The organism is Natronosalvus rutilus (assembly GCF_024204665.1).
Taxonomy (GTDB): domain Archaea; phylum Halobacteriota; class Halobacteria; order Halobacteriales; family Natrialbaceae; genus Natronosalvus; species Natronosalvus rutilus.
In genome coordinates this window covers 1,803,485-1,916,880 of the sequence record NZ_CP100355.1, presented here as the reverse complement: position 1 = coordinate 1,916,880, position 113,396 = coordinate 1,803,485, and the positions used below count along the sequence as shown (strand labels likewise).

Annotated in this window: 105 protein-coding genes, 2 tRNA genes and 1 pseudogene (2 of these 108 running past the window's edge); 52 read left to right on the top strand and 56 right to left on the bottom strand. The window is 63.4% G+C overall.

Annotated features, from left to right (window positions below):
• A protein-coding gene (locus NGM29_RS09280) for a beta-propeller domain-containing protein (RefSeq protein WP_254155669.1) crosses the window boundary here: on the bottom strand, nucleotides 1-1,613 show its 5' portion. Its footprint begins 355 nt before the window's first position; the window shows 1,613 of its 1,968 coding nt (coding positions 1-1,613); the start codon lies at nucleotides 1,611-1,613; the stop codon falls past the left edge of the window.
• A gap of 183 nt (nucleotides 1,614-1,796) precedes the next feature.
• On the opposite strand from NGM29_RS09280, the gene NGM29_RS09275 reads away from it, so the two are divergent.
• The 4 genes from NGM29_RS09275 (at nucleotide 1,797) to NGM29_RS09260 (ending at nucleotide 4,838) form a co-directional block, all read left to right on the top strand.
• The gene (locus tag NGM29_RS09275) at nucleotides 1,797-2,933 is read left to right on the top strand and encodes a thiolase family protein (RefSeq protein WP_254155667.1); all 1,137 of its coding nucleotides are present in this window, start codon (nucleotides 1,797-1,799) and stop codon (nucleotides 2,931-2,933) included.
• 302 nt (nucleotides 2,934-3,235) lie between these two features.
• The gene (locus tag NGM29_RS21460; RefSeq protein ID WP_425499128.1) at nucleotides 3,236-3,571 is read left to right on the top strand and encodes a DUF7344 domain-containing protein; all 336 of its coding nucleotides are present in this window, start codon (nucleotides 3,236-3,238) and stop codon (nucleotides 3,569-3,571) included.
• Between the two features lie 82 nt (nucleotides 3,572-3,653).
• Nucleotides 3,654-4,445 carry a TrmB family transcriptional regulator gene (locus tag NGM29_RS09265; protein ID WP_254155663.1) on the top strand — a complete coding sequence of 264 codons (792 nt, stop codon included), beginning with the start codon at nucleotides 3,654-3,656 and terminating at the stop codon, nucleotides 4,443-4,445.
• Between the two features lie 66 nt (nucleotides 4,446-4,511).
• Nucleotides 4,512-4,838: a HalOD1 output domain-containing protein gene (locus NGM29_RS09260; RefSeq protein ID WP_254155661.1), complete on the top strand. Its 327-nt coding sequence runs from the start codon at nucleotides 4,512-4,514 to the stop codon at nucleotides 4,836-4,838.
• 75 nt (nucleotides 4,839-4,913) lie between these two features.
• Here the strand turns inward: NGM29_RS09260 and NGM29_RS09255 are convergent, their stop codons facing one another.
• Entirely contained in the window at nucleotides 4,914-5,735 is an 822-nt protein-coding gene (locus NGM29_RS09255; RefSeq protein WP_254155660.1) for a TrmB family transcriptional regulator, read from the bottom strand.
• 532 nt (nucleotides 5,736-6,267) lie between these two features.
• On the opposite strand from NGM29_RS09255, the gene NGM29_RS09250 reads away from it, so the two are divergent.
• The 10 genes and pseudogenes from NGM29_RS09250 to NGM29_RS21455 form a co-directional block, all read left to right on the top strand.
• A complete protein-coding gene (locus NGM29_RS09250; protein WP_254155659.1) occupies nucleotides 6,268-7,245 on the top strand; it encodes an ROK family protein in 978 nt (325 codons plus the stop codon).
• 81 nt (nucleotides 7,246-7,326) lie between these two features.
• Nucleotides 7,327-8,880: an LVIVD repeat-containing protein gene (locus tag NGM29_RS09245; protein ID WP_254155657.1), complete on the top strand. Its 1,554-nt coding sequence runs from the start codon at nucleotides 7,327-7,329 to the stop codon at nucleotides 8,878-8,880.
• A gap of 38 nt (nucleotides 8,881-8,918) precedes the next feature.
• Nucleotides 8,919-9,281: a NifU family protein gene (locus NGM29_RS09240; RefSeq protein ID WP_254155655.1), complete on the top strand. Its 363-nt coding sequence runs from the start codon at nucleotides 8,919-8,921 to the stop codon at nucleotides 9,279-9,281.
• A 122-nt stretch (nucleotides 9,282-9,403) separates the two neighbouring features.
• Nucleotides 9,404-10,033 (top strand): amino acid-binding protein, encoded by a 630-nt coding sequence (locus NGM29_RS09235; RefSeq protein ID WP_254155653.1) that lies wholly within the window; start codon nucleotides 9,404-9,406, stop codon nucleotides 10,031-10,033.
• Entirely contained in the window at nucleotides 10,033-10,977 is a 945-nt protein-coding gene (locus NGM29_RS09230) for a homoserine dehydrogenase (RefSeq protein WP_254155646.1), read from the top strand. The genes NGM29_RS09235 and NGM29_RS09230 overlap by 1 nt, the downstream gene beginning before the upstream one ends.
• Nucleotides 10,978-11,205: 228 nt before the next feature.
• Nucleotides 11,206-12,471, top strand: coding sequence for a translation elongation factor EF-1 subunit alpha (tuf, locus tag NGM29_RS09225; protein ID WP_254155644.1), 1,266 nt, complete (start codon nucleotides 11,206-11,208; stop codon nucleotides 12,469-12,471).
• The gene (gene rpsJ / locus NGM29_RS09220) at nucleotides 12,472-12,780 is read left to right on the top strand and encodes a 30S ribosomal protein S10 (RefSeq protein WP_253434333.1); all 309 of its coding nucleotides are present in this window, start codon (nucleotides 12,472-12,474) and stop codon (nucleotides 12,778-12,780) included.
• 192 nt (nucleotides 12,781-12,972) lie between these two features.
• Nucleotides 12,973-13,602 (top strand): rhomboid family intramembrane serine protease, encoded by a 630-nt coding sequence (locus NGM29_RS09215; protein WP_254155641.1) that lies wholly within the window; start codon nucleotides 12,973-12,975, stop codon nucleotides 13,600-13,602.
• Between the two features lie 111 nt (nucleotides 13,603-13,713).
• Nucleotides 13,714-13,785: transfer RNA gene (locus NGM29_RS09210), tRNA-Ala, on the top strand.
• 472 nt (nucleotides 13,786-14,257) lie between these two features.
• Nucleotides 14,258-15,384, top strand: a pseudogene (locus NGM29_RS21455) (RNA-guided endonuclease TnpB family protein); the annotation flags it as partial.
• 193 nt (nucleotides 15,385-15,577) lie between these two features.
• Here the strand turns inward: NGM29_RS21455 and NGM29_RS21590 are convergent.
• Nucleotides 15,578-15,760, bottom strand: coding sequence for a DUF8106 domain-containing protein (locus NGM29_RS21590; protein WP_484549579.1), 183 nt, complete (start codon nucleotides 15,758-15,760; stop codon nucleotides 15,578-15,580).
• Between the two features lie 234 nt (nucleotides 15,761-15,994).
• On the opposite strand from NGM29_RS21590, the gene NGM29_RS09195 reads away from it, so the two are divergent.
• The gene (locus NGM29_RS09195) at nucleotides 15,995-18,904 is read left to right on the top strand and encodes an Eco57I restriction-modification methylase domain-containing protein (protein ID WP_254155638.1); all 2,910 of its coding nucleotides are present in this window, start codon (nucleotides 15,995-15,997) and stop codon (nucleotides 18,902-18,904) included.
• 266 nt (nucleotides 18,905-19,170) lie between these two features.
• On the opposite strand, the gene NGM29_RS09190 is transcribed toward NGM29_RS09195, so the two are convergent.
• Nucleotides 19,171-19,758, bottom strand: a complete 588-nt coding sequence (locus NGM29_RS09190) for a DUF7344 domain-containing protein (RefSeq protein ID WP_254155637.1) — start codon at nucleotides 19,756-19,758, stop codon at nucleotides 19,171-19,173.
• Between the two features lie 674 nt (nucleotides 19,759-20,432).
• Here NGM29_RS09190 and NGM29_RS09185 point away from each other — a divergent pair.
• On the top strand, nucleotides 20,433-21,554 hold the full coding sequence (locus tag NGM29_RS09185) for a hypothetical protein (RefSeq protein ID WP_254155636.1): 1,122 nt from the start codon (nucleotides 20,433-20,435) through the stop codon (nucleotides 21,552-21,554).
• A gap of 383 nt (nucleotides 21,555-21,937) precedes the next feature.
• Here the strand turns inward: NGM29_RS09185 and NGM29_RS09180 are convergent, their stop codons facing one another.
• From NGM29_RS09180 to NGM29_RS09150, 7 genes are all read right to left on the bottom strand, one after another.
• Nucleotides 21,938-24,895 (bottom strand): putative sodium/potassium/calcium exchanger, encoded by a 2,958-nt coding sequence (locus NGM29_RS09180; RefSeq protein WP_254160372.1) that lies wholly within the window; start codon nucleotides 24,893-24,895, stop codon nucleotides 21,938-21,940.
• A gap of 445 nt (nucleotides 24,896-25,340) precedes the next feature.
• Nucleotides 25,341-25,499, bottom strand: a complete 159-nt coding sequence (locus tag NGM29_RS09175) for a hypothetical protein (RefSeq protein ID WP_254160370.1) — start codon at nucleotides 25,497-25,499, stop codon at nucleotides 25,341-25,343.
• A gap of 100 nt (nucleotides 25,500-25,599) precedes the next feature.
• Nucleotides 25,600-26,898 carry an ABC transporter ATP-binding protein gene (locus tag NGM29_RS09170; protein WP_254160368.1) on the bottom strand — a complete coding sequence of 433 codons (1,299 nt, stop codon included), beginning with the start codon at nucleotides 26,896-26,898 and terminating at the stop codon, nucleotides 25,600-25,602.
• Nucleotides 26,895-28,106: an ABC transporter ATP-binding protein gene (locus tag NGM29_RS09165; protein ID WP_254160366.1), complete on the bottom strand. Its 1,212-nt coding sequence runs from the start codon at nucleotides 28,104-28,106 to the stop codon at nucleotides 26,895-26,897. The genes NGM29_RS09170 and NGM29_RS09165 overlap by 4 nt, the downstream gene beginning before the upstream one ends.
• A 1-nt stretch (nucleotide 28,107) precedes the next feature.
• Complete coding sequence (locus NGM29_RS09160; RefSeq protein WP_254160364.1) at nucleotides 28,108-29,109, bottom strand: ABC transporter permease; 1,002 nt, start codon at nucleotides 29,107-29,109, stop codon at nucleotides 28,108-28,110.
• Nucleotides 29,106-30,182: an ABC transporter permease gene (locus NGM29_RS09155; RefSeq protein WP_254160362.1), complete on the bottom strand. Its 1,077-nt coding sequence runs from the start codon at nucleotides 30,180-30,182 to the stop codon at nucleotides 29,106-29,108. Before NGM29_RS09155 ends, NGM29_RS09160 begins: the two co-directional genes overlap by 4 nt.
• 166 nt (nucleotides 30,183-30,348) lie before the next feature.
• Nucleotides 30,349-32,016, bottom strand: a complete 1,668-nt coding sequence (locus NGM29_RS09150; RefSeq protein WP_254160361.1) for an ABC transporter substrate-binding protein — start codon at nucleotides 32,014-32,016, stop codon at nucleotides 30,349-30,351.
• A 132-nt stretch (nucleotides 32,017-32,148) separates the two neighbouring features.
• Between NGM29_RS09150 and NGM29_RS09145 the strand changes: the two genes are divergently transcribed.
• Genes NGM29_RS09145 through NGM29_RS09135 form a run of 3 tightly spaced genes read left to right on the top strand, consistent with a single transcriptional unit; the run spans nucleotide 32,149 to nucleotide 33,716 of the window.
• Nucleotides 32,149-32,784: a ribonuclease H family protein gene (locus tag NGM29_RS09145; RefSeq protein ID WP_254160360.1), complete on the top strand. Its 636-nt coding sequence runs from the start codon at nucleotides 32,149-32,151 to the stop codon at nucleotides 32,782-32,784.
• A gap of 51 nt (nucleotides 32,785-32,835) precedes the next feature.
• Nucleotides 32,836-33,288, top strand: coding sequence for a DUF2240 family protein (locus NGM29_RS09140; RefSeq protein WP_253434235.1), 453 nt, complete (start codon nucleotides 32,836-32,838; stop codon nucleotides 33,286-33,288).
• A 23-nt stretch (nucleotides 33,289-33,311) separates the two neighbouring features.
• The gene (locus NGM29_RS09135; protein WP_254160359.1) at nucleotides 33,312-33,716 is read left to right on the top strand and encodes a DUF7993 family protein; all 405 of its coding nucleotides are present in this window, start codon (nucleotides 33,312-33,314) and stop codon (nucleotides 33,714-33,716) included.
• A gap of 66 nt (nucleotides 33,717-33,782) precedes the next feature.
• Here NGM29_RS09135 and NGM29_RS09130 read toward each other — a convergent pair whose 3' ends face one another.
• The 7 genes from NGM29_RS09130 to NGM29_RS09100 form a co-directional block, all read right to left on the bottom strand.
• Nucleotides 33,783-34,838, bottom strand: a complete 1,056-nt coding sequence (locus NGM29_RS09130; RefSeq protein ID WP_254160358.1) for a Leu/Phe/Val dehydrogenase — start codon at nucleotides 34,836-34,838, stop codon at nucleotides 33,783-33,785.
• A 267-nt stretch (nucleotides 34,839-35,105) separates the two neighbouring features.
• Entirely contained in the window at nucleotides 35,106-35,519 is a 414-nt protein-coding gene (locus NGM29_RS09125) for a hypothetical protein (protein ID WP_254160357.1), read from the bottom strand.
• 1,461 nt (nucleotides 35,520-36,980) lie between these two features.
• Nucleotides 36,981-37,634 carry an HAD family hydrolase gene (locus tag NGM29_RS09120; protein WP_254160356.1) on the bottom strand — a complete coding sequence of 218 codons (654 nt, stop codon included), beginning with the start codon at nucleotides 37,632-37,634 and terminating at the stop codon, nucleotides 36,981-36,983.
• A gap of 121 nt (nucleotides 37,635-37,755) precedes the next feature.
• Nucleotides 37,756-38,313 (bottom strand): hypothetical protein, encoded by a 558-nt coding sequence (locus NGM29_RS09115; protein ID WP_254160354.1) that lies wholly within the window; start codon nucleotides 38,311-38,313, stop codon nucleotides 37,756-37,758.
• 153 nt (nucleotides 38,314-38,466) lie between these two features.
• Nucleotides 38,467-39,741: a cation:proton antiporter gene (locus tag NGM29_RS09110; RefSeq protein ID WP_254160352.1), complete on the bottom strand. Its 1,275-nt coding sequence runs from the start codon at nucleotides 39,739-39,741 to the stop codon at nucleotides 38,467-38,469.
• A gap of 33 nt (nucleotides 39,742-39,774) precedes the next feature.
• Complete coding sequence (locus NGM29_RS09105; RefSeq protein ID WP_254160350.1) at nucleotides 39,775-40,269, bottom strand: cation:proton antiporter regulatory subunit; 495 nt, start codon at nucleotides 40,267-40,269, stop codon at nucleotides 39,775-39,777.
• Nucleotides 40,270-40,422: 153 nt separating this feature from the next.
• Nucleotides 40,423-41,118, bottom strand: a complete 696-nt coding sequence (locus NGM29_RS09100) for a DUF8159 domain-containing protein (protein ID WP_254160348.1) — start codon at nucleotides 41,116-41,118, stop codon at nucleotides 40,423-40,425.
• Between the two features lie 87 nt (nucleotides 41,119-41,205).
• Between NGM29_RS09100 and NGM29_RS09095 the strand changes: the two genes are divergently transcribed.
• Nucleotides 41,206-42,459 (top strand): cation:proton antiporter, encoded by a 1,254-nt coding sequence (locus NGM29_RS09095; protein WP_254160518.1) that lies wholly within the window; start codon nucleotides 41,206-41,208, stop codon nucleotides 42,457-42,459.
• Between the two features lie 84 nt (nucleotides 42,460-42,543).
• On the opposite strand, the gene NGM29_RS09090 is transcribed toward NGM29_RS09095, so the two are convergent.
• The 5 genes from NGM29_RS09090 to NGM29_RS09070 form a co-directional block, all read right to left on the bottom strand.
• Entirely contained in the window at nucleotides 42,544-43,269 is a 726-nt protein-coding gene (locus tag NGM29_RS09090) for an ABC transporter ATP-binding protein (protein WP_254160346.1), read from the bottom strand.
• Entirely contained in the window at nucleotides 43,262-44,071 is an 810-nt protein-coding gene (locus NGM29_RS09085; protein ID WP_254160344.1) for an ABC transporter ATP-binding protein, read from the bottom strand. The genes NGM29_RS09090 and NGM29_RS09085 overlap by 8 nt, the downstream gene beginning before the upstream one ends.
• Nucleotides 44,071-46,080 carry an ABC transporter permease gene (locus tag NGM29_RS09080; protein ID WP_254160342.1) on the bottom strand — a complete coding sequence of 670 codons (2,010 nt, stop codon included), beginning with the start codon at nucleotides 46,078-46,080 and terminating at the stop codon, nucleotides 44,071-44,073. The genes NGM29_RS09085 and NGM29_RS09080 overlap by 1 nt, the downstream gene beginning before the upstream one ends.
• A 12-nt stretch (nucleotides 46,081-46,092) precedes the next feature.
• The gene (locus NGM29_RS09075) at nucleotides 46,093-47,391 is read right to left on the bottom strand and encodes an ABC transporter substrate-binding protein (protein ID WP_254160340.1); all 1,299 of its coding nucleotides are present in this window, start codon (nucleotides 47,389-47,391) and stop codon (nucleotides 46,093-46,095) included.
• 145 nt (nucleotides 47,392-47,536) lie between these two features.
• Nucleotides 47,537-47,998, bottom strand: a complete 462-nt coding sequence (locus tag NGM29_RS09070) for a MaoC/PaaZ C-terminal domain-containing protein (RefSeq protein WP_254160338.1) — start codon at nucleotides 47,996-47,998, stop codon at nucleotides 47,537-47,539.
• A gap of 165 nt (nucleotides 47,999-48,163) precedes the next feature.
• On the opposite strand from NGM29_RS09070, the gene NGM29_RS09065 reads away from it, so the two are divergent.
• Together NGM29_RS09065 and NGM29_RS09060 are read left to right on the top strand one after the other, a co-directional pair.
• Entirely contained in the window at nucleotides 48,164-48,556 is a 393-nt protein-coding gene (locus NGM29_RS09065) for a universal stress protein (RefSeq protein WP_254160336.1), read from the top strand.
• 137 nt (nucleotides 48,557-48,693) lie between these two features.
• Nucleotides 48,694-49,290: a GNAT family N-acetyltransferase gene (locus tag NGM29_RS09060; RefSeq protein WP_254160334.1), complete on the top strand. Its 597-nt coding sequence runs from the start codon at nucleotides 48,694-48,696 to the stop codon at nucleotides 49,288-49,290.
• Nucleotides 49,291-49,490: 200 nt separating this feature from the next.
• Here the strand turns inward: NGM29_RS09060 and NGM29_RS09055 are convergent, their stop codons facing one another.
• Nucleotides 49,491-50,333 (bottom strand): enoyl-CoA hydratase/isomerase family protein, encoded by an 843-nt coding sequence (locus tag NGM29_RS09055; protein WP_254160332.1) that lies wholly within the window; start codon nucleotides 50,331-50,333, stop codon nucleotides 49,491-49,493.
• Nucleotides 50,333-51,253 (bottom strand): 3-hydroxyacyl-CoA dehydrogenase family protein, encoded by a 921-nt coding sequence (locus tag NGM29_RS09050; RefSeq protein ID WP_254160330.1) that lies wholly within the window; start codon nucleotides 51,251-51,253, stop codon nucleotides 50,333-50,335. The genes NGM29_RS09055 and NGM29_RS09050 overlap by 1 nt, the downstream gene beginning before the upstream one ends.
• Nucleotides 51,254-51,421: 168 nt before the next feature.
• On the opposite strand from NGM29_RS09050, the gene NGM29_RS09045 reads away from it, so the two are divergent.
• Nucleotides 51,422-52,564 carry a thiolase family protein gene (locus tag NGM29_RS09045; protein ID WP_254160328.1) on the top strand — a complete coding sequence of 381 codons (1,143 nt, stop codon included), beginning with the start codon at nucleotides 51,422-51,424 and terminating at the stop codon, nucleotides 52,562-52,564.
• 79 nt (nucleotides 52,565-52,643) lie between these two features.
• On the opposite strand, the gene NGM29_RS09040 is transcribed toward NGM29_RS09045, so the two are convergent.
• Together NGM29_RS09040 and NGM29_RS09035 are read right to left on the bottom strand one after the other, a co-directional pair.
• Entirely contained in the window at nucleotides 52,644-54,158 is a 1,515-nt protein-coding gene (locus tag NGM29_RS09040) for a zinc ribbon domain-containing protein (protein ID WP_254160326.1), read from the bottom strand.
• Nucleotides 54,155-55,327, bottom strand: a complete 1,173-nt coding sequence (locus NGM29_RS09035) for a thiolase domain-containing protein (RefSeq protein WP_254160324.1) — start codon at nucleotides 55,325-55,327, stop codon at nucleotides 54,155-54,157. The genes NGM29_RS09040 and NGM29_RS09035 overlap by 4 nt, the downstream gene beginning before the upstream one ends.
• A gap of 163 nt (nucleotides 55,328-55,490) precedes the next feature.
• On the opposite strand from NGM29_RS09035, the gene paaK (NGM29_RS09030) reads away from it, so the two are divergent.
• Nucleotides 55,491-56,777, top strand: coding sequence for a phenylacetate--CoA ligase PaaK (gene paaK / locus NGM29_RS09030; protein ID WP_254160323.1), 1,287 nt, complete (start codon nucleotides 55,491-55,493; stop codon nucleotides 56,775-56,777).
• A gap of 532 nt (nucleotides 56,778-57,309) precedes the next feature.
• Nucleotides 57,310-57,705, top strand: coding sequence for a hydroxyphenylacetyl-CoA thioesterase PaaI (gene paaI, locus NGM29_RS09025; protein WP_254160321.1), 396 nt, complete (start codon nucleotides 57,310-57,312; stop codon nucleotides 57,703-57,705).
• A gap of 108 nt (nucleotides 57,706-57,813) precedes the next feature.
• Here the strand turns inward: paaI and NGM29_RS09020 are convergent, their stop codons facing one another.
• Nucleotides 57,814-58,452 carry a helix-turn-helix domain-containing protein gene (locus tag NGM29_RS09020; protein ID WP_254160319.1) on the bottom strand — a complete coding sequence of 213 codons (639 nt, stop codon included), beginning with the start codon at nucleotides 58,450-58,452 and terminating at the stop codon, nucleotides 57,814-57,816.
• Between the two features lie 87 nt (nucleotides 58,453-58,539).
• Between NGM29_RS09020 and paaA the strand changes: the two genes are divergently transcribed.
• From paaA to paaK (NGM29_RS08990), 6 genes are all read left to right on the top strand, one after another.
• The gene (gene paaA / locus NGM29_RS09015) at nucleotides 58,540-59,478 is read left to right on the top strand and encodes a 1,2-phenylacetyl-CoA epoxidase subunit PaaA (RefSeq protein ID WP_254160317.1); all 939 of its coding nucleotides are present in this window, start codon (nucleotides 58,540-58,542) and stop codon (nucleotides 59,476-59,478) included.
• Nucleotides 59,479-59,480: 2 nt separating this feature from the next.
• Nucleotides 59,481-59,810: a 1,2-phenylacetyl-CoA epoxidase subunit PaaB gene (gene paaB, locus NGM29_RS09010; RefSeq protein WP_253434174.1), complete on the top strand. Its 330-nt coding sequence runs from the start codon at nucleotides 59,481-59,483 to the stop codon at nucleotides 59,808-59,810.
• Nucleotides 59,810-60,664 carry a 1,2-phenylacetyl-CoA epoxidase subunit PaaC gene (gene paaC, locus NGM29_RS09005; protein WP_254160315.1) on the top strand — a complete coding sequence of 285 codons (855 nt, stop codon included), beginning with the start codon at nucleotides 59,810-59,812 and terminating at the stop codon, nucleotides 60,662-60,664. Before paaB ends, paaC begins: the two co-directional genes overlap by 1 nt.
• 44 nt (nucleotides 60,665-60,708) lie before the next feature.
• Entirely contained in the window at nucleotides 60,709-61,239 is a 531-nt protein-coding gene (gene paaD, locus NGM29_RS09000) for a 1,2-phenylacetyl-CoA epoxidase subunit PaaD (protein ID WP_254160313.1), read from the top strand.
• A gap of 1 nt (nucleotide 61,240) precedes the next feature.
• Nucleotides 61,241-61,408, top strand: a complete 168-nt coding sequence (gene paaE / locus NGM29_RS08995) for a 1,2-phenylacetyl-CoA epoxidase subunit PaaE (RefSeq protein WP_305882370.1) — start codon at nucleotides 61,241-61,243, stop codon at nucleotides 61,406-61,408.
• 150 nt (nucleotides 61,409-61,558) lie between these two features.
• A complete protein-coding gene (paaK, locus tag NGM29_RS08990; protein WP_254160311.1) occupies nucleotides 61,559-62,842 on the top strand; it encodes a phenylacetate--CoA ligase PaaK in 1,284 nt (427 codons plus the stop codon).
• Nucleotides 62,843-62,896: 54 nt separating this feature from the next.
• Here the strand turns inward: paaK (NGM29_RS08990) and NGM29_RS08985 are convergent, their stop codons facing one another.
• Complete coding sequence (locus NGM29_RS08985) at nucleotides 62,897-64,342, bottom strand: aldehyde dehydrogenase family protein (RefSeq protein WP_254160309.1); 1,446 nt, start codon at nucleotides 64,340-64,342, stop codon at nucleotides 62,897-62,899.
• Nucleotides 64,343-64,574: 232 nt separating this feature from the next.
• Here NGM29_RS08985 and NGM29_RS08980 point away from each other — a divergent pair, with 232 nt between their 5' ends.
• Nucleotides 64,575-65,051: a VOC family protein gene (locus NGM29_RS08980; protein WP_254160307.1), complete on the top strand. Its 477-nt coding sequence runs from the start codon at nucleotides 64,575-64,577 to the stop codon at nucleotides 65,049-65,051.
• Nucleotides 65,052-65,513: 462 nt separating this feature from the next.
• Here NGM29_RS08980 and NGM29_RS08975 read toward each other — a convergent pair whose 3' ends face one another.
• The 6 genes from NGM29_RS08975 to NGM29_RS08950 form a co-directional block, all read right to left on the bottom strand.
• Nucleotides 65,514-65,888 carry a methylglyoxal synthase gene (locus tag NGM29_RS08975; protein ID WP_254160305.1) on the bottom strand — a complete coding sequence of 125 codons (375 nt, stop codon included), beginning with the start codon at nucleotides 65,886-65,888 and terminating at the stop codon, nucleotides 65,514-65,516.
• A gap of 52 nt (nucleotides 65,889-65,940) precedes the next feature.
• Entirely contained in the window at nucleotides 65,941-67,467 is a 1,527-nt protein-coding gene (locus tag NGM29_RS08970; RefSeq protein ID WP_254160303.1) for a TrkH family potassium uptake protein, read from the bottom strand.
• 160 nt (nucleotides 67,468-67,627) lie between these two features.
• On the bottom strand, nucleotides 67,628-67,876 hold the full coding sequence (locus NGM29_RS08965; RefSeq protein WP_254160301.1) for a hypothetical protein: 249 nt from the start codon (nucleotides 67,874-67,876) through the stop codon (nucleotides 67,628-67,630).
• 329 nt (nucleotides 67,877-68,205) lie between these two features.
• Nucleotides 68,206-70,521, bottom strand: a complete 2,316-nt coding sequence (locus NGM29_RS08960) for an amino acid permease (protein ID WP_254160299.1) — start codon at nucleotides 70,519-70,521, stop codon at nucleotides 68,206-68,208.
• Nucleotides 70,514-70,945, bottom strand: a complete 432-nt coding sequence (locus NGM29_RS08955; RefSeq protein ID WP_254160297.1) for a universal stress protein — start codon at nucleotides 70,943-70,945, stop codon at nucleotides 70,514-70,516. The genes NGM29_RS08960 and NGM29_RS08955 overlap by 8 nt, the downstream gene beginning before the upstream one ends.
• A gap of 178 nt (nucleotides 70,946-71,123) precedes the next feature.
• Nucleotides 71,124-73,484: an amino acid permease gene (locus NGM29_RS08950; RefSeq protein ID WP_254160295.1), complete on the bottom strand. Its 2,361-nt coding sequence runs from the start codon at nucleotides 73,482-73,484 to the stop codon at nucleotides 71,124-71,126.
• Nucleotides 73,485-73,803: 319 nt separating this feature from the next.
• Here NGM29_RS08950 and trkA point away from each other — a divergent pair, with 319 nt between their 5' ends.
• The 3 genes from trkA to NGM29_RS08935 are packed head-to-tail and all read left to right on the top strand — an operon-like array spanning nucleotide 73,804 to nucleotide 77,162.
• Nucleotides 73,804-75,138, top strand: a complete 1,335-nt coding sequence (gene trkA / locus NGM29_RS08945; RefSeq protein WP_254160293.1) for a Trk system potassium transporter TrkA — start codon at nucleotides 73,804-73,806, stop codon at nucleotides 75,136-75,138.
• On the top strand, nucleotides 75,138-76,691 hold the full coding sequence (locus NGM29_RS08940; RefSeq protein WP_254160291.1) for a TrkH family potassium uptake protein: 1,554 nt from the start codon (nucleotides 75,138-75,140) through the stop codon (nucleotides 76,689-76,691). The genes trkA and NGM29_RS08940 overlap by 1 nt, the downstream gene beginning before the upstream one ends.
• A gap of 51 nt (nucleotides 76,692-76,742) precedes the next feature.
• Nucleotides 76,743-77,162, top strand: coding sequence for a VOC family protein (locus NGM29_RS08935; RefSeq protein ID WP_254160289.1), 420 nt, complete (start codon nucleotides 76,743-76,745; stop codon nucleotides 77,160-77,162).
• Nucleotides 77,163-77,388: 226 nt separating this feature from the next.
• Here the strand turns inward: NGM29_RS08935 and NGM29_RS08930 are convergent, their stop codons facing one another.
• Nucleotides 77,389-77,895, bottom strand: coding sequence for a GNAT family N-acetyltransferase (locus NGM29_RS08930; protein ID WP_254160287.1), 507 nt, complete (start codon nucleotides 77,893-77,895; stop codon nucleotides 77,389-77,391).
• 330 nt (nucleotides 77,896-78,225) lie between these two features.
• Between NGM29_RS08930 and NGM29_RS08925 the strand changes: the two genes are divergently transcribed.
• From NGM29_RS08925 to NGM29_RS08900, 6 genes are all read left to right on the top strand, one after another.
• Entirely contained in the window at nucleotides 78,226-78,513 is a 288-nt protein-coding gene (locus NGM29_RS08925; protein ID WP_254160285.1) for an amphi-Trp domain-containing protein, read from the top strand.
• A 1,624-nt stretch (nucleotides 78,514-80,137) separates the two neighbouring features.
• A complete protein-coding gene (pyrF, locus tag NGM29_RS08920; RefSeq protein WP_254160283.1) occupies nucleotides 80,138-80,935 on the top strand; it encodes an orotidine-5'-phosphate decarboxylase in 798 nt (265 codons plus the stop codon).
• A gap of 97 nt (nucleotides 80,936-81,032) precedes the next feature.
• Nucleotides 81,033-81,293 (top strand): AN1-type zinc finger domain-containing protein, encoded by a 261-nt coding sequence (locus tag NGM29_RS08915; RefSeq protein ID WP_254160281.1) that lies wholly within the window; start codon nucleotides 81,033-81,035, stop codon nucleotides 81,291-81,293.
• A 101-nt stretch (nucleotides 81,294-81,394) separates the two neighbouring features.
• Nucleotides 81,395-82,162, top strand: a complete 768-nt coding sequence (locus NGM29_RS08910; protein ID WP_254160279.1) for a Nif3-like dinuclear metal center hexameric protein — start codon at nucleotides 81,395-81,397, stop codon at nucleotides 82,160-82,162.
• A 460-nt stretch (nucleotides 82,163-82,622) separates the two neighbouring features.
• Entirely contained in the window at nucleotides 82,623-84,308 is a 1,686-nt protein-coding gene (locus NGM29_RS08905; protein WP_254160271.1) for a hypothetical protein, read from the top strand.
• 231 nt (nucleotides 84,309-84,539) lie between these two features.
• A complete protein-coding gene (locus tag NGM29_RS08900) occupies nucleotides 84,540-85,613 on the top strand; it encodes a deoxyhypusine synthase (protein ID WP_254160269.1) in 1,074 nt (357 codons plus the stop codon).
• A 113-nt stretch (nucleotides 85,614-85,726) separates the two neighbouring features.
• Here NGM29_RS08900 and NGM29_RS08895 read toward each other — a convergent pair whose 3' ends face one another.
• Nucleotides 85,727-85,936 (bottom strand): DUF7563 family protein, encoded by a 210-nt coding sequence (locus tag NGM29_RS08895; protein ID WP_253434122.1) that lies wholly within the window; start codon nucleotides 85,934-85,936, stop codon nucleotides 85,727-85,729.
• A gap of 470 nt (nucleotides 85,937-86,406) precedes the next feature.
• Nucleotides 86,407-87,723 carry an RNA-guided endonuclease InsQ/TnpB family protein gene (locus tag NGM29_RS08890; RefSeq protein ID WP_254160267.1) on the bottom strand — a complete coding sequence of 439 codons (1,317 nt, stop codon included), beginning with the start codon at nucleotides 87,721-87,723 and terminating at the stop codon, nucleotides 86,407-86,409.
• 203 nt (nucleotides 87,724-87,926) lie between these two features.
• Between NGM29_RS08890 and glmU the strand changes: the two genes are divergently transcribed.
• Nucleotides 87,927-89,108, top strand: coding sequence for a bifunctional sugar-1-phosphate nucleotidylyltransferase/acetyltransferase (gene glmU, locus NGM29_RS08885; RefSeq protein WP_254160265.1), 1,182 nt, complete (start codon nucleotides 87,927-87,929; stop codon nucleotides 89,106-89,108).
• 166 nt (nucleotides 89,109-89,274) lie between these two features.
• A complete protein-coding gene (locus NGM29_RS08880; protein WP_256548189.1) occupies nucleotides 89,275-89,559 on the top strand; it encodes a translation initiation factor eIF-1A in 285 nt (94 codons plus the stop codon).
• Nucleotides 89,560-89,811: 252 nt separating this feature from the next.
• Here the strand turns inward: NGM29_RS08880 and glmS (NGM29_RS08875) are convergent, their stop codons facing one another.
• The 6 genes from glmS (NGM29_RS08875) to NGM29_RS08850 all read right to left on the bottom strand — a co-directional run bounded on the left by glmS (NGM29_RS08875) (nucleotide 89,812) and on the right by NGM29_RS08850 (nucleotide 98,532).
• Nucleotides 89,812-91,626 carry a glutamine--fructose-6-phosphate transaminase (isomerizing) gene (gene glmS, locus NGM29_RS08875; protein WP_254160263.1) on the bottom strand — a complete coding sequence of 605 codons (1,815 nt, stop codon included), beginning with the start codon at nucleotides 91,624-91,626 and terminating at the stop codon, nucleotides 89,812-89,814.
• A 427-nt stretch (nucleotides 91,627-92,053) separates the two neighbouring features.
• Nucleotides 92,054-92,743 (bottom strand): helix-turn-helix domain-containing protein, encoded by a 690-nt coding sequence (locus NGM29_RS08870; protein ID WP_254160261.1) that lies wholly within the window; start codon nucleotides 92,741-92,743, stop codon nucleotides 92,054-92,056.
• Between the two features lie 243 nt (nucleotides 92,744-92,986).
• Complete coding sequence (locus NGM29_RS08865) at nucleotides 92,987-96,295, bottom strand: bacterio-opsin activator domain-containing protein (RefSeq protein WP_254160260.1); 3,309 nt, start codon at nucleotides 96,293-96,295, stop codon at nucleotides 92,987-92,989.
• A 154-nt stretch (nucleotides 96,296-96,449) separates the two neighbouring features.
• Nucleotides 96,450-97,124 carry a cytochrome c biogenesis CcdA family protein gene (locus tag NGM29_RS08860; protein WP_254160259.1) on the bottom strand — a complete coding sequence of 225 codons (675 nt, stop codon included), beginning with the start codon at nucleotides 97,122-97,124 and terminating at the stop codon, nucleotides 96,450-96,452.
• A 3-nt stretch (nucleotides 97,125-97,127) separates the two neighbouring features.
• The gene (locus tag NGM29_RS08855) at nucleotides 97,128-97,685 is read right to left on the bottom strand and encodes a TlpA family protein disulfide reductase (RefSeq protein WP_254160258.1); all 558 of its coding nucleotides are present in this window, start codon (nucleotides 97,683-97,685) and stop codon (nucleotides 97,128-97,130) included.
• A 1-nt stretch (nucleotide 97,686) separates the two neighbouring features.
• On the bottom strand, nucleotides 97,687-98,532 hold the full coding sequence (locus tag NGM29_RS08850) for an SCO family protein (protein WP_254160257.1): 846 nt from the start codon (nucleotides 98,530-98,532) through the stop codon (nucleotides 97,687-97,689).
• A 92-nt stretch (nucleotides 98,533-98,624) separates the two neighbouring features.
• Here NGM29_RS08850 and NGM29_RS08845 point away from each other — a divergent pair, with 92 nt between their 5' ends.
• The 3 genes from NGM29_RS08845 to NGM29_RS08835 all read left to right on the top strand — a co-directional run bounded on the left by NGM29_RS08845 (nucleotide 98,625) and on the right by NGM29_RS08835 (nucleotide 101,027).
• Nucleotides 98,625-99,755: a DUF7350 domain-containing protein gene (locus tag NGM29_RS08845; protein WP_254160256.1), complete on the top strand. Its 1,131-nt coding sequence runs from the start codon at nucleotides 98,625-98,627 to the stop codon at nucleotides 99,753-99,755.
• 104 nt (nucleotides 99,756-99,859) lie between these two features.
• Nucleotides 99,860-100,057, top strand: coding sequence for a hypothetical protein (locus NGM29_RS08840; protein WP_254160255.1), 198 nt, complete (start codon nucleotides 99,860-99,862; stop codon nucleotides 100,055-100,057).
• Nucleotides 100,058-100,268: 211 nt separating this feature from the next.
• Nucleotides 100,269-101,027 (top strand): ribonuclease H-like domain-containing protein, encoded by a 759-nt coding sequence (locus tag NGM29_RS08835; RefSeq protein WP_254160254.1) that lies wholly within the window; start codon nucleotides 100,269-100,271, stop codon nucleotides 101,025-101,027.
• 127 nt (nucleotides 101,028-101,154) lie between these two features.
• Here the strand turns inward: NGM29_RS08835 and ddfA are convergent, their stop codons facing one another.
• The 8 genes from ddfA to mct all read right to left on the bottom strand — a co-directional run bounded on the left by ddfA (nucleotide 101,155) and on the right by mct (nucleotide 106,047).
• A complete protein-coding gene (gene ddfA, locus NGM29_RS08830; protein WP_254160252.1) occupies nucleotides 101,155-101,430 on the bottom strand; it encodes a DdfA family disk-determining factor in 276 nt (91 codons plus the stop codon).
• A 435-nt stretch (nucleotides 101,431-101,865) separates the two neighbouring features.
• Nucleotides 101,866-101,939 (bottom strand) — tRNA-Thr (locus NGM29_RS08825).
• Nucleotides 101,940-101,954: 15 nt separating this feature from the next.
• A complete protein-coding gene (locus NGM29_RS08820) occupies nucleotides 101,955-102,470 on the bottom strand; it encodes a GNAT family N-acetyltransferase (protein WP_254160514.1) in 516 nt (171 codons plus the stop codon).
• Nucleotides 102,471-102,662: 192 nt separating this feature from the next.
• Nucleotides 102,663-103,241, bottom strand: coding sequence for a CBS domain-containing protein (locus NGM29_RS08815; RefSeq protein WP_254160250.1), 579 nt, complete (start codon nucleotides 103,239-103,241; stop codon nucleotides 102,663-102,665).
• A gap of 105 nt (nucleotides 103,242-103,346) precedes the next feature.
• Nucleotides 103,347-104,102 carry a GTP cyclohydrolase III gene (locus NGM29_RS08810; RefSeq protein ID WP_254160248.1) on the bottom strand — a complete coding sequence of 252 codons (756 nt, stop codon included), beginning with the start codon at nucleotides 104,100-104,102 and terminating at the stop codon, nucleotides 103,347-103,349.
• 141 nt (nucleotides 104,103-104,243) lie between these two features.
• A complete protein-coding gene (locus NGM29_RS08805; protein ID WP_254160246.1) occupies nucleotides 104,244-104,435 on the bottom strand; it encodes a hypothetical protein in 192 nt (63 codons plus the stop codon).
• Between the two features lie 65 nt (nucleotides 104,436-104,500).
• A complete protein-coding gene (locus tag NGM29_RS08800) occupies nucleotides 104,501-104,821 on the bottom strand; it encodes a DUF5785 family protein (protein WP_254160244.1) in 321 nt (106 codons plus the stop codon).
• Nucleotides 104,822-104,874: 53 nt separating this feature from the next.
• On the bottom strand, nucleotides 104,875-106,047 hold the full coding sequence (gene mct / locus NGM29_RS08795) for a succinyl-CoA:mesaconate CoA-transferase (RefSeq protein WP_254160242.1): 1,173 nt from the start codon (nucleotides 106,045-106,047) through the stop codon (nucleotides 104,875-104,877).
• Nucleotides 106,048-106,182: 135 nt separating this feature from the next.
• On the opposite strand from mct, the gene glmS (NGM29_RS08790) reads away from it, so the two are divergent.
• The 5 genes from glmS (NGM29_RS08790) to citE are packed head-to-tail and all read left to right on the top strand — an operon-like array spanning nucleotide 106,183 to nucleotide 111,581.
• A complete protein-coding gene (glmS, locus tag NGM29_RS08790) occupies nucleotides 106,183-106,644 on the top strand; it encodes a methylaspartate mutase subunit S (protein WP_254160240.1) in 462 nt (153 codons plus the stop codon).
• Nucleotides 106,645-108,090: a methylaspartate mutase subunit E gene (locus NGM29_RS08785; RefSeq protein WP_254160238.1), complete on the top strand. Its 1,446-nt coding sequence runs from the start codon at nucleotides 106,645-106,647 to the stop codon at nucleotides 108,088-108,090. It begins immediately after the preceding gene.
• Nucleotides 108,080-109,360, top strand: coding sequence for a methylaspartate ammonia-lyase (locus tag NGM29_RS08780; RefSeq protein ID WP_254160236.1), 1,281 nt, complete (start codon nucleotides 108,080-108,082; stop codon nucleotides 109,358-109,360). The genes NGM29_RS08785 and NGM29_RS08780 overlap by 11 nt, the downstream gene beginning before the upstream one ends.
• A complete protein-coding gene (gene mch / locus NGM29_RS08775) occupies nucleotides 109,353-110,498 on the top strand; it encodes a 2-methylfumaryl-CoA hydratase (RefSeq protein WP_254160235.1) in 1,146 nt (381 codons plus the stop codon). Before NGM29_RS08780 ends, mch begins: the two co-directional genes overlap by 8 nt.
• Before the next feature lie 36 nt (nucleotides 110,499-110,534).
• Nucleotides 110,535-111,581: an L-malyl-CoA/beta-methylmalyl-CoA lyase gene (gene citE / locus NGM29_RS08770; protein WP_254160234.1), complete on the top strand. Its 1,047-nt coding sequence runs from the start codon at nucleotides 110,535-110,537 to the stop codon at nucleotides 111,579-111,581.
• A 73-nt stretch (nucleotides 111,582-111,654) separates the two neighbouring features.
• Here the strand turns inward: citE and NGM29_RS08765 are convergent, their stop codons facing one another.
• On the bottom strand, nucleotides 111,655-112,053 hold the full coding sequence (locus NGM29_RS08765; RefSeq protein WP_254160233.1) for a hypothetical protein: 399 nt from the start codon (nucleotides 112,051-112,053) through the stop codon (nucleotides 111,655-111,657).
• A 144-nt stretch (nucleotides 112,054-112,197) separates the two neighbouring features.
• On the opposite strand from NGM29_RS08765, the gene NGM29_RS08760 reads away from it, so the two are divergent.
• Complete coding sequence (locus NGM29_RS08760) at nucleotides 112,198-112,632, top strand: DUF7539 family protein (RefSeq protein ID WP_254160232.1); 435 nt, start codon at nucleotides 112,198-112,200, stop codon at nucleotides 112,630-112,632.
• Between the two features lie 106 nt (nucleotides 112,633-112,738).
• Here NGM29_RS08760 and NGM29_RS08755 read toward each other — a convergent pair whose 3' ends face one another.
• From NGM29_RS08755 to NGM29_RS08745, 3 genes are all read right to left on the bottom strand, one after another.
• Entirely contained in the window at nucleotides 112,739-112,924 is a 186-nt protein-coding gene (locus NGM29_RS08755) for a hypothetical protein (protein WP_254160231.1), read from the bottom strand.
• Complete coding sequence (locus NGM29_RS08750) at nucleotides 112,921-113,274, bottom strand: HalOD1 output domain-containing protein (RefSeq protein ID WP_254160230.1); 354 nt, start codon at nucleotides 113,272-113,274, stop codon at nucleotides 112,921-112,923. Before NGM29_RS08750 ends, NGM29_RS08755 begins: the two co-directional genes overlap by 4 nt.
• Nucleotides 113,275-113,366: 92 nt before the next feature.
• On the bottom strand, nucleotides 113,367-113,396 hold the final stretch of the coding sequence (locus tag NGM29_RS08745; RefSeq protein ID WP_254160229.1) for a helix-turn-helix domain-containing protein. It continues 612 nt past the right edge of the window; only the last 30 of its 642 coding nucleotides appear in the window; the start codon falls outside the window, past its right edge; its stop codon occupies nucleotides 113,367-113,369.

The window sequence follows — 113,396 nt, the reverse complement described above, 5'->3', positions numbered from 1 at the left end:
ATTCGTTCCTCGCCGAGCGGGTGGAGGTAGTCGGAGTAGCCCGGGAGCTTGAGTTCACCCTCGAGCACCGGGTTTTCGTGGTCGGAGACGTCGATGACGTGGAACGGGTCGATCTGGCGGAACGTGACGACGTAGGCCTTGTCGCCCTCGTAGCGCACGGAGTAGACCCGCTCGTCGACGCCCATACCGGTGACCGAGCCGGTCACCTCGAGGTCTGAATCGAGCACGTAGAGGTCGTTCTCCCACTCGGCCCCCGGGGCGTTGATCGTCGTCGCGATGCGCAGGTGGTCGTCGTGTTCGTCCATCGACCACTGGTTGAGCGGCGTACCGGGGACGGCGCCGCCGGCGTCGACGGAGAGGTCGCCACCGAATCCGACCTTGACGATCCCCGTCCGGTCGAACGCTCGCTTGTTCTCCTCGACGTACTCCTCCCAGGCCTCGCGGAGTTCGCGCTCTTTGGTGCGGCGCTCGTCGTCGTCGAGTCCGGCCCGCCAGTCAGCGAGGATGGCTTCGATTTCCACCATCGTCGCGTGTTCAGAGAGGTCGTAGCCCTGCAAACGTTCGAGTCGCTCGAGCGCCCGGTCGTCGAGGTACGCCTCACCGATCGTCAGGAGGAACTCGAGGCGAACGTCGGCGTGGGACGGCGAGTCCACGTACGTCAGGTAGACGCCGTTCTCGGAGACGTAGGTTGCGGTCGTGTACGACGACCCGAGGAAACTCACCGAGTCCGTGACCTCGCCGCTTGTGGGGTCCAGGCGCAGCGTCGTGTACACCGTGTCGGCGCCGTTCTGATCGCTCGGGTAGTGGACGTCCGTACAGTCGACCGCGGGGCCGTCGTCGCCGAGCGGCTCGACCGGACAGGGTTCGGCCGGCGAGACGCGGTCGGCCATGACGAGGTAGATGTCGCCGTCGTAGAGGCGAGCCGCCTCGAGGTGACCCTCGAAGTCCGTCGACCAGGCCGCTTCGGGATCTTCGGGGCTCGAGACGTCGTAGCCGCGCAGGCGATTGCGGTCGAACTGCACCAGGACGTCGTCGTCGGTCAGGAGCATCTCGCCCGAGCGCGGAATCTCGCTCAGCGCCGTCGGGTCGTTCGGCGTCGAGGCGTCGATGACGTGGGTCGCGCTCCCACCGTGGAAGCGCCGGTCGCCGTAGTAGACGGTCTGGCCGTCGGTCTTCAGGATGTCGGGCTCGTCCAGCATCGCCTCCTGGACGTTCGTCTCGGCGTAGCGGCGTTCGTCGGCACCCGAGGACGAGTCACCGCTGGCCGCGTCGTTCCCGTTGCCGTTCCCACCGTTACCGCTCGCTCCGTCTCCGTCCGCAGCGTCGTCGGTAGCTTCTTCCTCGACGGTGTCGACCGGCCCGCCCATCCCGAAGCCGAAGGACCCGGAGCCCTCGTTCGACGCTCGCAGGTAGTCGGCGAACGCCGCCTCGGTGTCGAACTGCTCGATACTCGGCTGAGGAGTGTCGTTCGATAGCTGTCGATTCTCCAGTCCGTTGGTGTCGGCTGCCGCCGGCCTCGTCCCACCGAGTTCGCCAGCGAAGGCGAATCCCACGCTCGAGCCTACGAGCAGGGCGACGAGGGCGACTGCCAGCACCTGTCGATCGAATCCCATCGACTAGGGACTCGTTCGCACACCTCAATATACTACGGTAAGCTAAAATCCATTTTTCACCGTACACGATGTGGTGGCCCCGTCTCGAGTCGGACGATAGTTTACTGCTCTGGTTCGTAAACTTTGCGCGCGTCTCCTCGAGTTCTACGGCCATTTAAGTTCGTGAGGAACGTGCGAGTCGGTATGACACAGACGCCAGTGATCGTCCAGGCTGTCCGGACCCCCCAAGGGAAAGACGGCGGCGTGTTCGCCGACATTCGCAGCGAGGATCTCTCCATTCCGCTGATCGACGAGATGCTCGCCGAGACCGGCATCTCGGGCGAGGACGTCGACGATCTGATGTGGGGCTGTGCCCAGCAGCGCGAGGAGCAGGACAACAACATCGCCCGCGTCATCGCGTTGCTCTCGGATCTGGGCGAGTCCGTGCCGGCGACGACGATCAACCGTTGGTGTGCCTCCTCGATGCAGGCCATCATCTCCGCCTCCGACGCCATCCGCGCCGGCCAGCGCGAGTGCATCATCGCCGGCGGCGTCGAGAACATGTCGAAGGTGTCGATGGGCGACAGCTACGCGACGCTCCACCCCCAGCTCGCGACCGAGTACAACGTCGGCGAACTCCAGATGGGAATGACCGCCGAGAAGGTCGCCGAGCGCTACGACGTCGACCGCGAGACCCAGGACGAGTACGCGCTCCAGAGCCACCAGCGTGCCCATGCCGCGACCGAGGAGGGGCGCTTCGAGGATCAGATCGTCCCCATCGAAACCGAGGACGGCACCGTCACCGAAGACGAGGGCATCCGCCCCGACACCGACCTCGAGACCCTGGCGGGCCTCCCGACGGTCTTCAAGGGCAACGGAACCGTGACGCCCGGAAACGCCTCCCAGATCTCCGACGGAGCGGCGGGTGTGATGGTCACGAGCGAGGCCTTCGCCGAGGAACACGACCTCGAGATCATGGCGACGGTCGGTTCGAACAACGTCGCCGGCGTCGACCCCACCGTAATGGGCATCGGCCCGGTCCCCGCTACCCGGGGGCTGCTCGAGCGCACCGGTCGGGACATCGAGGACTACGACCTGGTGGAACTCAACGAGGCGTTCGCGAGCCAGACCGTCTACAGCCGGGACGAACTCGGCATCGACAACGAGAAGTTCAACGTCAACGGCGGCGCCATCGCGATCGGCCACCCGCTCGGCGCCTCGGGCGCCCGACTGCCCGTCGCGCTGATTCACGCGTTGCTCGAGCACGGTGGCGGCCGCGGGTTGGCGACGCTCTGCGTTGGATTTGGTCAAGGAGCGGCGATCGAACTCGAGGTCGAGTAGCGAGACTCGAGTCTCGAGGAGTGCCTGGTCGTTTGGTCCAGATTTTGCGAGCGAGGAACGAGCTGAGCGAGACAAAAGTGGCTACGCCAGGCTGGGGCAAGCGAACTCGAGTTCGACCACGGGCGCACTAATTGTCAGGTTCGGTCGGGAGGAATAGCTCTGGAGCCACCCTCTCTTTTCGAGAGTGCAGGTGTAGAACACCCTGCCCAGTCGTGATCTGTCAGCACCTGGAGTGTGAGGATGCGAGTGAACTGTGGGGTTAATCCGCGTAGCGACCGTCATAAGATTGAATTGGGAATACAATGAGTCAGACCACCTACAACATATCGACCGAAACGGCGCTACACCTCGTCGCCAACCAACGACGCCGATCGGTTCTCACGCAGTTGATCGAGAGTGAGCGAAACGATGTGGCGCTGGACGAACTCGCCGAGCACCTATCGCCGGAGAACCCTCCCCCAGGCCCAGGTGAAACGATGAGTTCCGAACGACTTCTTCTCGATTTGTATCACAACCATCTCCCGAAACTGGAAGAGGCCGGCCTCGTCGAATACGACGACCGAACGGAAACGGTTCGCTATCACCCGAACGACCACGTCGAAAAACTGCACCAGTTCGTCACCACTGAACTCGAGTAGTCTTCTCACAACGTGACTCGAGGCCGACTCGAGCGTGTCACCGTGAGGTAGGCTTTTTGCGCTCTCCATGGACGGATCAACTATGGTAGCGTTCGACGAAGAGCAGGCTGAAGCCGAGGCACTCGACCGGTTACAGGATCTTGGGTTGTCCCAGTACGAAGCCCAGACGCTCATCAACCTCTTGCGGCTCGGGACGGGTACTGCGCAGGACATCACTCGTGTCAACAACGTTCCCCGAACACGGGTGTACGAAGCGGCGGATCGACTCCACGAACTGGGGTTCGTCGACATCCAGCACACGACGCCGCGAAAATTTACGGTGATCTCGAAGGAGACCATCGTCCGTATGCTCAACACCAAACGCGAAACCACGATTACCGAACTCAGGGAGTGTCTGGAGGAGATCGGCCCCGCCCAGCCACAGCGCGAGCAGTTCGGCGTCTGGACGGTCACCGGTCGAGAGGCAGTGACCTCCCGCATCGACGAGTTCATCACTGAGGCAGACGAGCAGATCGTCTACATGACCGTCGACGAGTTACTCACCGACGCCCATATCGACGCGCTGCAGGCCGCCGCCGACCGGGGGGTCGATATCTATCTGGCGGGCATCTCGGGGGCGGTCGAAGATCGCGTTCGGGAGGAGGTGCCGTCGATCGAGCTGTTCGAAACCCTCTGGGAGTGGCAGGATACACCCGCCGGGAGCCTGTTGATCACCGACGAAGAGACGGCGCTCGTCAGCGCGCTCGTGAACGGGGCTAGCGGTGCCGACGAGATCGAGGAGACGGCGATCTGGGGCGCTGGCGACCGCAACAGTCTCGTCGTCGTCCTGCGAGCCATCTTCACGTGGCGACTCGACGACAGTCGATCCGCGTGACCCTGTTCAATTATTCACTCACATCATCACACCAGTTTAATGCTGTTTGGCCGCGTTGGACGAGAAATGGTCAGTAGTGATCGAGAGGGGGATGCGCAGGTGTCAGAATCGGCTGCCGTTTGTCTCCGGAAGACGTACGACTGGTCGGCAACGGCACCGAGTTTCGCCGTGATCGACGCCCTCGCGACCGTCGAGAGCGTCGACCCAGCCGAGTTGCTGACCGTGTTCGAGACGACGCTCTACGATCACGCCGACCTGGAAGCGTTCGATATCCGCGTCCGAGAGCGGAAATCGGAATCGATCGCCGTCACAATTTCGATCGACCGCTACCAGGTCCGATTCGACGGTGACGAACTGATCGTCTCAGAACCGAACGATCCCTCATCACCGTAACGCTGCACGACGAGTGGTCAAGAATTGCTCCCGATCCGCGAACGGAAAGCATCGCCGACCACTTCACCTATCCGCCTACGCGTTTCCCGGGTCGTTCGAAGGGGGCAATCCCGCCGACACCAGTCGACGCAACAGCACCACGATTCCGTTCTCGAGACCGCGCGCGAACACCGCCTGCTCTTTCGTCTTCCCGTCGTCGGCGTCTGGATAGTACGATCCGATCAGCAACGTCTCGCGGTCGACGAGCAGGATCCGGCTGATCGCAACCTCGTGGGCGACCGCCGGTCCGGTGAGCCAGTCCAGGCCGGTCTCGAACGTGCGGACGTTGGGGAGTCCCGTCCCGAGTTGCGCGGTGATCGACTCCGTTTGCCCGCCGAGAAGAATCGAGAGGTCTCGTTCTCGGGCCGCCTCGATGCGCTCGAACAGCGTTTTCGACAGCAGTTCCTCGTCGACGACGAGCAGCGCGATTTCTGATTCCGCACCGTCGATGAGGTCGAGCGTCCGCGACTCGATCGCTTCGTTTCCCATCAGCGACCACACTTCCTGGAGCTGGGTGTCGTCCTCCTCGAGTTTTCGGCGTTCGATAGTCTGGAGAGACGTTTCGAGCGATTCGATACGGGCGTCGTACTTCCGGCGGAGCGTCCGCGTCGCCTCGGCGATTCCCACGGCTCGAAACCGCTGTGGGCTCGCGTGCTGTACTTCGACCAGTCCCTGTGACTCGAGTACACCGATTGCATCGTACACTCGCGTCCGAGGCACCTCGGAGATTTCGTGGATCTCCTTCGCCGTGCCGGTGGACAGTTGTGTGAGCGCCAGAAAACAGCGCGCTTCGTACTCCTTGAGTCCGAGTTCCTGCAGCAGACTAATCGCCTCTGAGATGCGTTCTTCCTGTGTCATGGCCCAACCACGAGTCCGGTTTTCCGAACGTGTGCGGTTGGCGGCGGTGACGGAAAAGGATTCGTGTCGTAGACTGCGCTCGGACTAGAACCGTTCCGGCGGATCGAGCGAGGAGACACTGTTCACTCAGATAATCACACAAACTACTTGAGGGCACACTCGCTATGGACAACTGGCGTGTCCCGTTATGGCCCAACCACTATGGGGCACGCCGATGTCGCTTTCTACCGACCCTTGCGCTGAGTAGCGCGTTGTCCACTTGTGGCATCTGTGACAATCGAAATCGTCAACCAGTGAGTGATTCGACGGTGCCGGATTTTTCGTCCACCTGGGACGAACGAAGTCTAATCCAGGATTGACACGAGAAGTGACTCGGGTACGACCTTTCTCCCGACACGATGACGAATTTACCCTCTCGTTAGTTCGGCCGGTCGACTCGAGACGCGTGTTGACACGTGCATTGGGTGGTGTACTCGCCCTCGAGTAAGGATGTATGTAGTTAAGTGTGGGGGCGTCGGTTGCACGGATAGGAATGGTCTACTACGCGGGCGTCGACCTCGGCGCGACCAACGTTCGTGCGGTCGTCGGCGACGGTGAGGGCCGAACCGTCGGCTCGAGCAAGAACGGAACGCCTCGAGGCCCGACCGGGATCGACGTGACCGAGAAGGTGCTCGCGACGTTGCGGGAAGCCTGCGCGGACGCCGGGGTCGAACCAGCGCGGGTCGAGGCCGTCGGCATCGGCTCGATCGGCCCGTTCGACCTCGCCGAAGGGGCAGTGATCGACCCCGCGAACTTTCCGGACACGGTCGATCGAATCCCACTAACGGGCCCGATTTCGGTGCTCGTCGACTCCGGAGAGGTCTACCTCCACAACGACACTAACGCGGGCGTCATCGGCGAACGATTCCACTCCGACCGGAACCCCGACGACATGGTGTACGTCACCATCTCCTCGGGAATTGGCGCGGGGGTGTGCTGTGACGGGCAGATCATCGCCGGCTGGGACGGCAACGCCGGCGAGGTCGGCCACTGCGTCGTCGACCCGCGCGGACGACTGACCTGTGGCTGTGGCAAGGAGGGCCACTGGGAGGGCTACTGCTCCGGGAACAACATCCCCGAGTACGCCCGTCTGCTGGCCGAGGACGATCCGACGATCGACACCAGCCTGCCCCTCGAGGACCCCGACTTCACGGCCAAGGACGTCTTCGACCTGGCGGGCCAGGACGAATTGGCCGACCACACGATCGAACAGGTCGCCCACTGGAACGTCATCGGCATCACGAACATCGTTCACTCCTATGCGCCGCTGGTCGTCTCCCTCGGCGGCGCCGTCGTCTTGCACAACGAGGACCTCGTGGTTGACCCCATTCGCGAACGAGTCCCCGAAATGGTGATGTCGAACGTTCCCGAGATTACTGTCACCGAACACGGTGATGACGTCGTCCTCGAGGGGGCGTTGGCGAGCGCGATGACCGAGGGGACCGGTGATCGGCGTCGACTGCGCGGGTAGCGGGGCCGGCGGCGTCCACTACGAGGACAGTGGGCCACCGGCATCGGACAATGTTTTATACTCGAGGTTCGTGTTGAGAATATGCAACGACGAGCCCTCCTTCGATCGGTCGCTGGCGCCTGTGGTGTCGGCATCGGCCTCGGCCCTGGCGTCTCGAGCGGATCCGCCGTCGCCGCCTCGACAGCACAGGAATCCTACGAACCCCTGGGATCGGTCCCCGTAGACGGAGCGTGCGAAGTCGTCGTCGGAGACGACCGCGACACGGCCTACCTCGCGACCGTCAACGGCTTTGCGACCGTCGACGTGAGCGATCCGGCCGATCCGCAGGTGCTGGCCGACCGCCGATTCCTTCTCGAGGACGTCGAGAACGAAGACCGCTCGTTCACCGAAATCCTCGACGTCGAGGTCAGCGGCGACCGCCTGATCGTCCCCGGGCCGGCAAATCCCGGCGGGACCGACGTATTCCACGGCTTTCTCCAGTACGACGTGAACGACCCCGCGAATCCGATGCTGATCGGCGATCCCGTCGAGACGGGGTATCACCTCCACAACTGCTTTTTCGAGGGAGACCGTCTCTACCTTCCCCGCAACGAGGTAGGGCAGAATCGGCGGCCAAACGCGGTCGAAATCTACGACCTGAGCGAGGACGACCCCGAGTTGCTCGGTGAGTGGTCGTTGCTCGATCACGAGCCGCGATGGGACGACGTCACCAACCACTTCCTCTGGTACCTTCACGACGTAACCGTCCACGACGATATTGCCGTCCTCCCCTTCTGGAACGCCGGTACCTACCTCGTCGACGTGAGCGATCCGAGCGACCCGACGTACGTTTCACACGTATCGGACACGTCGCTCGAGGAGCAACTCGAGATCAGCGACGCCGAGATGATGGACTACTACACCGGACTCCCCGGCAACGACCACTACGGCGCGCTCGACGACACCGGGTCGATCCTCGCGGTGGGCCGAGAGGCCTGGGTGACCGACGCACCCGAGGCCGACCGACACGGCGGCATCGACCTCTACGACGTCAGCGACAGCGAAAATCCCGTCCACGCAGCGACCATCGACGCGCCGGAGACGCCCAACGGCGCCTACGAGGCCGGCCAGTGGACGACCTCGCACAACTTCGAACTTCACGACGGCCACCTCTACTCCTCGTGGTACCGTGGTGGCGTGAAGCTCTACGACCTCTCGACGCTCGAGGACCCCGAGGAGATCGCCGCCTGGCGAGACCCGTCCGTTGCCGCCTTCTGGACGGCACGGGTGCTCGAGCCGTCGGCGACGTTCGTCGCCAGCAGTACGTCGATTCTCCCTAACGCCGGAACCGAGGGCGCGCTGTACGTCTTCGCGAGCGAGGCCGGCGAACAGGTCGATCCGCCGTCGTTCGAGGGCGACACGGGAGATCCCAGTGAAGATGCCGACGGAAATGAAACCGGCACCGGCAACGACGGAAATGAAACTGACACGGGCAACGACGAAAACGAAAGCGATCCCGGTGACAACGAGACGGCCGACGCAGACGCCGGAGCCGAGGAATCCGAATCGGATTCGACCCCCGGATTCACCGCCACGGGCGCAGCGGGGGTCGTCGGCGGGACGCTCGCGCTCGAGGCCTGGCGTCGTCGCCGGTAAACCAAACCCTTTCGGCGGTCGGCTTCCTAGGACGCCCAATGACCGACGCCGACGACGAGCCACTGAAAGCGCGCGTCGAGCAGTGGCTCACCCGCGAGATGCCGATCATCAAGATGCACGGCGGGACGAGCGCCGTCCGCGAGGCCGATCCGGAGACCGGCGAGGTGATCATCGAACTCGGCGGCGGCTGTACCGGCTGTGAGGTCGCGGACATCACGACCAGCAACATCGAGGCCGAATTGTTGACCTGGCCCGAAATCTCCGACATCACCGTCCGGGTTCCCGACCCGCGCGAGAGTCTCGGCGGACCCGACCAGGCCGAGTCGATCATGGGCATCGACCGAACCGAGGGCGGACGCGGCGACTGGGGGTCCTCGAACCCGGGGAAGGACCACTTTTGAAGCCTGACCGTGGCACCTGCTGACACCGCCGGTCAGTTTTGGCGGCGCCTATACGCTTTTTTATGCCCGTTACGCAGATGGAGCCATGACGACGCGTGGACGACCGTCGGGAGGGATCGTCGATGAGTGACGAGTACGCTTCCGGGTCGTCGACAACAGGGACTGCGGCCGACTCCGGGGCCGACGGCGACACCGACGCTGCGGCCGACGGTGAAGACAACTCGCCCGAGACCGACGGCGGCCGACAGGCCTACACCGTCCGCCTCGAGCTGGTCGACGAACCAGGCGAACTCCTCCGGGCACTGGCGCCGATCAGCGAGCACGGCGGCAACCTCCTGAGCATCCACCACGAACGCGGAAACATCACGCCGCGGGGTCACATCCCCGTCGAGGTCGACCTCGAGTGCGTCCCGGCCCGGTTTGACGACGTCGTCGACGGGTTGCGCGAGGCCGGCATCAACGTCATCCAGGCCGGACCCGAGCGCTACGGTGAAGAACTGACCGTGGTGCTCGTCGGCCACCTCGTCGAGACCGACCTCTCGGATTCGCTCTCGCGGATCGAAGGCGAAGCCCACGCCGGCGTCCTCGACCTCTCGCTGAACGCTCCCGACGGGACCGACGCGATCTCGAGCGCGCGACTTCGCCTTGCCGTGGACACGGGTCGACGCGAGACCGTCCTGGAGGCTCTTCGGTCACTCGCCGACGAGAAGGGGCTCAGCCTGATCGAGCCGCTGTCGGGAGGTGAGATCTGATGCGCCTCGCGATTCTCGGCGCGGGGGCCGTCGGCGGTTCGGTCGCGGAACTCGCCGGCGAGTACGGACACGAAGTCGTCGCCCTGGCGAACTCGAGTCAGGCCGCCGTCGCCGACGAGGACGAGGAAATCGACGTCGAGTCGGCGCTCGAACGAGCGGCGAGCGACGAGGCCCTCGGCTCGAGCGATCCGGATCGAGTCTTCGAGACCGATTACGACGTCCTGGTCGAGGCGACCCCGACAACCCTCGGCGAGGCCGAACCCGGCTTCTCCCACGTCGAGCGCACGCTGGCCGACGACAAACACGTCGTGCTCGCGAACAAGGGCCCGGTTGCCGAGCGCTACGAGGACGTTCGTGCGCTCGAGCGCGAGAGCGCGGGGTCGGTCCGGTTCGAGGCCGCCGTCGGCGGCGCGATTCCGGTGCTCTCGACCATCGAGGACTGCACGCCCCAGGCCGTTACCGCTGTTCGCGGCGTCCTCAACGGGACGGCGAACTTCATCCTGACGCGAATGGCCGCGGAGGGCCTCGAGTACGAGCACGTCCTCGCTGAGGCCCAGGACCTCGGTGTCGCGGAGGCAGACCCGACGTTCGACGTCGACGGCACCGACGCCGCGCTCAAGTGCGTCATCCTGGCCAACGTCCTCGCTGACGGCGGGTTCTCCCTCGAGGACGCCGACGTGACCGGCATCCAGGACGTTCCGCCGAGCGCGCTCGAACTTGCGGCCGAGGACGGCCGAACGATTCGCCTGGTCGGGGAGGCGACCCGGGAGGGGGTGCGCGTCGGCCCGCGACTCGTCCCAGAAAACGGCGCGATGGCCGTCTCCGGCACGCGAAACATCGTCCAGATTCAGACGCGCCACGCGGGCGACCTCTACTCGAGCGGCCGCGGCGCAGGCGGCCCGGAGACGGCGACTGCGGTGCTCTCGGACGTGGGCCGACTCTGAGGACTCGAGAGTGCCCCAGGAGTCCTGTGCCATCACCCCGTGGTTCGTCACACTGACGCCAGGCTCGAGTGAGCGACCGTCCGGTCAGCAACGAACACCGTCAGGGCGTGCGCACCACTCACAAACCGCAAGCAAGCGACGGGGTGGCACGAATACGCTTTCGAAATGGTTTTAACCGCATCGGCCAAAAGAGACCGATATAAGCGCCTTTGCGCGTGAGCTACAACAATGAGCGACAAACCGCACCAGAACCTGGCCATCATCGGCCACGTCGACCACGGAAAGAGTACGCTGGTCGGACGCCTCCTGTTCGAGACAGGAAGCGTACCCGAGCACGTCATCGAGCAGCACCGACAGGAAGCCGAAGAGAAGGGCAAGGGCGGCTTCGAGTTCGCCTACGTCATGGACAACCTCGCCGAGGAGCGAGAGCGCGGTGTCACCATCGACATCGCCCACCAGGAGTTCGACACGGAGAAGTACTACTTCACCATCGTCGACTGTCCTGGTCACCGTGACTTCGTCAAGAACATGATCACGGGCGCCTCCCAGGCCGACAACGCCGTCCTCGTCGTCGCCGCCGACGACGGTGTCGCGCCCCAGACCCAGGAGCACGTCTTCCTGGCCCGTACGCTCGGTATCAACGAGCTCATCATCGGCATCAACAAGATGGACGTCGTCGACTACTCCGAAGACTCCTACAAGGAAGTCGTCGACGAGGTCAACAAGCTCCTCAACCAGGTCCAGTTCCAGGTCTCGGACGACTCGTTCATCCCGATCTCGGCCTTCGAGGGCGACAACATCGCGGAGTCCTCCGACAACACGCCCTGGTACGACGGCCGTACCCTCCTCGAGTCTCTCAACGACCTGCCCGAGGCTGACGAGGCATCGGACGCACCGCTGCGTCTCCCCATCCAGGACGTCTACACCATCTCCGGTATCGGGACCGTCCCCGTTGGACGCCTCGAGACCGGGACGATGAACGTCGGCGACAACGTCTCCTTCCAGCCCAGCGACGTGGGCGGCGAAGTGAAGACGATCGAAATGCACCACGAAGAAGTGCCTCAGGCCGGCCCCGGCGACAACGTCGGATTCAACGTCCGCGGCATCGGCAAGGACGACATCCGCCGCGGTGACGTCTGTGGCCCCGCCGACGACCCGCCGACGGTCGCTGAGACCTTCCAGGCCCAGATCATCGTCATGCAGCACCCCAGCGTGATCACCGCGGGATACACCCCGGTCTTCCACGCTCACACCAGCCAGGTCGCCTGCACGATCGAGTCCATCGACAAGAAGATGGACCCCTCGAGCGGCGAGGTGTCCGAGGAGAACCCCGACTTCATCCAGTCGGGCGACGCCGCGGTCGTCACGATCCGACCGCAGAAGCCCCTCAGCATCGAGCCAGCAAGCGAGATCCCCGAACTCGGGAGCTTCGCCATCCGCGACATGGGTCAGACCATCGCCGCCGGCAAGGTCCTGAGCGTCGACGAGAAATAAATGCAGCAAGCACGCGTTCGACTCGCGGGCACCAACCCGAACGATCTGGACAACATCTGTGCAGACGTCCGCGAGATTGCGAACAACACCGGCGTCAACCTCAGCGGGCCGATCCCGCTGCCAACGAAGACGCTCGAGGTGCCAACGCGAAAGTCGCCTGACGGCGAAGGCACCGCTACGTGGGAGCACTGGGAGATGCGCGTCCACAAGCGCCTGATCGATCTGGACGCCGACGAACGCGCACTCCGACAGCTCATGCGCATCCAGGTGCCGAACGACGTCTCGATCGAGATCGTCCTCGAGGACTGAGGCGGTTCTCTCGTTCTCGGGTTCGAGTTTCGCTTCTCGAGTCACGAGATTCGTTTTTCACTCGTTTATTCGACGCTCGAGCGACTGCACTGGGGTATATGACCGAGACTCGGAGCGAACCCGAGTTGTCACGCAACCCCGCAGCGCACATTCGCGGTACATACTTTTGTGTCCGATCGACGAACACACAGTATGGCGTCTGACTCCGCGAGCCCGATCCTCGAGACGCTCGGCCTGTTCGCGATCGTGTTCGTCTTGCAGGGGATCGCAGCGATGTTCAGCCTCGGCCTGATGGCCGGCCTCTTCGTCCTCGCGCCACCGCTCGAGTCCAACCCATGGACGATTGTCACGAGTGTCTACGCTCACGGCGGCGTGGGTCACCTCGTCTCGAATAGCATCGGGCTGATCGTCTTCGGTTGGCCGATCGCTCGTGCGACGACCCGGCTTCGCTTTCACACGTTCTTCGTGGTGACCGGCGCCCTCGCCGGTATCTCACAGATCCTCGTGACGGGGGCAGTCGCCTCGTTCGTCGGTGGCTCGACGGCAGGCGTCCTCGGGGCCAGCGGCGCCGTCTTCGCGCTGATGGGGTACTTGATCGCCGGTAACCGCATCTCCGACAGCGTGGCCGCCCACGTCGAGGTTCCGCTCTGGGCGACGCTGCTGGCGTTCGTCGTCCTCTCGGCCATCATCACGGTCGCCACCGGCGCGCCAGGCGTCGCGCTGGTCGCCCACTTCACCGGCTTTTTGGTGGGGCTCGTAGCCGGTCGCCTGGGCGTCCTAGAGGTCTCGCGGGCCGTTCGAAGCGGGCGGGCGACAGCGTGACGACGTGACGGCATGATGGAGACCTATTGCTCGAACTCGAGCACGGCACTCCATGTCGAACCTACCCCGAAACACAAGCTACAAGTACGAACCACGGATAGAATTCCTCGAGGGCTCGTAGATCAGTGGCAGATCGCTTCCTTCGCAAGGAAGAGGCCCCGGGTTCAAATCCCGGCGAGTCCACTCCTTCACGTCGCTTCGCTCGTCGAGTCGTTGACTCGTCGAACATCGCAAACCCGTCGGGTTTGCTCAATCCCGGCGAGTCCATCGGAGCGAATTTTCGAGCGAGCGAGAATGTCGAAGCGGGTTTCGAAGCCCTGGAAGTCACAGTGCGAGCGAAGCGATCGACCGTCTTCCTCCGGGTTCAACCGGTAGTCCCGGGAGTACACCGCTCACAGCGCGAGCTTACTGCTCATCGCGCGATTACACGCATTGCCCACTACCATGGTGCTTATTTCGAGCGTGCCATCTTCTTCGATGAGATAGATTACCTCGGTTTGCTCGCTAACCTGTGAGGCCGTAATCTCTCGAGGACTGACACGCTCTCGGTCGTCAACCTGGCCTTCCAGGGTGAGGGTTTCTACCGTCCCGTCGAACCAATCGCGTGGGTTTAACTCCTCGTCGGAAACAACGTCGCCATTGGCGCTCGGCAGGTCGGTGCGCGGTCGTCGGGAAAGCCCTGCAAGCGTGGGACTCCTACAAAGAACTCCTCAACTGGTGGCACGGCCAAGACGACACCAACGTTGGGAAACCGTCGCCACCCGCCACGAACAAGAAAGGAGCATACCCGCTCGTCATGGCACACACCGAAGGCTACCGACTCACCTACAACGACGAGACGGGCCGTATTCAGTTCCGTGTGAGTCCGAAGCCGTACAAGAAGGTGAAAGGGCACCTTCGTGGGCGACCGGAAGACCTCCACCTCATCGAATCCGCCTTGACCGAAGATGAGTGGTCGTTGGGGCAGGCCGAACTTCTGTACCGAGATGGCGTGTACTACCTACACGTCACGGTTAAAACAGAAGTCGAAGTGCCTGAACCTGAAGACACTGACACACTCGTCGGCGTCGATATTAACGAGCGCAACATCGCTCTCACCGCTCTTAACCGTGAGACGATGGGCACGCTCGGAACACTCGTGCTTGATTATGGCTCTGTGAAAGCCGAACGCCAACGCTACCACACCATCACCAAACGCTGTCAAGAACACGGCCAACACTCCATCCACCACCAACTCGGGGAGAAAGAAGAACGCTACACTGAGTGTGGATTCTTCACCGTATGTCCCGAGTCGTGGTCGAGTTTGCCCAACAATTCTCGAACCCTGTTATTGTGTTCGAGGACTTGAGTGGGATTCGAGACGCCATCAAGTACGGCACGTACATGAACCGTCGTCTGCACAAACTGCCGTTCCACAAGTTCGAGCAACAAGTTCGATACAAAGCGACGTGGAACCAGATTCCGTGTGAGACGGTTGAGTCTCCGTACAACTCGAAGTCGTGTTCGTGCTGCGGACACCGTGGCTACCGCCAAGGTCGGCGGTTCCGTTGCACGAATGATTCGTGCGAGGTTCAGCAAGACCACGCTGACCGAAACGCGAGTGTGAATGTGGCGTGGCGAGCGTGGGCGAAACACGCTGGCGTCGACGTTGAATCGGTTAATTACCGGACTCGCAAAACCCAACCGTTTGTTCGGAAGGTGAGCCTGTCTGGGTCGGGGCGCTCTGTAAACCGCCCAACCTCATCCCGCGACATCGCTTCGCGTGGAGTGCTTACGACGTAGGCTGAGGGAACAACAAAAGCCACGGGCCACCGCGCCCGTGGTCGTTTACTCCAGTCGGATAGGGAGACGTGGGTGTCGGTGAGATGGTCGGAGGATCATCGCTAGGAAGTGAACTGGCACGAACGAATCCGCTCACTCCACGAGCGGTTCTGGCCGACTCCGAACAGCCGTCCGAGAACGCCATTTCGACGACTCAGTCGCCTGGATGGAAGCAAAGGCCGCCCTTGGTCTCCGTGACCGAATCGGCGCTGGACGGGCGAGAGGTGATCGTCGTTCCACACGTCGGACACTCGATGTCGGTGGCGTCGTCGTGCACTCGGCGGATCCAGTCCGCTTCGAGGGGGCTTTCGTGACCGCACACGAAACAAATGAGCATCGACTTTTGAGGCGCCGTTTGCTCGGAGGGTTCAGTGGAGGGGGACATACTCAACTGTAGCGGCCGGACACGGATAACGGTGGTTGCCACGTGATGGTCCACAGCCACAACTAGCTGGAGACACTGGTCGCCCTCGAGCCCTCACCACCGTCGTACCTGCGTCCGTTTCGGCGAGCGGAACTCGAGTGGCCCGTTGATCAATAGAATCAATACGGACCCGTCTGAGTCCAAACTATGCCGGGTACTCCATCCGAATCGGAGTTCCACCGTATTCTCTGTACGCGATTGCGAGACTACGTCGACCGCGAACGAACGTCGGTCGATTCCGTTCGCCTCGAGGAGAGGGGTGAACGGGGACTGGGGAACATCGTCGTCGAATCCGAGGTCATCGAGAGCCTCGTCATCAATGTGCAACGCGATTGCGTCTATCCCCTCGACGTCGACGTAATTACGCAGGCTCGAGACGACGCCGACGCGGCCGGTGTCGAACATTTTGCCACGTGCAACTCTCGTGATTTCTTCCTGTTTCACTACACAGGCCAGCGTGAAATCTCGAAGATTCAGTACTACTATCTCGATTTCCGTGACGTCGGCCTCGACGATTCGTCGGGAAACGACCGTCTCTCGACGATCTTCCACGCGGTTCAGTCCCTCACGACCCAGGGTGAACTTCCCCAGCAGAGACCACGCGACCGAATCGTCGGCCCACTTCGCTCGTTCCACGACTCGGTCTGGCCGACGTTCCGGGCTCTCGCTCGAGAAACGTACGATACCGACCCCGATTTTGCCGAGAGGTTCGACGAGTGGGTCCGAGAGAACGACTACGCGTCACTCGAGGAGTCCGAACAGTTCTCCCTCGCCGCCAAACAGTACGCGTACCTGTTGGCCAGTCAAATCCTATTCTACGAGGTCGTTCGAGAACAGACGTCCGAATCGAGGGAGACGAAGAGCGGATATCCGCTCGAGTCCCTCGTCGAAGGCGCCTCGACAGCCGATAGTGAAAATCGAATAGCGCGGCAGTTCGAAGAGTTCCAGGCGGAAATCGACTTCGAATCGGTGTTCGACGACGGTGCGTCGTTGTTCGCCGCCTACCCACACAACTCGAAAACGCGGCCGGCCGTTCGTGCGCTGCATGGAAGCATCGAGGCGAAGAACCTCTCTACCGTCGACGAAGACCTGGTAGGAGAACTGTACGAGGAACTGATCCCGGAACACGAGCGAAAGTCCCTCGGGCAGTTTTACACCCATCCAGATATCGCCGAAGCGATCTGTAACTGGACGCTGCAACCGCAGGAAGATGGCGTCCCTCGAGTCCTCGACCCGGCGTCCGGAAGCGGTACGTTTCCGGTAAAAGCGTACCACCGAATGCAGGAACTTGCACCCACCGCAACACACCAGGAGATCCTCGACAACGTCACCGCAGTCGACATCAACCGATTCCCGTTACACCTCACGGCGCTCAATCTCGCGTCACGAACCGTCCATGAGCGAACCAGCCAGTTGCACACGGTCAACGACTCCTTTTTCAACGTGTCTCCCAGGGACAGACGGCTGTCGCGGGGAGACGGGGTGAGAGACGAGGCGAAGAAATACGACGCAGTAGTCGCGAACCCGCCGTACATCCGCCAGGAGAACCTGTCTCCCGACAGGGACCACTTCCGTTCTCACCTGACGAAGTACGGTGCGGAGAACTCGAATCGATACGCGAGCGGGCGGAACAAATTATCCACCAGGTCCGACGCGTACGTCTACTTCGTCTCCCACGCGTTGCAGTTCCTCCGAGACGGGGGGCGCCTCGGATTCATCGTCCCCACGAAGTGGCTGACGACGAAATACGGCGAGTCGTTTCAGGAGTTCCTGTACGATCAGGCGAAAGTCCACGCCATCGTCGGGTTCTCCGACAGAGCGTTCACCGCACTCGTCGATACGGTGGTGTTGTTCGCCGAACGATGTGCCGACGAAGTGGAACGTCGAGAGACGGTTACGGACTTCATCAGGGTGAAAGAGCGGTTGTCACCGGAGGAACTTTCGTCGATTGCGGGCGCTCGGCGGTCGGTCCCCGACGGGAAGGCGTTTGGAATCGAGACGAACGAATCGTACCGAGTCATCAGTCTCCCGCAGGCCCGCCTGGAGAGACAGGGCGGTCGAAAGCTCGGCCACTACCTGTACGGTCCGAGCCCGTTTATTCCGATCGTACACAGTGACAAGATGCGTCGGCTGGATACGTATGCAGACGTGGCGTTCGGCAACAAGACGGGCAACAACGAATTTTTCTTGCTCGACGAGCAGGACGTCACACAGTGGGGTATCGACGAACGGTTCTTACAGCCAGCGATTCGTTCCATTCGAGCTCTGGAGTCGTATCGCGTGACGGATACGGATCAGTACCTTCTCGATTTCGGAGCGTACGTCGATACTGTCGAGTCACGCCAGGACGGACTGGGCTCGACGACCGAGCGAGCAGAAGCGGTAAAGAACGAGTTGCACAACGACGGGTACGCGTCGACGGTTAGATACCTTGAGTACGGGGAAGAAGAGGGCGTCCCCGATGGACGAACCGTGTCTCAGCACAAACCCTGGTTCAACCTGGGAGACCTGCTCGTCCCGGACGTCTTACATCCGGTGTTCTACAACGAACGGGTGTTCACGGTCGACAACGCCGGTGGGTACGCACCGACGAACGCGATCCAGTGTGTCGATATAATCGAGTACGACGACGTGCTCCCCTCCGTTCTCCAATCGACGGTGTACAAGGTACTGCTCGAACTGTGGGGCCGACACGAGGGCGGAGGGGCGCTTCAGTTGCTCACGTACGAAGTTTCGTCGGTTCCGGTTCCGAGTCCGGAATTGATGTCCGAGTCGAAACTGGAGCGGATTGCGGAAGCGGGGGAGAAGCTGGTGCGTGGTGTCGACGGTGCACAGGACGAACTCGATCAGGTGATCCTCGAGTTTCTGGAGCTTGGACTATCCGTCGAGGAACTGCAGGCTGCCCACAGCGGATTGGTGGCACAACGAGTACAAGGGGCGGCAACGGAGAACGTCCTGGTCGAAGAAATCGACGAGTTCGACGAATCCGATCTGCCCTCCTCGATACCCGACTACGAACCAGACGGCGAAATGGATGCGAGAGTGGACGATTTTTGAGTAGGCGGAGAGTCGTCCGTGCTCGGTGTGTTCTCGCCACTATCGCTACTATCGACACAATCGTCACTGGAGCCTTGACTGGCTACAGGCTCGAGGTTACCGTTCCATTGTGCGTCAGTAGCTGCCTCGCTCGTTCGCGCTCGACGAATCCACCGGTACCCCGTCTCATTTCGAGCTCGGTATCCGAAACGTCACCGACGGGCAATTCGGAACTCGAGCCTATGCAATCTTCACTGCTCTCGAGCAGGAGGACGACCAGGGCTCGATTAACGACGCGGGTCGTCGACGGTGAGCGTGAAATCCGGCGCAATCGACGTGGTCGATCGTCGAGCGGATCGATACGCGGCGTAGCTCGAGACGAGCACAACCGCGAGCAGAGTTATTCCTACGATACCACTGATCGCGGTCGGGAAGAGCTGTCCTCCCCAGAGACTCACCGACGCGGCTGCGATAGAGACCCCGACGATCGTGGCCGTCGACTGTCGGTTGAAGAGGGATGAGTCCGTCCGAAATTCGATCGTGACGCGTTCCGTCCGATCCGTCGGCGAGACGATCTTTCGTTGCTGATCGAATGAGACGAGGTTTCGCTCCTCGAGCAACGGGAGGTGCGATTGATAGAGCGAGCTGTAGACAGATTTGACGGTTCGTCTGTCGAGCTGGTCGGGTTCGCACCCGGATTCCCAACTCGCGACGCGTTCGACGAGATCGAAGAGGTCCACCGGACCGTCACGCTCTGACAGGCAATACAGGACGTATCGCCGTCGGATATTCCTCGTCATCTCCCGGATGTCTTCGGAAAGGTCCTCGAGCAATTGGCTATTCCCGTTCATGCGTACGGCGGTCACTCGACTCATCGACGACCGCTCTCTTAAAGGGAGAAACTCGTTATGGGTTGACAATTAGAATTATATCGTCCGTGAACCGTCACATGTCGAAATTTCCGTACGTGATTACTCGTCATCGTTCGTGTTGGTCGTCGATACGTGCCATTTCGCCGCCGAAATATTCGTGGCACCGATATATCAAGAGTGGTTTCCGTACGCGAACCCCGAGGGTTCCGGGCCGCGCTGTGATCGATTCGCTCACCGGGAGAGAACGAATCATCTCATCGAAAGGCCACATTACGTCCCTCATGCTCGAGGCTCGCCAAACGCGGTGGTATCCGCACGGATGCCTCTCCTATTGACAACTCTGACAGACGGCCCGTAACCCCCTTTTAACTCCGTTCGCTCGCGCTTGCTCCGGTCCGCAACCGGACACGCCGACCGGTATTCAGCACGTACACCTTGGTAATAGCCTCCTCTCTCGAGCGGCGTTTGCGGTACGTGCTCGATATTCGCTGCTTCCGACGACTCTGCCTGCTGCCGGTCTCCCGAATTTGCCCCAGCAGGCCCGTTGGACCACCCTACGAATGGTTGGGAAGTCATTATTAAAACACACCGTTACCGTCGTCAGAATCGGTATTATCATGCAAAAACACACTCCCATCCCGATCACACTACTCGCGGTTGTCATAGTCGTGATTGGCATGGCAGTCCCAGCAGGCGCATCGCTGGCAGCGACAGGTACCGTCACGGAAGAGACCCAGACGCCACTCGAGGCGACGACGTTCGAACCAGATCAGTCACATGCGAACGCCGGGAACGGCACCGACTCGGCCACGGTCGTGACCGAAGACGGAACGATGTCGATCGAGGAGGCACTCACCGAGTTCGACACCGACGAACTCGAGGCGGTCGTCATCGAATCGAGTGCGATCGACGGGGAGGAAAACACGCGGGTACACGCCCTGGAAGACGAGGATGCCGAACTCGTCTGGGGAACGTTGCTGGAGTCGGCAGACGACACCGATGAGACGACGCTCGCGGACTTCACGAACGACGTGACGGCGTCGACTGCGAACGGCGAAACGCTCGCCGTCGACGACGACGGTGAAGCGACGATCACGACCGATCACGGGACGGTCGTGACGGTGGAGCAAGTCACGCGCGATCGGACCGAACAGGACGGCGAGTCGACGGCAACCGGGCCCGACAGCCGCGCAGAGGTCTACCAGGAGAACAGCCAGACGACGGACCAGAACGCGACGGTCACGGTCGACGCCGAGCGGGCAGCAGTCCTCGTCGTCCAGTTGAACGTCCAGGAGAACGACCAGACTGGCTACGCGGCGGCGGCCGGCGAGAACGCGTCGGCGGTCGTCCACCAGGAGAACGACCAGCGTGCGACGCAGTTCGCCTCGGTGAACGTCACCGCGTCGGAGGCGGCGGTCGTCGTCGCCCAGATCAACGTCCAGGTCAGCGAGCAGGAAGCGATGGCCGCCGCGGCAGGTCCGGATGCGACGGCCGACGTGATACAGGAGAGTTCTCAGCTGAACGACCAGGACGTCGATATCGCCGTCGAGGCGAACGAGAGCGCGATCTACGTGATCCAGGAGAGCGTACAGATCAGCACGCAGGAGGAACACACGAGCACGAGTGATGGAGACGAAAGTGACGACGGCGATGACGAAGACGAAAACGACGACAACCAAAACGAAGACGATAGCGATGGGGACGACGAAAGCGATGGCGACGAAGACGGAAACGAAGACGAGGACGAGAGCGAGTGTATGCCGGATTACAAGAAGCAAAAGAAGGCCGATCACCCGTAGGTAACGAACGGCGATCCGGGCCAACGGTGAACAGCACTAAACGCGGACAGACATCGAACGACTCGAGGTCCGTGTCCTTTCTCACCATTTCGTCACAAATTTCGTCAGTGATGAGCCCCGAAGGTCTCCACGACGGAGCAGCCAGACGAACTGGTCTGGCCGATTGGTTCGTATAACCTGGATTGGTGCGGGTCAATTCTCGTTTGACTCTCGGTCGACCCTCGTTCGACCCGTTCGAGACGTTTGACGGTCGACTCGCTCAACTCGCCTGACTCGCTCGAGACGTTCGACGAAGCCGACGAAACGGCGATAACACGTTCTACGTTTGCGTACTCGAGCCCGTATTACACGGCATCAAAAAAAAACACACCAGCTGAAGGCGATTACGCGGCGCTCTGGCTGGTCGTGATCGTGGTCGACTGGGACTGGGACTGCGTGTTGTCGTCGCCGGACGCGTACTGGGTTTGCGTCTGGTCGACCTCTGTCTCGTCGGTCTGGGTCACCGTGTCAGCGCCGTCCGAGTCCTGTTCGGCGTTCTGTTCGATCGAGGCGTCTTGTTCGGCGGTCTGCTCGTTACCGTCGCCGTCCTCGACAGTCTGTTCCTGGTCCTGGTTCACGTCCGCGTCCTGTTCGATGGTCTGGTCGTTATCGTCGCCAGTGGCCTCCTGGTCGGCGTTTTGTTCGACCTCGGCGTCCTGCTCGGCAGTCTGCTCGTTGTCGTCGCCGTTCTCGACGGTCTGCTCCTGGTTCTGGTCGGTTTCGGCGTCCTGCTCGACGTTCTGGTCGTTCGAGGTTCCGGTCGCCTCCTGGTCGGCATCTTGTTCGACGTCACTCTCCTGGTCAGCTTCCTGATCGTTCTCGTTGCCGTCCTCGACTTCCTGTTCCTGTTCGGCCTCCTGCTCGGCTTCCTGTTCGGCCTCCTGGTCGTTGGCGACACCACTAGCGTCCTGGTCGACCTCCTGCTCGGTCTCCTGCTCAGATTCGGCCTCCTGGTCGTTGTGGTTGCCGTCCTCAACTTCCTGTTCCTGCTCGACTTCCTGTTCGGATTCCTGTTCAGCTTCCTGGTCGTTCAGGGCACCGTCGGCGTCCTGTTCGACTTCTTGTTCAGATTCTTGCTCGCTTTCGGCTTCCTGTTCGTTGTCGTCGCCGTCTTCGACTTCCTGCTCTTGCTCGGCTTCTTGTTCAGCTTCCTGCTCGGCCTCCTGTTCGTTAGCGAGACCGTCGGTGTCTTGTTCGACCTCCTGTTCAGTCTCTTGTTCGCTTTCGGCCTCCTGCTCGTTGTCGTTGCCGTCTTCAACTTCCTGCTCCTGTTCGGCCTCCTGTTCAGCTTCCTGCTCGGCCTCCTGGTCGTTCAGGGCGCCGTCGGCGTCCTGTTCGGTTTCCTGTTCAGTCTCTTGCTCAGTCTCGGCTTCTTGCTCGTTGTCGTCGCCGTCCTCGACTTCCTGCTCTTGTTCGACCTCTTGCTCGGCTTCCTGCTCGGACTCCTGATCGTTGTCGAGACCACTAGCGTCCTGTTCGGCCTCCTGTTCGGTCTCTTGCTCAGATTCGGCCTCCTGGTCGTTGTCGTCACCGTCCTCGACTTCCTGCTCAGATTCGGTCTCCTGTTCAGCTTCCTGCTCGGCCTCCTGGTCGTTCAGGGCGCCGTCAGCGTCCTGGTCGACCTCTTGCTCGGTCTCCTGTTCGCTTTCGGCTTCCTGTTCGTTGTCGTTGCCGTCTTCGACTTCTTGTTCCTGCTCGGATTCTTGTTCAGTCTCCTGCTCGGCCTCCTGATCGTTCAGGGCACCGTCAGCGTCCTGCTCAGTTTCCTGCTCGGATTCCTGTTCGCTTTCGGCTTCTTGCTCGTTGTCGTCACCGTTCTCGACTTCCTGTTCCTGTTCGGCCTCCTGCTCGGCTTCTTGTTCGGCTTCCTGGTCGTTCTTGACGCCGTCTGCGTCCTGTTCGACTTCTTGTTCAGATTCTTGCTCGCTTTCGGCTTCTTGTTCGTTGTCGTTACCGTTCTCTACTTCCTGTTCCTGTTCAGCTTCTTGTTCAGCCTCCTGTTCAGCTTCCTGGTCGTTGTAGTCGCCGTTCGTCTGCTGGTCGGTCTCTTGGTCTGACTTTTGTTCAGCTTCGGCTTCTTGCTCGTTGTCGTCACCGTCCTCGACTTCTTGCTCCTGATCGACCTCCTGCTCGGCTTCCTGCTCGGACGCCTGGTCGTTGTCGTCGCCGCTCGCTTCCTGCTCGGCGTCCTGATCGATTTCCTGCTCGCTCTCGGCTTCCTGCTCGTTCTCGTCACCCTCTGCCGTCTGCTCCTGGCTACTGCTCTGTTCACCGTTCTGGTCGGACGATTGCTCGTTGTCGTCGCCGAAGAGCACGAGCTGGACCGACTGCTGGTCGATGTCGTTGTCGTTTTGCTCGGCGCTCTGGTCGTTATCGTCACCCTCCGCGCTCTGATTTTGGTGCAACGACTGGCTCGCACTCTGGCTGGCGTCCTGGTCGTTGTTATCGCCATAGAGCACGAGCTGGACCGACTGCTGATCGATGTCGTTGTCGTTTTGCTCGGCTTCCTGGTCGTTGTCGTCACCCTCGGCGGACTGTTCCTGACCGAAGAGTTGCTCGGCAGCCTGCGTAGTATTTTGCTCGTTGTCGTTGCCGAATATCACCAGCTGAACCGACTGTTGGCCGATGTCGTTGCCGTTTTGTTCGGCGTTCTGGTCGGTATCGTTACCCTCGGCCGTCTGGGATTGCTCGAGCACCTGCACGCCAGTCTGACTCGCGTCTTGCGCGTTGTCGTTTCCAGCGATCGAAAGCTGGATCTGGAACTGGCTGATGTTGTTGTCGTTTTGCTCGGCTTCTTGTTCGTTGTCGTCACCCTCGGCGGACTGCGACTGGACGAGCACCTGCGCCGCCTCCTGGGCGCTCAGCTGGTCGTTGTCGACACCCAGGATGACGTACTGGATCTGGTCCTGCTGGATGTCTCCGAGCTGTTCGGCGCTCTGGTTGTTCTCGTCACCCTCGATGGACTGATCCTGCGTGTAGAAAACGAGGATACCCTGGTCCTCTGCCTGCTCGTTGTCGTCACCGAACAACGCCCACTGCTCCTGGCTCTGCTGGTAGTAGAGAACCTGGGTCGCCTCCTGGCAGTTGTCGTCGCCGGTCGCGAGTTGACTCTGTAGCAACTTGCCGTCTACTGTGGCGACTTGATCCTGGTAATTCTCGTCACCGTCGGCTTCCTGATAGCTATCTTGCGCGCCATTGACGATCGTTACTTCCGCCTGTTCACAATTCGATGCATTCGAATCCGATGCCGATGTCGCCCCTAGCGCCATCGCGCTCCCGGCAAAGAGCATGCCGGTCGCCACGAGTAGCGCAACGAAAGCTACGACAAAACGGTCCTTTCCTGACATTTGTTTCATCCGGCGGATAACCCGCCAACACTCCCTCTCGAGGATACCCTACTTTGTTATCTAAACCGAACACGCCGATAATTTCGGTTACAAATTCCAGGTGTGCCAGTAACATCGATTGCGAAGCCGTAATCGCCGTTACTGTCGTCAGAAAACGGTGTAATCGCCGATATCGGCCCACGCCTCGAGAACCGATGCTCATAAACGGTACGAACGCCGGTCGGTCGACGACGCAGCCGTACCGATCTATCCGCGAAGTGCACGAGACAGCGGCAGGAGTCCGGTAATCGAGGTCACCCCTGCGTTCAGTGTGGTTGCCAGGCTCAAAAACCGCTTCTCGAGTGGCCTCTACGGATCACGGCCATAGCACACGGCTCACAGCACACAGCGCACAAATCCGTCAGGAAGGATCGCCCAGTTCTTCAGATTCCCACTGGGACGCGAGCCGCTCGGCCAGTTCGGGCGGTCGGTGTTCGTTCAACAGGTGGTGTTCGAGGCTCTCGTTGGTGTCGATCGTCTCCTTACACAATTCGCAGTAGATCGGTGCTTTGCTCGCCATAGCACTGATACGCGAGAAACGCGCAAAAGCATCGCGTCCGAAACGGGGCGCTCGAGGGAGTAATCCGCCATTTCCTAGGAAAATCCAGATTCGTCGAACGTCAGCGCTCGTCGTCGTAGAGGTGACAGGCGACGGGGTGGACGTCGTCCCCCAACTTCGGGTTCTCGAGTTCGCAAACGCTCTCGTAGGCGTCGCGCAACCGCGTCGCGGATTCGTCCCAGTCCCCGTTGGCGAGTGGCGCCAGCGCTTCCTCGACTACCGCATCGTGTTTCGGCGGCAGCTGCGTGTCGAGAACGTGGGCCTTCAGGTCCGCGACGAAGGCGTCCGTATCGGACGGGTCGACGTCGATTCCCTCGTCGGTCATCACGGCGTGGTCGCTGGCGACCTCGAGACTGATATTCTCCCGTTCGACCAGTTCTCTGAGGGTCATGATCTCCCGGTAGGCGTCTTGCTCGATAGCGACGTCTTCGGGCGGAATCACCTTCGGGCACCGCGTCCGGAACCGGCAGCCACTCGGCGGGTCCCGCGGCGAGGGAACGTCGCCGGATAGCGTTTCTCGGTCGCGATCGCGCTCGTCCGTCGACGCCCGCGGGACGCTCTCGAGCAGTGCCCGCGTGTAGGGGTGCTTCGGCGCGCCGAAGATTTCCTCGACCGGGCCGGTTTCGACGATTTCGCCCAGGTACATGACGGCAACCCGATCACAGATGTGGCGGATGACCGAGAGGTCGTGGCTGATGAGCAGGTACGTGAGGTCGAACTCCTCCTGGAGGTCCTCGAGCAGATTGAGGACCTGTGCCTGGACGCTCACATCGAGTGCGCTCGTCGGTTCGTCGAGGACGATGAACTCGGGTTCGAGGGCGAGCGCCCGCGCGATGCCGATCCGCTGGCGCTGACCGCCCGAAAACTCGTGTGGATAGCGGTCGATCTGGTCGGCCGACAGGCCAACGCGCTCGAGCAATTCCTGGGCCCGATCGCGGCGTTCCTCGGCAGTGCCGACGTCGTGGACCGTGAGTGGCTGCTGGATCGTCTTCCCGATCGTCATTCGCGGGTCGAGGCTCGAGAAAGGATCCTGAAAGACGACCTGTGCGTTCCGCCGGAACTCGTTGCGACGGTCGCCCTCGAGTTCGAAGACGTTCTGTCCCTCGAACTGGACGACGCCGTCGGTGGGTTCTTGCAGGTGTAACAGCGTCTCTCCCGTCGTCGACTTCCCGCAGCCAGATTCGCCGACGAGACCGAGCGTCTCGCCGCGGTGCACCTCGAAGTCCACGTCGTCGACCGCACGGACGGCGACGGGCTCCTGCCCAAACAACCGGTCGATGTACGAATCCTGCTCGTAGAAGTACTTGCGGAGTCCCTCGACGCGCACCAGCGGCTGGTCACTTCCGGTATCGAGGCTCATTGTGACTCACCTCCGTCGGTCGTCGCCGTCGCCTCGCGCTCGAGAGCATCGTTTTCGAGCGCCTGATTCGGGTCGTACTCCATCTCCGCGAGATAACACTTGGTCGTGTGGTTTGCACTTCCCTCGGCCGCGTACGCCGGCGGCTTCTTCAGGCACTCCTCCATCGCCTTCGGGCACCGATCAGCGAAGTAACACCGGTCGGGCATCTCGTGATCGAGGAGGCTCGGGACGTTCCCCGGGATCGATCGCAACCGCTCGGCGGTTCCCTCGAGGTCGGGAACGCTCCCGAGCAGTCCCTCCGTGTACGGGTGGACCGACCGGTCGAAGACGTCCTCGAGAGTGCCGCGTTCGACGATCTCCCCAGCGTACATCACGCCGACGCGATCACACATTCGGGCGACGACCCCGAGGTTGTGCGTGATCAGCAGGATGGTCATGCCCGTCTCCTCCTGGAGGTCGTCCAGAAGGTCGAGGATCTGGGCCTGGATCGTCACGTCGAGCGCGGTCGTCGGTTCGTCGGCGATCAGGATGTCCGGTTCGCCGGCAAGCGCCTGAGCGATCATCGCCCGCTGGAGCATGCCGCCGGAGTACTCGTGGGGGTACTCGTCGGCGCGCTGGGCCGGGTCCGGAATCCCCACGGTCTTGAGCAATTCGATCGCTTTCGCCTTACTCTCCTCGCTCACGTAGCGTTTCGAGGGGAGTGCCATCGACATGACGTACGATCTCAGGGAGTACTCCGGTCCCCGCGTTCGAGCCTCGCCGGAACGCGGGTTCGGGGTCGCCCGTTGCTGGACCTCGACGGCTTCGGCGATCTGTTCGCCGACCGTCAGACTGGGGTTGAAACTGCTCTCGGGATCCTGAAAGATCATGCTGAAGGAGGTGCCCCTGAGCGAGCGACGAGCCTCCTCGGGAATCGCGAGCAGGTCGACCATCTCTCCCTCGACGGCCGCCGGATGGGATTCTCGCATCGCGTCGGCGAACGTCGGATTTCGGTACTCGATCGACCCGCTCGTCACCTCCCCTGGCGATTCGACCAGGTCCATGATCGAAAGCGCCGTCACGCTCTTTCCGCTTCCGCTCTCGCCGACGATACCAAAGACCTCGCCGCGTTCAATCGTTAGGTCGAAGTCGTCGACGGCGTTTACCTGTCCCTCACTGGTGAAAAACTGGGTCGATAGGTTGCTGATACGGAGAATGTCGTCGCTCATGTTAGGCACCTCGTTCGCTTCCTTCGATGTTCGGGTCGAGCGCATCACGGAACCAGTCGCCGAGCAGGTTGACCGCGATCACCGTGAGCATGATACCGATTCCGGGGATCATCGCGATCCACGGGCGCGTCCGGAGGAGATCCTGCCCACGCTCGATTTCGTACCCCCACGACAGCGTCGTACCGGAGAACCCGAGATACGCCAGCGACGCCTCGAGGAGAATCACCACGGCGACCTGGATCGTCGCGAGGACGATGATGGGCGTCAGGCTGTTCGGGAGGATGTGCTTGGTGAGGATCGATCTACTCGACATCCCGTAGCTCTTGCTTGCCTTGACGTACTCCTGATTCCGTAGCGACAGGGCCTCTCCGCGAGCGACTCGCGCGAACCAGACCCAGATGACAAGGCCGGCCACGACCGTCACCGAACCGGGAATGGGTATCGATTCGGGCATGCCGTCGGCGAGGCCCGCCACGACGATCGGGTCGGGGACGTAGATCGGTGAGGAGCCGAAGACGCCGACCAGCGCCATCGCGAGGACGAGCGAGGGAAACGCCAACATCGTGTCGGCGACTCGCATCAGTCCGTCGTCGACGCGCCCTCCGTAGTAGCCGGCGATGAGCCCGACTGGAACCCCGATGATCATGGCCAGTGCGGTTCCCAACAAGGCGACCAGCAGCGAAACGCGGGCGCCGTAGACGAACCGCGAGAAGACGTCCTGTCCGACGTTGTTGGTTCCCAGAATGTGTTCGCTCGTGGGTTCGACGGAGACGTCACCGATTTCGCCCTCCTGGGCAACCTGCGTCTCGTAAGAGTGGCCCAGCGGTGGGTACGGCGAGCCGCTCTCGGCGTAGTACCCCGTCCTGGTCGGGTCGTGGGTGGCCAGCAATGGCGCGAAAATCGCCATCAGGATGATTGCGACCAGGAGAACCAGTCCGATTTTGGGCAGGAGACTCTCGACGAACGTCTGCTTGAGATTCGACGTAATTCGATTGGAGATCATTCGTTGTTCACCTGCGGGTTGAGCGACGTGTACAGTGCGTCGACGGCGATGTTGATGACGATGAACGAGATGGCGATGAAGAGGATAATCCCCTGCATTAGTGGCCAGTCTCGAGCGTTCAGCGCATCGACCAGACGGAGGCCGAGACCCGGCCAGTTGAACACGGTTTCGGTGATGACCGATCCGCCGATCAGTGACCCCATCTGAAGGCCCAGAACCGTGATGATCGGAATCATCGTATTACGAAGGACGTGCTTGTAACGAACGAGCGGGTTCGGCAACCCTTTCGCCTTCGTCGCCGTCACATAAGGCTTCCCGAGTTCGTCGATCATGCCGCTCCGGGTGAGCCGGGTGATGAGCGCAGTAAAGTACGTCCCGAGGGTGATCGCTGGAAGGGTGATGTAGTGCAACCAGGTTCCCATCTCGTTGATCGACTGGTCGAAGACGATCGCCCGAACTGCGTCGGCGAAGCTCACGCCACGCCTCCCCGTCGGGAACCCGTAGAAGTCGAAGCCGATGTAGGTTGGATACGGGATGTGGACGATTCCGATAGAGAAGGTATCGGTGGCAACGTCCGGATACGGGATACCGAACCAGACGCTCATCACGAGGATCAACATCAGCCCGAGCCAGAAGTTCGGCGTACTGATTCCGAGGAGTGAAAACAGCGTCGCGCCGTAATCGGAGGGCTCGTTCCGGCGCGTCGCGGAGACGACTCCGAGGGGAATCGCGATGACGATCGCCACGATCGTCGCGGCGACCGTGAGTTCGACCGTCGCCGGAATTCGCTCGATGACCATCGCCGAAACGTCCCGGCTCGACTGCCAGGAATAGCCGAGGTCTCCCCTGAGAAGCCCCTCGACGTAATCGAAGTACTGTACGTAAATGGGTTCGTTGAGCCCCTCCTCTTCTCTGACCCGTTCGACGAGCTCCCGGTTCGCCCCCTGCCCGAGTATCAGCGTCGCCGGATCACCCGGTGAAACGGCCCGGAGGCCGAACAGGACCGTCACCACGCCCCAGAGGACGAATACGCCCTGCAGTATTCGTCTGACCAGAAATTTCCTCAGTGCCATCGGAATGTATCGAAGGAATCCACGAACATTAATTATACTGTCGGTCCCCGCCCGGTTCTGGCGGTTTCGGGACCCGGACGGGAGCTCGAGATATCGCTGCTGGACCCGATCGTTCGGCGCTACAAAAGTCGGATGGCGTTTCTATTCGATGGTGCTGAGGACCGACTTAATTCTCCATCTCCCAGATGTAGATGGTCTCGTCCTCGCGGGGCTCCCACTGAATGTTGCTGTTCGCCCCGTAGATGCTCTCCTGGGTGTGCAGGAAGACGAACGGTGCTTTCTCACGCGCCATCGCGTTGACCTCCTGGAGCGCCGTGGTCCGTTCCTCGGGGTCGTCGATCTGCTGGGTCTCGAGGATCGCGTCGCTGAGTTCTTCGTCGTCGAAGGTTCGCGACGGGTTGTCGGGGATCGTGAAGAATCCCTGGACACCGTAGTCGGTGTCGCCGGTGATGGTCCCCCAGCCGATCATGTAGAACGGGATGTCGAACTCGTTGGGGTCAACGCCAGCCTGGTTGGCATCGGATACCGTCCCGAACTCGACGATGTCGGCCTCACAGCTCACGTTGTCGAGCTGGTTGATCATGTCGGCGACGCGCTCGCCGATCGCGGCGTCGTTGAGGTAGCGACCCTGCGGGGCGGTGAGCGTGATCTCGACGCCGCCGTAGCCGCTGTCTTCGACGAGGCTCTCGGCACGTCCGGGGTCGTGCTCGTACGGTCCGAGTTCGTCGTTGAAGCCGTTGATACCGGGTGCGACCGGCTGTCCTCGTGGTTCACCGAAGCCGCTGAGGATCTCGCTGACGATCGCCTCGTTGTCGACGGCGTAGTTCATCGCCTGGCGGAACTCCTGGCTGTCGAACGGTTCCACCGTGTTCTTCATCGGGCAGAAGATGTTCCGGAAGCTCGTGACGTTCCGGATGTCGATGCCGTCGGCGTCCTGGACGGTCTGGACGTCCTCGGGGAGGATGTTCATCGTCACGTCGCTCTCGCCGGTCTCGAGTGCAGCGACGCGGCTGCTCGACTCGCCGGAGGCGTTGAACGTGACTCGGCTGAACGGCGGCTGGTCGCCCCAGTAGTCGTCGAACGCCTCGACGACGATTTCTTCACCGGAGGTGTACTCGACGACCTGGTACGGTCCCGTCCCGTTGAACGCTTCGGGATCGGCGCCGGCGATCGCTTCGTTCTCGGCGTCGAAGTTGTCGATCGCCCACTGCTGATTCATCGCTCGCGCGTAGTTCCCGAACTCGAACTCCGCGAGGCCGGCCGACGCGCCGTAGCTGATCGAGAGGGTCGTCTCGTCGACGGCTTCGGCGCCCTCGATGGAGCCGAGACCGTACGTGCCGATCGGACTCTGGACACCCATATCGGGGTCGATCGTTCGGTTGATCGTCCAGGCGATGTCCTCGGCGGTGAGGTCGTCGCCGTTGTGGAAGACCACGTCGTCTCTGAGGGAGACCTCGGTCGTGCCGTCGCCCTGTGCTTCCCACTCCTCGGCGATGCGCGGGAGGATACCCTCGCCGGGTTGGAAGTCGAAAACCGGCTCGTAGATGTGGTCGTAGACGTTGAAGTAGTCCCCGGTGATGTGATCGAGCGGGTCCTGGGTGTCGGGGAACTGCGTCAGCGTCAGCGTGATCTCGTCGAGGCTACCGCCGCCGTTGCCGTTGCCATTTCCATTGCCGCCGTTTCCATTGCCGTTGCCGCCGTTTCCATTGCCGTTACCATCGTCCGGATCATCACCGATACAACCGGCGATCGATGCGAGTCCAAGCGTGGTCGCACCGGCTGTGTATCGGAGGACGTTCCGTCGGTTCGTGGTGAATTTGTCAGCACCCTGCATACGCATACATGTACAATCATCCTATTTATACGTTGTTGGATTCGATCGACCAGCACATTGGTGGAACCGATCGACTAACGCTCGGTGAGAGATGGCCTAGTTGTTAAGTACTTGACTGTCCTACAGCGGCATATGGCCGCTCACGGCCGCCCCGCACTTCGGGATCTGTTCGACGAGTCGCCAACACCGCACATCGCCCACCCCCCGTCGACCCATCATCGTGACTTCTACGTCGCCACCGACGGGTCCTTCCGACGGGCGGGCGGCGGCCTCGGGGCCGTCATCGAAACGCGCGACGGCACGCGCGTCGGTCGCATCGCGACTACCGACGTGCCGCCGGACAACAACGTCGCGGAGTACCGGGCACTCCACCTCGGTCTCGACGTCCTCGCAGCCAGGGCACCGGTCGACGCCCGAGTCGGCATCCTCGTCGATCACGACGAACTCGCGAGCAACGTCAACGCCGCGATCCTGGCCGCCGGACATCCCGACCGCAAACCGCCGCGTCCGTACACCGTTCCAGCGGCGACGACCTACCACTGGCGCGGGATCATCGCCAGACTCAACCGCTTCGGCGAGGTCCGGGCCGCCCGCATTGACAGCAGCCAGAACCCCGCACACCCCCTCGCGAACGCCCCCGAGGAGTACGCCCACGTCAACCGCGAACTCGATCGCTGCGTGCTCCCCGACCCGCCCGAGGTGACGTCGACGCAAGTTCCGCCGCCGTCTCGAGCCAATAGGAATCAGGGTGGGCGGGCGTCGGACTGAGAGTAACCTGAATCGTCAACGTTATTCACCCCGTCGCGAGAGTCGTTCTCGATGAGCCTTCGCGTCGCGGTCGCCGCGCCCTTCAAACAACACGGAACGAACCGACTGCGCGAAAACGAGTTCGTCGTCGCGCTGTCGCTCGATCGCGACTGGTTCTCGCCCGACCAGTCACAGCGACTCATCGACGTCGCGACCCAGGAGGGCGTCCTCGAGCGCGACGGTCCCGAACTGGTGGCGACGTTCGATCCCTCGAGCGTGACCATCGACGACGACTTCGTCCCCGGCGACGACCTGCTCAGAGAGCGGTCGACGTTCGAGCGCGTGCTGGACGCGCTGGTCGCATCGGGCGTCGAAAAGCACGAGGCCGTCGGCGCGATCAACTCGCTCCAGCAGGAGTACGCGATCACGATCGAGGCCGCCGCGGTCGTCTACGCCAGTGGTGAGGGGATCGACGTCGACGAACTCGCCCCCGCAGCCCGCTCGGCGTTGATCGAAGACGGTTAGCCTGACCGGAGACAACGGCGCGTATGGTCGAGGATCGGATCACCGACGGCCGGCGGATCGCCGAGTTGCTCGCTTCCGAAATCGACGGGCGGGCAGACGACGAACTCGCGTCACTCGCGGTGACGAACGCCGATCGCGACGTCGAACCGGCAGTCGGCGGCGCTCGCGCGTTCGATATTTCGTTCGCGGACGAGGACGGTGACCCACTGGAACGCCTCGCTCGCGTCTTCGTTCATCCGGATCGGGCCCACCTCGAGTTCGGCCAGGGACGAGAAGCGGCCGTCGACGCCGCCGGGGAGGCCGACTTGCGAACGCGCCCGAAGGCGACGACGCCGGCGAAGACGCTCGTCTTTCTCGAGCGCGCCGCGGCGGTCAAACGCGGCGTGAGCGTCGTCCAGGCTGCGGCTCGAGACGGCGGTATTCGGTAAAATTCGGGATGCGGGAGCGACTCGATCCGAGAGATCGAGATCGGGGCCGAGACCGGGCTCAGGTACCTACCTAGACGACGGAGACGTCGCCTCGGCTCTCGCCGCCTCGATCCGCTCGAGCGCGTACCGATCCGCGGCCTCGAGGATGGTCACGTCCTCGGCGTCCGCGCGCTCGATGAGCGTCCGGGTCCGGTCGCCGATGGCCATCGCGTCGGCGAGCGCCTGTTCTCGCGTGTCGCCGGTGTGTTCGGCCGCGACGGTGATCAGGCCGCCTGCGTTGAGCACGTAATCAGGCGCGTAGAGAATGTCCCGGTCGCGAAGCGCCTGCGCGTGGGCTCGCTCGTCGAGGATGTTGTTCGCCCCACCGGCAACGATGTCGCACTCGAGTTGGGGAACCGTCTCGTCGTTGACGACGCCGCCGATCGCACAGGGGGCGAAGACGTCACAGGGCTGTTCGTAGACGGCGGAGGGGGCGACGGTCTCGAAGCCGTACTCGCGGGCGAGCGCGGCCGTCGCCTCCTCGTCGATGTCGCTCACCGCGACCTCGGCACCGTGCTCGTCGAGGAGTTCGGCGAGGCCGCTGCCGACTTTCCCGACGCCCTGGACGACGACGGAGAGGCCGTCCACGTCCGGCGTCCCGTAGGTGGCCTCGACGCAGGCCCGAAGCCCCTCGAAGACGCCGCGAGACGTGATCGGCGAGGGGTCTCCGAGTCCTGCGCTGGTTCCGACGACGTGGTCGGTTTCGCCCGCGATCACGTCCATGTCCGCGACGCCGGTGTTGACGTCGACGGAGGTGATGTAGTACCCGCCGAGTCGGTCGATCATTCGCCCGTAGGCGGCCATCAGGTCCTCGGTCTTCTCGGTCGGATCGGCGCGGATGACGGCCTTCCCGCCGCCCAGGTCGAGGTCCGCGGCGGCCGCCTTGTAGGTCATCGCGCGCGAGAGGCGCATGACGTCGCGCAGGGCGGCGTCGTGGCTCTCGTAGGGCAGGAGTCGGGTGCCACCGAGGGAGGGACCGAGCGTCGTGTCGTGGATGGCGACGATCGCCTCGAGGCCGGTTTCGTCGTCGACGAAGTGCGTTACCTGTTCGTGGCCGGACGCAGACATCTTCCCGTGTACCATTGTGCAAGAATTGCACGAATGGAACCATTAAGGTGGCTATTTTCGATTATTCGCGTCCAGTTCCTCGTCGCGGAAAGACGATGCGAACTGTGCCTCGGTGAGACCCATCTATGGCGATACATTTCGGTTGTCGTGCGAATAGAGAGCGCGAATGTGGCACTCGGTAGAGCGCGATCCGCGTGAAGGGTCGAACGCTCAGTATAGGCGATGTACACACCACTTTCAGTCTAGGCCTCCCACGGTGGTAGAATAAGCACACTACGGTTTTCACTTGTGTGCATACGTCTCCAATAGCGTCTGCTCTCCATCAAGGATACCGTAGACGCGAATCTCGGCGCTTAAATAGAAGGACTCCTGGGTTTCTTCGTCAAGGGAGCCCTCTACACAGTCGGCGCCGAAACTCTTCTTGTAACAGATATCACCCGCAGTATAGTACTCATCGTCGTTGATGTAAATAGAGGGGCGATCAACCCCCTCGTAAATCATGAACCCGCCATCGACGTTTTCGATTTCGATCCACAGACTCTCGAAGTCTCCTTTCGAAACTTCGACGCCGACACCCTTATCAGAGTCTTCGGAAAACGAAACAAAAGCAGAGTCTACCGGAGGTTCAGAATCGAGACAGCCTGTGATTCCGGGCAGTGCTGTCGCACACCCAAAAAGGACTTGTCTCCGTTGCATACGAAAGTACTTCGCGCTCTGACAGAAAAATCTATTGGAGGGTCAAATCATAGTTTTATTCAAAGCGTAGCAGGTGCGTGCTCTTGGACAGCATCTTGTTCGCTGCCGCCCTCCGAATTATTGGAATACTCGGCGGTCAACTCGCATCCGAATGTATCGGTTGGTTCCGACCTGAGATTGTGAAACAAACGAATCTGCTGTGCTGCATCTATCCTCTGTATTCAGCAGACAACTCTTGGAACCTACTGAGGATTACAACAAAACGTACTAATCGCGTTTCAAATAACTCATAATCGGGTTCTCTGTCCGGAAGAGTAGGTATGGTCTCTGTTTCGAGGACCGATTATGAAGAGAGTCTAGGAACGGTTGCACGATGAGGATCTTCCTCGAGCGTATGACTTGTGACCCTAATCGTCGAGTAAGGGGCCTCTCGAGACGATTAGGGCGCGTTCACGACTGTTTTTGTGATTACCGAGATTATTGAGCGAGCGAGGGCCGTTTCGTGATCGGTACTCGCTGAGCAGATCCAGAACTCGAGGCGTCAATCGTGCATAATCGGCTCGAGAAGCTCTCTATAATGTGTTTTCTTTCTCGAGAGAGGTCTCGGTTTCTTCGGTAATTTCAGTGGTGTCTAGGACCCAAAACCGATAGCAGAGAACCGATTATGAACTTTGGAATTGGAGACTGGACGGCCACACGCTCGACTCGAGTGGGTGAGTGAGATCCCTCCAGAGAAGGCTCTAAACCAGCGAATTCAATTTCGTGGAATGGATCTGAGACGCTCTTCGTAACGTTTCTCTTCCTGGTTACCGCTAATCCGGAAAACGCAAGACGGAAACCGATTATGAACGTTTGAGTGTGTGATTTCTCCCTCTTTTCGGGTTACTCGCTTTGTCATGCTCACGCCTCCTTCTGGCCTGGACGCTATCTCGAGCGATAATCGCCTACTCCAAGATTTCTTCCTAGGTTCGTCCATAGACCACTTCTACACACCTCTTCCGGACAACTGTCGTGGTTATGACCACCAAGTGTTCTGGCCAGTACGATCATAGAAGTGATCATCCCTCTGTGAAATTCTCCATTTGTTAGTGGTGCATTTTCACTGAGACCCCTATCTTTCGCTTTCAGTTTAGCGGTTAATCCGGAATCAAGAGCTGCTACGTCCAACCTTTACTCCATATCGGGGTGAGCATGCGGTTAGTAGCCCAGAACCGGTATGCGCGATATCACCATACGTACTCGTAGTCGAGGGCTACACAAACGCTCATCAGAGATATTCTATGGATTATGTATAAATCAAACCGCCTATTACCACCTATCAAATTCAGTATATATATATATATATATATATATATATATAATAGCGGAAGCGCCCAGTACCGAGCGTGGAGGTGGCCCCCACGTATCGGTGACGGGCCAGGACCGCCCGCGACTCGAGCGACGGCGTGCGGGCGCTAGTGGCTACAGCGCCGCGAGAACCGCGGGCAGTTCGCGCGCGAGAGTGGATTGGTCGACGTGGGCGACCGCCCGCGAATCAGGTTTCGTGTCCGCCCGGATCACCTGAACCGCCCGCATTCCCGCTCGAGTCGCCCCCTCCACGTCCGCCTCGCGCTCATCGCCGACGTAGACGGCTCGCTCGGGTGCGACCGACAGTTCCTCCAGGATCGCCTCGAACGCCCGCGGGTCGGGCTTGCCCGCCTCGAGCTCACCAGTAACGAGCGCAGCATCGAATCGGCCCTCCCAGCCGAGCGTCTCGAGTTTGTCCCGCTGGGCGCGGACGGGGCCGTTCGTCAAGAGTCCCACGCGGTAGGTCGACCGGAGGTCCTCGAGCATGGATTCGACGTCCGGCAGCGGGGTGAGGGCGTCGGCGATGGACTCCCGGTAGGCCGTGGCGACGGCGCCGGGTTCGGCACTCGTGTCGTGGTCGGCGAGCAGGTCCGCGAAGATGGGCTCGCGGCTCTCGCGCGTGAGGTTGTTCCGATGAGCCTCGAGGTACGCCTCCCTCGAGAGCGGCGGCGCACCGGCCGCGGCCGTCGCCTCGGTGAGCAACGTCTCCCGGTCCCGGTCGGGGACCGCCAGCGTGTAATCTAGGTCGAAGACGACTGCCTCGAGCATACGGAGGAGGGAGGGGGCTCGAGGGGTTTGAAGTTGTCTGTTGGGGCCAGTCACGGCAGTATCTTCGTCTCACCACGGTTGCCTCGACGAAAAAACGGGTGGCTGAGAGCGCTGACGCCGGTCACCGACTGTCTTTTCCGGTGTTGACGTACCGGATACACTGGCCCTGGTTGCGGAAGCCGTAGGTCTTCCATCCGCCCCCCTTACAGTCGGCTCGCGACTCCGGTTCGCACGCGTCGATGCCAAACGAGACCCAGTCGAAGTCGTGGTCGCGTTCGGCGCCGAGGGCGAGTCGCACGTCGACCTGCTGGGTGGCCTCGAACGTTTCCGTCCTCGTCCCGTCCGTCACGCAGTAGTTCTCGTAGATGTAGTCGCCGTCGACGACCGGATGTTCCGTGCCGCTCGTTCTCGTCTGGCCGTCAACTCGCACCTCGAAACACGCGAGATATCCGTGTGGATTGGTGAACTCGAGCGCGATTTCACAGTTGTCCTGGCTGGCAACGTCGACGAACGGGTCCCCGTTCGCTTCGTTGTCCGCGTTGGTGCTCGGGAAGTCGTAGGCGGTTGCCGTGCCGACCGGAACGAGCAGCAAAGCGCCAGTCAGCGCTCCAGCGCGCAAGAGCGCACGGCGCGGTACGTCGTCCGTTGGCGGGTTCGTTTCGTTTGTTATTGGTGTCACCTCACCCCCCTGTGAGGTAGTGCTACCCACACGGTGAGAGCAATTAATCGTGGATATCGTTTCACACGGCTAATACGTCCGTTCAAACGGAAAGAACGCACTGCTGGCCGAAAGAGTCGGGAAACGCACTGTTTCGACGGTCGAAACGATCGATCAGTCGCTGCTCGAGACCGCCCCGCTGCGCGCCTCGAGACGCGGCACGAGCACCGCTTCGATGCGGTCGGCGTACTGCATGAACGTCGTCCCGAGGATGCTCATGACGAGGACGTAGCCGACGGCAAACGCGTAGATGTCGGTCGCAATCGAGTCAGAAAGCGCCCCGCCGGCGCCCGCCACGGCGATGCTCGCGATGATCAGTGAGAACTCGCCGCGGGTCGTCATGCCGAGGCCGACTCGCAGGGATCGTCGCTCGTCCAGGTCGTAGATTCGGCCACCGAGGTAGCCGCTTAGCAGTTTCGTCGGCGTCGTGACGATCACCGCGACGGCGATCAGCCCGGCGACGCCGGCGAACAATTGTGGGTTCGTCTCGAGACCGATCCAGAAGAAGAAGATGGCGGCGAAGACGTCTCGGACGGGCTCGAGCAGTTGTTCGAGGTCATGGACGTGGTCGGTCGCCGAAAAGGCCATCCCGACGAAGAAGGCGGCGACGGCCTCGCTCACGCCAAGGGCGAGCGCGGCGCCCGCGATCAGGACGAGGATTCCCAGTGCCCGGAGGACGAGGAACTCGTTGGAGTCCGTCTCGAGACTTCGCTGGAACCAGGCAGTGCCGAACTGGACGAGTATCAGGAGCGCGAGGATGAACCCAATCGCGATCCCGATCGAGCCGAGCGCCTCGCCAACGTCGCCGCCGCCTAGAACGAGCGCGGAGACCACCGCGAGGTAGATCGCGATGAAGAGGTCCTCGTAGACGAGCGTGCCGAGCAGCGGGTTCGCCTCGTCGTTGGCGATCCAGCCGAGGTCGATCAGGGACTTCGTGATGATCGCGCTCGAGGAGATGTAGACGATGCCCGCGACGAGCAGGGCCGCGAGGAGGGATTCGAAGAGGACGAAACCGAGGAGCAGTCCGGCACCGAAGTTGATGACCAGGTCGACGCTCCCGGCCCTCCCGATGTCGTGTCTGGACGCCAGCAGTCGCTCGAGGTTGAACTCGAGGCCCAGGAAGAACAGCAAGAAGACGATCCCGAGTTCGGCACCCAAATGGATGAACTCGGACTGGCCGTCGAGCGCCAGTGCTTCCCCGTGGGGGAGAACGCCGGTCCCCAGGAGGGCCGGAAGGTCGAGCGTTCCGAGCACGTACGGGCCCGAAAGCATCCCGGCGATGATGTAAAACGGGATCACCGACTGGTCGATCCGTGAGGCGAGCAGGCCGGCGATGGCGGCGACGGCGAAGAGCGCGCCGACGTCGACGAGGTGGGTTTCAGCTGCCACTCTCGGACACCTCCAGTGGTGGCCGCACGGGGATCACCTTCCTCCGTCGCCTCCAACGAGTGATTCGAAGTCTCGACAGTCGTCGCGGTCGCCGACGACGACGAGCGTGTCGTCGGCCGCGAACGTCGTCTCCGGGCCCGGGGCGGCGAGAACCTCCTCGCCGCGCTGGATCGCGACGATCGAGACGCCGGTTCGCTCGCGAATCTGTGCCTCGGCGATGGTCTGGCCGACGAGTACCGAGGCCGGGTCCAGGTTGTACCACTCGATGAACGTCTCGCCGGTGAGCATGGTCTCGACGCGGTCGGATTGCACCGGCTGGAAGTACGCGCCCTCGAGGATCGTTCCTACCTTTCGGGCGAGCCGATCGGACATTTCGAATACCTTTTCGCTGTCTGCACCCTCCTCGTCTTTCTTGTAGATTTCCCGTTTACCCGTGTTGTGGGTGACGATGATGAGGCGCTCCCCGTCCTCGAGTTCCACCTCGTACTTCTTGCCGACGCCGGGAAGGTCGCTCTCGTATATGGTCATACCCTGAAGACGGGAAGGGAACGTAATAAACGCCGCGGGAATCGGCAAGCTGGCGGCGGCGGAAACCCGGGAGGCGGGCCATGGGCACCGACTCGAGCGACGTCCTGAACGAGGCTACCGAGACGACCGGTGCGTCCACGAGTTGGTCTAAAGCTACTCCTCCGGAGAGACGCCGACGAACGGCGGGTGGCGCCGCGAGTCGATCGTCCCCGCCACCAGTTCGCCGTACTCGGCGGCGGTCAGGTCGCCGGCCACGTAGCGTTCGGCCCACGCGCTCTCGACCGTCGCCGAGCCGTAGGATTCGGGTGCGTCGTCGAGAATCGTGATCGCGAGGGCGACGGCGTCGTAGCCGGCGTCGACCAGGGCCGCGTAGGCTCCGGTGATCGGCCCGAGTTCGTGGATCGTCCCCGTTTCGTACCGCTCCCGGTTGACGTACTCGAGGGTCAGCACGTCCCGCTCGCGCTCGAGTGACTCGACCTCGAGCCCTTCGGCCTCGAGCGCCTCGGCGAACGCTTCCTCGTCGGTGATTTCGTCGTCTATCGACTCGATTCCCGCCGCGAACACGTCCGTCCGTTTCGTTATCGGCAGGTCGGGAACGAGTTCGGCGATCGGCCAGGACTTATTCGGTGGGAGTTCCTCGCCGACGTCCTGGGTACAGCCCGCGAGCGACGCGGAAACGCCGACGGCGAGGATGCCGAGGGCGGTGCGTCTCGAGATTCGGTTCGAGGTGCTCGACTCTGACTCGGTCGACTTCGACTCAATCCACCCCGACACACTCGAGTCCGACGCATTCCGCCCCGATTCGCTCGACTCCGACTCGCTCGATGCCCCTCCGAACCGTCGGTCCATAGCGAACGAACGACGACCACGACAAACGAGGCTGTGCCTGCAACTGACGGGTCCGGTCTTATCCGATCGTTGATGGATAGTACCGCTGTGGTACTCGAGTTGTACGACATCGGCTTCGTCGTCGTCGGTGTGACGCTGTTCGGCATCGCCGTGCTTCCCCGATACGTCGCCGACAGAGCGATTTCTCTGCCCATTTTCTTCGTGGTTTTAGGGTTTCTCGCGTTCTGGTTGCCGACCGGGCTTCCTGCTCCAGATCCGCTCGAGCAGGGCCACGTCGTCGAACGGCTGGCGGAGTTCGGAGTCATCATCGCGTTGATGGGCGTCGGACTGAAACTCGACCGGGCGCCAGGACTGCGTGCCTGGTCGTCGACCTGGCGATTGCTGCTGATCGCAATGCCGTTATCGATCGCCGGTGCGGCGCTGGTTGGCTGGTGGCTGGTCGGCCTCGTCGTCCCGACGGCGATTCTCCTGGGGGCGTGTATCGCTCCGACCGATCCGGTGCTCGCCTCCGAAGTCCAGGTCGAGGACCCCGGAGACGGATCCGAAGAAGACGTGGTCGGCGACGGGGAGTACGATGACGAGGTCAGGTTCGCGCTCTCCTCCGAGGCCGGACTCAACGACGGCTTCGCCTTCCCGTTCACGAACCTCGCTGTCGCCATGGCCCTCGTCGGCATCGCCCCGGGCAACTGGATGGGGGAGTGGCTGCTGGTCGACGTCGGCTACCGGATCGTCGTCGGGACCCTCGCCGGCGTGATCCTCGGCTGGATCAGCGCCAGACTCATCTTCGGTACCGAACCGAACACGCAGATCGCCAGGTCCGTCCAGGGCCTCGAGGCCGTCGCCGGGACGCTCCTCGTCTACGGGATTACCGAACTCGTCGGGGGCTACGGTTTCATCGCCGTCTTCGTCGCCGCGGTGACGATCCGCAGTTCCGAACGGTCGCACGAGTACAACGACGCGCTCCACGAGATCAGCGAACTCGCCGAACAGGTCTCCATGGGGGTCATCATGGTCTTCTTCGGCGGGGCGATCGCCGGAGGACTACTGGCGCCGCTGACGCTCGAGGCGGTGATCGCTGCCATCGTCATCGTCTTCCTCGTGCGTCCGCTGGCCGGCCTCATCGGCTTCCTCGGCTCGAGTACGGGGTGGGCCGAACGCGGCGCCATCGCGTTCTTCGGCATCCGCGGGATCGGCTCGTTCTACTACCTCGCTCACGGTCTCAACGAGGCCGCCTTCTCCGACGCCGACTTGCTCTGGGCGCTCGTTGGGGCCGTCGTGCTCGTCTCGATCGTCGTCCACGGAATCACGGCGAACCCCGTCATGCGCGTCGTGACGAATTAGTCGTAAGTTGGACGCTGTGAGCGGGTGTCGCGACCTCCTCGAGCGGCGGCGACTCGAGCAAAATCCTCCACCGGGGGACGAAAATCAGGCCGTGACGCCAAGGTACCGATCGAGTACCTCCTCGTCGGCCTCGAGTTCCGCCGAGGTCCCCTCCCAGACGATCTCGCCCTGATTGATGACGTAGTTCCGGTCCGCGAGGGCGAGGCCGACGTGGACGTTCTGCTCGATCAGGAGGACCGTGATCCCCCGATCGTTGAGGTCCTCGATGATCTCCATGACGTCCTGGACGATGTACGGAGCGAGCCCTTCGGTCGGCTCGTCGAGCAGGATGAGATCGGCCCCCGCGACGAGCGCCCGGGCGATGGCGAGCATCTGCTGTTCGCCGCCCGAGAGCGATGACCCGGCGTTCCCCTCCCGCTCGGCGAGGTTCTCGAACGTCTCGAGCGCCGCGTCGACCGAGAGCGAGTCGACGTCGTCGGCCCCGCCGTAGGAAGCCAGTTCGAGGTTCTCGCGGACGGTCAACTCGGGGAAGATCTGGCGTTCCTCGGGGACGAGCGAGAGTCCCCGCCTGGCGGTCGCAGTGGCGTCGAGGTGCGAGATGTCCTCGCCGCGATAGGCGATCATTCCCGAGGTAGGCGTGACGATGCCCATGATCGACCGGAGCGTCGTCGTCTTACCGGCCCCGTTGCGACCGATCAGCGAGACGATTTCGCCCTCCTCGATCGCGAGCGACAAATCGTGCAGGACACGCGTCTCGCCGTAGCCCGCGTCGACGTCCTCGAGTTCGAGGAGCGGGACGCGATCACTCATCGAGCGTCCCTCCGAGGTAGGCGTCCTGGACGGCCTGGTTGCTGGCGATCTGGTTCGGTGTCCCCTCTGCGAGGAGTTCGCCGTGATTCAACACGCTGATTCGGTCAGAAAGTTCCATGACAAGTTCGATGTCGTGTTCGATGAGTAATAATGTCTGATCAACGAGGACGTTCTGGATTAATTCGATCGTCTCTCGCGTCTCGTCGACGCTCATTCCGGCGGTCGGTTCGTCGAGCAAGACCAGTTCGGGATCGGTCGCCAGGACGACGCCAATCTCGAGACGACGGCGATCGCCGTACGCAAGCGCGTTGGCGGTGACGTCCGCGACCGATTCGAGGCCGACACGCTCGAGGATGCGCTCGGTTTCGGCCGCGATCTCGTCGTAGCGGTCGGTCGGTCGAAACAGCGACTCGAGCAGTCCAATTTCCTCTCGGTTGACCGACTGGACTGCCAGTCTAACGTTCTCTCGAACAGATAATCCTCCAAATATATTTGATATTTGGAACGATCGGCCGATACCGCGGCGGACGCGCTCGGCCGGGGAGAGCGACGTGATGGCCGTCGGTTCCTCGTCGTCGCGCCCGGCGAAGTAGATCTCCCCGTCCGTGACAGGGAGGGCGCCCGAGATGAGGTTGAACAGCGTCGTCTTGCCGGCGCCGTTAGGCCCGATCAGGCTCCGGAACTCGCCGCGCTCGAGTTCGAGGTCGACGTGGTCCGTCGCCGTGAACTCGCCGAAGCGTTTGACCAGTCCCTCGGTCCGGAGGATGGGATCTGTGTTGTTCGGGAGCGGCTCGGTCGCCATCAGTCGTCACCTCCCGGTGTCGTGTCGTCTGGGGTCGGTTTCGACCCGGGTCCACCCGAGAGGAGTGGGCGTAGCTGTCCCGGAAGCGAGACCAGCCCTCGCGGGAGGAAGATTACGAAGAGGACGAAAACGGTCCCCAGGACCAGCCGCCAGCGTTCCCCGATGAAGTCCATCAACACGGCCTCGAGGCCGAAGAAGACGAATGCGCCCAGGATCGGACCGTACAGCGTCCCCATGCCGCCGAGGACGACCATGACGATGACCTCGCCCGACTTGATCCACTCAGTGGCCGATGGCGTGATGATCCCCGAGTTGAGCGCGGACAGACCACCGGCGAGTCCGGCGACCACGCCGCTGATGACGAACGCGCGGCGCTTGTAGACGGTCGTATTGTAGCCGAGGAACGTCGCTCGCTGCTCGTTCTCGCGGATCGCCTTCATCACCGCACCGAACGGCGAGTTGAGGATCCGACGGGTGAGGAAGAACGACCCGACGAGTGCAGCCAGTACGACGTAGTAGAACAGAGAGGAACCCCCGAGGATCACCGGACCGAGGACGACCTCGATTTCGGTGAGGTCGACGCCCACGCCGGCGATGCCGTAGAAGGCGCTGAAGCCAAAGAGTCCCTCGGAACCACCGGAAATGTCGAGGTCGCTGATTACGTTGTGGAACAGTTCGGCGAACGCGAGCGTGATCATCGCGAAGTAGACGCCGGCGACGCGAATCGAGAGATAGCCGACGATCCACGCGGCGACCGCCGAGAGGAGAATTGCCAGTCCGATCGCGACGAATACGGATTCGCTTACGTTGATCAGTGTGATGGCAGCCACGTACCCGCCGAGTCCCCAAAAGAGGACGTGGCCCAGCGAGACGAGTCCGGTGTAGCCCATGACGAAGTCCAGGGAGAGGGCGAACAGCCCCCACAGGAGCATCCGGGTCACGAGCGTGACCGCGTACCCCGAGTAGAGCCAGCCGCTTCCGAACGGGACCAGCACCAGCAAGACCACCATTACGATACCGAGTTTGAGCCGCGTATCCGAGTCGAGAAAGCCTCCGTCAGTTCCGGTCAGCAACGCTCCGCCCTCGTTCTCCGGCGCTTCGCTGCCGAACAGCCCCTGGGGGCGAACCAGCAGGACGCCGATCATCAGCAGGAAGATCACGATCCCCTCGAGTGAAGGGACGTTCGGCCGGATAATCGTCTCCTGGAGGATACCCACGAGAAGGCCGCCGACGACCGCGCCCTTGAAACTCCCCAGACCGCCGAGGACGACGATGACGAACGCTGGGATGATGAACCCCATGCCCATCTCCGGGCTCACCTGTTGGGTTCCGCCGATGGTGATCCCCGCGATCGCGGCGAGGGCGGCGCCAGCACCGAACACCAGCGAATAGTATCGGTCGATGTCGATACCGAGGTTGCGGACCATCTGGCGGTCCTGGGACCCGGCGCGGATGATGAGTCCGTAGCGAGTGTACTCGAGGGCTGCCCAGACGGCGAGGGCGACGAGACTCCCGAAGACGATGATGAAGACGTTGTACGCACTAAACGTAAATCCAGCCAGGTCGAACGTGCCGCGAACGACTTCGGGCCGAGTGAACGAGCGGTTTCCGGTCCCCCAGACGATGTATATCAAGTCGTTGATGACGAGCACGAGCCCGAACGTCAGGAGGATGTGATAGAGCGGGTCCCGGCCGTACAGCGGTCTGACGGTGAACCGCTCGATCGCCACGCCGACGACGCCGACGAGCAGTGGCGCAATCAACAGTGCAGCGAAAAACGCGTACCCACCGCCGAGTGGTGCTATCAGCGCCAGCGCGAAGTATGCCCCGAGTGTGAAGAGCTCGCCGTGGGCGAAGTTGATGACGTGCATGACGCCGAAAATCACGGAGAGTCCAGCGGCCAGCAGGACGTAGATGAGACCGACGGTGAGTCCGTCCAGAAGTCCCTGCAACGAGACGAAGGAGACGGCCGTCGGGTCCGCCGCCAGGAGTGCGTGGAGAGATATCATTCAACTACCCGGTCAGAGGGAACATCCGGTGGATTCACAGTCTGGTGCGGCCTCTTCGCCGTCGAGTTCCCAGCCGTCGAGGAGATTCACGTCCGCGATGTCGCCCTCCTCGGGTTCGACGCACTCGGCCATCCAGACCGGGTTCGTCGCCTGCTGGTCACACTCCCGAAACTCGACGGGGCCGAAGATGGTCTCGTGTTCCAGCCCGGGCAGGACGTCCTTGACGTCGGCCGGATCGGTCGACCCGGCCTCCTGGATGCCGTTTGCCACCATTCGGATCGACTCGTAGCCGACCCGCGAGAAGTTGTCCGGGAGTTCGCCGTCGTAGGCGTCCTGGTAGTCGCTGACGAACGTCTGGTTGTCGCCGGTCTCGATGGTCGGAACGTACCGGGTGCCGCTGTAGATGCCGTAGGCACCCTCGCCGGCGCCGGCCATGACTGCCCGGAACGAGCCGGTGGTCGTCACGATGGGGATCTCGTCGTGGAGTCCGTTGTCCTTCGCCTGCGTGAGGAACGTTGCCAGGTCGCCGCCGGTCATGCCGACGACGAGCGCGTCGGCCTCGTCGCTCGCCTCGGATATCTGCGTGATGAACGAGGCGAAGTTGGACGACCCGGGGTCAGACCGCGTGACGCCGACCTCCTCGTAGTCGTCGCTGAGGTTCTCCATCCGCGTGCCGATCTCGTTGTGGACGGAGTCGCCGTAGGCGTAGTCGGCGATGTGGTAGAACAGCCGGCCACCCATTTCCTCGGCCAGCCACCGGGACATGACCTCCGCGATCTGGGCGGTGCTCGTCTCGAACCGGAACACCCACTCGTTGCAGTTCTCCCCGGTGATGGAGACGTCGGCTGCCCCCGGCGTGTAAAGCACCTCGTTGCTCTGGGCGAAGTCGTTCATCGCCAGGGCGACCGAACTCGAGATGCATCCGGTGAAGAACTCCGCGCCCTGGGACTGGACGGCGTTGTTCGCCTCCTGGATCGCAGATTCGGAGTCGAGCTGGGTGTCGTAGTCCTCGTACTCGAATTCGAACTCGTACTCGTCGCTCTCGTTTATCTGTTCGATGGCGAGTTCGGTTCCTCGGTGGCGTTCTTCGGCCAGCGCGCTGAACGGTCCCGTGAACGGCTCGAGGACGGCGAGTGGAACGGTTCCGCTTGCGCCGCCGTTGCCGTTTCCGTTACCGTTCCCATTCTCGTTACCGTTACCGTCGCCATTGCCGTCACCTGACGATTGAATACACCCGGCGAGTCCGGTCAACCCGGCCGCCCCGCCAGCGACTGCACCCCTGAGAAATTGCCGTCTGTTCCCCTGGCTCATGGTATCTCGAGTCACAAGTCCATCTATCGTGGATGTTGTATAAATATTCACCCGTAGATGAACGGGTTATATACGTTCCAGGATTAGTTCGACGGGCGGAAAATCGACCGAAGACGAACGGTTCAGCCCGAACGAGGTTAAAATATTATTCCTGGCGCTTGATGAGGAACTTCATGTCGCCCTCGAACACCACGTCGTCCTCCTGGTTCGTCATGGTGGTATCGATCGTCACCAGACCCGCGTCGTCCTTGCTCGAGAGTTCGCGCTTCTCGGTGACCTCCATGTCGAGTTCGATGGTGTCGTCCATGTAGACTGGGTTGGGGATGTTCATGTAGTTCATACCGAGGAAGGCGTAGACCGTCCGCTCGACGATGCCACAGCGGTAGACGAACCCGGTCGCCAGCGAGAACGTCATCGGGCCGTGAGCGACCCGCCCGTCGAAGTGACCCTCCTCGGCAAAGTGGCGGTTCGTGTGGAGTTCGGTCCAGTCGCCGGTGAACATCGAGTGGAGGACGAAGTCGGACTCGGTCACGGTTCGGCCGACGCTCTCGAAGGTCTGTCCCACTTCGAAGTCTTCGAAGTAGTGTGGCTCGTAGCTGTATGCCATGATATGTCTGTTCAGACAGGCCGGATAAATACGTTTTCCTCCCGCCGTCTCGGCTCACAGACGCCATCCGAAGAACTGGGCCGAGTCTCGCCGCACGTTCGAGACACCCGCTCGAGGCACCTTCGCACCCGAGAGATTATGACGATTCCACCACAATCGATGCGCATGTACCGGATACTGGTCGGTCTGGATACGGACGTTGAACGAGCACAGGCGCAGGCCCGAATGATCGCCTCGCTCCCCGCAGCGAGTACGGACGTGACCGCGATCCTGGCCCACGTCTTCCAGGACAACCCACAGGGCGCGTCGATCCAGCAACTCGATTCCGTCCGACGCGCCATCGACGTCCTCGAGGACCACGACGTCGAGTACGAGTACTACGAGACGAGCGGGGAACCGGCGAGCGAACTCGTCGAGGCGGCGGCCGAACTCGAGGCCGACATGATCTGTCTCTCCGGTCGCAAGCGGACACCCACCGGGAAGGTCCTCTTCGGGAGCGTCACCCAGGCAGTCATTCTCAGTAGCGAGCGACCGGTGACGACCGTCTCGCCAGAGTGAGCGCAGGACCAGGGCTCGCCGCACGTTCGATATACCCGCTCGAGGTGGCGTTCGCCCCTCGAGAGTTATAAAGCACCCACGCATGTTCGGGACGAACGTGATGGTGCTGGCATCCGTATCTACTGACAAGAACGATAATGTCGACCGATACCTGCGCCGCCTGGAACCCGTCAGCGTGTGAGGGAACCGCTGGCTGTCCGCCCCGGTGCCCACGCTTCATCGACAAACACGGACGGGCGCTCCTTGTCGAACCAGCGAGCGACCGCCACCGCGAGGGCCTCCGGTCCATGTACGCGGACTACCCCGACGCACATCGGTCGATGGGACTGCCGCCGATTCATCTCGAGCGAATCGACGCCTGGATCGACGCGTTGCTCGAGACGGGCACCAATCTCGTCGCTCGAGATGGGACGCGCGTCGTCGGCCACGCGGCCTACGCGCCGAACTCGAGCGCGGAACCCGAGTTCGTGATCTTCGTCGACCCCGACTACCACGACGGCGGCGTCGGGAGCGAACTCTGCCGGCACACGATCGCTACGGCCGCCAAGAACGGCCACGAGGCGCTCACGCTCGACGTGGACGCGGCTAACGAGCGAGCCGTACACGTCTACCGGAAGCTGGGGTTCCGGATCGTGAAGCGAAGCGGCGGCGACCTGGCCATGCGCCTCTCGTTCGACGAACCCATCGTCGACGCCGTCCGAATGCCGCCGGCCGAGCGTGAGACGCCCGCCTGAACGGCGCTCGAGCCAACCATCGCCGCGATTTTCTGTACACGTACAGTCGCTGGTACGACGACTCGAGCGAGATCCGTAGACGGCCGGAACACCGTCCGCAAAAGACCCAGAAACCTCAGGCTACCTTTTAACAGCGAGAGAGTCCCCGCCGTTCACGGCGGGCGTGAATCGCGTACACTCCGTTTCCGCTTCGTCACATGTCATTCGCCCGTCCACTCCGGCTCGCGATCCTCGAAGAACGCGTCGATCCCCTCGTTTTTGTCCGCGGTTCCGAACAACTGGGCGAACAGTTCGGCCTCGTACTCGATGCCCTGCTCGAGGTCGGTCCGCGAAGCCGCCTTGACGGCGGTCTTGGCCAGCTCGAGGGCGACGGGACTCTGCTCGGCCATCGATTCGGCGAGCCCGTAGACCTCCTCGTCCAGTTCCTCGGCGTCTCCACAGACGACATCGACGAGACCGATCTCGAGCGCCTCCGCGGCGTCGATCAGGTCGCCCGAGAGGATCAGGCGCATCGCCTGGCCCTCGCCGACGAGGCGGGGGAGACGCTGGGTGCCGCCGCCACCGGGCATGATCCCGAGGTTGATCTCCGGCTGGCCGATCTTCGCCCGCTCGTGGGCGATGCGCACGTCACAGGCCTGGGCGAGTTCGCAGCCCCCTCCCAGCGCGTGGCCGTTGAGCCGCCCGATTACCGGCTGTGGAAGGTCGTCGATTACTTCGTAGACGCGGGGGCGCTTCGAGATTTCGCGCTGCTCGAGTGCGCTCCGATCCCGAAACTCGCCGACGTCGGCGCCGGCGACGAACGCCTTCGCCTCGTCAGCGCCCGTGAGGACGACGACGCGAACGTCGCTCTCGGCGATGGCGGCCGCGATCTCCTTCAACTCGCGCCGAACCTGCGCGTTGAGCGCGTTTCGGGCGTCCGGGCGGTCGATCGTGACGGTCGCGACGCCGGGCACGCGGTAGCCGACGCTCGCGTGGACCAGGTCGCAGTCCTCGGCCGCGGCGTCGACGTCCTCGGCGCCGTCGACGGGTTCGTCGGGGAGCATCAGTTCGCCCCTCCGCGGTCGTCACCGTCTTCGCCGTCGTCACCCTCGTACTCGCCGCTGACCCCCACGATCTCGCCGTCCTCCCAGACGTAAAAGCCCTCGCCGGTCTTCTTGCCTAACTTGCCGGCGCGCACCTTCCGCTTGAGCGCCTGGGGTGGCCTGAACCGCTCGCCGAGTTCCTCGCGCAGGTACTCGAGGATGTCCAGGCGAACGTCGAGACCGACCACGTCGCCGAGTTCGATGGGACCCATCGGGTGGTTGTAGCCGAGCTCCATCGCCGCGTCGACGTCTCGCGGGTCGGCGACCCCTTCCTGGACCATCCGGATCGCTTCGACGCCGAGGGCGACGCCGAGTCTCGAGGAGGCAAACCCGGGAGAGTCGGTCACTTCGACCGGCGTCTTGCCGATATTGTCGACGAACTCGTGAGCGAATTGGACGGTGTCGTCGTCAGTCTGTTCGGCGACGACGATCTCGACCAGCCCCATGATGTGGACCGGGTTGAAGAAGTGCAGGCCGATCACCCGTCCGTCGCGCTCGGCGACGCTCGCGATTTCCGTGATCGACAGCGAGGAGGTGTTCGTCGCGACGATCGTCTCGTCGTCGACGAGTGCCTCTACGTCCTCGAGCGTTCCCGTCTTGAGGTCGATGTCCTCCGGAACGGCCTCGATCACGAGGTCCGCGCCCTCGACGGCGTCCGCGAGATCCGTCGTTCCCGAGAGGCGCTCGAGCGCGGCGTCGGCCTCCTCGCGGGTGACCTTGTCGCGTTCGATGCCGCCCTCGAGGTTGGCCTCGATGGACTCGAGACCGTTCTCGACGTATTCGGTTTCGATGTCTCGCACGGTCACGTCGTGGCCCGCCATGGCCGTCACCTGGGCGATGCCGTGGCCCATGGTGCCGGCGCCGAGTACTGCGACTCGCATGTGTCGGGGTTTACGGGGCTGTGTGAAAGCCGTTTCCGTTCGGGCGATACGTTCGGCGTGGCGAACAACCCTGCGCGCCAGGTCGTTGTCGCCGCTCCGGCCCCGCAAGACCGGCGACCACTGCAGGGAGCCAAACGCTTAACCCCCGACCGTCCGACCACCCTCGTGATGACAGACGCCGACGCCGACGCCGTTATCGTCGACGCCGTACGGACGCCACAGGGACGCAAGGACGGCGGACTCGCCGAGACCTACCCCGAGGACCTCGTCGTGACCGTCCTGGAGGCGCTGGTCGAACGCACGGGAGTCCCCGCCGAGGAGTGGGACGACTTCCGACTCGGCTGTGCCAACCAGGAGAACGAACAGGGGCGGAACCTGGCTCGCCAGTCGCTGCTCGCCGGCGGCTTCCCGGAGACCGTGCCGGGAGCCACGACGACGCGGCTCTGTGGCTCCTCGCTGACGACGCTCGTCGACGCCGTCCGGGCCGTCGAAACCGGCGACGGCGACGTCTACCCCGTCGCCGGCGTCGAACACATGAGCCGGATCCCGTTCTCGAGTTGGCTCCACCCCGGTATCGAGGAGCGCTACGATGCCGACGACCTGCCGATGGGCGCGACCGCCGAACGGGTCGCCAGGCGATACGATATTTCGCGGGCAGACCAGGACGCGTTCGCGCTTCGATCCCACGAACGCGCGCTCGAGGCGTGGGAGGAGGGTCGGTTCGACGACGAGGTCGTCCCAGTGAAAACAGCGGACGGGACAGTCGAGACAGACGAGGGTCCCCGCCCTGACACCGACCTCGAGACCCTCGCCGGCCTGCCCACAGTGTTCGCGGACGACGACGCGGCCACCGTGACGCCCGGCAACGCCTCCCCGCTAACCGACGGTGCCGCAGGGATGCTCGTCACGAGTCGTGAGTACGCCGAGGAACACGGTCTCGAGGTCCTGGCAAGCGTCGGCGCTCGCGGCGTCGCCGGCGTCGACCCGACTGTGATGGGGACGGGGCCGGTTCCCGCCACAAGGCAGGCGCTCGAGGCCGCCGAGCTCTCGGTTTCGGACCTGGACCTCGTTGAACTCAACGAAGCGTTCGCCTCCCAGAGTCTCTACTGCGCCGACGAAATCGGGTTCGACGAGGACAAACTGAACGCCAACGGCGGCGCCATCGCACTCGGCCACCCGCTCGGCTGCTCCGGCGCCCGCATTACAACGACCCTGCTCCACGAACTCGCTCGCCGCGACGGCCGCTACGGTCTCGCGACGATGTGCGTCGGGTTCGGCCAGGGCGTCGCCGTCGTCTTCGAGCGGGAGTGAGCAGGCTCGAGCGCACTATTTTGTCGAGACGAAAACCCAGCTCGAACGATCAGGACTCGAGTGCTCAGAACTCAGGCGCTCAAGACTCGAGCAGTTGCATCTTGAATCCGTACCGGGTCACGCCCTCCTGGGTGTAGATCCGCCGGATCGTCGCGTCGACGCGGTCGCCAACGGAGACGGCGTCCGTGTCGGGCGTCAGTACCTGCGTGGGGGTCGAAACGGGCTCGTCGTCGGGTTCGGGTCCCTCGAGTGCCACGACAGCGCTGACGAACGCGCCGTCGCGGGCCTGCTGCTCGACGAACTCCGGTGGGGCGCCGCCCTGGCCGATCACGGTCGCGGCTTCGACGGTTCCCGTCCCGGGGAGTTCGACGTCGTCGTACTCGTCGAGCGTTCCGCACTCCCGACACGCACCGGAAGGCGGGAACGCGAGCCGCCCGCACTCCCGACAGCGGCCCGCGACGAGGCGGTGGCGCTGGGCCATCGTCCGTTTCCAGCTGGGGACGCTGACGTAGGCGCCGCCGCCGTCGGGTTCGCCGGGCGTCACGTCGCCGCGGATGCGGAGGTACTCGCCGTAGGAGAGCGTTCGGTCGCCCTCGAGCGCGGTTTCGACGGGGACGCTGTCGCTCGTGTTGGGGTCGCCTCCTACGTCGCTCCCGCCCACCTCGAGGCGCATCGCAATCGCGCCACCGCCCGACCCGTACGCGACCAGGCCGAGCGAGCGGTGGTCGGCCTCGAGAGCCTTCGCGAGCCCGAGGAGGGTGCTCGTGGCGCCCGTGTCCCCGAGGTCGTGGACGGTCGTCCCCGCCTGGATCCGTTCGGCGTCGACCCCCAGCGCGCCCGCGGCACGGTAGGGCAGTTTGCCGTTCGGCGACTGGAGGCAGACGGCGTCGACGTCCTCGAGAGAGGGGGCGAGCCCGTCTGCGGCCGACGCGACGGCGTCGGTGTAGGCGTCCCGGTCGTACTGCGTAATGTCGAGGCCGGTCGTTTCCCTCGAACCCGCTTCCCGGAATCGGGTTCCGGGAACGGCGTCGACGAACTCACCGGCGTCCGTGATTCTTCCAGGGCCGTCGGGCGTCAAGACGAGCGCGGCGGCGCCCGCCCCACCCGCGTGCTCGTGTTCGTCAGAGGGGGCGCCACGTGGGGCGTCGCTGGCGACGACCAAGACGGCGCCGTCGGTCGTAGTTTCGAGGCCCGTCCGGAGTGCGTCGGCACCGACGCGGGTGCTACCGGTGAACTGGCGGCTCTCGAGCGACGAGGTGAGTCCGAGGAAGCTGGCCAGGCGCGGCCCCAGCGCCTCCTCTTCGTAGGGTGGCGTGGTCGTGCCGAGGAGGAGGTGGGTGATGGTTCCGGGCTCGGCGTCCGCGACCTCGAGCGCCCGTTGGGCGGCCTCGTAGGCCATCGTCAACGTATCTTCGTCGCCCGCCGGGACGGCCGTCTCGGAGATGCCGGCGCCCTGGAACTGCCCCCAGGCTTCCGTGACGGCCTCCGCAGTGAGTCGGTAGCCGGGAGCGTACGCGCCGACCCCGGCAATACCGAGGCGGTTCGTTTCTTCGCCCGCCTCGCCGGTCACGTCGTCTGCTCGAGACGCGGTCATCGCGCCACCTCCTGCTCGAAGATATGGACTGCCGTCGCGCCGCCGCTCCCGCCCACGTTGTGGGTGAGGCCGTAGCGCGGGTCCTCGAGCTGGCGGTCGCCCGCGTTCCCGGTCAGTTGATCGAAGACCTCGACGACCTGCCCGGTGCCGGTCGCACCGATGGGGTGACCTTTCGACTTGAGGCCGCCGGAGGTGTTGACCGGGAGGTCGCCGTTCGGGTCGGTGACGCCCTCGCGGAGGAGTTGCGGCGCTTCCCCGGGTTCGCAAAAGCCCAGGTCCTCGTAGGCGATGAGTTCCGCGATGGCGAAGCAGTCGTGGACCTCGGCGAAGTCCAGGTCGTCGGGGCCGATTCTCGCTCGTTCGTAGGCTCGCTTCCCCGCCTCCTGAGAGGCCGAGATACTCGTGTAGCTGTCGCGTTCCGCGAGGCCGACCCGCTCGCTGGCCGCGCCGACGCCCGCGACGCGAACGCGCTCGTCGGTGTACTCGGCCACGACGTCCTCGCTCGCGAGGAGGACCGCGGCGGCCCCGTCGGAGGTCGGACAGCAGTGGTAGAGATTGAGGGGGTCGGCGACCGCCGGCGCCGCAACGGCGTCTTCGAGCGAGCACTCGAAGCCGAGGTGGGCCTTCGGGTTCTTCGCGCCGTTGGCGTGATTCTTGACCGCGACTCTCGAGAGGTCCTCGGGGGTCGCGTCGTAGGCGTCCAGGTAGGCGCTGGCCATCTGGGCGTACACTCCAGAAAAGGTGGTGCCGGTGAGCCGTTCCCACTCGGTTTCCCCGGAGACGCCGAGCCAGTACTTCGTGGTGTCGCCGGACATGTCGGTCATGACCTCGAAGCCGCCCGCGAGGACGACGTCGGCCATGCCGCTCTTGATCGCCTGGACGCCCTGGCGGACGGCGAAGCCGCCCGCCCCGCAGGCGTTTTCGATCCGCGAGCAGGGCACGTTGTGGAGCCCGACGTGTTCCGTGACGGCCGGTCCGGAGAGACCGATCTGGCGGCCGCCGACGCCGAGGGTGGCGACGACCGCCTCGTCGACGTCGTCCGTGTCCAGGCCGTGGTCGACCCGGTCTCTCGCGGCCGCGTACGCCTCCGCGAACAGCTCCCGGTAGCCTCGCTCCGGGAACGAACCGAAGGCGGTCTGTCCAGCGCCGATGACGTAGACGTCCCGCATACCCGGTCCTTGTCAGGTGGCGGATTTATAGCTTCGGACCCTGGCAGTCTCCGCTCGAGTCGAGTCGCTGTCACCATCGACGGGCGTTCCGTTCCCCCGACGCCGTGGGTGATTTGTGCCTACCACATAATTTTTGGTGCCCCACTCCAGAGAGGGAGATGAGATGGCCTACCAGGCAATAGAGACCGCTCCGCGGAGTGAACTCCGGGAGTGCCAGAACGAACGCTTACAGGAAACGGTGCGAAACGCCTACGAGAACGTCGACCACTATCGAGAGGCACTCGAGGACGCCGGACTCACCCCCGACGACATCGAGACGGTCGACGACATCACGAAGCTCCCCTTCACGACGAAGGAGGACTTCCGCGACGAGTACCCCGACGGCCTGTTCGCCGTCGACAACGAGGATATCGTCCGGATCCACGCCTCCTCGGGAACCACGGGGAAGCCGAAGATCGTCTCCTACACGCAGAACGACGTGGACGTCTGGAGCGACGCCGTGGCCCGGTGCCTCGAGGCTGCTGGCCTCGGCGCGGGCGATACGGTTCAGAACGCCTACGGCTACGGGCTCTTCACGGGCGGTCTCGGGCTCCACTACGGCGTCGAGGAACTGGGCGCAACCGTGATCCCGATCGGCGGCGGCAACACCCAGCGCCAGGTCGAGATGCTCGAGGACCTCGGAAGCGACGCCATCGCCTGCACGCCCTCCTACGCGCTGTACCTCGCCGAGACCGCGGACGACATGGGCGTCGACATCAAGGACCTCCCGCTACGGGTGGTCATCTTCGGTGCCGAACCCTGCACGGACCCGATGCGCGAGGCCATCGAGGAACGCCTCGGCGTCAAGGGAATCGACATCTACGGTCTCTCCGAGATCGTCGGCCCCGGCGTCTCCATCGAGTGCGCGGAGGCTCAGGAGGGGCTGCACATCCACGAGGACCGATTCTACCCCGAGGTCGTCGATCCCGAGACCGGCGAGCCCCTGCCGGAAGGCGAGGAGGGCGAACTCGTCCTCACGACGCTCTCGAAGGAGGCCCTGCCCGTCCTCCGGTACCGGACGGGCGACCTGACGACGCTCTCGAGCGGGGAGTGTGAGTGCGGACGCACCACGATCCGCATGGACAACGTCACCGGTCGCTCCGACGACCTCGTGATCATCCGCGGGGTCAACTTCTACCCGAGCGAGGTCGAGGACGTCGTCCTCGAGTTCGACGAGGTGGCGCCTCACTACCGGATCGACCTGGACAGAGTGAACAACCTGGACACCCTCGAGATCACTATCGAGTGCGAGCACGACTTCGAGGGCGACCGCGAGGAACTGCGCGACCGGGTGCTCACCCGCCTTCAGAACGTGCTCTCGTTCACCCCGGATACCCTCACGATCGAGGAGCCTGGCGGCATCGAGCGGACGGAAGTCGGGAAGGTCAAGCGCGTCTACGACCACCGCTGAAGACAGTTCTCGGTGAACGGATCGCGATTTCGGAGGTCGGTTCTCGACGTGTTCTCGAGCGTCGATTCACAAGAATTGGTATAGAATCTATAGTATTCAATATAGAAGTTATAGTTTCAATCAGAGAGTGACTGAGGACTCGAGCGACCAGCCCGAGCCGGGAAGCCAGCCGAGGGGGAATCGCGACAGATTAACACGCCGTCATGGACCGGAAGGTACGGTGGCCGGGAGCACGTGCCCGCGATAGCGGGCCGTGCGACCCGGGGGAAGGCTGGCGTCCGTCCTGGCGGACAGAAAGGGCGAACGGCGCTCGCGCCGAGAGAGCTTTCGTCGTATTTGTCGTCGTGTTCGTAACCGATCCTATGTTCTCGTCGCCGTGTTCGTGGCCGATCTTCGTCGTATCTGTGGTTCTCGTGATCGATCACCGGTCGGTTCACGCCTCGTCTCCCGCGTCACTCGAGCCGACGTCGCGCTCGACGACCGGTTGCCCCCACCAGTAGTTTCTTGCCACCCGACCACACTGGCTGTGGGTATGGCAGACATCGACGCGCTGCGCGAGCACATCGAGAGCGATCCCTACTGTGCGACTCTCGGCATCGACCTCGTCGACTTCGAACCCGGCCACGCCCGGACCGAACTCGAGGTCACCGAGGACTTGACGAACTTCCACGGAACGCCCCACGGCGGGGCGGTCTACTCGCTCGCGGACGCAGCGTTCGCGGCGGCGTCGAACTCCCACGGTGAGACGGCGGTGGCCCTCGAGACGAACATCTCCTACCTCGAGGCGGTGGACGTAGGCGACGTCCTGTCGGCGACCGCGGAGGAGACCCACGTCGCCGGTCGCACCGCAGAGTACGAGGTCGTCGTCACCGACGAGGCCGACGATCGGATTGCGACGTTCCGCGGTCGCGTATACATTCTCGGGTAATCGATCGAGTCGATCTAAAACCGGTCCTCGTCGAAGCGTGACTCGAGGCAGGTCTCGAGATGCCGAACACGGCTCCGACGACGAGCACGACTCTGACGACGAACCACCTCACGCGAAAATCTGTCGAAACAGCGCCTCTTCCGCCCGCCGAAGCCGCTCGAGGAACGCCGACTTGCTGATGCCCAGTTCCGTCGCCACTGCCTCCGAGCTCGTCCCCCGCGGGATCTCGAAGTACCCCTGATCCATGGCGACCCGGAGACACTCCTCCTGGGCGGGCGTCAGGTCCCACTGCTGGCTTGGCGCCTCCTGGGCCTCCGATTCCATGGGGTAGACGCGCTCGAGGCGCACGCCGACGGTGTCGCCCGCGGTCTCCATCACGTTCTTGAGCACGTCCCGACCGACGACGGCCCCGAAGACCGTCGCCGCGCCGTTGCGGTACCGGAGCGTCTCGACGATCAGGCCGCCGTTGATCAGGTCGTGGACCACGCAGGGCTGCTTCGAGAGACACCGGAATCGGTACCGCCCGTCGACCTCGGTGACGTGGAGGTAGCGGATGCGGTCGTCGGCGTCGAGCGTCTCGACGAAGTGCTCGTTTCGCGGCGAGCTAAACTGCAGCAGATCGTAGCCGTCGGCCCGCAGCTGTGGCGCCTGGGCGTGGACTTCGAGGTCGACCGACTTCGTCGCCTCGGCGAGCGGGCAATCGTCGTGCTGCACCCGGAATTCGACGGCGAGACACTCCTCGATCATGTGAAAAAGTACGCGCGAGAGTATTTAAAACCCCGTCATGTGGCGGTCAACTGCTAAGGGTCGAAACGACGTGTAGTATAATGAACGATGGACATCGACACCGTCAAAGAACGGGCCGGGCCGCGGGAGTTCAGCCCCGCGGACGACATGCCCCTCGAGTACCGGGAGGCCGCCACCCGGATGATCGAGTTCCACGCCAACAGCGAGATCATGGGGGCGTACCTCGAGCGGCCGTTCATTCGACAGGCACCGAGTATCGACCGCAAACTGGCCTTCTCGGCGAAGGTACAGGACGAGATCGGCCACGGGCAGTTGCTCTACCGCGCGGCTGAGTCGCTGGGCGTGAAGACGCGCGAAGAGATGCTCGACGACCTGGCCAACGGGAAGGGGAAGTTCCTCAACTGCTTCCACTACCCGATGGACAGCTGGGTCGAGACGCCGATGATCGCCTTCTTCGTCGACGGCGCCGCGATGCGCCGCCAGGCGACGCTGCGACGCACCAGCTGGGAGCCCTACGCCCACGCCATGGACAAGGTGTGCTTCGAGGAGGGGTTCCACGTCAAACACGGCGAGAGCATCCTCGCGGAGCTGATGACCGGCTCGAAGAAGGAACAGGAGATGACCCAGGAGGCCTTCGAGACCTGGTGGCCCCGGATCATCCAGTTCTTCGGGCCGACCAACGACAAGAGTACCCACCACGACTTCTCCGCCGCAGTGGGGCTCAAAGCGCAGTCCAACGACGACCTGCGCTCGATGTTCCTCCGGGAGTACATCCCAAAGGCCGAGCGTTACGGCCTCGAGATCCCCGACGAGCCACGTATCCGCGAGACCGACAGCGGCTACGAGGTCGTCGAGGACGACCTGGACTGGGACGAGTTCTTCCAGATCGCGAAGAACGACTACGAGCCGGGTCTCGGCCAGATCGACGGCCGCAAGCAGGCCCAGGACGCCGTCCAGTGGGTCCGCGACAGCCTCGAATGGGAGAACCGACCGGCGGGCAGCCCGAAACCACAGGCGGCTGACTGACCATGATCTGGGAAGTATTCCGACAGGAAGAGCAAGGTGGGTACCACACCCACTGCGGCAACGTCCACGCGCCCGACCGCGAGATGGCCAGGCAGTTCGCGGCCATCCAGCACGGCCGGCGCAAGGCGACCAACAGCCTCTGGGTCGTCCCGAAGGAAGAGGTCGCGGAGATCGACGCCGACGAGACTTCCTTCGGCGGCACGACCGACAAGAGCTACCGCTGGGGGCCGACCTACAAGTCCGACGTCGATCACGCCGCCGAGGTCATCGAATCGGACAAGGAACAGGAAGCCGCCGAACGACAGCGCTCGAAAGCGCAGGGTGACGACTGATGGCGAGTGCCGAATCCGTGACGGCCGACGACCTCTCGGCCGACGAACGAGACGCGCTCGAGGCGCTGTTGCTCCGGCTGGCGGACGACGAGTTCGTCCTCGCCGAGCGCTACACCGAGTGGCAGGTCCGCTCGCCCACCCTCGAGTCCGACCTCGCGCTGTCGAACAACGCCCAGGACGAACTCGGTCACGCCCGCCTCTGGTACGACGTGCTCGAGGACCTGGGCTACGAGGAACACGAACTCATCTACGAGCGCGAGGCCGACGCCTGGCGCCACAGCACCCTCGTCGAACGGCCGTTCCCCGGGGGCGACTGGGCCGACGCCATCGTCCGTCACTACCTCTACGACGTGGCGGAGAAGCGCCGCCTCGAGGCGCTCGAGGACTCGGCGTACCCGAAACTCGCCGACCGTGTCGGCAAGATCCAGGCCGAGGAGCGCTACCACTTGGAACACGCCCAGAACTGGATGGAACGGCTGGCTGACGACGACGCAGACGACGGCGGTCGAGAACGCCTCCAGCAGGCCGTCGACCGGCTCTTCCCGTACGCACTGACCCTGTTCGCCCCCGTCGACGATGAGACCGAGGCGACGATCGAGGAAGCCGGCTTCCGCGACGCCACGCTCGAGGAGTTGGCCACCGACTGGGCGAGCGAGGTCGTACCGTTCCTCGAGGGACTGGGACTCGACGTGCCGATCGGCGAGGACGACGTCCTCGACCTCGATCCGGACGTTCCGCGCGGGCGCGACGGCGACCACACCGACGCCTGGGCGGACCTCCGCGAGGAGTTCACCAGCACCTACCGCGAACTGGGTCGCTCGGGGGCGACCAAGATCATGGAGAAACCGGAGTAACGCCTCCAGGCACCCGTACCCCGTACCCACTGCTACCAACCACAATGAACCGTAACACACCATCCGATGTCGACGTTGACGCCGATGCCGCGCTCGAGGCCGACCCACCGACCGAAGGAGTCGACGGAACCGACGACGACTTCGAGGCGGGAGCGCAGTACGACCCGGACCTAGACGCCGAGAACGAGGCGACCCCATGTTCGTACACCGACTACCGATCCGGCGAGACCGTCGAGGACCTCCCGGCGACCGGCGAGGGCGCGACGGGCGTCGAGGCCGCCGTCTGGGACGCCCTCTACGGGGTCGAGGATCCCGAGATGCCGGTCAGCATCGTCGACCTCGGCCTGATCTACGGACTCGTAGTCGAGGACGGCCACGCGACCGTCGACATGACCCTGACGTACTCGGGCTGTCCCGCACGGGACATGCTCCAGGACGAGATTCGAGAGACCGTCGCGGACGTCGACGGCGTCGAGTCGGTCGACCTCCGCCTCGTCTGGAGTCCCGGCTGGACCATCGAGATGGTGACCGAACAGGGCCGATCCGACCTGCGGGAGTTCGGGTTGAGCGTCTAATATGCGCGAGACAGATCCATCCGTGATGACGAGCGGCGAGGCGTCGGGGGCGGAGTGTCCCTACTGCGAGTCGACGGACACCGTTCGCGAGCATCCGAAGGGACCGTCGCTGTGTCGCTCGATGCACTACTGCAACGAGTGCCAGCAGCCGTTCGAGAAGTTCGAGTGAGGCGAGGACTCGGGTGAGCGACGAGGACTCGGGGCCAGAGTAGCGGGCCGCGCGAGATTCGTAACGCTCGCCGACGCACAAACCACCCGCGAGCGGCGACCCGCGGGGCGCCAAGAACTATAGGCCTCCCCTTCGTCCCCTCGAGACAGCATGGTCGCATCCGACGAACGGCTCCCGCGGGAGGAACGCCGGGAACTGCAGACGAAGCGGCTCCGTGAGACTGTCGAACGCGTTCGCGAGAACGTCCCATTTTACGAGGAGCGGCTTACAGCGGCTGGCGTTTCCACGGACGACGTCGAGACGCTCGAGGACGTCACCAAACTGCCGTTCACCAAGAAAGCTGACTTTCGAGACACCTATCCCGACGGCCTGTTCGCCGTCGACAACGAGGACGTCGTCCGCATCCACGCCTCCTCGGGGACCACCGGAAAGCCGAAAATCGTCGCCTACACCGCGGACGACCTTGAGGTCTGGAACGAGGTAATGGAGCGAGCGATGCGGGCCGCCGGCCTCGACGCGGGCGATACGGTCCAGAACGCCTACGGCTACGGGCTCTTCACGGGCGGCCTCGGTTTCCACGCCGGGGCGGAGTCGCTCGGGGCGACGGTGATCCCGACGAGCAGCGGCAACACCCAGCGCCAGGTCGAACTCGCCGCGGACCTCGAGAGCGACGCGCTCTGCTGTACGCCCTCCTACGCGCTGTACTTCGCCGAACGAGCCGAGCAGATGGGCGTCGATCCGCGGGAACTCCCGCTGTCGGTCGTCCTCTACGGCGCCGAACCCTGTACCGAACCAATGCGGGAGGCCATCGAGGAACGCCTCGGGGTCACGGGAATCGAGAACTACGGCCTCTCGGAACTGATCGGACCCGGCGTCGCCGTCGAGTGCGCCCACGCCCAGGACGGGCTTCACGTTCAGACCGACCACTTCTACCCCGAGGTGATCGATCCCGACTCCGGCGAGCCCCTGCCGGAAGGCGAGGAGGGCGAACTCGTCCTCACCTCGCTCACGAAGGAAGCCCTGCCCGTGATTCGATACCGGACCGGCGACATGACCACCCTGATCGAAGAGCCCTGTGACTGCGGTCGAACCACGATCCGAATGGACGGCGTCACTGGCCGCGCCGACGACCTGCTGATCGTCCGCGGCGTCAACCTCTACCCCAGCCAGCTCGAGGCCGTAATCCTCGAGTTCGACGCCGTCGCCCCCCAGTACCGGATCGACCTCTCTCGCGAGGACGCGCTGGACCGCCTCGAGGTGACGGTAGAACTCGAGCGCGGGTTCGACGGGGACGAAGACGACCTGCGCGAGCGGTTGCTCGAGGCGATCTCGAGCACGCTCTCGTTGACTCCCGATACGCTGGACCTCGTGGCGTACGGCTCGATCGAGCGAACTGAGGTGGGGAAGGTCAAGCGAGTGTACGACCACCGCTGATTCGTCGTGACCGCCCCCCGACTTGGCGACCATCGGAGGTACAGAGTCAGCTACCTACTCGAAGTTGATGTTCACGTTCTTCGCCTGCGTGTACTCGCCGATGGCTTCGGCGCCCTGCTCGCGGCCCTCGCCGCTCTCCTTGACGCCGCCGAACGGCGTCTGCGGGAAAGTGACGGGATACTCGTTGACGCTCACCATCCCGTACTCGAGGTCGCGGGCGAAGCGGTGGGCCCGCGAGAGGTCGTTCGTCCAGACGCCGGCGAGCAGGCCGTACGGCGAGTCGTTGGCCACGTCGAGGGCCTCTTCCTCGCTCTCGACCTCGATGACCGAGAGCACTGGCCCGAAAATCTCCTCGCGAGCGACGGTCATGTCGTTGGTCACGTCGGTCAACACGGTCGGCTCGAGGAAGTAGCCCTCCCGGTCGGGGACCTCGCCGCCGGTCGCGACGGTCGCGCCCTCCTCCAGGGCGGTGTCGACGTAGTCGGCGACCTCGTCTCGATGGCTCTCGCTGACGAGCGGCCCCATCCGCGCGTCGTCGTCGATGCCGTTCCCGAGCGGCGTGTTCTCTGCGCCGGCGACGACACTCTCGACGACTTCGTCGTGGACGTCCTCGTGGACGACCAGTCGGGAGCCAGCCCAGCACATCTGCCCGGCGTTCATGAAGATGCCGTAGTGGACGCCCTTCGATGCGGCCTCGAGGTCCGCGTCGGGGAAGATGACGTTTGGCCCTTTCCCACCCAGTTCGAGGGTGACGCCGGTAACGCTGTCGGCGGCCTGACCCATTACGCGCTTGCCGATTTCCGTACTGCCAGTGAAGGCCACGTGGTCGACGCCCTCGTGTTCGGCCAGCGCCGCTCCGGCGACGCTCCCGCGGCCGGGGACGACGTTGAGCACGCCGTCGGGAAGCCCGACTTCCTCGGCGGCCTTCGCGTAGTACAGCGCGGAGAGGGGCGTCTGGCTCGAGGGCTTGACCACGGCGGTGTTGCCACAGGCGAGCGCCGGAGCGAGGCTGCGTCCCGCCAGCTGGAACGGGTAGTTCCACGGGACGATGTGGCCCGTCACGCCGACGGGCTCTCGGATGGTGTAATCGAGGCGGTCGCCGGGGACGGGAATCTGATCGCCCGCGAGCTTGTCCGCCCAGCCGGCGTAGTACCGGAACGTGTCGATGACCATCCCGACCTCGAGGGTCGCCTCGAACTGCGTCTTGCCGTTGTCGTGTGATTCGACGAGCGCGATTTCGTCCTTCCAGTCCTCGAGCAGGTCCGCAAATGCCTGCAGGTAAGCTGCCCGCTCGGCGGGGTCGAGTGAGGCCCACTCGCTGCCGCGCTCAAGCGCGGCGTCGGCCGCCGACACGGCGGCGTCGACGTCTGCTTCGCCAGCCGCCGCGACCGTCGCGTAGGTCGTCTCGTTCGCGGGGTCGACCGTCTCAATCTGCCCGCCGTCTTCGCCGTCGGCCCATTCGCCGTCGATGTAGAGGTCCGTTGGACCCGTGTAGCTCATGCACGAAAACCGACGGACGGAAGCGTGTTATAGATTGGTGTAACGGCACGCCTCAGGGCGTGCTCGGAGGGGAGTCTCAGTTGCGTCGCACGGCTCCCAGCGCGGTGAAGACGACTCGAGTGAGAGTCCCGCCCGGAAGACGGTGGCCCGGCTTGGAATCCGAACACGACGCCGCAGGGAGCGCGACGGCGACGTCCCAAACGATTATTCTCCTCGAGAGACGTTTCGACGTATGAACGGGGATGACCTGCCGCCGATGCGCGTCGATCACACCGGAATCGCCGTCGAGTCCATTCCGGAGGCCGAACCGCTCCTGTTCGCCCTCGGCTGTGAGAAGATTCACGAGGAGCCGAGCAAGTACGGGTCGTTCACCTGGGCGACCTACGTGCTCGGCAGCGCCTCCCGACTCGAACTCATCGCCCCGCAACCGGGGTCGGACTCCTTCCTAACCGCCTACCTCGAGGAACACGGCCCCGGCCTCCACCACGTCACCCTCGAGGTGGCCGACCTCGAGGCCGCGGTCGAAGCGCTCGAGGCGGCGGAGGTGTCGATCATCGACCACAACGAGTTCGAGACCTGGGGCGAGGCGTTCGTCTCCCCGGCGAATCCTACGGGCGTCCTCTTTCAGTTGATGGAGTACTACGAGGGGTACGCCGGTGAACGGGACGCGGGTTGTCGATTGTTCGTCGACGGAACACCCCTCGAGTGATCTGTGCTCGAGGGCCGGTGACCTGGCCGGCGGTTCACATCTAGCCGACCGGGCGTTCGCGCCAAACGTGTGATGAATTAGTATAGATTACGAGCATAGCTATGTAATGGTGTGTGAGTTACTAACATAATATGGTACGGCCGCTCCAGATTGGCCATATATATTTTTCCTGTAATAAATTAGTATCTGGTATTTCCGTCTCGAGGACGAAAACGACCCTCTATCGACGACTCTCGAAGAAAAGCGCTCAAATCGGCTTGTAATCCCGAAAAATGCCACTACCGGTCGTTTGATGCCGGAAGTTCCGGACGGTTAGGAGTACAGGATCGAGGAACTCGTCTTCGAGCCTTATTGGTTGTATGACGGCCATATGTGAATTTTGAGAGTGTCGAGGCATTGCGGCGATGGGGGGTCGGAAGGAAGTATACGTTAATAAATAGATTACTATACCAATCAGTATTATTATGAGACGTCGTCGATTCCTTCGAGCAGGTACCGCGCGCTCGCGAGGTTCGTCGCTAGGGCGGTGTCGTGGACGTCACAGATCCGCAAGAGCGCCGAGATGTCGGGTTCGTGCGGTTGGGCCGTGAGCGGATCGCGCAGGAAGACGATCCCGTCGAGAAGATCCTGGGCGACCTCGCTCCCGATCATCAGGTCGCCGCCGAGCGGCCCCGACTTCTTCCGTTCGATCTCGAGGTCGGTCGCCTCGAGGAGGCGTTTGCCGGTCGTACCCGTTGCGATGAGGTCGTAGTCGGCGAGCACGTCCTCGTACTCGCGGGCAAAGGCGATGAGGTCGTCTTTCTTCTCGTCGTGGGCGATGAGTGCGAGTCGAACCATAGGCTCGATTCGTCCTCGAGGGGCAAGATACCTCGGGCGCTCGTCCTCGAGTCTACGAGCGCCAGTACGCCGGGAGCAAGAGGACGAGAACGGGGATGATCTCGATACGGCCAATCCACATCATGAAGATCATGACGAAGCGCGTGAACAGCGGAAAACCGGCGTAGTTGTCGAACGGGCCGGCCAGGCCGAACGCGGGGCCGATGTTGAGGAAGATGGAGGCAGCCGCGCCGAGAGCCTCGAACTCGGAGACGGTGATCCCGTCGCGCGCCGCGTCGACGACGATGAAGATGGTCAACAGGAAGAAGATGATGATCGCGAGCATCACGTAGGCGAAGATGTCGTTGATCGTGTCTTCGTCGACGACGGTATCCCCGAGTCGGACGGGTCTGACCGCTCGCGGGTGGATCGAGAGAAAGAGGTTGCGAGCCAATCCCTTCAGGATCACCAGCCAGCGCAGGGACTTGATCGAGCAGGTGGTACTGCCGGCCATGCCGCCGACGAACATCCCCAGAAAGAGGATGTGCTTTGCGCCGGGGTTCCAGAGATCGAAGTTCGTCGACGCGTATCCCGTCGTCGTCACCATCGAGACGACGTTGAACAGGCCGTGTCTGAGCGTCGGCTCGTAGCCCACGGTATCCCCGGCGAGGCCGACGAGTACCGAGACGATCGCTCCGAAGACGGCGATGACGCCGATGTAAAAGCGAAACTCCTCGGACTCGAGCGGCCGCGTGTACGATCCACGGGCGACCGCGTAGAGCAACACGAAGTTCGTCGCGCCGACGATCATGATCGGAATCATCGTCCACTGTACGAGCGGCGTGAACGCCCCGATGCTATCCGGTTCGGGCGAGAAGCCAGCCGTCGAGACGCTCGTCAGCGCGTGAGAAATCGCGTTGAAGAGGTCCATCTCCGGCGCCAGCCCGAGGAGGTGAAACGCGTAGAAAATCGCCGCAGCCGCTACCGTCAGCCCGACGTAGAGTCCCCAGATGAGCCGTGCCGTGCTCTCGATCTCCGGGGTGAGCTTCGTGACCGTCTGGGTCTGGGTCTCGGTCTCCATCAGCTGCGCACCCCCGACCATCAGGTTCGAGAGCAGGCCGATGGCGACGATCAGGATGCCCAGGCCGCCGAGCCATTGCTGGACCTGCCGCCAGAGCAGAATCGAGCGCGGCTGGTTCGTGAAGTCCCAGCCGCTCATCACCGTCGCGCCCGTCGTGGTCAGACCGCTCATGCTCTCGAACATCGCGTTGACCGGTCCCTCGAGTCGGCCCGAAAAAGCCGAGGCGGGATCGGCGCCCAGCCCCAGCAGGAAGAACGGAATCGCGCCGATCAACGCGACCCCGAACCACGTCATCGCAACCATCAGGAACGCCTCGCGCTGTCCGAGATCGCGCTCGTCGCTCAGGCGCTCGAGCAGCGTACCGATGGCGACGGTACAGGCGATGGCGACGACGAACGGAATCGTCTCGTCGCCGTCGAGTGCCGCGAGCGCGAGCGGCGCAGCCAGCGGGACGGCGAGCCAGAAGAGAACGGTCCCCGTCACGCTACAGCTTGAGCGCCAGTCGACTCGGATCCTCATCGAACGACTCGACCTGTGTCAGCGACGGTGATAACGATACTGGGTTTCGTCGTCCAGTTGGGGTGGATTTCAGCGGGACTCGATAGTGGCGTCGGAGGTACGGTGTCGAGAGAAAGTGTCGAGAATAGGGCGCCGAGAACACGGCGTCGAGGCCACGGACTCACTCGAGCGCCGCGAGAAAGTCGTCCAGGAGCGCGGAGCGTTCGTCCCTCCAGGTCTCCCCGTCGGGAGGTAAGTAGCGAACGACGACCGTCTCCCCCTCGTTTGGCTGGTCCACCGCGTCGACCCACCGGGTTCCCTGCCAGAGACCCGTAACCTCGACGCGCCCATGTCGAGTGTGGGTGTACGTGCGGCCGCACTCGAGACCGCTATCGGCGGGCGAGTGGGAGGTGTTCGTTCTGTTTCTCATACGCGTAGTTCTACGTTCGAGGCCTTTTTCCTGACTGCTTGCGGTCGAAGGTTTCCGATCACCGGGCCAAGAGCATCTGATTGGCCGTCCGCGCTGAGGGAAGCGGCCCTTTCGCAGGGCAAGAACAGACGTCGATTGGGCCATGTGAGCCAGGCTGGACACCTGTTCGACTAATCTTGAGGGGCGCAGCCTGCAGACGCGTCGTTCCGCGACTGTGACCGTGGTTACCAAACCGTGAGACCGACCCGTTCGGCGTCGCGAGATTCGAGTGCATCGCGGAGTAGGCCTCGAGTGTTTTGCCGAGCGAACCTCGAGTGCACCGTCGACGGTCAGGAGCCAGGTTCCGTTCTCGGCTCGGCTTCTTCTTCCGTTTGCGTGGACGCTTCGACTCCTGGACGGCCGAAGAGCCGTTCGCGGAGCGACCGTTTGGCCGGACGCTCGGCGAGCAGGACCGAACAGTCGACCTCGTCGACGACGTCGAACACGAGCGAACCGCCCACGAGCCGGGAGAGGAGCCCCTTTCTGGTCGCGCCGAGGACGATCATCGTGTGATCGTTCGTGGCGCGCTCGATGGCCGCCTCGACGTCGCCATCTGTTTCCACGAGGAGGGTCGCGTCGCCGAGGCCGTGCTCGTCGGCCCAGGTGCCGAGGAACGCCGTTCCTTTCGCCCTTTCGGTGTCCTCGTCGACGACGTGCAAGATCGATACGTCGGCGCCGTGGACGTCCCGAAGCGCCTTGGCCGCCTCGGCACTGAGGTCCGAATCCGGCCCGCCGGCCGTCGGTACGAGTACGCGCGAGGGGTCGAATCCGCGGTCTTTGAACACCAGGAAGTCACACGGGAGGTTCGTCGTGAGGTCCTCGAGGCCGGCACTCGTTCGCCCGCTGGTCCACGGTCGGTTCGGGCTCCAGCCCATGACGACCGTGTCGGCGTTCAGCCGTTTAGCGGAGTCGACGACCTCCTCGAGCGACCGGTGAGAGACCACAGTGTGGGTTTCGATCTCGACGTCGTACTCCGCAGCGACCCTCCGGGCGTTCTCGAGAAGTCGACTCGACTCGCCGTCGACCGTCTCGAGCTGATCGGCCACGTACTCGAGGGACGTCTGGTCGGGGACCTCGACGACGTGAACGGCGTGAACGACGCCGTCGTTCTGGTCGGCCATCGTACAGCCGAGGGCGACCAGTTCGTCCTCGGTCCGGGGGTTCGAGACGGGGACCATCACGTTGTAGGGTGCGGTCGCGTCGGGGGAGGCAGCCTCGGCAGCCGAAACCGCGATGTCGGGCATTTCTTCGGACCGGTCGCGAACGTACTCGCCGAGGACGCCCTGGATCGGCGTGCGGTAGCGTGCGTAGAGAACGTACCAGAGGACGGCCCCGACGATGAACACCACCGCCAGGATCTGGGAGGTGGTGTCCATGAAGTAGATGAGTCCCAGCGACAGGACGAACCCGAGAATCGGTACGATCGGGTACAGCGGAACCGTGAAGTCGGGATCGTAGTCGGGGTGGTCGGTTTCGCGGAAGACGATCAGCGCGGCGTTCATCAGGGCGTAGACGATCAGGTGGAGGACGCTCGCCGCTTCCGAGAGCACCTTGACGTCTCCGCCCATGACGACGATGAAGACGATGATCAGCCCGCCGGTAACGACGATCGATCGATAGGGTGTCGCGAATCGCGGATGAATTTCGTTGAGCCAGTCGTTGACGATCTTGTCTCGGCCCATCGCGAAGTTGATCCGGGCCGACGCCAGAATCGAGGCGTTCGCCGAGGAGGCTGTCGCCAGCAGCGCACCGAGGGCCATGATCACCGCGGCCGCACCTGCGAAGTTGCCGGGGAACGCCACTTCGGTCGCCTGTGCGACCGGCGCCTCGAGGTCGAGGTCCGGCCACGGGACGACGCCGAGCATGATCGTCACGAGAATGCCGTACAGTACCGTGACGATGGCGACGCTGCCGACGATGGCGATGGGGAGGTTCCGTCCCGGGTTCTTCATCTCCTCGCCGACGGTGGCGATCTTGGCGTAACCCAGGAAGGAGACGAAGACGAGGCCGGTCGCCGGCAAGAGTTCGGCGGTTCCGAACGGGGTGTAGCCGCCACTTCCGGAGACCGTCCCCCAGTCGAAGGCGAACCAGCCCGCGATTGCGAAGACGCCCAGAATCACGAGCAAGATAGTGACGATGATCGTCTGGACGCCGCCGGTCTCCTTCGCGCCGATGTAGTTGACGCCGACGAAGGCCGCACCAGCGAGGATTGCCCCTACCTGCACGTTACTGAGAAACAGGATCGAGGGTAACTCGAGCAGTTCGCCCAGGTAACGGCCGAATCCAATGGTGTAGAAGGCCGAGGCGAAGGCGAGCCCTAGCCAGTCTCCCAGTCCGGATATCGAGCCGAACAGCGGGCCGAGAGCCCGATTGACGTAGTAGTAGGCACCGCCGGCTTTCGGCATCGCCGTTCCGAGTTCGGAGACCGACAGGGCATTGACCATGGCGATGACCCCACCGACGAGAAACGAGATCACGACGATTGGGCCGGTTCCCTGTGCGGCCTCACCGGGGAGGACGAAGATGCCTGCCCCAATCATCGTCCCGATGCCGATGGTCATCGCGGGAATCAGGCCGAGGTCCTTGGCGAGTTCCTCGTCACTCATCTCGGTCACCCGGAAGGATCAGGACCGGTCGATCGGTTCGATTGATCAATTTTCGCGCGACGTCCCCCGTTAGCAACTGTCGCCACCGACTCTCGCTGCGCGGGACGAAAACGATCGTGTCGGCGCGTTCGTCGTCGGCGACCTCGAGGATCGTCGCCGCGACGTCGGTCCCGTATCCGACGGTGGGTTCGATAGTGAGCGTGGGATCGTCGATGACCGCCTCGAAGATCTTGAAGAGGGTTTCGGCGAACTCCTCTCGCTGTTCGACGCCCGCGGCGTCGGGAGCACCGCCAGCTTTTTCGACGACGTAGATCGGGATCAGGGTAGCGTCGTCGAACCGACCGGCGACGGCCTTGCCCGTTACTCGAGCGTCCTCTTCGTTCGCAATTGGCACCAGAACGCGCCGAAACGGCCCGTCACTCATCCGAAACCGCCTCCGGTGACTCCGAGAGCGTTCTTCTCGAGCAGAGTACAGCAACTATCCGACGGTATCATATTCGAGGGTATTTATCGATACATGATAAAACCCTCGCTTGTATTTTCGAATCCCGAATATCGGGGCTCGGAATTGGCGAATCGATAGTTGGCCAGATCGCCGCCGCTTACTGAGAGGTGGTTTCGGTATTGCTCTCGTCGACGTCGGGCGTCGTCGGCTCGGGTTCGACGCCCGTCGGCTCGTCCTCGAGATCGCTGTCGCCGGCTCCGCCGCCGAAGAGTCGATCCCAGAGGCTTCGCGTGTGCTGTTTCTCCGCCAGCAGGACCGAACACTCAACCTCGTCCAAGACGTCGAGCACGAGCGACCCGCGAACGAGTCGCGAGAGGACGCCCTTCTCGGTGGCCCCGATCAACAGGAGGGTAGCGCTCTCGGCGGCCTCGGCGATTCGACTCTGGACGTCGCCGGTCTCGACGTGGAGCCTCGCGTCCTCGAGTCCGTGATCACGTGCCCAGGACGAGAGGAACGCCTCACCCTGCTCTCGCTCGCCGTGGTCGGTCACGTGCAGCAGCGTCACGTCGGCGTCGTACTGCGACTGGAGGGTCGTCGCGACTGCAGCGGCGAGTTCGGAGTCGGGACCGCCGGCCGTCGGGAGCAAGATTCTCGAGGGGTCGAACCCGCGGTTTCGGAAGACGAGGAAGTCACACGGCAGTGAGTGGGCGAGTTCGTCGATAGTCGGTTCGGCTCGCCCAGGCGCGCCGTGCGATTCGGGCCCCCAGCCCATCACCGTCACGTCGGCGCCGTAGCGCTTCGCCGATCCAAAGATCTCCTCGAACGGGTCGTGCGAGAGGACGATATGCGTCTCGACGTCGACGCCGTAGGTCTGGGCGTCCTGCTGGGCTTGCTCGAGCAACTGGTGGGCGGTTTCGTGGGCCTTCTGTTCGCGCGCGGCCTCGAGGGGGGTCTGCCTGGGCACGTCGACGATGTTGACGGCGACGACCGTGCCATCGTGCTGGTTGGCGACGGCCGATCCGAGCGTGATGAGGTCCTTCTCGTGCTCGGGGTTGGCCAGCGGTACCATGACTCGGTAGTCGCTCTGTTCGGGGGCGACACTGGTCGCAGCGGAGACGGCGACGTCGGGCAATTGCTCCGAGCGGTCGAGGATCCAGGCGTCGAGGACGCCAGCGGATTCGACGTGCCGTCGGGCGTAGAAGAGATACCACAGCGCCGCGAAGGCGACCAGCCCCAGCGAGAGGTAGATCACGCGGGGTTCGATGTAGACGATGAGGGCGAACGAGGAGATCGTGCCGATGATCGGGACGATGGGATAGAGCGGTACCTCGAAGTCCGGGTCGTAGCCCTCGGCGTCGGCCTCGCGCATGACGATCAACGCGATGTTCAACAGCCCGTAGACGATTAAATGTAACACCGATCCGGCCGTTGAGAGCAACTCGAGGTCGCCCGCGACCAAGAAGAAGAGAATGAGCGCGCCCGTGATGGCGATGGATTTGGAGGGCGTCCCGAAGCGTGGGTGGATCTCGTTAAGTTTGGGCGTGACGATTTTTTCCCGTCCCATCGCGAAGTTGATCCGGGACGAGGAGAGGATCGAGGCGTTCGCTGACGAGGCGGTCGCGAGCAGACCTCCGAACAGAAGGAGACCTGCGCCGAAGGCGCCGAGGCTGTACCCGAGGAGGTCGTATTGCCCGAACAAGAGGCGGGCGGCGTCGACGACGGCTGTATTGTTCTGGGCGACGAGTTCGTTCGGGACGGCCGCGAGCAGGACCACGAGGAAGAACGCGTAAATGGTCGTGACGATAACGACCGACCCAATCACCGCTCGCGGCAGGTTGCGCCCGGGATCCTTGATCTCCTCGGCGACGGAGGTGATCTGGACGAAACCCAGGTAAGAGACGAAGATGATCCCGGTGACGGGAAGGATCTCACCGGCCATTCCCGGCTGCGCGGATCCGGCAAGCGAATTCAGGTCGGCATTGAGCAGACCGACGACCGAGAAGAGCGCGAGGATTGCCACGAGCAAGACGACGATGACGATCTGAAGCGTCCCGGTCTCCTTCGCGCCGATGTAGTTGATGCCGATGAAGAGAAGGGCGCCGACTAGTCCGATCATCTGTGCCGGGCCGAGCGTCACGGGCCCGAGCGCGAGGGCGCCGAGGCCGACCAGGTCGTTGACGTACTCGCCGAGGCCGTACATGTAGAAGGCGGAGGCGAACGCGAGGCCGATCCAGTTGGCCCATCCGGTGATCGACCCAAACAGCGGGCCGAGTGCGCGATTAACGTAGAAGTACGCCCCGCCGGATTTTGGCATTGCCGTCCCCAATTCGGAGGCAGAGAGCGCCGTAAACAGGGCGATCACCCCGCCGAGGACAAAGGTTGCCGCGGCGAACGGTCCCGCCCGGAAAACGGCGGTCCCTGGCAGGACGAAGATGCCCGCCCCGATCATCGTCCCGATCCCGATGGTCAGCGCCGCGAGAGGCCCGAGGTCCTTGGCGAGTTCCTCGTCGCCACTCACGTCGGGTCACCTCGAGGGACCTCGTCGCGGGCGAGAGTGCCGGTCGAGCGCGACGTCTCGATCCGAGTCGGGGGCGTTCGTCCGTCGATGCGGCCGGCAGATGGGTGAGCGAGTATGAACATTGGTGGGAAGAATACGTCTGCTACCACCACGTATTCACACGGGTGATATCAGGGCTTCGCTCTCTCTTCGTCAGCAACGTCCAGATTGTGGGCTCGGGCATACTAACCAGTCAGTCAGCCCGTCGTACCACGTCGTAACGTCTATTTCGGTACCAGCAAAACACCACCTCAATGAACGAGCCTTCACGGGTGGCATCGTGCACGTAGTCATCGTCGGTGCTGGCGAAGTCGGTCGATCGATCGCCAAGAATCTCGAAGAGACCCACGACGTCGTGATTGTCGATCAGGATTCTGACATCGTCGAGGACCTCACCTACTCGCTCGACGTGCTCGCCATCGAGGGCGACGGGACCGAAATCACGACGCTTCACGAGGCGAACGTCGAGGAGGCCGGCCTCGTCATCGCCTGTACGGACGACGACGAAGTGAACCTCGTAATCTGCGGTGCGGCCAAGACACTGACCGACGCGTTCACCATCGCCCGCGTGCGACGGCGGACGCTGCTCGAGACGTGGGAGGGGTCGGAGGGTGCTTTCGGCGTCGACTTCATGGTCTGTACCGACCTGCTCACGGCCCAGGCGATCTTCCGCATCTCCGGCCTCCCCGGCGCCCAGGACGTCGACATGTTCGCCGGCGGCCTCGTACGGATGGCCGAGTTCGAGATCAGCCCCCAGAGCCCGATCGCCAACCAGAGCGTCCAGGACGCCGACCGGTACGACTCGTTGACGTTCGCAGGGATATTCAGAAACGGGGACATGATCGTTGCTCGCGGAGAGACGGTGATCGAACCGAACGACCGCGTCGTCGTCATCGGCAGCCCCGACTCCGTCTCGACCTTCGCCGACGACCTCGTCTGTCTCCCGGAAACCGAACAGGAGGAGGTCGTCATCGTCGGCGCCAGCGAGATCGGCTACCAGGCCGCCCGCGAGTTCGAGGAACACGGCTACGAACCGCGTCTCATCGAGCGAGATCCTGACCGCGCTCGGCAAGTCGCCGAAGCCTTGCCGAACACGCTCGTTATGCAGAGCGACGCCACCGATACGGACTTCCTAGAGCGCGAGCACGTCGACGAGGCAGACATCGTCATCTCCGCTCTCGGCAGCGACGAGCGCAACCTTCTCGTCTCCCTGCTCGCTCGACGGCTCGGCGTCGACCGCACCGTCGCCGTCATCGAGAACCTCGAGTACGCCGAACTGTTCGAGACCGTGGGCGTCGACGTGGCGATCAACCCCCGCGAGGAGACCGCCGAGGAAATCGTCCGATTCACGCGATCGAACCGCGCAGAGAAAGTGGCCATGCTCGAGCACGACCGCGCCGAGGTCATCGAGATCGAGGTCGGTGCCGACAGCGCCCTGGCCGAACGAACGATCATGGACTCGGTCGCCGACCTCCCCGAGGGCGTCGTCATTGGCGCCATTTCCCGCGGCGGCAACCTCGTGACCCCGCGTGGAGACACGACGCTCAGGCCCGGCGACCACATCGTGCTGTTCGTCGATGCGACGGTTCTCGATCAGGTGCTCGAGGCGATCTGATGGACTCCCATCTCCACGTCGACACCCACCTCCGTGTCGACTGGCGGGCCGGGCTGAGCCTCGTCGGGACGATACTCGCGTTTCTCTCGCTCGCTTTCGTCCTGCCGATCGTAACGGCATTCGCATACGGCGGCGAGGATCTCTGGGTCTTCGTCATCTCGATGAGCGTCACCGTCGGGTTCGGCCTCGTGCTCCGACAACTCGACCCGGATCCGGATCCCGGCGCTCGAGAGGCGTTCATGGTCGTCGCGCTGACGTGGCTTTTCGCCGCAATCTTCGGCGCACTTCCCTACCTCCTGGCCGGGAACGGAACAGTCGCTCACCCGACGAACGCCCTCTTCGAGAGCATGAGCGGCTTCACGACGACCGGCGCGACGGTGATGGGCGACATCTCCTTCGACACCCACTCGAGGGCGATGTTGCTTTGGCGACAGCTCACCCAGTGGGTCGGCGGGATGGGGATCATCGTCCTCGCCGTGGCGATCCTCTCCCAGATGTCCGTCGGTGGCGCGCAGTTGATGGAAGCCGAGAGCCCGGGCCCGGGTGTTTCGAAGCTGACGCCCCACATCGCGGAGACGGCGCGGGTGCTCTGGTTCGCCTACATCGGCTTCACCCTTCTCCTGATGGCGCTGCTTTACGGCCTCCACCAGGCCGGGTTCGCGCCGGAGATGGACCTGTACAACTCGATCGCTCACGGCCTCTCGACGCTCCCCACCGGCGGCTTTTCGCCCGAAGCCAGAAGCATCGAGGCGTTCTCGCCGGCCGTCCAGTGGCTCATTATGCCGTTCATGTTCATCGCCGGGGTCAACTTCGTCCTCTGGTGGCACCTCGTCTCGGGGGACACGCGAGCCCTGTTTCGGGACAACGAGTTCCGACTCTACCTCGGGGCCGTCACCACGCTCTCGGTCGTGCTCACGGCCGTCCTCTTCTTCGACGCCACCGTGAGCACCGACGAGGTCGGCCAGATCGGCGGTCGCCTCGAGCCCTCGATACGGTACGCCACGTTCCAGATCGCCTCGCTGACCAACTCGACCGGCTTTGCGAACGTCGACTTCGATCAGTGGGGCGGCACCGCGAAGGCCGTGATGCTCTTTGCAATGTTCATCGGGGGGAGCACCGGGTCGACCGGCGGGGGAATCAAAGTACTCCGGTGGCTCGTCATCCTCAAATCCCTGCGGCGGGAACTGTTTACGACCGTCCACCCCGAGGCCGTTCGCCCGGTCCGAATGAACGGCGAACCCCTCGACGAGGAGGCTATCCGGGGCATCTACGCGTTCACGTTGCTGTACCTGGGCCTGTTCTTCCTGGGGGTCCTCTTGCTGGCCGCCGACGCCGCCCGCGTCGGTCTCGACCTCGAGGCGATCGAACTGGTCACAGCCTCGATCGCTACCCTGGGTAACATCGGGCCCGGGTTCGGCATCATCGGTCCGATGGGCGGCTACGGCGAGTTCCCGGTCACCTCGCGGCTCCTGATGATCCTCTACATGTGGATCGGTCGCCTCGAGATTTTCCCCGTGCTGGTGTTGCTGACGGCGGCGTACTGGCGGTCGTAACCCGTGAGGCAGTCGAGGTGCTTTTGGCGCCGCCCCCACGAGGTCGAGGCGATGACGACGCCACGTACACACCACGTTGGGATCACCGTCTCTGACCTCGAGTCCGTCCTTCTCTTCTACCGCGACGTCCTCGGGTTCGACGTGCTCGATCGCTTCGCCGTTTCGGGTGAAGCGTTCGCTACGGCCGTGGACGTCCCCGAGGCCGCGGGCAGATTCGCCCACCTCGAGGCCGGGGACGTCCGCCTCGAACTCGTCGAGTACGCGCCGGCGGGAACGGCCAGGTCGAAATCCGAACTGAATCAGTCGGGAGCGACCCACGTCGGCTTCTCGGTGGCCGATCTCGAGGCGTTCTTCGAGTCCCTGCCCGCCGAGGTCGAGACGCTGAGCGAGCCTCGGACCACCGAGAGTGGCACCGCGATCCTCTTTCTGCGCGATCCGGAGGGGAACCTGGTGGAAGTACTCGAGCGGTAGCCTCGCCCGCGACCTCAACGTTTCTGTAGCGTCGATGAGCGCCCAGCATATAGGCCGAGCGACGACGTCGGCCTCGAGGTGTTCACTCTCGAGCGCGAGGACTGACGGTCGCAGTACTATCATATTTGTTGAAATACCCACACAGTTATAGTTTTCAACGACTGTGCTGAATACACAGCGCGAATGTGGCACGCAATATGACTCGATTTGCGTAAGGGGTGATCGCTCAACCCAGGTGCTTTAGGTACTCATATTGCTGGAAATCGAGTTGGTCGTTGTGGGTCGTCGAGGTTCGGTGAAACCCGTTGGATTCGTAGAAGCTAACGCCGACATTGTTCTCGGCCATCACTGAAAGTTGGAGCCGGTCGAATCCCTGCTCTTCGAGAACTGTCTCAATGTGGTCAAGAAGCGAACTGCCAATTCCTCGTCCCCAGTAGTCAGAAGCGACATAGATGCGGTAGAGGTGAGCGAGCTTGTCGTCGGACTCATCGGGAACCATCTCGACGAAGCCGACAACTGTCTCATCGACGATCGCCACGAAGAACAGCCGGTCATCCTGCTCGATATCATCAGTAACCAGCCGCTCCGGGTCGTACCACGACTCTACTTTCTCGTCTACCCGATCTGCCCCAAGCACAGAATCGTATGCCGCGTGCCACGAGTCACGGGCGACGTGCTTGATTGCTTTTGCATCGTCTCTGGTCGCCTCCCGTATGGAAACATCCCCCATCATGGACGTGAATTCTTGTCGATGACGGAGAAAGTATTGGTTTGATTTCGCCCTTATGACCCTGTGTTCTCGTCCTCCAAAACGATGATCAGTGATGCATATGTCCACCTACCGAACGCTAAGATCCTCTCAGATGGACTGAAACGAGAGATCGCTGGTTGCTGCACTCATCCTCTATATTCAGCAGGCAGTTCCTGCCAACAATTCGCCAAGCCTGATCTCGTCTGCTGAATAGAGAGCGCGAATGTCGCATGAGATTTGGCTCGATTGTGCCGGTAGTGATCGTTCAGTACAGGGGATTCACTTATCGGTGCAGGCAGCGTATCGTTCATTATGCCTGAAGAAGTCCTGTTCAAATCAGAGAGTGACCAGACCCGAGAAGACATCGCCTCGTATCTCCGCAGTGTCGCTGATAAGCTTGAACAAGGGGATACAATCACACTCAAATCCGGTTCCGAGTCCGTGACAATGGAACCGCCATCGCGCCCGACGTTTGAGGTCAAAGCCGAACGCGAGGGGCCAACGGACGCCCCCGGAGAATTGAGTATCGAGTTCGAACTCGAATGGGACGAGAACGGCAATGAGGGGGACGGCGGGAGCGGTCAGTTAGAAATCGAGTGACTAGTTCGCAGCCGTATGTAGCGGTTGGTTCCGGTTTGAGTGCGTGAAATAAATGGCGCCACCGTGCTGCATCCATCCTCTATATTCAGCAGAGAACTCTTGGAACCTACTGAGGATTACAACAAAACGTACTAATCACGTTTCAGATGGTTCATAATCGGGTTTTCCGTCCGGAAGAGTAGGTTTGGTCTCTCTTCGAGGGCCGATTATGAAGTTAGTCTAGGAACGGTTTCACGATGAAGATCTCCCTCGAGCATATAACTTGTGACCAAATCGCCGAGTAAGAGCCCCCTCGAGGCGATTAAGGAGCGTTCGCGTATGTTTTAGTGATTGCCGGGGCTGATGGGCGAGCGAGGTCCATTTGGTGGTCGGTACTCGCTGAGCAGATGCAGGGCTCGAAGCGTCAAACGTCCATATCCGGTTCGAGACGCGCTCTATGGTGTGTTTTCCTTCTCGAAAAGTATCTCAGTCCCATCGGTGGTTCCAGTGCTGTCTAGCACCTCAAAACCGATAGCAGGGAACCGATTATGAACTTTTGAATCGTATGCTGACTGGGCCTACGATCGACTCGAGTGAATGAGTGAGATCCCTTCAGAGAAGGCTCTAAACCGCCGAATCCGATTCCGTGAGTTTAGCTTGAGGCTCTCTTCGTAGTGTTTCTCTTCCTGGTTACCGCCAACCCGAAAAACGCAAGACGGAAACCGATTATGAACTTTTGAAAGCGTGATTTCTCCCTCTTTTCGGGTCACTCTCTTTCTCCCACTCACGCCTCCCTCTGTCCTGGACGCCATCTCGAGCGATAATCACTCACTCCAGGATCTCTTCCTAGATTCGTTCATAGGCCACCTCTACACACATCTTCCGGACAGCTGTCGTGGTTATGATCACCAAGGTAGTCTGGCCAATACGATCATAGAAGTGCTCACCCCTGTGAATTCCTCTATTCGTTAGGGAGCATGTTCAGTTCGTACCCATATGTACCGGTTGGTTCCATTCAATATGATTGAAATAAACGAGGACAATGTGCTGCATCCATTCTCCCACCCTCTGTATTCAGCACCCTATTCCTATCAACGGTTGAGGATTTCAACAGGGCCAGGAGGATCCAACGAGAGCCGTTCCGCGAACGGGTTCTCACTCGTGCCAGCAAACGTTTGTGTCGACGGGAAGTCGACGACTGTCTTATGTTCACACGTGACATAAGTATCTGTGCTATGAAGCACCCGAATGTACAGCGCCGACCGACCGTCCCAGTCGGGGCGACGCCGGTCGCGAAGTACGTGTCCTGGAACGACCATCGTCGTACGATCCACGACGACGCAGTAGCGGCTCGAGAGCGCCACGCGTTACGCGCGGTAACGACTATCCGCGCTCCCCGCGGCGAGCGCCGCTCGAGCGTTTATTTTGGCGCGTTCGAACGCATCCGAGTTTATGCTGTATAATACATGTACCTGGAGATGAGCGCCAGATCCCCTTCTCGAGGCGCAACCCAGAGGGCGAACCGACCGTATCAGGTATCGAATCCCATTCCACCCCGACCAGTCGTTCGAACGAGCGACTACCGCTCCGTCGGTACGTCCACAATAGTAACGTTTTCGTCCCTGCCTCGAGCACTCGAGGCCATATGAACTTCTTCGATCGGTTGCACGACCGCATCGTGACGGTCGACAGCGTCGTCAGCGTCGGTCTCGACCCGGACCCCAAACGCATTCCCGAGCACCTGCGGAACCACGACCTCCCGCGGTGGGCGTTCAACCGCCGGATCATCGACGCCACGCACGAACACGCGGCCGTGTTCAAACCGAACGCCGCGTTCTACGAGGACCCTGACGGCTGGCGGGCGCTCGAGGAGACCATCGCCTACGCCCACGGGAAGGGCGTTCCCGTCCTGCTCGACGCCAAGCGGGCAGACATCGGGAACACGACCAGGCAGTATGCCCAGTTGCTCGAGAAAGTAGACGCCATCACCGTCAACCCCTACATGGGCCGGGACTCCCTCCAGCCATTCCTGGCGAACGAGGAGGCGGGCGTCTTCGTCCTCTGTCGCACGTCGAACCCCGGCGGGGCCGACCTGCAGGACCTCGAGCTCGAGACGGGCGAACCACTGTACGAACGCGTCGCGGCCCTCGCGGACCTCTGGAACGAGAACGACAACGTGGGGCTGGTCGTGGGCGCGACGAAGCCCGAGGAACTCGAGGACCTGCGCGAGCAGGTGCCCGACCTGCCGTTCCTCGTGCCGGGCGTAGGTGCCCAGGGCGGGGACGCCGAGGTGGCCGTCGAGTTCGGCCTGGCGAATGGAGTCGGCCTCGTGAACTCCTCGCGCGGGATCATCTTCGCTGGCGAGGAGGCAGGTGAGAAGTTCGCCGACGTCGCGGGCCAGGCGGTGAAACGGCTGAAAGCGCGGTTGAATCAGTACCGGTAGGCTCGAGCCGAGGCGATGGTCGAATAGAACTCCCCATCCAGCAACTCGAACGAGGGAAACGTTATCACGTCCTAATCGAGAGCTACCGCTAGTACAGATGTCCCGCTGTCACGTGTGCCACGAACCGCTGGATCTCCCGAACGATTGCAACTACTGTGGCGAATACTACTGTAGCGAACACCGTCTTCCCGAGAACCACAACTGCCCGAACCTGGACCAGGTTCACACCCTCGGACCGGAGTTCCGTGAGACGACGGCCCAACCTGCGAACGAGGGCAGCGCTTTCACGCCGGTGCGAATCGGCGTGGGGATACTCGTTCTCGCGATACTCGCCACACTGATCGTGTTGTTCCTTTGACCATCGTCACGTTTCTCCCGCTATCCTGAGTTACGTCGAGCGTCGATAGACGTCGAGTCCGAACCGTCCGACTCAACACCCCTCCCGACGAACCCTCGAGCATGGACCTCACCACGCTCGTCGACCGCTTCGACGAGGAACTCAGAACCGCGGATTTCGCCGATCTCGACGCCAGCGCGAACGGTCTCCAGGTCGGCCCCGATGAACAGACAGTCGAGCACGTTGCCTTCGCCGTCGACGCCGCTCGAGAGACAACCGACGCCGCTGCGGACGCGGGCGCGGACGTGCTCGTCACGCACCACGGTCTCTCCTGGGGCGGGTTTGAACGCGTCACCGGACAGACCTACGACCGCCTCGAGCCCCTGTTCGAGCACGACCTGGCGCTCTACGTCTCCCACCTCCCGCTGGATGGCCACCAGGAACTGGGCAACGCCGCCGGCGTGGCCGACGTGCTCGACCTCGAGGAGTGTCGACCGTTCGGCGCGTACGGGCCGGAGTACATCGGCCAGCGAGGGCGCACGGCCGAGTCGTACGCGCCCGAGGAACTCCAGGAGACGCTCGAGTCTACTCTCGAAACCGGCGGCCAGCCGGTACAACTCCTCGGGTTCGGGCCAGACGAGATCGAGAACGTCGCCATCGTCACCGGTTCCGGGGTCGACTGGCTCGATGAGGCCGTCGACGCCGGCGCCGACGCGCTCGTCACCGGCGAAGGGAAACAGCAGGTCTACCACGAGGCGAAGGAGGCAGGAGTACACGTCGTCCTGGCGGGGCACTACGCCACCGAGACGTTCGGCGTCCGGTCGTTGCAGGGGCTGGCCGAGGAGTGGGGTCTCGAGACGACGTTCCTGGAGGCGCCGACGGGGCTGTGAGCAGGTGATCCGGCGACGAGCCGCGTCCGTGCCGACCAATTAGCTCGCCAACCATTGCATCGAATTTCGGTTCGTTCCCACCGTCGCTACCCTGACGCTCGCGAGTGCATCGAAGGGAGGCGACGGGTCCCACACGGGTGTTCTCGAGCCCGCTAATTGCCTCCTACTCCCTCGAACGGCGGTCAATTTCCGGCGAAGGGGGTCGCTACTTGGGGAACGAATCGACGGGCCGGCTGGCTGGATACGGGTCCTGTCACTCGTCTAATCAGTGATGGAATCGAGTTTGGGACCAGTTACTCGAGCGATTCTCACACCCTCGTTCGATCAGCAACGGTGGCATTCTCGCGTGCGAGACGATTCGCGCCGAAGGATGCTCGTGAAAACCGGTAGTTCATCGATTACAAACTGTCCATCTTGTGGAGGTGTACTCACTCTGGGGGCGATCCCCCGGGAGACTACGATGACAGACGAACGATCCATCACGAGACGGGACAGCCTCAAACGAATCGCCGCCTCCGGTGCGCTTCTCGGTGGCACCGGCTTCGCTACCGGGACCGTAAGCGCAGGCGAGGGGATGGCCGACAACATCAGGCTCGTGGCCAGTTGCTACGAGGAAGACCGATCGAAGTTCCGGGTCGACAACCACAACAAGAAGACAGTGAAAGTCACCTGGGACGTCTACGGAACCGACCAATCCGGCTCGCTCAAAGTGTCCGGCAAGGACTCGGTGTATTTCTGGGTCGACGCCGACCACGGCGACGCCACGGTCAGGCTCTTCTACGACGGCGAACAGATCGACGTCAAACACGCCAACGACCAGAAGGTGTGTGCGCCCGAAGACCCCAAAGAAGCGATCGATCTCGAGCCCGCGTGTTACATCGATGAACGGGTCTACAACGGTGAGAACGACGTCACTGTCGATCCCGACGGGACCTGCGACGAGGCGACGTACTGCTTCACGCTCACAGTCGGTGACGACGCCGACGGGAACTCGCTGAACGAGATCGAGGCCGACTTCTGTGGAAGCGGCGTCGACGTTTCGAACGTCGATGACGATGACGTGTCGGTCGAGCTCAATGGCGACGACGTGACCGACGATCTGGACGAGGTCGACGATGACGACGACGGCGAGACGCTCACCCTCGAGTTCGATGGCGATTGCGACCTCGAGGAGGGCGACGAAATCCGGGTCTGCCTCGACAACGTCAAGAACCCGGCCGAAGCTGGCGTTTACACTGCCCGATTCACGCTGAACGACGAGGAGTCGTCCGTCAGCGCGTTCACGATCGGTAACGTCGACGACGGCTCGAAAGGGAAGAAAAAGAAGAAGGGCGACCACTTCCCCGGAATGGCGAAGTTCTGCGTCCACAACGAGTTCTACGAGGACGTCGAGGTCGTCTGGCGCAGCACCTACATGCACCAGGGAGGCCTCCTGACGATTCCCGCACGCGGCACGCGGTGCTTCTGGGCGGACCTCGACAAGAAGGGGAAAGCGCACGTCAAACTGCTCTACGACGACGAGCAGGTCGACGAGGCAGACGCCAACACTGACGAACGCTGCACGCCGAACCCGCACAAGATCCGGTTCCGGGCGATCTGCCACGAGAACGGCCGCGCACGCTTCCGCGTGTTCAATTACAACCAGCAGACGGTGCCCGTGTCCTGGTCGGTCGACGACGATGACGACGATGACGACGACTGCGACTACGACGGGTCCGGCTACGTGCCCGCGATGGACTCGCTGGACGTCTGGGTCGACGTCGACGACGATGACGACGACGTCACCCTCTCGTACCTCGGCGAGGAACTCGACACCGACGAGGTCGCCGAGAAGGTCTGTGGCCCCGAGAACCCCAAAGAGGCCATCGACCTCGACGGACTCTGCTACCGGCCTGGGAAGGGCAAGAAGCCCGGGAAGGCCAGGTTCGCCATCCACAACTGCTACGACTACAAGGTCCGGGTGACCTGGAAGAGCGCCTACACCAAAGAGGCCGACACGATCAAACTCGACGTCGGCGAGACCCACTACTTCTGGGTCGACCTCGACAAGAAGGGGAAGGCGATGGTCAACCTCTACTTCAACAACAAGAAGATCGACGAGGCCGACGCCGACACCGACACGCTGTGTGAGGAGTACGACGACTGAGCTGACGCGAGCGCCGACGGTTCCCACGCTCCTGTTATTTTTTGCCGCCGATTCGACGCGTGAGCCACGAGCCTCGAGCCTCGAGTCACGAGCCCGAGCCGTACGGCTCTCAGTTCGGCCTGAACCGCTCGAGACCGACGAGCAGGGCGTCGAAAACGCGGATGTGGTTCGCGACGGACCGTCGACCGGAAAATCGCGGCGTTGAAACGACTGGCACCCTCACGCTCGAGTATGACTGGCGACGAGGCCCACGATCCCGACCACGACGGTCACGATTCGGAACACGAGGCCGACCACCACGACCCCGAGCGAGAGACGTTCGCCCACGACCCCGTCGGCCACGCCGAAGTCCGTTCCGGGATGTCCGTCGACGACCTCGCGAGCCAGTACGGACGCGCGGGCGTCGGTGCGGCGAACCTCCACGAGGCGATCGACGTCACGAGCGCCATGTTCGACGACGACGTCACCGTTTTCTTCGGCCTCGCGGGTGCGATGGTCCCGACGGGAATGCGCAAAATCGTCTCCGACCTCGTTCGCGACGGGTACGTCGACGTCCTGGTGACGACCGGGGCGAACCTCACCCACGACTCGATCGAGGCCATCGGCGGCAAACACCACCACGGCGCCGTCCACGCCGAGGGCAAGACCGAACGCGAGCACGACGAATCACTTCGTGAGGAGGGCGTCGACCGAATCTACAACGTTTACCTCCCCCAGGAACACTTCGCGGAGTTCGAGAGCCACCTCCGCGAGGAAGTGTTCCCCGTCCTCGAGTCCGAGTGCGAAGACGAGGGGTCGGTCTCGATCGAACGGCTGACCCGCGAACTCGGACGGGCGAACGCGGACATGAACGAGCGAGACGACGTCGAGGAGGATCCCGGTCTCGCAGCGGCGGCCTACGAGAACGACGTGCCGATCTACTGTCCTGCGGTCCAGGATTCGGTGCTGGGACTCCAGGCCTGGATGTACTCTCAGACGACCGCCTTCTCACTCGATGCGCTGGGAGACATGACTGGCCTGACCGACCTGGCGTTCGAGGCGGACGAGGCCGGTGCGTTCGTCGTCGGCGGCGGGGTGCCGAAGAACTTCACGCTCCAGACGATGCTGGTCACCCCACGAGCCTACGACTACGCCGTCCAGCTGACGATGGACCGGCCCCAGACCGGCGGCCTCTCGGGAGCGACCCTCGATGAGGCCCGGTCGTGGGGGAAACTCGAGCCGGAGGCTCAAAACGTGTCGGTGTACGCCGACGCGACCATCACGCTGCCGCTGGTTGTGGCGGCGGCGCGCGATCGCGTCGAATAAAGCGCCTCGATGCCGGGTGACAGGCAATTCCCGGACGAGGCGATTTTGGTGTTCGAGCCGCGGAGCGTGGGGGCCGAGTGATCAGGTAGGGGTTTACGAACCACGACGGGCGGTCAGCGTCGATCTTCGGGGATGAAATCGGCCGTCTTCATCTCGCGGTAGGTCGAACAGTCCGGGCACGCGTGGACGTCGTCTCGATTGTCGCCGAACACGCGGGCGAACTGCCGGGTCACCCGGTTGCCACAGTTCAGGCACTCGGGTGTAGTCGTGGTCGCCGCCTCTCGAGACGCCATCGGGGTCCACTGCGTTGGTTCAGTCGACATCAACAGCCTCTTTCGACGTTAGGGTATTTACTATAGGTCGCCTAACGAATGAAATCGGCTGCAAGCGTTTCAAAACGCCGTGCAAGTCTCGAATGGGACAGTGTCCCGAAATCCGGACAATCAGCCGACGGTAGGCGTGTAATGGATCGTTATTCACACGTAATACGAAATTAGTCGCGGGATAGACGGCTGCAGGTCGACCGAGTGGTCCCTGCCGATTTCGAGGGAAACGAACCCGAACGAACCCAATACGGCCAGTTGCAATACTCGGGAAGATGGACGCGAACCGTTCACCCGACCGTGCTCGCTCGGGTAGTGGCATGATCTTGACGACGAACCGGTGTGGTCGACGAAACGCCGTCGAGTCTCCCTCGCTGAACGACGTCCTCGAGAGTCGGTCACGTTCCCATCGGGTGATCGTTTGACATCCTCCCCGCCCTGAAGGGCGAGGATTCCCGAGCGTTGGGATATTATGGTTTGCAGTCTACCACTTGGTCACGCGGTAAGAATCCGCGTGTCAAGTCGTGAAGGTAGACTCCGGGCTGTGCCAACCAGCCGGTACTCCTATCCTCGTCCAAACTGGCCGAAGACTCGGAGTTACTTTGATTAATGTCGAGACGGATATTCTCCGCCCCGTTCACGTCGGCGTTGAACGCATCATCGTGTTCGTCGCACACGTACAGGCCGCGTTCAACGCGCTGACTATCGACTTTCCTACCGCATACGCAACACGTCTTGCTCGTATCGCGTTCGGATACTTCTACGACCTCGATGCCCTCGACTTTCGCTTTGTAAGTGAGTATCTTCGTGAAGCGGTCGAACGCCCACCCGTGCAAGTCAAGGTTGCCGTGCCGACCCCAGCTTTTCGACTCACCGTTCGCGTCCTCTCGAATACCGTTGAGCTTACCGATGTTGATGCGCCCCACTCCTCTCTCAATACACCGTTCGACGATGTGTTTGGCGAGACTGTGGAAGAAGTGGGTGCGGCGCTCCGACCACTTCGCTTGCAGACGAGTAGCTTCTTTACCGCCCGAGTCGTCGCACTTGGCGATTTCTTTCGGGAAGTAGTAGCCGTCTTGCTTCAAGCGGTTGCCGGGATAGAGGTCGGATTCCTCGGTGCTGTATGCGACGGCGGCGAAGTTGCAGATGCCGAGGTCGATGCCCGCCGTCTCGGTGCCGGGTGCGTCGGGTGTCTCCACTTCGTGTTTGCAGACAAGGTGTAGTTCCCACCGCTGTTTCGACTTGCTGTAGACGGCCCTGACTTGTTGCAGGTTTTCAACCGTGACCTCGGGACGAGTCTCGTACTCGACGAGGATGTAGTCCCAGTCTCGCGGGTGGTCTTTGTGGTTCGCGCCCTTCGAGAGGCGGACGCGATTGTGTTTCGAGTCGTGACGGATGCCTTTCTGCTTCCACGTCACGGTGGAACGCGGGTGTTCTTCGTGGACGCGGTTGCCGTTGTCGTCGTAGTAGTTTTTCTTGCGGTAGCCGGGCGGATTCGCACGAGAGTCGTTCTTGCGTTTGCCATACCACGAGTTGAAGGCTTCAGCGAGTTCCTCCAGAACGCGCTGACTGGACTGCGAATGCAGTCCCTTGTATTTGGTGTGACCTTTCAACTCGCGCTTCAAGTCCGAATCGTCGGGAATCTCGCCAGTTTCCTCCCACACTTGCCGGGAGTGATGGTTCGCAACGTTCCACAGTTTCGATGCACTCCATGCGTGCAGGTCGAGCATCCGCTCCACTGGTGAGTGGTTGCGGATTTTCGCCCGATATGTGCGGTGGACGTACATTCGTGAAACGTCTCCATAACCAGTTATGGTGCCTTTTATTGTGAATGTTTGGGTTGGTACGTGGAATATCCAGCCGTGCAGTCATCGGTAGGTAGTGTCATCCAGTGACGGCGCGTATCCCCACCGTGAACGGCGAGGTTTTGCACCTTCTCATCCCATAACCCGTATAGTTATCCGTGAATTCGTATAACCCGTAGGTACTGATGAAAGCCGTGATTCTCGCTGCTGGAGAGGGGACCCGAATTCGTCCGCTCTCGGGCGAGTTGCCGAAACCGATGCTCCCGGTTGCCGATCGCCCGCTGCTCGGCCACACCGTCGACACCGCCATCGACGCCGGAGCCGACGAAATCGTTCTGGTAATCGGGTACGAAGCCGATGCGGTCCGCTCGCACTTCGGCACGGAGTACCGTTCGACGCCCATCCGCTACGCCGTCCAGGAGTCCCAGGAGGGAACCGCTCACGCCGTCAACGCGGCGCGCGATCACCTCGAGGGGCCCTTCGCCGTTCTCAACGGCGACAACCTCTACGACCAGGCGGCCATCGACGAACTCTTCACTCGCTGTCCCGCCGTCTGTGCGATCGAAGTCGAGGAACCGCAACACTACGGCGTGCTCAGCACCGACGACGAGAGCGTCACGGACATCGTCGAAAAGCCGGAGAACCCGCCCACCAACCTCGCCAACGCCGGGGCCTACGCCTTCCCCGCCGAGGCGAAAGCGTGGCTCGAGGTCCCCGAGAGCGAGCGTGGCGAGTACGAGATTACGGACGTGCTCGCGACGGTTATCGACGAGTTCGACGTCACGCCCGTGGTCGTCGACCGCTGGCTCGACGTGGGTCGCCCGTGGGAACTGCTCGAGGCCAACGAGTGGAAACTCGGCGAACTCGAGCCCCGGATCGACGGCGACGTGAGCGAGGACGCCACACTTGAGGGACCGGTCGTGGTCGAAGAGGGCGCGGAGGTCCGCGCCGGCGTCGTGCTCGAGGGACCGGCGCTGATCCGCGAGGGGGCGACTGTGGGTCCGAACGCCTACATTCGTGGTTCGACGCTCGTCGGCGAGGGCGCGAAAGTCGGCCACGCCGTCGAGGTGAAAAACAGCGTCCTCTCGGCGGGAGCGACCGTGGGCCACCTCTCGTACGTGGGCGACAGCGTCCTCGGAGAGAACGTGAACTTCGGTGCCGGGACGAACGTCGCGAACCTGCGCCACGACGGCGAGGACGTCCGGTTCACCGTGAAGGGCGAGCGCGTCTCGACGGGTCGCCGGAAGTTCGGCGTCGTCGCGGGCGACGAGGTCAAAACGGGCATCAACACCAGCCTGACGCCGGGGTTGAAGCTCTCTGCGGGAGCGACAAGTTATCCAGGAGAGACCGTCGACCGGGACCGATAGCCAGCAGGCGCCAGTCGACCAGGACCGATACTCACGGATAGCTCTCGACGCAGCTCGAGTCCGACGCCAACCGACGGGTGCGTCTCTGTGTTTCTCTCTCGAGTGTCTCGTTATATGATACCACGAGCCACCGATACGTTATACCGCTGGAGTTCGTAGTGATGGTGTGAGCGAAGAACACCAACGACGCAATTTGCGGATGCCCAACGACGACGAAGTGTTCGCCGTAGTTACCGAACACCTCGGCGGTAACCACGTCCGACTTCAGTGTGAGGACGGCAAGAGCCGTCTCGGCCGTATTCCCGGCCGCATGAAGTACCGGACCTGGATCAACGAGGACGACATCGTCGTCGCCGAACCCTGGGACTGGCAGGACGAGAAGGCGACGATCGAGTGGCGCTACACCGGCCAGGACGCCGACCAGCTGCGCCGCGAAGGGCACATCGACTGAGTGTTTTCGCTGACGGTACTCGCTGGCTCGCCTCGAGAGCGACGCGTTCGCTGCTAATCGGCGCGTCATTCGAGACGAAGAGAGTCACTCGACCACCTGTAGCGAGACCGCGTTCTGACTATTGATTGTATAGTATTGGGAACCGAACCGATGAAAACCGTCCGGCACCACGGCAGCGTCTCGATAGTCGGGATCACGTGACCGGAAGCGGCGGCCTCGCCGCCTCGAGGCGGTCACCCGAACGATGCCCGATTATTCGACCGTGACGCTCTTCGCCAGATTCCGGGGCTTGTCGATCGGTCGCCCCAGCGCGTTCGCCGCGTGGTAGGACACGAGCTGGAGCTGGACGTTCGCGAGCAAGCCCGCCAGGTCCGGATCGACGTCCGGAATCTCGAGGTGGGCGTCCGCGACGTTCAGCGCACGGTGGCCCTCGGGACACACCGCGATCACCGGCGCACCCCGCGTCTGGGCTTCTTCGGCGTTGTTCAGTACTTTCTCGTCCTCCTCACCAGTGAAGATCGCGAACACCGGCGTTTCGGGGGTGACGAGCGCCAGCGGGCCGTGTTTGAGTTCGCCCGAGGCGAACCCTTCGGCGTGCTCGTAGGTGATCTCCTTGAACTTCAGTGCACCCTCGAGCGCAACCGGGAACCCGAGGCCGCGACCGATGAAGAAGAACGACTGACTGTCGAGGTACGTTTCGGCGAGGTCCCTCGAATCGTCATCCTCGAGGACCGACTCGATCGTCTCCGGGAGCGCCGAGACGTCCTCGAGCAGTGCCTCCAGGTTCGCTCGCTGTTCGCCGACGACGTCACCGGTCACCCGCTGGGCGAGCAACAGGAGCATGACGGCCTGCGAGGAGAACGTCTTCGTCGCGGCGACGCCGATTTCGGGGCCGGCGCGGATGAGCAGGGTGTCGTCGGCCAGTCGCGCGGCCGTCGAGCCGACCACGTTCGTCACCGTCAGCAGTCGGGCGCCGTCGGCCGCCGCCTGGCGCATCGCCGAGAGGGTGTCGGCGGTCTCGCCGCTCTGGGTGACGGCGATTACGAGCGTGTCCTCGTCCACGGGGGGAGCACTTACCCCGTACTCGTTGGCGAGGTGGGCGCTCGTCTGGACGCCGGCACAGTTCATCGCTATCGATCCGTAGAGGGCGGCGTGATAGGACGTGCCGCAGGCGACGAACTGGACGCGTTCGATTCCTTCGAACGTCCCCGGCGGGAACGACTCGAGAGCGACGTCGCCGGCCTCGTGGTCGATCCGACCCTCGATGGCCTGGCTGAGCGAGGTGCCCTGCTCGTAAATCTCCTTGAGCATGAAGTGGTCGTACTCGCCCTTGCCGGCCTGTTCGGGGTCCCAGTTCACCGTCTCGGCCTCGCGTTCGATGTCGTTGCCCTCGAGATCCGTGAACTCGATGCCGTCGGGGCGGACGACGATCACGTCGCCGTCTTCGAGGTAGACGACGCTGTCGGTGTATTCGAGGAACGCGGGGACGTCGCTGGCGAGGAAGTAGCCCTCTTCGTCGAGGCCGACGACCAGCGGCGAGCCCTGCCGAGCGGCGTAGATGACGTGATCGTCAGCGACCATCGCGGCCACCGCGTAGCTGCCGTCGAGGTCGTCGATGGCCTGCCGGAACGCCGCCTCGGCGGAGGCACCCTCGTCGAAGTACGACTGGATGAGGTGCGGGATGACCTCGGTGTCGGTGTCGCTGGTGAACTCGTGGCCCGCGGCTACGAGGTCGGCTTTCAGTTCGGCGTAGTTCTCGATGATGCCGTTGTGGACGACGGCGACGTCCTGGGTCGAATCGGTGTGGGGATGGGCGTTCTCGTCGGTCGGCGGCCCGTGGGTGGACCAGCGGGTGTGGCCGATGCCGACCTCGCCGTGGAGATCGTCGCTGTCGATCGTGCGCTTCAGGTCGTCGACCTTCCCGGAGCGCTTCTGTACCTTGATTCCGGAGCCGTTCTGGACGGCGACGCCCGCGGAGTCGTAGCCGCGATACTCGAGGTTCTCGAGGCCCGTCAGCAGGGTATCGATCGCCTGGTCGGTTCCCACGCGTCCGATGATGCCACACATCAGTGGCTCACCTCGTTGACCGCGACGTCGACCGCGGGAGTCTGCCGGGTGCGAGAGAGAGACGCGGAGCGGTTTCGGGGGGAGCCGCCACGGGTCGCTCGGACCGTCAAACGATGCACTGTCATAGCACTACAGAGTGCCGCTCGACCCATTACTATAGATCCACTAACGCAGTCGATAGTCACCACGTACTCTCTCCACCGGCTGATACGTCGCGAACCGGCGTCGAGCCCGTCGAAATTGCCGTCTTTCGACGCAGATGGAATTATTTCACGAGATGGGAGAGAATTCCGCCCGCGCAGACGGTCCTTTCCATCGGTATGTTCACCCATCGTGTCTCCAGAAACTGTTTTGAACCGATTACACGATCGAAAACGGCGGCCATAACACAGTCTATAATCGCGACCCGTCCGGCTCGGGTTGAGCCCTAGAGCGACGACTCACACAGCTCGGTCACCGCCCGCCGGAGCCGCTGAGAGACGGCGGACTTCGAAATCCCCAGCGTCTCGGCGAGTTCGTCCTGTGAGATGCCGCGCGGAACGTCGAAGTACCCCTCCTCGTAGGCGACGCTCAGAAGTTCTTCCTGTTTTTCGGTCAGCCCGATTGCGGTCGTCTCGTTCGCTTTCGCCAGGCGCAAGTGATTGACGTGAAACGAGATTCCACGTCGGCGACACGACTGGTTGAACGCCAGCAAGCAATCTCGGTCGGGAAAGCGCGTTCGAAGCACCCAGCCGGTCTGTCCGCTCGACAGGTCGAGGACGCGGCCGCCGGCTTCGACGACCTGGCTCGTGAATCGAACGGCGCGATCGGTAACCGTGGCTCGATACACCCGTTTTCGCGGGTATCGTTCGACCAGCGTCGGATTCGAGACCGTGGTATCGCGCGCGAGCGCAGATTCGAGTTCGTCGAAAGGAGCGGCCTCGGCGACGAAGAAGATCACCGTACTGCCGTCCTCGAGCTTGCTCGAGTACTCGAGGTCGACGCGACCGCTGGAGAGCCGTCGAAGCGTCGGTCGGAGAATCAACGCGTCGTGATCGAGTTCGAGTTCGGCGACGATTCCGCCGTCGGCCTGGGATCGAAGCGGAACCGAATCGGCGTCGAGGGGGTTAGTGCTCATCGACGGACCACCCCGCATGGAACGAGAGTCGGGTAATCGCCGCTTATCGCAGACAAGTACATCAAGCGTGCATTTCGCCCCGAGTCACTTGGTGGTAGACGCTAAATGGCGAAACGGGCGATTAACGAGGCGCTAAACTGATTCATTCGTCGACTTCAGTGATAGTCACGGCGTGGTGAGTAATTCGGAATTTCCGGCCGCGACGTGCGTTCCAGCGACGAGATGAGGGTCCGGAACGGCGAGTCAGTCCGGTGATCGCTCGAGCCACCCCGCCTCGAACAGAAGTTCGTACACTTTGCGTTCGGCGATGCGCAAGTGTCGCGTGAACGTCGGCTGAGACACGTCGAGCAGGTCGGCGACCTCGCCGCCGGTGTGTTCGCGCGGGGACTCGAAGTAACCCGAGTAGTAGGCGAGCCTGAGCGTCTCGAGCTGGCGTTCGGTCAACTGATCGCTGACGCGGTCCTCGAACGAACCGGCCGGACGGTCCCCGGACGAGACGACGCGTTTCGAACGGATCTCGACGCCCGGCTCCCAGCGTTCGAGGCGGTCGACGAACGACCGGATGCTGGTTCCGGGTGCGAGATCCACGACGAACGTCGGACGCCGGTCGCGCCCGTCTATCGTTCGAAGGTCTCCCCCGTGTGCGCCCACCAGTCCGGCGAGCGTCTCGCCAGCGAGTCGAACCTCGACGTGGAGACGGGCGTCTCGTTCGCTCGATACGTCGAGCGCCTCGAGCCCCTCGATCCCGTCGGCGGTCGAGCGAACGGCCGACGCTTCGAGGTCGTCGTCTGCAATCGAGCACACGACGGACGTCCCGCTCGGCCCCTCCGAGAGCGCCAGCAGGTCGATCCGGCACCGACAGCGTGTGGCGAGGGCGACGAGGGGATCACCCGAGGGGTGCCGTTCCGATTGCCCCTCCGACGCAGATAGAGATTGGTCCGCCCCGTCGTCGGCCGCCGGGAGCGCGAACGTGAGTTCGAGTCGGTCCTCGGCGGTCAGGAATCGTCGGTACTCGCCGACGGCGAAGGCGAGCGAGAGGTGCGTTCGAAGGCTCCCGAGTCGCTCGAGCAAGTCGGACGTCACGGCGGCTGCCGGAACGGAGAGCGCCAGCACACCGTATCGCCGGTCGTCGAACGACAGCGGGAGGAAGACGACGTCGCCGACTTGGTCGTCGGGGCGGTCGAATCGACCACGACGGTCGGTTCCTCCCACCGCCCCCGGCGTTTTCCGATCGGCGGCGGGGACGTGGCTCACCGATCCAGATTCGATCGCCGCCGAGAGCGAGTCGTCGTCTTCCGCGAAGCCGTCGGCTCCCGTAATCGGCGAACTCGAGGCTAGCGATCCAGCGCTCGCTCGCTCGCTGACGGTCTCGGCGACTGGATCGACGTCACCGAACCAGACGCCGTCGGTCCACTCGAGCGCCGCCAGGTCGGTACAGAGTACCGACTCGGTGGCCCGACGATCCGAGGCGTCGGCCAGCGTGGACTCGAGCCCCTGCACGACCGCCTCGAGTTCGCCCAGCCGGTCGCGGTCCGCTTCGAGGCGGTCGACCGTCTCCTCCAGCACCTCGAGCGCGCGCCGACGATCCATCGCCTCGAGTTCGGTCGCGGCCAGCGTCGTCACCCAGTCGGTCGCCTCGACGTCCGTCGAATCGAGCGTTCGCAGGCCGAGTCCCGTGGCGACGACGACGCCGCGGTCGCCGACTGGGACGACGAACACCTGATCGGTCGCCACCGCACCCGTTGCGAGCAGCGGGTCGAACGCCCCGGACTCGAGACGGCCGAGCGACGGTCCCGACAGTCGCCGTGGGTCGAGCGCCGGGACGTCCGCACGGTCGAGGGTCGGGAAGTGTATCGCCGGATCGGCGTCGGTCGGCGCGACGGCCGCCGGATAGAGTCGCTCACCGTCGAGCAGGTAACAGCAGGCGGCCGACGACGGGGTGAGCGCGAGGACGCCGTCGGCGAGGCGCTGGCTCACCACCGACGGCGAACTCGCCGACCGGAGCGTACGACTCGTCCGGAAGAGAGCGGAGACGATGGCGTCGTCCGCCGACGGCGGCCGGTCGCCGAGTACGCAGAGCGCCGCCCGGTCTCGAGACAGCGACACGACGGTCGCCGAGACGGTTCGGTCGCCGTCCCCCGTTCGGACGGTCGCCTCGAAGGTGTCCGCGCGACGTACCGTCGAGTCGCCCGCTCGACGTCGGATTCTGTCCAGCGTCCGCTCGTCGACCAGCGAGTCGAGCGCCCCGGCGAGCACGTCCGTCGCACCCAGCAGCTCCCGTGCGACCGGGTTCGCCTCAAGCGTTCGCTCCGTCTCCCGGTCGAAGACGACGACGCCGATTCGGAGCGCCGCTGTTACCGCCTCGAGCGCCCGCGCCGTCTCGAGCACTCGAGTTGTCTCGCCGTCCCGGCCCGCCTCGTCACGATCTGTCGACACACCTACGGCGGTGACCAGGACGCCCGATCCCGTGGGCGCGGCCACCCACTCGAGCGTCGATCCTTCCTCGTCCGGTGACCCCTCCCCGGCGAGGGAGAGCGACGTCCGAAACCGAACCGACGACCCGCTCTCTCGAGCCTCCCGAAGGCGGTCGAGAATCGCCTCGTGACGATCCGCCGGCAGCGCCTCCTGGATCGGAATACGGGCCATGGGACCGTCACCGAAGAGGACGCTAGCTTCGTCCGACGCTGCGACGATTCGCCACGTCTCGTCGACGGCGAACGCCGGACGCTCGAGTGCGCCGACCCAGGCTTCGACGTCGCTCGAGTCGGGTTCTGACGCGGGACCGACGGTCAAAACGAGGCCGTCGTCGGGTACCGGGTCGCCGCTTCTCACCGCCACGACGTGTGTTCGCCACGTGCCGTCGTCGTGGCGGAACTGGACGATTTGCGGCCCACCCGGGGCGTCTCTCGCCTCAACTCCCCCCTCGTCCCCCGCCTCCTCCGCCGACGAGGTTCGTGCCGCCTTGAGCACGCGCCGGATTGACTGTCGGTCGTCGTCGTGGACGACGTCCGCGACGGGTCGGCCGACGAGTTCGCCCGGCGTGTAACCCAGCACGGCTTCGACGGAGGGCAGGGCGGACTCCACGATGTCCGTCGAGTCGACGGCGAGAGCCGTCGCGGGCCCGTTCTCGAGGACGGCCCGCTCGAGCGCCGTCCAGGTCTGGTCGACGGCGGGCGGTGACGACGCTTTGAGTATTGTTTCCACGCGTGCGCGAACCTCCGCTCGCGGGGCGTCCGGATCGACCACGTCAGTCGCCCCGGCCTCGAGCGCTGCCTCAGCGTCAGCGCCAGCCGCGACCGCCAGGAGCGAACATTCGGCGCGCTCGCGAACGCGTTCCAGATCGGCCGGCGGGATGTCGAACGGGTACACCAGACAGCCCGCCTGCGCCATCTCGAGGTACTCGAGTGCCGTCTGCAGGTCGGTCACCCGGTGAACGGCTCCCGTGCCGAAGGCGTCCTCGAGCGTTCGCGCCGTCCCGCCGAGGCTATCGGTCGGGTCGATCACGAGGACGGGCGGCGTACCGCGAGACTCGAGGCCGGTGCGCTCGCTCACCGGAGTCACCTCTGACGCGGTGATGTCTGCGAGTCGTCTGGCCGCCCGGTCTCGTCAGTCACTGTCGAACACGACCGGCCTGAGACGATTAAGTAGCCCCACCGTATCGACCGGTAGCGAGCGATTGCGTTCGCGGTGTCGGTTCCGAAACCGCTCACAGCACCTCGAGGATCACGATCGCGAGGTAGAGTTGCCCGAGGCCGGCGACGATCATGACTGCGCCAGCGAGACGTTCGATCGTTCCCGTGTGCGCGGCGATCCAGCCAGAGCCAGCAACGAGCCCCATCCCCGTCGCGACGGTAAGCGAGATCATGAGTCCGGTGACGCTCCCCACGTACGCCAGGAGGACGAGTGCGCCGGCGCCCGCCGACAGTGAGAGCGCGCTGGTCAAGACGCCGATGAACAGCGGCGCGACGCAGCCAGCGGCCGCGAGCGCGTACCCGGCGCCGAAGACGCCGAATCCGGCGACGCTCGAGCGGCGTTTCGGGAGCGCGAAAGACAGCGAGGGGGCCCGTCCAGCGACGACCAGGAGCCCGAACACGATCAGCAACGCGCCGACGATCGGTTCGAACAGGGTAATGTTCGAGAGCGTCTCGTGGCCGACCACGAACGTCGCCCCGAGGAGGACGAGAAACGTGGCGATAACGCCAGCACCGGCGACGACACCGCGAGCGAGCGAACCCCCGAGTGTTGGCTCTGCGTCCTCGGTTCGGCTCGCGTAGTAGCCGACGTACCCCGGGAGCAACGGGTACGCACACGGGGAGAAGAACGTCGCGATACCAGCCCCGACTGCGAACGCGACCGTCGATACGAAGGCGAGGTCGACCATCGATCAGATCGCGCGTTCGATGCCAGCGATCAGTTCGTCGGCCGACTTGATACCGCCCTCGGACCACTGCACGAAGCCGTACTCGTCGACGGCGACCGCGTACGGGTAGCCCTGCAGGCCGTAGCGCTCGGCGAGTTCGACGGTGCGATCGAGTCCGACGGTCCAGTTGCCGTCGTGTTCGGCCCACCAGTCGGCGAGTTCGGCCTCCGTGATCGCGGCGCCGGTCGACGACCCGACGTTCTCGTTGGTCACCGAGACGAACAGTACCTCGTCGCCCAGTCGCTCGTGAGCCTCGATGAGCGCGGGCATCTGCTTGATGCAGGGCGCACACCACGTCCCGAAGAAGTCGATGAACGTCGGCTGTTCGAGCGACGGGAGAGCGATGGTCCCGGCCTCGCTCCCCTGGGCGTCGACCGTCTCGACCTCGAGTTGTTCGGCCTCGTCGCCGAAGCGACGGCGGATGCGAGACTGCAGGCTCGAGACGTCGGTCGTGGCGACCACGCCGCCGGTGGCGAGGACGCCGAGACTGCCGAGTCCTGCGATGAGGTCGCGCCTGCGCATGTTACTGTCCAACGACCGTGCGTACGTCCTCGAGGACCTTCGAGGTGTCGACCGTGGTCCCGCGCGGATAGGAGCGTTCGACGACGCCGTGTTCGTTGACGAGCAGGATCAGGTTGATGTGGGTGAACGCGTAGTCGCCGTGGTCGTGTTCGCCCCCGCTCGAGTCGTTCTCGTGGCCGCTCGAGTCGTTGCTATTGCCATCGGTTCCCTCGCTATCGTTCTCGTGGTCTTCGTCGTCCTCGCTCTCGTTCCCGTCACCGTGACCTGCCGCCTCGTGATCCTCGACCCGCTCGAGTTTCATTCCGAACGTATCGTCGAGCGTCGTGTGTGCCGTCTCGTTGTCCTCGGGGCGAAGGAAGTGCCAGTTGCCGACCTCGAGGTCGGCTCCCTGCTGGCCGGCGTACTCCTCGAGCACTTCGGGGGTGTCACGCTCGGGATCGAACGTGATCGCCAGCAGGTCGAGGTCGTCAACGTAGTCGTTCTCGACCGCGTCGGCCTGGGCACGACGCAGGCGCAACAGCAGCGCCGGGCAGGCACCATCGGGGCAAGACGTGTAAAAGAACGTCATGAGGTACGACTTCTCGCCCTCGAGGTCGCCCGAGGAGACGGTCTCTCCAGTCAAGGGGTCCGGGAAGGAAAACGACGGCATCTCCTGGCCGTAAATCGGGTGGACCGGATCGCCCCGGTCCTCGGTCGGCGTCTCGAGGGCGGTCTGGCCGTCGCCCCAGTTTCCGCGGCCGGGTTCGGGCTCATCCTCGCCGAGCACGCTCTCGACCGAGCCGAGACACCCCGCAACCCCGGCGAGCCCAGCCGTCGAGAGACCGCCGAGATACGTCCGTCTGTCCATACTCGAATCCTGGGACCGGTCGATCAAAGGCTCGTTGGTTCGGAGATCCGAAAACCGACAGCGGTTTTGGCGCCTCGGCCCTCGATTCGAGTATGACCGCCTCTCGGCGAGACGCGCTCCGCTACGCCGCCATCGCCGGTTCGCTCGGACTCGCTGGCTGCCTCGAGCGCCTCGGCTTCGAGGAACAGTCGGCCTGGAACACCCCGCCGCTGCTCGAAGATCGTCCCGACGCTGTCTACATGCCGGCCGGCGAAGAGGAGATGGCTACCTACGGTCAGGCGACGGCGGGCGACTACGCCGTCTCGCTCACCTACACCTTTCCGCACCGGTTCTGGCTCGTCTCCGGCGAGCGCCAGCGCGTCGACGTCCAGACCGAGGACACCCACCACCTGATGATGACCGTCTGGGACGACGCGACCGGCGTCGTCCTCCCCGCCGACCTGGGCCTCGAGATCGTCGATGCCGACGGCGACCTCGTCCACGGCGACGCCCCCTGGTCGATGCTCGCCCAGCGAATGGGATTTCACTACGGCGACAACGTCACCCTCCCCGAGGAGGGATCGTACACGGCTCGCATCCAGGTCGGCCCGCTCACGACCCGCCGAACCGGCGACCTCGAGGGGCGACTCGAGTCGACCGAGACGGTCGAGATTCCGTTCGAGTACGCACGCGCGGACGTGCGCGACCTCGAACTGATCTCGATTCCCGAAGACGAACAGGGAACGCGCGGCGCACTCGAGGTGATGAGCCACGGGAGCGGAGGCGAGCACGACGAAACAGAGTCGGACGACGACGAACGCGGAAACGGCACCGCACCCGCGTTCACCGGGCCCGCCGTCTCGGACCTCCCCGGAACCCGCCTCGGCACCGAACGGAGCGGTGACGCGGCTATCACCGCCATCGAGACCGACCTCGAGCGGCTGTCCGACGACGCGGACGCAGACACGTACCTCGCCGTCTTCCCGCGCACGCCGTACAACGACGTGCCGCTTCCCTTCACGTCGCTGTCGGTCACCCTCGAGGCCGACGGCGAGACGCTGCTCGAGGAACCGCTGGTCGAAACCCTCGATCACGAGTTCGGTCACCACTACGGGCTGGCGACCGAGGATCTGACCGCGGCCGAGCGCGTGACCGTCTCCGTTGACACCGCACCACAGGTCGCTCGCCACGACGGATACGAGACCGCGTTCTTCGACTTCGAGCCCGTTTCGTTCGATCGGTAAGGTACGCTTCCGAACGATATCATCGAGTTCGGTTCCGGCTAGGCGGACGCTGACCGGGCTTATGACTCGTATAACAAAAACGACCGATACGGTACGTGGCAGGTATGTCTCAATCTGAACGCCCACGAGTAACGGTCGGCTGTCCCGCCTGTAGCGAGTCCGTTCGCGCGGCCGTCCCCGGCGGACCGGGAATCAGGAAACCTGGGCACGATCTCGAGTCGAACGAGGAGGAACACCGGCTCAGCGGCACGGAGACGACGTGTCACAACTGCGGTCACACCGTCGAGCTGTACTATTACTAGGCATCGGAATCTAGGTTCGGCCTTCGGCCTCGACGCGGCTGCTCCGAGACGTTTCGGCACTGTTCGGAGTTCGATCGATCCAGCGGAGATCGTCACCAGAACGCCAAGCCCGGTTCTTCGGCCGGACCCTCCACTACCCCCTTCATCGGACCCATCCCTCGTGTACCGTCGAACCCACACGTTTTTGCGACCTGGACGCCCCTGATCGAACGTGCAAATCGAGAATAGCTTTCTCCCCGTTCGCGGCGTGGGCGAGACCACCGAGCGTCGCCTCTGGGAACACGGCATCACCCACTGGGACGAGTTCGACGGCAGCGTCGTCGGCTCGACCGTCGCCGACCGCATCGAGACCTTCATCGACGACGGGCGACGCCACCTCGAGGCCGGTGACGTCTCGCCGTTCGCCGAGGCCCTCCCGGCGGCGAGTCGCTGGCGATTCTTCGAAAACGTTCGCGACGACGTCTGCTACCTCGACATCGAGACGACGGGCCTCGACGCAAGCCGTCACGACGTCACGACGGTGAGCGTCCACCGCCGGGGTGAAACACGGACGTACGTCAACGGCCAGGACCTCACGCGAGACCGCCTCCAGAGCGAGTTCGACGACGCCGCGGCGCTCGTCACGTTCAACGGCCAGCGCTTCGACGTTCCGTTCCTCGAGACGGCGTTCGAGGTCGACGCCTCAGTGCCCCACATCGACCTCATGTATCCCTGTCGCAAACTCGACCTGACGGGCGGGCTCAAACGGATCGAACGGGACCTGGGCATCGACCGCGACCAGCCAGACATCAGCGGCCGCGACGCGGTTCGCCTCTGGCACCAGTACGAACGCGGCGACAAGGATGCCCTCGAGACGCTCGTTCGGTACAATCGGGCCGACACCGCGAATCTCGAGCCGCTTATGGAGACGGTGGCCGAACGCCTCCACGAGTCGGTCTTCGAACCCGTCTGTGGACGCGGGCTCGAGTAGCCGTCTGCGCGGTTCGAATAACCGTCCGCGGACGCAAGCTAGAGAGCCGTCCGTGTTCGATTCAGGCGTCACTACGTCGCTATGGGCGCTGCTGTGAGGAGTGTGTGGAGAGACGAACGCGAACGCGTCAATCGAGAATAGTAACTTCGCCGTCGCTCTCGACGACCATCTCGTAGCCACAGAACGTGAACGTTACCTCGCCGGAGCTCCGCGGGGTGCCATCCTCACGCGGCGCAAACAGAGAGTCGAGCGCTTCTGGATTGAGAACGTCGTAGAGCGCGTCGTACTCGGGAGGTTCGATTTCGACTGGGTCGACACCCTCTTCTCTGGCAACGGCTTCGACGATACGGAAACTAAGAGGAATTCCTTCTTTCATGCTCGATCGGTCGGCTGACAGTAGCATTGGCGGATGCTTTACACGGTTGGATATAAAACCTGTGGCCTCAAGCCCCTCTTGCTGCACATATCTATTCATCAATGACCTAGTATGACCATTATTTTTCAATTTGGGACCTAATTTGATTATAAAATTAGTACTGTCAGCATAGTCTGAACGATCTCAGTGGCGAACTCGAGAGTGTAATCACGTATTGAACGTCTGGATTCTATGAAACAGTCGGTCAATTGACCGAACGTCACAGTTGGTTACGATTTTTACCGGGTTTTTCGCCATCAACCACGTGAGTAAGTGACACTCACAGCGACAGTTCGACAGCAGGTGAAGACGGACTGTTTCTGGACTGCGGGCGAGTCGCTCCGGGTCAGCGTGTACAGCGCGACGCCGAATCGAGGCAATCGTCCGCACCGCTCGACGTCGGAGCCGACGATCGCAAGAAGGAGCCAGGGACGGGATTTGAACCCGTGAACTCTCGATTACAAGTCGAGTGCATGTACCACCCATGCTCCCCTGGCGCGGTCTGTGAGTTATCACTCGTCCTTTGAGTGTGTATCGTTTTCGGCCGGCCGATCGAGTTCGCGCTCAAGGCCGATCCTGAACGACTCGTACCCCGCCTCGCGGTAGAAGCGCCTGGCCGCCTCGTTGTCGGCCATCGCCTCGAGAATCAGTCGGTCGACGCCGCGGTCGGCGAGGGTGGCCTCGACGCGGTCGAGTAATGCCGACCCGATTCCCTGGCCACGGTAGTCGGGGTCGACGTAGAGGTTCGAGAGGAAACCGCGCGTACACGCCAACTCGAGCGAGCCGTGTTCGACCGAGAAGGACGCGAATCCGACGAGTCGGTCCCCGTCCCTGGCGACCAGCAATCCGTTGTCGACCTGGTGGGCGCCGAGGGTCGCCCGCATCGTCTCCCGATTGGCCTCCGGGCGAACGACGGAGCCGTGTCGGCGCTGGTCGGTCGCGAGGCGGACCCAGCACTCGGTGACGGCCTCGAGGTCGTCGCTCGTCGCCGGTTCGATCACGAGGTCGAAGTCGTCGCCGACCGTCATTCGCGGGTGGGTGTCGCTCGAGGTGGGTTTACTAGTACTGGCGGCTCGGGAAATCGCCGTCGGCACTCGAACGATGGGCGCCGTTGCTCGAGGCACGGGCATCTCCACTCGAATGACAGACATCGCCACTCGGGGTGACCGGACGAACGAGCCACGGGCCACACCGACTGACTACAAATCTCGGCGGTCACGTCACACCTGCCGACAGTCCACACAGACCAGCTGGCCGTTGGCCTCCTGGAGCGAGTCGGTGAGCGTCCCACACGCCTCACAGACGCCCTGCGTGCTGAACTCCTCGCCGCCGTTGGTCGCGTACTCGTCCGAGAGGGTCGTGGTGCCCTCGTTCGTGACGCCGACCCCTTCGGCGGCCGGCTGACTCGTCGCACCCTGGAACGACCCCGCGACGGCGATGACGTCGCGCTGGGTCAGCACACCGACGAGTTCGCCGTTTTCCTCCACCGCGAGGTTGCGGATATTCTGACTCGCCATCGTGTCGGCGGCATCGGTCAGCGAGCGGTCGGTCTCGATCGTGAGCACCGGCGACGACATGACCTCACCGACGGTCGTCTCACTCGGGTCGTCCTCGTCTTCGACGACGCCCAGGACGTCCCACTCGGTCATGATCCCGACGGCCTCGGATCCACGAACGACGAGCACGCAGCCGGCACGCTCTTCGCGCATCAACTGCACCGCACCGAGCACGGTGTCGGATTCACTTACACCGACGTATTCAGTCGTCAGGGTATCCCTGACCGACAGATCCGATTCCATAGCCAAATACACAGCCCAAACGACCTAAAAGGTACCTCCGACACGTATATACGGTCACACACTGAAGTTCCGATTTCTGTCCTACCCGAACGGCCCGGCGGCGATTCAGAACTCCACGCGCGTCCCGTTCGCCCGACAGTGCTCGAGGGCGTGTTTCGCCGCGTATCCCGCATCGTGAGCGCTGGCTCCCGTGCCGACGCCGACCTGCATGGTCACGTCGACCGCCGACTCGACGTGTTCGATGGCCTCGAGGTAGTCCGCTCGTTCGAGGTCGGGGCAGACGACGATGACGTTGTCGCCGCCGACGAAAAACGAGAGGCTGCCGTGGGCGCGGCGCATGTGGCGCATGAGCGCGGCGTAGCCCTGTTCGATCTCGATGAAGCTATCGAAGGCGTTGAGTTCGTCGGTGTACTGCCCTGTCGCGTCGATCACGTCGAAGTGGGCGATCTGGACGTCCCCATCGGTTCGGTGAGCGTCGTCGATGGTTCGGCCCTCGAGGATCTCGCGGCGATGCTCGTCCTGGGCGCTGCCGGCGTTCTGGATCAGGCTCGTCGCGTCCGAGAGCGCCTGGACCGGGGTCGTTCCCGTCGCGACGCCGAGGCTCAGGGTGACCGGGTAGCGGTTGCCGACGGACTCCTGAATCAGCGCGTGATCCTCGCGGTCAAGGCCGTTCGTGACGGCGATCATGTTGTCGAATCGCGTGAAGAAGACGTAGCCGTCGCGGGCGCCGATGAACTGCGAGAGATCGGCGTACAGTCGCGACTGAAGCGTCTGGAGGTCAGCCTCCCGTCGCGGTTCCGGCGTCACGGTCCACGGCCCATAGTTGTCGATCTGAAAGAGCGTCACCTGCGTGTTCGTCACGGTACTCGTCCGTTTCGAACGATATCGTATAAGCGATACGTAATCCAGATTCGTGATGGGAGAGTCGGGTGGACGTCGAGGATGGGGCCAGGAAGACGGCGAGCCAAGCGGACGACTGGAACGGGGTAACGCGATGGCGACTCAGCCGCGCCCTTCGAGCAGGCGGTGCAAGACGAGATCGAGACCGATTTTAAACGCAAAAAACAGGACGGGAATCGCGACGACCGAGGACCAGTCGTACGAATCTCGGATCGTGGCGAAGACGAGAAACACGAGAAAGACGACGAACGCCTGCTCGAGTCGTTCCTCGAGGGAGGTACCGGCGATATTCATACGCTTCGATGCGTGTCAACTGAAAAGAGCCTATCGGAACCCCCAGCGAGGATTCGACAGGAGACTTACGCGGATTTCGTCTCGGGATTCGCCCCGACCGGGTGGTAGTCCCAGAAGTTCCCCTCGCGCATGGCCGCGCCGACCGCCTTGTGCATGTCCGTGATCGTCTCGAATTCCGACTCGTCGACGTACTCGAAGATGTCCGCGAGCGCGACGACCGACTGGTGGTTGATCCGGATGGGTTCGTCGCCGTGGGCCTCGACGAACTCGTCGCGCGAGAGCGGGAAGTCCTCGTCCTCGTCGACTTTCTTGGCGATGATCGCCATGTCGAACTTGCGCATCCCTTCGCTGCCCTCCTCCCCGTCGGGGTCGTGTGGCCAGTCCATACCAGAGCGTGTGCCCGGGGGGCGCAAAAGGGTTACTCTCCACCGTCACCGACTCAGTCTGATTCCGCCGTTCGAACCGCGTCCCTGAGTACCTCCTCGCGATGTTCGTCGAGCAACGGCGCGCGCCCGCGAGGTCGTGGCGGCGTCTCGCTCATCTTTATCGGACTGCCCGCAATTTCGACTTCGCGGTCGGCTCCGGGCTGGGCCACCGGAACGAGCATCTCGCGCGCGTGCACGTGCGGGTCGTCGAAGATGTCCGCCGTGTTCTGGACGGGCGCGACGGGCACCCGGCCCTCGAGCGCGTCACAGATTCCGTCACACGTGCGCTCGCGCGTCCACTCGAGGATGGCCGCCCGAAGCGTTTCTCGATTACTGAGCCGGCTCGAGGCGTCCGGGTACTCGGCGGCGAGGTCCGGACGATCCATCGTCTCACAGAGGGCGTTCCAGTGGTTCGAGCCGAACGCGGCGATCACGACGTGGCCGTCGGCAGCCTCGAAGGCGTCGTACGGAAAGAGCGTCGGGTGGGAGTTCCCCTGACGCGTCGGCGCCTCGCCGGTGTAGGAGTGCTGGTAGATCGCCCGTTCGGTCATGCTGATCATCGCGTCGTACATGGCCGTGTCGACGTACTGGCCCTCTCCGGTCCGATCGCGGTGGTGCAGTGCCGCGAGGATGCCGACACAGTTCAGCGTCGCCGTAAAGAGGTCGCCGATGCCGGGGCCGACCTTCGTCGGCGGGCCGTCTTCCTGGCCGGTGATCTCCATGACGCCGCCCAGCGCCTGCGCGACGAGGTCGAACGACGGCTGGCCCTGGCGGTGCGTCTCGCCCGTCCGCGGGTCTCCGAAGCCCCGAATCGAGGAGTAGATGAGGGCCGGGTTGTGCTCGGCGAGCGTCTCGTAACCTAGGTCGAACTGCTCCATCGTGCCCGCACGGTAGTTCTCGACGACCACGTCGGCTTCCTCGACGAGCGAGAGGAACGCCTCGCGGTCGCGCTCGGCCCCGAGGTCCAGCTCGAGGCTCCGCTTCCCGCGATTCACGCTCTGGAAGTAGCCACCGTAGGCCTCATCCTGGGCGCTTTCGACGAACGGCGGGTTCGGTCGGATGAGGTCTCCACCCGGCCGTTCGATTTTGACGACGTCCGCGCCCATGTCCGCGAGCAACATCGTACAGTACGGTCCGGCGAGCACCTGCGTCAGGTCCAGCACGCGAAGCGAGGAGAGCGCTCCCATGCCCTCACCTCACGTAATGGAGGTAAAAACCTTTACTATAAATCATGATGGTGTCATAGAGTCCCACAGGAGGGCCGTTAAGGTGTATTAGGAGTATTATCATGATCGACCATTAACTTTAAACACAGGTCTATCATGGTTGTGCACACAATGTCCCGCACGGTCGTTCTCGGGGTCATCGGGTCCGACGCCCACGTCGTCGGCATCACGATCCTCGAGCAGGCGTTCGCTGCAGCAGGCTTCGAAGTCATCAACCTCGGCGTCCAGACCTCCCAGGAGGAGTTCGCCGACGCCGCCAGCGAGCACGACGCCGAGGCCGTACTGGTCTCCTCGCTGTACGGCCACGCCGAACAGGACTGCCGGGGGTTCCAGGAGACGCTCGAGGCCCACGAAGTCGACGCGGTGACCTACATCGGCGGCAACCTCGCCGTCGGCCAGGACGACTTCGAGCGGACTCGCGAGACCTTCCAGGCGCTGGGATTCGACCGCGTCTTCGACGCCGAGACCCAGCCCGAGGAGGCGATCGCGGCCCTGAAGCGCGACCTCCAGCTCACGGCCACGGAGCAAGAACGAGACCGGGCCACCGTCACCTCGTAGATGATACGCGACGAGCGCATTCCGGCCGAGGAGTTGCAACGCATCGACGCGGCCCTCCGCGAGAACTGGCCCACCGGCGAGGCCGTCGACTTCGACGAAGCCGTCGAGTTCCACGAGTCGCTGCCGTCCGCGAAGCGCTTCGCGGACGTGCTCGAGTCGGCCAACCGCCCGCTCTTGCAACCGAGGGCGGGCGTTCCACGCCTCGAGGACCAGATCGGCCTGCTCGAGTACCTTCACTCGGAGGGCGAGGCGGACCTCCTGCCGACGACCATCGACTCCTACACGCGCGACAACGAGTACGGGAAGGCCCAGGAGGGACTCGAGGCCGCCCGCGAGTCGGGCGAGGACACCCTCAACGGCTTCCCGGCGGTCAACCACGGCGTCGATGGCTGTCGCGAGTTGATCGAGGCTGTCGACGCGCCAATCGAGGTCCGCCACGGGACCCCCGACGCCCGTCTGCTGGCCGCGATCACCTTCGCGGGCGGCTTCCAGAGCTTCGAGGGTGGCCCGATTTCCTACAACATCCCCTACACCAAACGCCACAACCTGGCGACGACCATCGAACACTGGCAGTTCGTCGACCGGCTGGCGGGTGCCTACACCGAACGCGGCGTCCGAATCAACCGCGAGCCGTTCGGCCCGCTCACGGGAACGCTCGTCCCGCCGAGCATTGCCATCGCGGTGATGGTGCTCGAGGGGCTGCTCGCCGCCACACAGGGCGTGCGCTCGCTCACGCTGGGCTACGGCCAGGTCGGGAACGTCGTCCAGGACGTGGCCGCGCTCCGCGCACTTCGATCCCTCGGCGAGGAGTACCTCCCCAACGAGGTGTGCGTCACCACCGTCTTCCACGAGTGGATGGGTGGCTTCCCGCCCGACGAGGCGCGGGCGAACGGCGTCATCGGCCTCGGCGGGATGACCGCGGCCATCGCCCGCCCCGACAAGGTCATCACGAAATCGCCCCAGGAGTTCCAGGGCGTTCCGACGAAGGAGGCGAACGCGGCTGGCCTCCGAACCACGAGACAGATCATCGATATGGCACTCGAACAGGACATCGACATCGACGGCATCGACGAGGAACAGGATCTGATCGAGCGCGAGACCCGCTGTCTCCTCGAGGCAGTCCTCGAGCATGGCGACGGCGACGTTGCCCGCGGCACCATCCGGGCGTTCGAGTCGGGCGCGCTCGACGTTCCCTTCGCACCGAGTGACAGCGCCCGCGGAGCCGTCCTCCCCGCCCGTGACGACGACGGCCGCGTCCGCATCCTCGAGTTCGGCGACCTTGCGATGAGCGACGAGGTCAAGGAGATCCACGCCGCGCGCCTCGCCCAGCGGGCCGAAACCGAGGGCCGCCAGCAGTCGTTCCGCATGGTCGCCGACGACGTCGACGCGATCAGCGACGGCCGCCTCATCGGTCGGCCGAACGGGGGTGACACCCGTGCAGATTGAATCAGTTCGAGCGACTCCCGGGGTCTCCGGCTTCTACACCGATGACCAGCTGGCCATCAAGCGCGGCGCCCGCGAGGACGGCTTCGCCTACGCGGGCGAGCCGCTTACCGACGGCTTCGAGTCGGTCCGTCAGGCGGGCGAAGCCCTGCTCGTCGACCTCGAGTTGAGCGACGGGACAGTCGTTCGCGGCGACTGCGCAGCCGTCCAGTACTCCGGGGCCGGCGGGCGTGATCCGCTCTTTCGCGCCGCCAAGTACGCCCCACTGGTCGAGGGGGCGGTCGCCGACGCGCTCGTCGGCCGCGACCCGAGTGACTTCGGCGAGAACGCGGCCGTGCTCGAGGGGCTTCGCCAGGACGGCTCCCGACTGCACACCGCCGTCCGCTACGGCGTCTCCCAGCCCCTCCTCGCCGCAGCCGCGCGCACGCGCGTGACGACTATGACCGACGTGCTCGCAGACGTGCTCGGGGCGGAACCGGCGACCGAGCCGGTCCCCGTCTTCGGCCAGTCTGGCGACGACCGTCGACGAAACGCCGAGAAGATGCTGCTCAAGGGCGTTCCCGTCCTCCCCCACGGGCTGTTCAACAGTCCCCCGAAGCTCGGCCCCGAGGGTGAGAACCTGATCGCCTACCTCGAGTGGCTCCGCGAGCGCGCTGGCGAACTGGGTCCCGAGGGCTACGAACCACGCTTCCATATCGACGTCTACGGTACGATCGGCGAGCTATTCGGCGCGCCGTTCGACAGCGACGCGATTGTCGAGTACTTCGCCGACCTCGAGGCCGCCGCCGGCTCGATCCCCCTCCAGATCGAGGGGCCGATGGACGTCGGCACCCGCGAGGACCAGATTCGCGCGATGGCCGAACTGCGCGACGGGCTCTCGTCGGCAGGTGTGGAGGTCGACATCGTGGCCGACGAGTGGTGCAACACGCTCGCGGACGTCCAGGCGTTCGTCGACGCCGGGGCCGCCGACCTTGTGCAGGTGAAGACGCCGGACCTCGGCGGCGTCCACCGGAGCGGCGAGGCCGTCCGCTACTGCGAGGGAACCGACACGCACGCGTACCTCGGTGGCACCTGCAACGAGACGGACGTCTCCGCACGTGCCTGTGCGCACGTCGCGCTCGCGACGGACGCCGCTCAGGTACTGGCCAAGCCCGGCATGGGGTTCGACGAGGGCTACATGATCGTCGAGAACGAGATGCGCCGGACGCTCGCCCGCCGCGGGCACGCGCCGAGCGCCTCGAGCAACCCGGAGGAGGTGACTGCCGATGACTGACGCCGACGCGGACGGTTCGCGGGATGAGAACGACCCGAGTACCAGGAACGACCTCGAGTGGACCGACCCCAACACCTTTACCAGCGCGCTCGAGCGAGCTGACACCCGCGAGAAAGGGCACTACTTCGAAGACTTCGCGGAGGGGGACGTGATCCAGCACGATCCAGGACTCCGGCTGACTCGCTGGGGGAACGAACTGTGGACGAGCCAGACGCTGAACCACGACCCCGCGTACTGGCGCGCGGACGTCGCCCGCGACCGCGGCTTCGACGAACCGCCGATCCACCCGGACTACCTGCTGGCGGCCACCCTCGGGTGCACCGTCGAGGACCTGAGCGAGAAAGGCGGCTACTTCCTTGGCCGGACGAACGTCCGCTTTCCGGCCGATGTCGTCGCTCCGGGGACCGACCTGCGCGTCGAGAGCGAAGTCCTGACTACGAAGGGGTCGAACTCGAGACCAGACTACGGCATCGTCACCTGGGCGACCCGCGGGTACGACGCCGGGACGGGCAAAACACTCTGCGCCTACGAGCGGACCAACATGATTCCGCGACGCGAGCGACTCGAGACGGACGGGAGCGGCGCCGAGGCCGACGGCGGCGGCCGCCCGTCCGATACCGAACGTCCCGCGAGTGCGCTCCCCGAGACGTTCGTGACCCCCGCAGGCGACGCGTTCGAGGACTTCGAGGCCGCCCTCGAGACGGCCGAGAACCGGGACGCCGTCGTCGCCTACCGCCACGAGCGCGGGCGGACGATGGACGACGTGACCGTCGCGACCCTGCCGCTGGCGACGCTCAACACGGCGAAACAGCACCACAACACCGACGCGATGGCCGACGCGCCGTCGGGCGGAATCGTCGCCTACGGTGACGTGACGCGCTCGACGGCGCTGGGCCACGCTCGTTCGGACGAGCGAACCCACCGCGAAGTCGGCTTCGAGGACGAGCGCTTCCACGCGTTCGTCACCCCCGGCGACACCGTCTACTGCTTCACGCGCGTCCTCGAGACGAGTCGCGAGACGACGACCGTGAACGAGCGGGCGGGGACCGTCCGCTTCCAGCACGTCGCGTTCAACCAGCGCGACGAGCCGGTGTACTCCGGGATTCGAACCGCCGAGATACTGACTCGAGACGACTGAAGCGAGTTTCACTACGATACAACGACCACACTCCCAATGACCACCCGAACCTGCCGCACCTTCCAGACCGCACCGGCCGCCGTCCCGAAAGACGACACGGCGAAGTACCTCAGATCCGGCCTCACCGCCGAGGGCTTCCAGGCTCCCGACTGGCTCGTCCCCGACCTCGAGGACGGCACTGCCCCGGACATGAAAGCCGAGGGGCTCGAGAACGTCTGCGAGTTGCTCCCCGACTTCGAATTTCCCGGGGAGATCTGGCCACGCGTCCAGTGGAGCTACGACGACGAGACCGTTCGTGCTCAGGGCCGCGAGGAAATTGACACGCTCGTCCGCGACGTGGGCGACGATATCGACGGCGTTGTGGTCCCCAAAGTTGGCCGACAGGGGGACGTCCAGCGCGCCCTCGAGGCGGTAGCCAGTGCGGAAGCCGATCACGGCCACCCCGAGGGATCGATCGGCCTCTCGGTCATCGTCGAGACGGCACGTGCCCGATCGGACCTGCGCGAGATCGCCCGATTACGGACCGATCCCGGCGGCGAGCGCCTCACCGCCCTCGTCTTCGGCCCCGTCGACTACACCGCCGAACTCGGCGGACGCGACCTCGGCGACGGCCGCCCGCGCTGGGACGGCCTGCTCGAGGCGCTCTCCAACGAGGCGAGCGCCGGCGACTTGCTCGCCATCGGCGGCCCGTTCGACGACCTCTTCGCCGAACGCGCGGGCGTGACCGTCTACAACGCCGACGGCTACGCCGACCAGGTCGAGCGCGAGGCGCGGATCGGCCTCGACGGCTCCTGGTCGCTGTACCCCAAACAGACGATCCAGGCCAACCGGATCCACACGCCCACGCCGGCGGAACTCGAGCGCGACGTGGACAAGATCGAGCGGTTCAACGCCGCGAAGGTCGAGGGAACGGGCGCGGTGACGATCGACGGCCAGATGGTCGACGAGGCGACGTTCAAGAACTTCCGGAACACCGTCGAGACGGTTCGAGCGATCCACCGTACCCGTCCCGAACAGACGGATGAGTTGTACGACGAGGGATTGCTCGAGCGGGCGCTCGAACTCGAGCTATCGTATCGGTAGCCTCATCGGACGCGCCGGGCGGTCGGGCAACGGGCCTCGAGCGGTCGACTGCAAATGCAAATCGAGGCGCCAATCACTCCGTCGCCGCGGTGTCTGTCTCTGTCCCTGCCTCCGAAAACATCTCGACGCGAAACAGGTAGTCGTCGTACGCACCGTCGAGATTCGCGGGACTCTCTTCGTCGGTGTGGGCACGACACAGGAACGCCTTCGCCTCGACGGCACCGTGTCCGGTCTCTTCCTGATAGCGTTCGACGACGACGAACGTCGCCGGTTCGGTACAGTCGCGGCGGTGGCACTCTCGAGGCGAGTCGTGATCGTCGCCTACCGCGCCTTCCTCGTCGGTTTCGTCCCACTCGTCGTTCGGCGGTTCGGCCTCGTCGCCACGGTCGCGCGCCTCCGAGAGTTCCCGTTCTCGCTGTCGGTTCTCCTCGTCCCGAGCCTGCTTCTCTCGACTCCGTTTCGTGTCTGCCATACAGTGACATACAGTCGTGACCGTGATAACGCTGTGGACGGCACGTTAATGGACGCCCCAGGAATGGCTGTCACGCCACCGTCGCCAGTGAACTCACAGACCGTCGACGCAAACGTTGATTGACCTGGCAGTCGTCACTAGCCCATGATTGAGCGTCCGGACGAACGGCAACTGATCGTACGCGCACGGTCCCACCTGAAGCAGTGGACGAATCGTGCCCGAACGGAGGCGTACAGCGAACTGTTCGAAGGTGACGACCCGATTCTCACGGCCGAGGACGTACAGCTCCTCGATGCGCTCGACTCGGCACTCGAGCGACAGGGTGGAGACGGCGTCTGGGGAACCGATCAGTACGGTATTCACACCGCCGGTGAGAGGGGGTCTGACGTCCCGCTCGGTGTCGTCTGTGTCTATCACCCACAGATCACCGACGATTCCGTCCTCCGAGGTGGAGACGATCTCGACGACGAGACCGAAGAGCGACTCAACGCGGCACTCTGGCGATACGGAGAACGCGTTTCGACGCTCATCGAAGACGAACTCGAGGAGTTCGTCCGTCGAGCCCAGAGCGAAACGTAATCGAGGAGAGATCGGACGCCTGCACTCCCTTCGTTGCTACCGGAGCTGAACATCGTTCAGCGAAAAGATCACCGTCCGCAGAAATCGCGTTCGCCGACGAATTCGTTTACTCCGACTCGTCGTTCTTTCGCACTTCGGTGACGATCACGTCCCAGTCCGGATGCTCGGGACCGTTTCGACACTCCCACCCACCTTCGACGTCGACACCGTGACCGTGCGCTCGACGAAGGAGCGACTGCAATTCGGTATTGAGTTCCGCTCGAGTCGCGAGCGAGGCTTCTTCGGAGGTCATACGGGAGACACTCCCTCGGTCACGCCGTCCGTTCCCGTCTGCTCTCGCGAAGTGAGCGCGACCGTACCGTCGTTGGAGACGGTTATCGCGTACGTCGCTACCCGAAACGTGATCGAAACCCCCTCTCCCGTCCCGTCTCGAACGCGGGCAAGATTGTCGAGGGCACCGGTGTTAACGGACGCGTGAAGTGGTTCCAGTTCGACTGGATCGACATCCATCACCTCCGAGAGTACCGCCACGACGGCCATGCTCGCAGAGACTGAAGTCTGGTCGTACTCGGCTCTGTACGTTTCCGACTCCGGATGAAACGCCATCGATGCCAACTCGACACCGGCCTGTGTATCAATCATACTACGTCACCCTAGCGGCCTGAATCGGGTGAAGAGCGGCACTGATTATACAGAAGATATTAATACCGGTCTACCGAGCGTTCCGGCCAGGTCTACGGATTAGCGAGCGTTGCGCCGATGAG

Excerpts from the sequence above, each read along its gene's own strand:
- NGM29_RS09275 (WP_254155667.1), top strand. The coding sequence starts at position 1,797 with ATGACACAGACGCCAGTGATCGTCCAGGCTGTCCGGACCCCCCAAGGG.
- NGM29_RS21460 (WP_425499128.1), top strand. The coding sequence starts at position 3,236 with ATGAGTCAGACCACCTACAACATATCGACCGAAACGGCGCTACACCTC.
- NGM29_RS09265 (WP_254155663.1), top strand. The coding sequence starts at position 3,654 with ATGGTAGCGTTCGACGAAGAGCAGGCTGAAGCCGAGGCACTCGACCGG.
- NGM29_RS09260 (WP_254155661.1), top strand. The coding sequence starts at position 4,512 with ATGGTCAGTAGTGATCGAGAGGGGGATGCGCAGGTGTCAGAATCGGCT.
- NGM29_RS09255 (WP_254155660.1), bottom strand. The coding sequence starts at position 5,735 with ATGACACAGGAAGAACGCATCTCAGAGGCGATTAGTCTGCTGCAGGAA.
- NGM29_RS09250 (WP_254155659.1), top strand. The coding sequence starts at position 6,268 with ATGGTCTACTACGCGGGCGTCGACCTCGGCGCGACCAACGTTCGTGCG.
- NGM29_RS09245 (WP_254155657.1), top strand. The coding sequence starts at position 7,327 with ATGCAACGACGAGCCCTCCTTCGATCGGTCGCTGGCGCCTGTGGTGTC.
- NGM29_RS09240 (WP_254155655.1), top strand. The coding sequence starts at position 8,919 with ATGACCGACGCCGACGACGAGCCACTGAAAGCGCGCGTCGAGCAGTGG.
- NGM29_RS09235 (WP_254155653.1), top strand. The coding sequence starts at position 9,404 with ATGAGTGACGAGTACGCTTCCGGGTCGTCGACAACAGGGACTGCGGCC.
- NGM29_RS09230 (WP_254155646.1), top strand. The coding sequence starts at position 10,033 with ATGCGCCTCGCGATTCTCGGCGCGGGGGCCGTCGGCGGTTCGGTCGCG.
- tuf (WP_254155644.1), top strand. The coding sequence starts at position 11,206 with ATGAGCGACAAACCGCACCAGAACCTGGCCATCATCGGCCACGTCGAC.
- rpsJ (WP_253434333.1), top strand. The coding sequence starts at position 12,472 with ATGCAGCAAGCACGCGTTCGACTCGCGGGCACCAACCCGAACGATCTG.
- NGM29_RS09215 (WP_254155641.1), top strand. The coding sequence starts at position 12,973 with ATGGCGTCTGACTCCGCGAGCCCGATCCTCGAGACGCTCGGCCTGTTC.
- NGM29_RS21590 (WP_484549579.1), bottom strand. The coding sequence starts at position 15,760 with ATGCTCATTTGTTTCGTGTGCGGTCACGAAAGCCCCCTCGAAGCGGAC.
- NGM29_RS09195 (WP_254155638.1), top strand. The coding sequence starts at position 15,995 with ATGCCGGGTACTCCATCCGAATCGGAGTTCCACCGTATTCTCTGTACG.
- NGM29_RS09190 (WP_254155637.1), bottom strand. The coding sequence starts at position 19,758 with ATGAGTCGAGTGACCGCCGTACGCATGAACGGGAATAGCCAATTGCTC.
- NGM29_RS09185 (WP_254155636.1), top strand. The coding sequence starts at position 20,433 with ATGGCAGTCCCAGCAGGCGCATCGCTGGCAGCGACAGGTACCGTCACG.
- NGM29_RS09175 (WP_254160370.1), bottom strand. The coding sequence starts at position 25,499 with ATGGCGAGCAAAGCACCGATCTACTGCGAATTGTGTAAGGAGACGATC.
- NGM29_RS09170 (WP_254160368.1), bottom strand. The coding sequence starts at position 26,898 with ATGAGCCTCGATACCGGAAGTGACCAGCCGCTGGTGCGCGTCGAGGGA.
- NGM29_RS09165 (WP_254160366.1), bottom strand. The coding sequence starts at position 28,106 with ATGAGCGACGACATTCTCCGTATCAGCAACCTATCGACCCAGTTTTTC.
- NGM29_RS09160 (WP_254160364.1), bottom strand. The coding sequence starts at position 29,109 with ATGATCTCCAATCGAATTACGTCGAATCTCAAGCAGACGTTCGTCGAG.
- NGM29_RS09155 (WP_254160362.1), bottom strand. The coding sequence starts at position 30,182 with ATGGCACTGAGGAAATTTCTGGTCAGACGAATACTGCAGGGCGTATTC.
- NGM29_RS09150 (WP_254160361.1), bottom strand. The coding sequence starts at position 32,016 with ATGCAGGGTGCTGACAAATTCACCACGAACCGACGGAACGTCCTCCGA.
- NGM29_RS09145 (WP_254160360.1), top strand. The coding sequence starts at position 32,149 with ATGGCCGCTCACGGCCGCCCCGCACTTCGGGATCTGTTCGACGAGTCG.
- NGM29_RS09140 (WP_253434235.1), top strand. The coding sequence starts at position 32,836 with ATGAGCCTTCGCGTCGCGGTCGCCGCGCCCTTCAAACAACACGGAACG.
- NGM29_RS09135 (WP_254160359.1), top strand. The coding sequence starts at position 33,312 with ATGGTCGAGGATCGGATCACCGACGGCCGGCGGATCGCCGAGTTGCTC.
- NGM29_RS09130 (WP_254160358.1), bottom strand. The coding sequence starts at position 34,838 with ATGGTACACGGGAAGATGTCTGCGTCCGGCCACGAACAGGTAACGCAC.
- NGM29_RS09125 (WP_254160357.1), bottom strand. The coding sequence starts at position 35,519 with ATGCAACGGAGACAAGTCCTTTTTGGGTGTGCGACAGCACTGCCCGGA.
- NGM29_RS09120 (WP_254160356.1), bottom strand. The coding sequence starts at position 37,634 with ATGCTCGAGGCAGTCGTCTTCGACCTAGATTACACGCTGGCGGTCCCC.
- NGM29_RS09105 (WP_254160350.1), bottom strand. The coding sequence starts at position 40,269 with ATGACCATATACGAGAGCGACCTTCCCGGCGTCGGCAAGAAGTACGAG.
- NGM29_RS09100 (WP_254160348.1), bottom strand. The coding sequence starts at position 41,118 with ATGGACCGACGGTTCGGAGGGGCATCGAGCGAGTCGGAGTCGAGCGAA.
- NGM29_RS09090 (WP_254160346.1), bottom strand. The coding sequence starts at position 43,269 with ATGAGTGATCGCGTCCCGCTCCTCGAACTCGAGGACGTCGACGCGGGC.
- NGM29_RS09085 (WP_254160344.1), bottom strand. The coding sequence starts at position 44,071 with ATGGCGACCGAGCCGCTCCCGAACAACACAGATCCCATCCTCCGGACC.
- NGM29_RS09080 (WP_254160342.1), bottom strand. The coding sequence starts at position 46,080 with ATGATATCTCTCCACGCACTCCTGGCGGCGGACCCGACGGCCGTCTCC.
- NGM29_RS09075 (WP_254160340.1), bottom strand. The coding sequence starts at position 47,391 with ATGAGCCAGGGGAACAGACGGCAATTTCTCAGGGGTGCAGTCGCTGGC.
- NGM29_RS09070 (WP_254160338.1), bottom strand. The coding sequence starts at position 47,998 with ATGGCATACAGCTACGAGCCACACTACTTCGAAGACTTCGAAGTGGGA.
- NGM29_RS09065 (WP_254160336.1), top strand. The coding sequence starts at position 48,164 with ATGTACCGGATACTGGTCGGTCTGGATACGGACGTTGAACGAGCACAG.
- NGM29_RS09060 (WP_254160334.1), top strand. The coding sequence starts at position 48,694 with ATGTCGACCGATACCTGCGCCGCCTGGAACCCGTCAGCGTGTGAGGGA.
- NGM29_RS09055 (WP_254160332.1), bottom strand. The coding sequence starts at position 50,333 with ATGCTCCCCGACGAACCCGTCGACGGCGCCGAGGACGTCGACGCCGCG.
- NGM29_RS09050 (WP_254160330.1), bottom strand. The coding sequence starts at position 51,253 with ATGCGAGTCGCAGTACTCGGCGCCGGCACCATGGGCCACGGCATCGCC.
- NGM29_RS09045 (WP_254160328.1), top strand. The coding sequence starts at position 51,422 with ATGACAGACGCCGACGCCGACGCCGTTATCGTCGACGCCGTACGGACG.
- NGM29_RS09040 (WP_254160326.1), bottom strand. The coding sequence starts at position 54,158 with ATGACCGCGTCTCGAGCAGACGACGTGACCGGCGAGGCGGGCGAAGAA.
- NGM29_RS09035 (WP_254160324.1), bottom strand. The coding sequence starts at position 55,327 with ATGCGGGACGTCTACGTCATCGGCGCTGGACAGACCGCCTTCGGTTCG.
- paaK (WP_254160323.1), top strand. The coding sequence starts at position 55,491 with ATGGCCTACCAGGCAATAGAGACCGCTCCGCGGAGTGAACTCCGGGAG.
- paaI (WP_254160321.1), top strand. The coding sequence starts at position 57,310 with ATGGCAGACATCGACGCGCTGCGCGAGCACATCGAGAGCGATCCCTAC.
- NGM29_RS09020 (WP_254160319.1), bottom strand. The coding sequence starts at position 58,452 with ATGATCGAGGAGTGTCTCGCCGTCGAATTCCGGGTGCAGCACGACGAT.
- paaA (WP_254160317.1), top strand. The coding sequence starts at position 58,540 with ATGGACATCGACACCGTCAAAGAACGGGCCGGGCCGCGGGAGTTCAGC.
- paaB (WP_253434174.1), top strand. The coding sequence starts at position 59,481 with ATGATCTGGGAAGTATTCCGACAGGAAGAGCAAGGTGGGTACCACACC.
- paaC (WP_254160315.1), top strand. The coding sequence starts at position 59,810 with ATGGCGAGTGCCGAATCCGTGACGGCCGACGACCTCTCGGCCGACGAA.
- paaD (WP_254160313.1), top strand. The coding sequence starts at position 60,709 with ATGAACCGTAACACACCATCCGATGTCGACGTTGACGCCGATGCCGCG.
- paaE (WP_305882370.1), top strand. The coding sequence starts at position 61,241 with ATGCGCGAGACAGATCCATCCGTGATGACGAGCGGCGAGGCGTCGGGG.
- paaK (WP_254160311.1), top strand. The coding sequence starts at position 61,559 with ATGGTCGCATCCGACGAACGGCTCCCGCGGGAGGAACGCCGGGAACTG.
- NGM29_RS08985 (WP_254160309.1), bottom strand. The coding sequence starts at position 64,342 with ATGAGCTACACGGGTCCAACGGACCTCTACATCGACGGCGAATGGGCC.
- NGM29_RS08980 (WP_254160307.1), top strand. The coding sequence starts at position 64,575 with ATGAACGGGGATGACCTGCCGCCGATGCGCGTCGATCACACCGGAATC.
- NGM29_RS08975 (WP_254160305.1), bottom strand. The coding sequence starts at position 65,888 with ATGGTTCGACTCGCACTCATCGCCCACGACGAGAAGAAAGACGACCTC.
- NGM29_RS08970 (WP_254160303.1), bottom strand. The coding sequence starts at position 67,467 with ATGAGGATCCGAGTCGACTGGCGCTCAAGCTGTAGCGTGACGGGGACC.
- NGM29_RS08965 (WP_254160301.1), bottom strand. The coding sequence starts at position 67,876 with ATGAGAAACAGAACGAACACCTCCCACTCGCCCGCCGATAGCGGTCTC.
- NGM29_RS08960 (WP_254160299.1), bottom strand. The coding sequence starts at position 70,521 with ATGAGTGACGAGGAACTCGCCAAGGACCTCGGCCTGATTCCCGCGATG.
- NGM29_RS08955 (WP_254160297.1), bottom strand. The coding sequence starts at position 70,945 with ATGAGTGACGGGCCGTTTCGGCGCGTTCTGGTGCCAATTGCGAACGAA.
- NGM29_RS08940 (WP_254160291.1), top strand. The coding sequence starts at position 75,138 with ATGGACTCCCATCTCCACGTCGACACCCACCTCCGTGTCGACTGGCGG.
- NGM29_RS08935 (WP_254160289.1), top strand. The coding sequence starts at position 76,743 with ATGACGACGCCACGTACACACCACGTTGGGATCACCGTCTCTGACCTC.
- NGM29_RS08930 (WP_254160287.1), bottom strand. The coding sequence starts at position 77,895 with ATGATGGGGGATGTTTCCATACGGGAGGCGACCAGAGACGATGCAAAA.
- NGM29_RS08925 (WP_254160285.1), top strand. The coding sequence starts at position 78,226 with ATGCCTGAAGAAGTCCTGTTCAAATCAGAGAGTGACCAGACCCGAGAA.
- pyrF (WP_254160283.1), top strand. The coding sequence starts at position 80,138 with ATGAACTTCTTCGATCGGTTGCACGACCGCATCGTGACGGTCGACAGC.
- NGM29_RS08915 (WP_254160281.1), top strand. The coding sequence starts at position 81,033 with ATGTCCCGCTGTCACGTGTGCCACGAACCGCTGGATCTCCCGAACGAT.
- NGM29_RS08910 (WP_254160279.1), top strand. The coding sequence starts at position 81,395 with ATGGACCTCACCACGCTCGTCGACCGCTTCGACGAGGAACTCAGAACC.
- NGM29_RS08905 (WP_254160271.1), top strand. The coding sequence starts at position 82,623 with ATGACAGACGAACGATCCATCACGAGACGGGACAGCCTCAAACGAATC.
- NGM29_RS08900 (WP_254160269.1), top strand. The coding sequence starts at position 84,540 with ATGACTGGCGACGAGGCCCACGATCCCGACCACGACGGTCACGATTCG.
- NGM29_RS08895 (WP_253434122.1), bottom strand. The coding sequence starts at position 85,936 with ATGTCGACTGAACCAACGCAGTGGACCCCGATGGCGTCTCGAGAGGCG.
- NGM29_RS08890 (WP_254160267.1), bottom strand. The coding sequence starts at position 87,723 with ATGTACGTCCACCGCACATATCGGGCGAAAATCCGCAACCACTCACCA.
- glmU (WP_254160265.1), top strand. The coding sequence starts at position 87,927 with ATGAAAGCCGTGATTCTCGCTGCTGGAGAGGGGACCCGAATTCGTCCG.
- glmS (WP_254160263.1), bottom strand. The coding sequence starts at position 91,626 with ATGTGTGGCATCATCGGACGCGTGGGAACCGACCAGGCGATCGATACC.
- NGM29_RS08870 (WP_254160261.1), bottom strand. The coding sequence starts at position 92,743 with ATGAGCACTAACCCCCTCGACGCCGATTCGGTTCCGCTTCGATCCCAG.
- NGM29_RS08860 (WP_254160259.1), bottom strand. The coding sequence starts at position 97,124 with ATGGTCGACCTCGCCTTCGTATCGACGGTCGCGTTCGCAGTCGGGGCT.
- NGM29_RS08855 (WP_254160258.1), bottom strand. The coding sequence starts at position 97,685 with ATGCGCAGGCGCGACCTCATCGCAGGACTCGGCAGTCTCGGCGTCCTC.
- NGM29_RS08850 (WP_254160257.1), bottom strand. The coding sequence starts at position 98,532 with ATGGACAGACGGACGTATCTCGGCGGTCTCTCGACGGCTGGGCTCGCC.
- NGM29_RS08845 (WP_254160256.1), top strand. The coding sequence starts at position 98,625 with ATGACCGCCTCTCGGCGAGACGCGCTCCGCTACGCCGCCATCGCCGGT.
- NGM29_RS08840 (WP_254160255.1), top strand. The coding sequence starts at position 99,860 with ATGTCTCAATCTGAACGCCCACGAGTAACGGTCGGCTGTCCCGCCTGT.
- ddfA (WP_254160252.1), bottom strand. The coding sequence starts at position 101,430 with ATGCTACTGTCAGCCGACCGATCGAGCATGAAAGAAGGAATTCCTCTT.
- NGM29_RS08820 (WP_254160514.1), bottom strand. The coding sequence starts at position 102,470 with ATGACGGTCGGCGACGACTTCGACCTCGTGATCGAACCGGCGACGAGC.
- NGM29_RS08815 (WP_254160250.1), bottom strand. The coding sequence starts at position 103,241 with ATGGAATCGGATCTGTCGGTCAGGGATACCCTGACGACTGAATACGTC.
- NGM29_RS08805 (WP_254160246.1), bottom strand. The coding sequence starts at position 104,435 with ATGAATATCGCCGGTACCTCCCTCGAGGAACGACTCGAGCAGGCGTTC.
- NGM29_RS08800 (WP_254160244.1), bottom strand. The coding sequence starts at position 104,821 with ATGGACTGGCCACACGACCCCGACGGGGAGGAGGGCAGCGAAGGGATG.
- mct (WP_254160242.1), bottom strand. The coding sequence starts at position 106,047 with ATGGGAGCGCTCTCCTCGCTTCGCGTGCTGGACCTGACGCAGGTGCTC.
- glmS (WP_254160240.1), top strand. The coding sequence starts at position 106,183 with ATGGTTGTGCACACAATGTCCCGCACGGTCGTTCTCGGGGTCATCGGG.
- NGM29_RS08785 (WP_254160238.1), top strand. The coding sequence starts at position 106,645 with ATGATACGCGACGAGCGCATTCCGGCCGAGGAGTTGCAACGCATCGAC.
- mch (WP_254160235.1), top strand. The coding sequence starts at position 109,353 with ATGACTGACGCCGACGCGGACGGTTCGCGGGATGAGAACGACCCGAGT.
- citE (WP_254160234.1), top strand. The coding sequence starts at position 110,535 with ATGACCACCCGAACCTGCCGCACCTTCCAGACCGCACCGGCCGCCGTC.
- NGM29_RS08765 (WP_254160233.1), bottom strand. The coding sequence starts at position 112,053 with ATGGCAGACACGAAACGGAGTCGAGAGAAGCAGGCTCGGGACGAGGAG.
- NGM29_RS08760 (WP_254160232.1), top strand. The coding sequence starts at position 112,198 with ATGATTGAGCGTCCGGACGAACGGCAACTGATCGTACGCGCACGGTCC.
- NGM29_RS08755 (WP_254160231.1), bottom strand. The coding sequence starts at position 112,924 with ATGACCTCCGAAGAAGCCTCGCTCGCGACTCGAGCGGAACTCAATACC.
- NGM29_RS08750 (WP_254160230.1), bottom strand. The coding sequence starts at position 113,274 with ATGATTGATACACAGGCCGGTGTCGAGTTGGCATCGATGGCGTTTCAT.